The following is a 107037-nucleotide window of genomic DNA, read 5'->3' on the forward strand; positions in this document are numbered from 1 at the left end:
CGTTCTGCGATGGCTATTGGAGCCTGTTGCTGTTCTCCCGCTATCGTTACGAATTCGATATCGAGATGTTTTTCAAAGGCATCGCTGATGCCGATTACATGCTGATCGATGGCGGCGCGAATTTCGGCTACTGGTCGGTGCTCACATCGAGTCGTCCGTATGGCTCACATCATTCGATCGCGATCGAGCCGTCGTCGGCCAATTTCACATGGCTGTCACGTAACGCATCCCGCAATGGCGGGCGGTTCACGCCGGTGAAAGCGGCGATCGGGGCCACGGAAGGCGTCGCGCATCTGTCGGGCCGCAAGCACGAGGCATTGTCTATCGTCGGCGGTTCGGACGCGGGCGAGGAAGTTCCCGTGATTACGCTCGATTCCTTGATGGAGCGAATGAAGCTCGATCCGAAAGGACGCTACGTCGCCAAGCTCGATGTCGAGGGCGTCGAGATCGCGGCCATCGCGGGCGGTGAGAAAATGCTTTCCGGTGATTGCGTCATGATCTGCGAGGAGCATGGCAACGACCGCAACCACACCATTTCGCGGCATATTCTCGACCACACGCCGTTCAAGCTGTTCTGCTACGATCCGGCCACGGGCCGCTTCGAACAATTGACGGATGTCTCTCCGCTCGACCGGATCAAGCGGGCCGTCAATTACGGCTACAACGTGCTGGCGACCGCGAGCCCTTATTGGGAAGAGCGAATCCGCGCGCTCGGTCCGTTTTCGAGGGAGCGATGAGCGCGGCTCTTCCTCCGGCTGGTGTTGTTCTTCTCGGCGGCGTTCACGGCGCATTGGCGGCCGCGCGCACGCTCGGCCGCAAGGGCATTCCCGTTATTTATGTGAGCGACGATCACCCGCTGCCGCGCTTCTCGCGCTACGTGCGGGAGAGTTTCTCGTGGTCCGGCGCGCAGGCGCCCGGCGCCGCGCAATGGCTGCTCGATCTTGCAGCAAAGCGCGGCCTGAAGGACTGGCTGCTTATTCCCTGCGCGGACGGCGATGTGAAGCTGATCGCCGAGAACCGGGATGCGCTGCAAAAGGCGTTTCGTGTGGTGTCGCTGAAATGGGACGACCTGAAGCAGCTTGGCGACAAGAAGCTCCTGGCCGGGCTTGCCACGCAGGTCGGAATTCCGTTTCCCCGCAGCTACCGGGTCGACAGCGCGGCGGATCTCGCAGCGCTTGAGCCCGCGTTTCCGGTCCTGCTCAAGCCCGCGCAACGCGAGGCGCGCAACAGTTTCACGCAGGACAAGGTCTGGCGCGCGGACACGCGCGAGGAACTGGACACGCTTTATCGTGATGCGGCCACGCATTCCGGTGCGTCGGGCGTGGTGGTGCAGGATTACATTCCGGGCGAGGGCCACGAACAGTATTCCTATGCGGGCGTCTGGTCGGCCGGCGAGCCTGTCGCGGAAATGACGGTTCGCCGGACACGGCAGTATCCGTCGGACTTCGGGATCAGTTGTTTTATCGAGATCGTGGACGAGCCGCGGATTCGCGACGTCGCGGAGAAGCTGTTGCGCGCGGCCCGTTATGAAGGGCTGGTCGAGATCGACTTCAAGTTCGATGCCCGCGACGGCCAGTTCAAGCCGCTCGACGTCAACACGCGGGTCTGGGCCTGGATCGGGCTCGGGGAGGCGGCGGGCACCGATTTCGTCACCATGCTTTATCGCATGGCCCACGGAGAACAGCCTCCGGCTTCGACAGACGCCAAAGACTATCGCTGGATGCACGTCCTCCGTGACGCCCCGGCGGTCCTGTCGCTGATCCGCCAAGGGCAATGGCGCGGCGGCTTGCCGGCCTATCTGGCGAGTTTCCGTCGGCCGGTCGCATGGGCGACCATGGCCTGGGACGACCCCGTTCCGTTCCTGGTCGAAATCCCGATCACGGCGCTCCGTATCCTGCGCCGTCGGATGTCGCGGAACTGAGCGCCGGGACTTGCCGTCAGATTTATAGGCCGGGCTGGGGCAGGGATCATAATTTATTACTGTATTATTATACCTAACCATTTTAAATCAATAGGTTAAGTAAAGCGCCCAGCGCGCAAAGCGCGTGCTGAGGTGGTTCTTTGGCCTAGGGGAATCGCGGTGGGTGCGATTCTCGCGCAGCCAGACTCCATCATTCGCGCGCATCTTGTCCGGATGACAGAAGTGCCGGAATGGCGCGGGCTTTTTACATTACCTTTCGCCTTGACTTGGCCATGCATGGCTTATACAAACCGGCCACTTCACGACAGGCGGTGAGCTTCCCTGTGTCGGAACGGACCACCTTTCATCCTGCGGGCTTTGGCTCCGGCATGAAACGGCACCAACCTCGACCCATGACGCTCAAACGCTGTCGGTACTAACCAGGCAATGCCAAGACGAAAATCAGTCTCTCGGGCGATTGGCTTCTGAGATTGGCTTTGGATGCATGACCTAGGTGGACTTCGGGCGAGAGTCTGAAGCGAGCTGTGGTCCTCTGTGGCGTTTCAGCGCTTTCCGGTCAGTGATGATCGGTTGGCGCGATTTCGTTTTGCGCGAATGGTTGGCGTCGGGGTGGAGAGAGTGGGGCGGTTGCCCCGAACGAATTTGCGGGGCCGCAAGCTCCGCGCGAACAAGGGTGAAGGCGAATATGCCGACGATCAACCAGCTGATCGCAAATCCGCGCGAAGCGCAGAAGTCGCGTAAGAAGGTGCCAGCGCTGCAGCAGTCGCCGCAGAAGCGTGGTGTTTGCACGCGCGTCTACACGACCACGCCGAAGAAGCCGAACTCGGCGCTTCGTAAGGTTGCCAAGGTGCGCCTGACCAACGGCTTCGAGGTCATCGGCTACATTCCGGGTGAAGGTCACAACCTTCAGGAGCACTCGGTGGTCATGATCCGCGGCGGCCGCGTCAAGGACTTGCCCGGCGTTCGCTACCACATCCTCCGCGGCGTCCTCGATACGCAGGGCGTCAAGAACCGCAAGCAGCGCCGTTCGAAGTACGGCGCGAAGCGTCCGAAGTAAGCAGGAGCGGAAACCATGTCTCGTCGCCACTCCGCCGAAAAGCGCGAAGTCAATCCGGATCCGAAGTTCGGGAACGTCATCGTCTCGAAGTTCATGAATTCGATCATGTACGACGGCAAGAAGTCTGCCGCCGAAAGCATCGTCTATGGTGCGTTCGACATCATCGAGCAGAAGACCAAGCAGGCTCCGCTGACCGTGTTCGAGCAGGCGCTCGACAACGTGATGCCGACCATCGAAGTGCGCTCGCGCCGCGTCGGTGGTGCGACCTATCAGGTGCCGGTCGAAGTCCGCTCCACCCGCCGTCAGGCTCTCGGCCTGCGCTGGATCATTTCGGCCGCGCGCGGCCGCAACGAGAAGACCATGACCGAGCGTCTCTCGGCGGAATTGCTCGATGCAGCCAACAACCGCGGCAACGCCGTGAAGAAGCGTGAAGACGTGCACAAGATGGCGGAAGCCAACCGCGCCTTCTCGCACTATCGCTGGTAACGGCGACCCGAACGGAAATTTAAGGACAGGCCCATGCCCCGCCAACATGCCATCGAGGACTACCGTAATTTCGGTATCATGGCGCATATCGACGCTGGCAAGACCACGACGACCGAGCGCATCCTCTATTACACCGGCAAGAGCCACAAGATCGGCGAAGTGCACGAAGGTGCCGCGACGATGGACTGGATGGCGCAGGAGCAGGAGCGTGGCATCACGATCACCTCGGCCGCGACCACCGCGTTCTGGGATGGCAAGCGCCTGAACATCATCGACACCCCCGGCCACGTCGACTTCACCATTGAAGTCGAGCGTTCGCTGCGCGTGCTCGACGGCGCCGTTTGCGTTCTCGACTCCAACCAGGGCGTCGAGCCGCAGACCGAGACCGTCTGGCGTCAGGGTGACAAGTACAAGGTTCCGCGCATCGTTTTCTGCAACAAGATGGATAAGACCGGCGCCGACTTCTACAAGTGCCTGTCCGACATCGTTGACCGTCTCGGCGCCAAGCCGATCGCGATCCAGTTGCCGATCGGCTCCGAGAACAACTTCAAGGGCATGATCGACCTCGTTCGCATGCAGGCGCTGGTCTACAATCAGGACTCGCTCGGCTCGATGTACGACGTCGAGGCGATCCCGGCCGACCTCGCCGACAAGGCGAAGGAATATCGCGAGAAGCTGGTTGAAGCCGCCGTCGAGCTCGACGACGACGCCATGGCTGCCTATCTCGACGGCAATGAGCCGGACGAGGCGACGCTGAAGAAGCTGATCCGCAAGGCGGTGATCACCGGCGCGTTCTATCCGGTGCTCTGCGGCACCGCGTTCAAGAACAAGGGCGTGCAGCCGCTGCTCGACGCCGTGGTCGCCTATCTGCCGTCGCCGCTCGACGTGCCCGCGATCAAGGGCGTGGACGAGAGCGGCAACGAGGTTCTGCGCCATGCGGACGACAAGGAGCCGATGTCGCTCCTCGCGTTCAAGATCATGGACGACCCGTTCGTCGGCACCATCACCTTCTGCCGTATCTATTCGGGCATTCTGACCAGCGGCACCGGCGTCGTGAACTCGACCCGCGAGAAGAAAGAGCGTATCGGCCGCATGTTGCTGATGCATGCGAACAACCGCGAAGACATCAAGGAAGCCTATGCGGGCGACATCGTCGCTCTGGCTGGCCTCAAGGAAGCGCGCACCGGCGACACGCTGTGCGACCCGGACCATCAGGTCATCCTTGAAAAGATGGAATTCCCCGAGCCGGTGATCGAGATCGCGATCGAGCCGAAGTCGAAGGCCGATCAGGAAAAGCTCGGCGTCGCTCTGGCGAAGCTCGCTGCTGAGGACCCGTCCTTCCGCGTGTCGACCGATCAGGAATCCGGCCAGACCATTCTCAAGGGCATGGGCGAACTCCACCTCGACATCAAGGTCGATATTCTTCGCCGCACCTATAAGGTCGACGCCAACATCGGCGCGCCGCAGGTGGCGTTCCGCGAGAAGATCACCAAGAAGGCCGAGGTCAAGTACACCCACAAGAAGCAGACCGGCGGTACGGGTCAGTTCGCCGAAGTGTCGCTCGTCGTCGAGCCGAACGAGCCGGGCGCTGGCTATGAGTTCGAATCGAAGATCGTCGGCGGCGCGGTGCCGAAGGAATACATCCCCGGCGTCGAAAAGGGTCTCAACAGCGTGATGAATTCGGGCGTGGTCGCCGGCTTCCCGGTGGTGGACGTCAAGGTTCAGCTCGTGGACGGCAAGTACCACGACGTCGACTCCTCGGCGCTGGCGTTCGAAATCGCCTCGCGCGCGGCTTTCCGTGAGGCTCTGCAGAAGGGCAAGTCCGTCCTGCTCGAGCCGATCATGAAGGTCGAGGTGGTGACGCCGGAAGATTACACGGGTTCTGTGATCGGCGACCTCAACTCCCGCCGTGGCCAGATCCAGGGTCAGGATATGCGCGGCAACGCCAACGTCATCAACGCGATGGTGCCGCTCATGAACATGTTCGGTTACGTGAACAACCTGCGCTCGATGAGCCAGGGTCGCGCGACCTTCACGATGCAATTCGATCACTACGCTGAAGCGCCGGCCAACGTGTCGGCTGAAGTCCAGAAGAAGTTTGCCTGATTGTCTTTGGTGAAAGCCAAAGTCTGAACGGAGAGTGTCATGGCTAAAGAGAAATTTGAACGTAAGAAACCCCACTGCAACATCGGCACCATCGGTCACGTCGACCATGGCAAGACGTCGCTGACTGCGGCGATTACGAAGGTTCTGGCCGAAGCTGGTGGCGCTACGTTCACGGCTTACGATCAGATCGACAAGGCGCCGGAAGAAAAGGCCCGCGGCATCACGATCTCGACCGCTCACGTCGAATACGAGACGCCGAACCGCCACTACGCGCACGTCGACTGCCCCGGCCACGCCGACTACGTGAAGAACATGATCACCGGCGCTGCCCAGATGGACGGCGCGATCCTCGTCGTGTCGGCCGCTGACGGCCCGATGCCGCAGACCCGCGAGCACATCCTGCTTGCCCGTCAGGTCGGCGTTCCGGCGCTCGTCGTGTTCCTCAACAAGTGCGACATGGTCGACGATCCGGAGCTTCTCGAGCTCGTCGAACTCGAAGTTCGCGAACTGCTCTCGAAGTACAACTTCCCGGGCGACAAGATTCCGATCGTCAAGGGTTCGGCTCTGGCCGCGCTGGAAGACAGCGATGCCAAGCTCGGCAAGGAAGCCATCCTCGAGCTGATGAAGAATGTCGACGAGTACATTCCGCAGCCGGAGCGTCCGATCGACCAGCCGTTCCTGATGCCGGTTGAAGACGTGTTCTCGATCTCGGGCCGCGGCACCGTCGTCACCGGCCGCGTGGAGCGCGGCGTCGTCAAGGTCGGCGAGGAAATCGAGATCGTCGGTCTGAAGCCGACCCAGAAGACCACCGTCACCGGCGTTGAAATGTTCCGCAAGCTGCTCGATCAGGGCCAGGCTGGCGACAACATCGGCGCGCTGCTGCGCGGCACCAAGCGCGAGGAAGTCGAGCGCGGTCAGGTGCTCTGCAAGCCGGGTTCGGTCAAGCCGCACACCAAGTTCAAGGCCGAGGCCTACATCCTCACCAAGGAAGAGGGCGGCCGTCACACCCCGTTCTTCACCAACTACCGTCCGCAGTTCTACTTCCGCACGACCGACGTGACGGGCGTGGTTCACCTGCCGGAAGGCACCGAGATGGTGATGCCGGGCGACAACATCGCGATGGAAGTGCACCTGATCGTGCCGATCGCGATGGAAGAGAAGCTTCGCTTCGCGATCCGCGAAGGCGGCCGCACCGTTGGTGCAGGCGTCGTCGCAAGCATCATCGAGTAAGAAACGATCCGTCGTCATGCCCGGCCGGAAGGCCGGGCATTCACGACCCCTTTGAATACCGACGTGGATGACCGGACTGACCGGTCGTGACGGGCAAGAAAGAAACGGCAATGAACGGCCAGAATATTCGCATTCGTCTCAAGGCGTTCGACCATCGGATTCTCGATACGTCGACCCGCGAGATCGTGAACACGGCAAAACGCACCGGTGCTCAGGTTCGCGGACCGATTCCGCTACCGACCCGCATCGAGAAGTTCACCGTGAACCGTTCGCCTCACGTCGATAAGAAAAGCCGCGAGCAGTTCGAGATGCGCACTCACAAGCGTCTTCTCGATATCGTCGATCCGACGCCGCAGACGGTCGATGCTTTGATGAAGCTCGACCTCGCCGCTGGCGTCGATGTCGAGATCAAGCTCTGAAACTTGTACGTTAGTCCGCCTGTCGGACAGAAAGAATAGGAAGCACGCCGATGCGCTCCGGAGTGATCGCACAAAAGGTCGGGATGACGCGGGTCTTTACTGAGGCCGGCGAACATATTCCTGTGACCGTGCTGAAGCTGGGCAACTGTCAGGTTGTCGGCCACCGCACCAAGGACAAGAACGGCTATACCGCGCTGCAGCTCGGTTCGGGCGCTCGCAAGTCCGTTTACATGCCGAAGGCCGAACGCGGACAGTTCGCGGTCGCCAAGGTCGAGCCCAAGCGCAAGGTCGTGGAATTCCGCGTCAGCGACGATGCGGTGATCCCGGTTGGTGCTGAAATCACTGCCGATCACTTCGTTGCCGGCCAGTTCGTCGATGTCACCGGCACTTCGGTCGGTAAGGGCTTCGCGGGCGGCATGAAGCGCTGGAATTTCGGCGGTCTGCGCGCCACCCACGGCGTCTCGGTTTCGCACCGTTCGATCGGTTCGACCGGTGGCCGTCAGGACCCGGGCAAGACCTTCAAGAACAAGAAGATGCCCGGTCATATGGGTGTCGATCGCATCACCACGCTGAACCTGCGCGTGGTCCAGACCGATGTCGAGCGCGGCCTGCTGCTCGTCGAGGGCGCCGTTCCCGGTTCGAAGGGCGGCTGGATCACCGTGCGCGATGCCGTGAAGAAGCCGCTTCCGAAGGAAGCTGCGAAGCCGGGCAAGTTCAAGCTCGCCGAAGGCGGCGAGAAGGCTGCTCCTGCTGCAGAAGCGACTGCCGGGGAGGGCGCGTGATGGAACTGAACGTCACAACTCTTGAGGGCAAGGCTGCCGGTTCGGTGAACCTGTCGGACGAGATCTTCGGTCTCGAGCCGCGCAAGGACATCATCCAGCGCGTCGTCAACTGGCAGCTCGCCAAGCGTCAGGCCGGTACGCACAAGGCCAAGGGCCGTGCGGAAGTCTGGCGCACCGGCAAGAAGATGTACAAGCAGAAGGGCACCGGCGGTGCTCGTCACGGCTCGGCCCGCGTGCCGCAGTTCCGTGGCGGTGGCCGCGCATTCGGTCCCGTCGTGCGCAGCCATGCGCATGATCTGCCGAAGAAGGTTCGTGCACTCGGCCTGCGTCACGCTTTGTCGGCGAAGGCGAAGGACGGCGGTCTCGTCGTGATCGACAACGCCGAACTGAAGGACGCCAAGACCAAGGCGCTGATCGCTCACTTCTCGGGCCTCGGCCTGACCAGCGCGCTGATCGTCGACGGCGCCGAAGTGAACAACGGCTTTGCACAGGCTGCCCGCAACATTCCGCACATCGACGTGCTGCCGATCCAGGGCATCAACGTCTATGACATCCTGCGCCGTCAGAAGCTGGTGCTGACGAAGGCCGCGGTGGACGCGTTGGAGGCGCGCTTCAAATGAGCACTCAGGACTCGCGCCATTACGACATCATCGTCGCTCCGGTGATCACCGAGAAGGCGACGGCGGCGTCCGAGCACAACAAGGTTGTGTTCAAGGTTGCCGCGAAGGCGACCAAGCCGCAGATCAAGGAAGCGGTTGAGAAGCTGTTCGACGTCAAGGTGAAGGGCGTCAATACGCTGGTCCGCAAGGGCAAGACCAAGGTCTTCCGCGGCCAGTTCGGCTCTCAGTCGGATACCAAGCGCGCTGTCGTGACCCTCGAAGAGGGCCACCGCATCGACGTGACCACCGGACTGTAAGGTTTACGACGATGGCATTGAAAACATTCAACCCCACGACGCCCGGCCAGCGCCAATTGGTGATGGTCGACCGCTCGGCCCTCTATAAGGGCAAGCCGGTCAAGGTGCTCACCGAGGGCAAGCATTCGAACGGTGGCCGTGGCAACACCGGCCGCATCACCGTGCGTTTCCGTGGCGGCGGTCACAAGAAGACCTATCGTCTGGTCGACTTCAAGCGCACCAAGGTCGATGTCGCCGCGACCGTGGAACGGCTCGAATACGATCCGAACCGCACCGCGTTCATCGCGCTGATCAAGTACGCCGACGGCGAGCAGTCCTACATCCTGGCGCCGCAGCGCCTGGCCGTGGGCGACACCGTGATCGCCGGCAACTACGTCGACGTGAAGCCGGGCAACGTCATGCCGATGGGCAACATGCCGGTCGGAACGATTGTCCACAACGTCGAGATGAAGATCGGCAAGGGCGGCCAGATGGCGCGCTCGGCGGGTACCTACGCCCAGATCGTCGGTCGCGACCACGACTACGTCATCCTGCGCCTGAACTCGGGCGAGCAGCGCATGGTCCATGGCCGCTGCACCGCGACCATCGGTGCGGTGTCGAACCCGGACCACATGAATACCTCGATCGGCAAGGCGGGCCGCAAGCGTTGGATGGGCCGTCGCCCGCACAACCGCGGCGTCGTCATGAACCCGATCGACCATCCGCACGGCGGCGGCGAAGGCCGCACCTCGGGCGGCCGTCACCCGGTCACCCCGTGGGGCAAGCCGACCAAGGGCAAGAAGACCCGCACGAACAAGTCGACCAACAAGTTCATTCTCATCAGCCGCCACAAGCGGAAGAAGAAGTAAGGATCGCCGGACATGGTACGTTCAGTCTGGAAAGGCCCGTTCGTTGAAGGCTCTCTGCTCAAGAAGGCAGATGCAGCGCGCGCGAGCGGCCGTCACGACGTCATCAAGATCTGGAGCCGTCGCTCGACGATCCTGCCGCAGTTCGTGGGTCTGACCTTCGGCGTCTACAACGGCCAGAAGCACGTTCCGGTCGCCGTGAACGAGGAAATGGTCGGCCACAAGTTCGGCGAGTTCTCGCCGACCCGCACTTTCCATGGCCATTCGGGCGATAAGAAAGCCAAGAAGGCTTGAGGACTAAGTCATGAGCAAACCAAAGCGCGAACGCGCCCTTTCGGAGAATGAAGCAAAGGCGGTTGCCCGCATGCTTCGCGTGAGCCCGCAGAAGCTCAACCTTGTCGCGCAGTTGATCCGCGGCAAGAAGGCTGCTTCCGCGCTCGCCGACCTGCAGTTCTCGCGCAAGCGGATCGCCGGTGACGTCAAGAAGTGCCTGGAATCGGCAATCGCCAACGCCGAGAACAATCACGATCTCGATGTCGACGCGCTGGTCGTGGCTGAGGCGCATGTCGGCAACGGCATCGTCATGAAGCGTTTCGCACCGCGCGGCCGTGGCCGTTCGGGCCGTGTCTATAAACCGTTCTCGCAGTTGACGATCGTTGTTCGTCAGGTCGAAGCCGAGGCGAGCGCCTAAGGCGCAGGAGAAAACGATGGGTCAGAAGATCAATCCAATCGGGCTGCGTCTCGGCATCAACCGGACCTGGGATTCCCGTTGGTTCGCCGGCAAGGGCGAATACGCCAAGCTCCTCCACGAGGACGTGCGCATTCGCGAAGTGCTAATGAAGGAACTGAAGCAGGCGGCCGTGGCGCGCATCGTGATCGAGCGCCCGCACAAGAAGTGCCGCGTTTCGGTTTACTCGGCGCGCCCCGGCGTGGTGATCGGCAAGAAGGGCGCCGACATCGACAAGCTGAAGAAGAAGGTCGCGGAAATCACCCAGTCCGACGTCGTCATCAACATCGTCGAAATCCGCAAGCCGGAACTCGACGCGACGCTGGTGGCCGAATCGATTGCCCAGCAGCTCGAGCGTCGCGTGGCGTTCCGCCGTGCGATGAAGCGTGCGGTTCAGTCGGCGATGCGTCTTGGCGCCCAGGGCATTCGTATCAATTGCTCGGGCCGTCTCGGCGGCGCGGAAATCGCGCGCATGGAATGGTATCGTGAAGGCCGCGTGCCGCTGCACACGCTGCGCGCGGACATTGATTACGGCGTGGCGACCGCATTCACCACGTTCGGCACCTGCGGCGTGAAGGTCTGGCTCTTCAAGGGCGAGATCCTCGAGCACGATCCGATGGCACAGGACAAGCGCCTGAACGACACCAGCGGCGGTGACAGCCGTTCGCGTCGCGACGCTGCTTGATCGCATAAAGAAGAAGGTTTGAGGGCGTAAAGCCATGATGCAACCCAAGAAGACGAAGTTCCGCAAGGCGCATAAGGGCCGTATCCACGGCGTCGCCTCGTCGGGCGCGACGTTGTCCTTCGGCCAGTTCGGCCTGAAGGCGATGGCGCCGGAGCGCATCACTGCGCGCCAGATCGAAGCCGCGCGCCGCGCGCTGACCCGTCACATGAAGCGTGTCGGTCGCGTGTGGATCCGCGTGTTCCCCGATCTTCCGGTGTCGAAGAAGCCTGCCGAAGTCCGCATGGGCTCGGGCAAGGGTTCGCCGGAATTGTGGGTGGCGCGGGTGAAGCCGGGCCGTATCCTGTTCGAGATCGATGGTGTCAACGACCAGATCGCGCGTGAGGCGCTGTCGCTCGCTGCCGCCAAGCTTCCGATCAAGACGCGCTTCGTTGCGCGCATCGCGGAGTAACGAGATGGCACACAAAGCTGAAGACGTCCGTGCGATGAGCGCCGACCAGATGGAGGATGCGATCCTCAATCTGAAGAAGGAGCGGTTCAACCTGCGCTTCCAGCGGGCGACCGGCCAGCTCGAGAACACCTCGCGCCTGCGCGAAGCCCGCCGCGAGATCGCACGCATCAAGACCATCGCTGCGCAGAAACGCGCCGCGGACAGCAAGAAGAAGTAAGGGGCGAGCCAGATGCCGAAGCGTACTCTCCAGGGCGTCGTCGTCAGCGACAAGCAGGACAAGACAGTTGTCGTGCGTGTCGACCGCCGCTTCACCCATCCGATCTACAAGAAGACCATTCGCCGGTCCAAGAACTACCATGCGCACGACGAGAACAATCAGTTCAAGGCGGGCGACACGGTCTGGATCGAGGAGAGCAAGCCGCTCTCGAAGTTGAAGCGCTGGACGGTTGTCCGGGGCGAAGAGAAGAAAACCGCTTGAGAAACGTCCGGCATCCGCCGGATGGCTTTCGGGCAAACCGTTTGAAATAGGCACGAAAACCGATTTCGGGATCGTGCTGTTAAGCGCTCTAGCGCATAGAAAGAGGACGAGGTGCATCAATGATTCAGATGCAGACCAACCTCGACGTGGCCGATAATTCCGGCGCGCGCCGTGTCATGTGCATCAAGGTGCTTGGAGGCTCCAAGCGCCGTTACGCCACCGTTGGCGACATCATCGTCGTGTCCATCAAGGAAGCCATTCCGCGCGGAAAGGTGAAGAAGGGCGACGTGATGAAGGCCGTGGTCGTGCGTGTTGCGAAGGACATTCGCCGCGCCGACGGTTCGGTGATCCGTTTTGACCGCAACGCCGCCGTGCTGGTGAACAACCAGTCCGAGCCGGTCGGCACCCGTATCTTCGGGCCCGTGCCGCGCGAGCTGCGCGCCAAGAACCACATGAAGATCATCTCGCTCGCGCCGGAGGTGCTGTAATGGCCGCCAAGATCCGCAAAGGCGACAAGGTTGTCGTTCTGACCGGCCGCGACAAGGGTCGTACCGGCGAAGTGTTTGAAGTGCGTCCGTCGGAAGGCCGCGCGCTGGTTCGTGGCGTCAATCTGGTGAAGCGTCACCAGAAGCAGACGCAGCAGCAGGAGGGCGGCATCATCTCCAAGGAGAGCCCGATCCACCTGTCGAACATCGCGCTCGTCGGCAAGGACGGCAAGCCGACCCGCGTCGGTTTCAAGATTCAGAAGGATGGCACCAAGGTGCGCATCGCCAAGAGCTCGGGAGCTGAGATCGATGGCTGAGAATGCATATATTCCGCGCCTGCGCACGGTGTATGACCGCGACATCCGCGGCAAGCTGACCGAGCAATTCGGCCTCACCAACGCGATGCAGGTTCCGCGCCTTGAGAAGGTCGTGCTCAACATGGGCATCGGCGAGGCCGTCAACGACCGCAAGAAGGTCGAGCTGGCAGCGAATGATCTCGCCCTGATCGCCGGTCAGAAGCCGGTCGTCACCCATTCGCGCAAGGCGATCGCGACCTTCAAGCTGCGCGAAGGCCAGGCCATCGGCGCCAAGGTCACGCTGCGCAAGGCGAAGATGTACGAATTCATCGACCGCCTCATCAACGTGGCCCTGCCGCGCGTGCGCGACTTCCGTGGCCTCAACCCCAAGAGCTTCGACGGCCGCGGCAACTATTCGCTCGGCCTGAAAGAGCACATCGTGTTCCCGGAAATCGACTACGACAAGTCGGGCGAGACCTGGGGCATGGACATCACGGTTTGCACCACCGCCGCCAACGACGAGCAGGCGAGGGCGCTGTTGACCGCATTCAATTTCCCGTTCCGGCAGTGAGACGCTGAGCCAGGCGTTTCAGACGCGGAAAGGTATGGAGACTATCGAATGGCTAAGAAGAGTTCGATCGAGAAGAATAACCGGCGTCAGAAGATGACGAAGAATGCCGCCGCCAAGCGCGCGCGGCTGAAGGCGATCATCTCCGACAAGACGAAGCCGATGGAAGAGCGCTTTGCCGCAACCATCAAGCTTGCCGAGATGCCGCGCAATTCGTCTGCGACCCGCATCAAGAATCGCTGCGAGATCAGCGGCCGGCCTCATGCGGTCTATCGCAAGACCAAGATGAGCCGCATCGCGATCCGTGACTTCGGTTCCCGGGGCCTGATCCCGGGTCTCGTCAAGTCGAGCTGGTAAGGAGGGGCGCATGTCAACGCACGATCCGATCAGCGATCTCATCACCCGCATCCGCAACGCGCAGATGCGCTCCAAGTCCAAGGTTTCGACCCCGGGCTCGAAGATGCGCGCCAACGTTCTCGAAGTGCTGAAGTCCGAGGGTTACATCCGCGGCTACGCCAGCGTCGAGCACAAGAGCGGCCACAACGAGCTTGAGATCGAGCTGAAGTATTTCGACGGCGAGCCGGTCATCAAGGAGATCGAGCGCGTGTCGAAGCCGGGCCGCCGGGTTTACGCGTCGGTGAAGAACCTGCCGCGCGTCAAGAACGGCCTGGGCATTTCGGTGCTGTCGACGCCGAAGGGAATCATGGCCGACCACGCCGCGCGCGACGCGAACGTGGGTGGCGAAATTCTCTTCACGGTGTTCTGAGGAAGGATAGAAGATGTCACGCGTAGGCAAACGGCCCGTCGCGATCGCCTCGGGCGTCACCGCGAATATCGACGGTCAGACCGTCAAGGTGAAGGGCCCGAAAGGCGCTCTGCAGTTCACCGTGCACGACGACGTGTCGGTGGAACTGAAGGACAACGTGATCCGCGTCGCACCGCGCTTCGAGACCAAGCGCGCGCAGTCGCTGTACGGCACCGCGCGTGCCCAGATCGCGAACCTCGTCGAGGGCGTCACCAAGGGTTTCGAGAAGAAGCTGGAAATCACCGGCGTCGGCTACCGCGCGGCTTTGCAGGGCAAGAACCTGCAGCTCTCGCTCGGTTACAGCCATGACGTGATTTATCCGATCCCGGAAGGCATCACGATCACGGTGCCGAAGCCCACGGAAATCACCATCGTCGGCAACGACAGCCAGCGCGTCGGCCAGGTTGCGGCCGAGATTCGCGGCTATCGCCCGCCTGAGCCTTACAAGGGCAAGGGCGTGAAGTACGCCAACGAATTTATCTTCCGCAAGGAAGGCAAGAAGAAGTAACGGAGCCGGTCATGTCGAAACTCAAGGTCACGAATGCCCGGCGCAAGCAGCGCGTGCGCAATTCCCTGCGCCGCAATGCTGGCGGCCGTCCGCGCCTCTCGGTGTTTCGCTCGTCGAAGCACATCTACGCTCAGGTCATCGACGACCTGAAGGGCGAGACGCTCGCGTCCGCTTCTTCGCTGGAAAAGACGATGCGCGACACCGGCAAGACCGGCGCCGACATCGATGCGGCGAAGGCTGTCGGCAAGCTCCTCGCGGAGCGCGCCGTGAAGAACGGTGTGAAGGAAGTCATTTTCGATCGTGGTGGCTATCTCTACCACGGTCGCGTCAAGGCTCTGGCTGATGCGGCTCGCGAAAGCGGGCTGAGCTTCTAATTTTGGTTTCAAAGGACAGAGGCTTGAGCCTCTCAAGGATTGGACAGAACAATGGCAGCTGAACGCGAACGCGGTGGACGCGAACGGGGCGGTCGGGATCGGGAAGAGCGCGACAGCGAGTTCGTGGACAAGCTCGTCCACATCAATCGCGTCGCCAAGGTGGTGAAGGGCGGCAAGCGCTTCGGCTTTGCTGCACTCGTCGTCATCGGCGACCAGAAGGGCCGCGTCGGCTTCGGCCACGGCAAGGCTCGCGAAGTGCCGGAGGCGATCCGCAAGGCAACCGACTCGGCCAAGCGCAACCTGACCCGCGTCGCATTGCGCGAGGGCCGCACGCTGCATCACGACATCGCTGGCCGTCACGGCGCCGGCCGCGTCTACCTGCGTGCAGCACCTGCCGGTACCGGCATCATCGCCGGCGGCCCGATGCGCGCCGTATTCGAGACGCTCGGCATCCAGGACGTCGTCGCCAAGTCGGTCGGTTCGTCGAACCCCTACAACATGGTTCGCGCCACCTTCGACGCGCTGAAGCACCAGGATTCGCCGCGCTCGGTGGCCAACCGCCGCAACATCAAGGTTTCCGCGCTTCAGGCGCGCCGCGTCGGCGGCGATGCCGAGGCATCTGCGGACTAACCGGACGCTGATTGGAGTTTAGGACAATGGCCAAGGCCGCAAAAACCATCAAGGTCGAACAGACCGGCAGCGCGATCCGCCGTCAAAAAGCACAGCGCGAGACCCTGATCGGTCTGCGCCTCAACAAGATCGGCCGCGTCTCGGAGTTGCAGGATACGCCTTCCGTGCGTGGCATGATCGCGAAGGTTCAGCACCTCGTTCGCGTCGTCGACGAGAAGTAAGGAACAAGACAATGAAGCTCAATGAGATCGCCGACAACGAAGGCTCGCGCAAGAAGCGCATGCGCGTCGGCCGTGGCATTGGCTCCGGCAAGGGCAAGCAATCCGGCCGCGGCGGCAAGGGCCAGACCGCGCGTTCGGGCGTGCGCATCAAGGGCTTTGAAGGCGGCCAGATGCCGTTGCATCGCCGCCTGCCGAAGCGCGGGTTCAACAACATCTTCCGCATCGAACTGTCGGAAGTGAACCTGGACCGTCTGCAGGAAGCCATCGACGCCAAGAAGCTCGACGCCAAGGGCACCATCAACGCCGAGTCGCTGGTGAAGTCCGGCGTGCTGCGCCGCTCCAAGGGGGGCGTTCGGCTGCTGGGCCGTGGCGAACTGAAGTCCAAGATCACCGTCGAAGTCCACGGCGCCACCAAGTCGGCGATCGAGGCGGTCGAGAAGGCCGGCGGTTCGGTGAAGATCCTCGCTCCGGCGAAGGATGAGGCTGCCCAGAAGGCTGCCGCCAAGAAGGGTAAGAAGGCGAAGGCTTCCTAAAGAATCATGCCCGGCATTGCGCCGGGCATTTGCGTTGCTACCTCTTGACTGACCTCAAGACGGCGATGGCGGGCGAAAGCCGGTCATGAAGTGAAAGGACCGATACTCAATGGTCTCCGCAGCGGAACAGCTCGCAGCCAATCTCAATTTCTCCTCGTTTGCAAAAGCCGACGAACTCAAGAAGCGCATCTGGTTTACGCTGGGTGCGCTCGTTGTTTATCGGCTGGGCACTTACATCCCGCTGCCGGGCATCGATCCGAGCGTCTGGAGTCAGGTGTTCAAGTCGCAGGCGGGCGGCATTCTCGGCGTGTTCAACATGTTCTCTGGCGGCGGCATCGACCGCATGGCCGTGTTCGCGCTGAACATCATGCCCTACATCTCGGCCTCCATTATCATTCAGCTCCTGCAGACGGTTTCGCCGCAGCTCGAGGCGCTGAAGAAGGAAGGCGAGGCCGGCCGCAAGATCATCAACCAGTACACGCGCTACCTCACGGTGGTGCTCGCGGCCTTCCAGGCCTACGGTATCGCGATCGGTTTGCAGGGCGCGGGCAATGTCGTGTCCAATCCGGGCATGTTCTTCTTGCTCTCGACGGCGGTGACGCTGACCGGTGGCACCATGTTCCTGATGTGGCTCGGCGAGCAGGTGACCTCGCGCGGCATCGGCAACGGCATCTCGCTGATCATCATGGCGGGCATCGTCGCCGAATTGCCGACGGCGATCGCCAACACCCTCGAGCTCGGCCGTCAGGGCGCGCTGTCGACGGTGGTGATTCTCGCGATCCTGATCATGGCCGTGGTCGTCATCGCGGTGATCGTGTTCGTCGAACGCGCGCAGCGCCGCCTCCTGATCCAGTATCCGAAGCGTCAGGTCGGCAACCGGATGTTCGAGGGGCAGTCCTCGCATCTGCCGCTCAAGCTCAACACCTCGGGCGTGATTCCGCCGATCTTCGCGTCGTCGCTGCTCTTGCTGCCGACCACGATCGCGAGCTTCAACGCGGGCAAGGGACCGGAATGGTTTCAGTGGCTCACGACGCAGCTCGGCCACGGGCGTCCGCTGTTCCTGATCCTGTATCTGGCGCTGATCGTCTTCTTTACGTTCTTCTACACGGCCATCGTGTTCAACCCGACCGAGACGGCCGACAATCTGAAGAAGCACGGCGGCTTCATTCCCGGCATCCGTCCGGGTGAACGCACGGCGGAATATATCGATTACGTGCTGTCCCGCATCACGGTGATCGGCGCGATTTATCTTGCCGCCGTCTGTCTCGTGCCGGAAATTCTGATCTCGTATGCGTCGGTGCCGTTCTATCTTGGCGGCACCTCGCTCCTGATCGTCGTCAGCGTGACGATGGATACGGTCGCGCAGGTACAAGGCTACATGCTGGCTCACCAGTATGAAGGCTTGATCCGCAAATCGAAGCTGAGGGGCCGCCGTAAATGAGACTCATCCTTCTCGGGCCGCCGGGGGCGGGCAAGGGAACACAGGCACAACGACTGGTTCAAAGACACGGCATCGTTCAACTCTCCACCGGAGACATGCTGCGCGCAGCCGTCGCCGCGCAGACCCCGACGGGTCTGATCGCGAAAGACATCATGGCCAGCGGTGGATTGGTGCCGGACGAGGTGGTGGTCAGCATCATCGCCGACCGGATCGAGCAGGATGACGCCAAAAACGGATTCATTCTCGACGGCTTCCCGCGCACTGTGCCGCAGGCGGAAGCGCTCGATGCTCTCCTGAAAAAGAAGAAGCTCAAGCTCGACGCCGTGATCGAGTTGCGCGTCAACGAAAGCGCGCTGCTGGCTCGCGTCGAGAAGCGCGTCGCCGAGATGCTGGAGCGGGGCGAGAGCGTCCGCGCTGACGACACGCCGGAAGTGCTTTCGAAGCGGCTTGCGAACTATCGCGAGCAGACCGAGCCGCTGGTCCATCACTATTCCGACAAGCGCAAGCTCATCACCATCGACGGCATGATGCCGATCGAGGAGGTCACCGCCGAAATCGAGCGCGTGCTCGCGGCGGTCACCAAGGCTGACGAGACGACCCAGGCGGCCAAGCGGAAGGTTGCCGCCAAGCGGGCCGCAAGCCCGTCCAAGGCCCCGAAAGCGGCCAAGAAGACATCCTCCAAGGGGGCTAAGGCCAAGGTCAAGTCCAAGGCTAAATCCAAGGCCAGGCGGGTGGTTAAGAAGGCGACCAAGAAGGCCGCCAAGAAAGCCACCGGTAAGGCCGCCAAAAAGGTATCTAAATCCTCCTCCGCAACCCGTGGAGGCGGCAAGAAGAAGGCAGCCAAGGCCGCCGGGAACCGGACCGGCCGAGCCGCCAAGGCGGTAGCCGGACGGGGCCGGAAGGCGGCGAAAAAGGTCGCCAAACGCCGTTCCAAGCCCGCCAAACGGTTGACGAAACGGCGGTGAATCCTTTAATACCCAGCATCCAGTCGGATAGGTTTCAGACGATGCCGGGCCCCAAAGTTGAAAAGGGCAGGGCGTCGTGTTTGCTTTTGGGAATTCGGTCGTCCGAATCCAAACAGCCAGCAGGCGCCCCGACTAAATAAGAAAGCAGCCGCCCGAGGGTGGCGACAGGAGTGAAGACCGTGGCCCGTATCGCAGGCGTCAATATCCCGACCAACAAGCGCGTCATCATCGCGCTTCAGTACATCCATGGCATCGGTCAGAAGAATGCCGCCGACATCATGGAGAAGGTCAAGATTCCGCTCGACCGTCGTGTGTCGCAGTTGAGCGACGCCGAAGTCCTGCAGATTCGTGAAATGATCGACCGCGACTATCTCGTCGAGGGCGACCTTCGCCGCGAAGTCGGCATGAACATCAAGCGCCTGATGGACCTCGGCTGCTATCGCGGCCTGCGTCATCGCCGCGGCCTGCCGGTGCGCGGTCAGCGCACGCACACCAACGCCCGCACCCGCAAGGGTCCGGCGAAGGCGATCGCCGGCAAGAAGAAGTAAGCAAACGAATCTGCGGCGTGAGGCTGTCTCGTCTCGCGCCGTTCGGTGTAGCCGCTGGCATTACGGCGGCGTTGAGATCTTGAAAAGGAACTGAAATGGCTAAAGAAGCTGGGCGCGTCCGCCGTCGTGAGCGCAAGAACATTGCCTCTGGCATTGCGCATGTGAACTCCTCGTTCAACAACACCACGATCACCATCACCGACGCGCAGGGCAACACCATTGCCTGGTCGTCGGCAGGCACGATGGGTTTCAAGGGATCGCGCAAGTCGACCCCGTATGCGGCGCAGGTTGCCGCGGAGGACGTTTCCAAGAAGGCGCAGGAACACGGCATGCGCACGCTCGAAGTCGAGGTTGCTGGTCCGGGTTCGGGCCGTGAGTCGGCGCTGCGTGCCTTGCAGGCGGCGGGCTTCACCGTCACCTCGATCCGGGACGTGACGACGATCCCGCACAATGGTTGCCGGCCGCGCAAGCGCCGCCGCGTCTGATGTGACTTACCGGTCGCGGGCGAGTTGTCCGCGGCCGTCTTGAATTGATGCCGCGCGGAATAAGCCGCGCTCTCCAACGCCGGGGCCAGAGCTCCGGAATGTCAGGGGTGAAAACGTGACGATCCAGAAAAATTGGCAAGAACTTATCCGTCCGAACAAGCTCCAGGTTACGCCGGGCGCCGACGCGACTCGCTTCGCCACCGTGGTGGCTGAGCCGCTGGAGCGTGGCTTCGGCCAGACGCTCGGCAACGCGCTGCGCCGCGTGTTGCTGTCCTCGCTGCAGGGTGCGGCGGTGCAGTCGGTTCACATCGACGGCGTGTTGCACGAGTTCTCCTCGATCGCCGGTGTGCGCGAGGACGTCACCGACATCGTGCTCAACATCAAGGACATCTCGGTCAAGATGCAGGGCGAAGGCCCCAAGCGCATGGTGATCAAGAAGCAGGGTCCGGGCGTTGTCACCGCCGGTGACATCCAGACCGTGGGCGACGTCGTCGTCCTCAACCCCGAGCTTCAGCTCTGCACGCTGGACGATGGCGCTGAAATCCGCATGGAGTTCACCATCAATACCGGCAAGGGCTACGTCGCCGCCGACCGCAACCGTCCGGAAGACGCGCCGATCGGCCTGATCCCGGTCGACAGCCTGTTCTCACCGGTCCGCAAGGTGTCCTACAAGGTCGAGAACACCCGCGAGGGTCAGATCCTCGACTACGACAAGCTGACGCTGACCATCGAGACCAACGGCGCGATTTCGCCGGAGGACGCGCTCGCTTATTCCGCGCGCATCCTGCAGGATCAGCTCAACGTGTTCGTCAACTTCGAAGAGCCGCGCAAGGAAGTGGTGCAGGAGATCATTCCGGATCTCGCCTTCAACCCGGCCTTCCTCAAGAAGGTGGACGAGCTCGAACTGTCGGTTCGCTCGGCCAACTGCCAGAAGAACGACAATATCGTCTACATCGGCGACCTCGTGCAGAAGTCGGAAGCGGAGATGCTCCGCACCCCGAACTTCGGCCGCAAGTCGCTGAACGAGATCAAGGAAGTGCTGGCCCAGATGGGTCTGCACCTCGGCATGGAAGTGCCCGGCTGGCCGCCGGAGAACATCGACGAGCTGGCCAAGCGCTTCGAGGATCACTACTGAGACCATCGTCATGGCCGGACCATCCGGCCATGATTTCGCGGGCGAACGCAGGAAGCCCACCTGAGAAACGCCGACACGCCGTCGGATAGATTGAGGATCAAGATTATGCGTCACGGAAAAGTTCATCGTAAGCTCAACCGCACGGCGGAACACCGCAAGGCGATGTTTGCCAACATGGCAGCGGCGCTCATCAAGCACGAGCAGATCGTCACCACGCTGCCGAAGGCGAAGGAGCTTCGCCCGATCGTCGAGAAGCTCGTCACGCTGGGCAAGAAGGGTGGCCTCGCGCTGCGCCGTCAGGCCATCAGCGAGCTGCGCGACCACGATCAGGTCAAGAAGCTGTTCGACGTGCTGGCTGCCCGTTACAAGGACCGCCAAGGCGGCTACACCCGCATCATCAAGGCCGGCTTCCGCTACGGCGACAATGCCCCGATGGCGGTGATCGAGTTCGTCGACCGCGACGTCGATGCCAAGGGCCAGGATTCCGGCCCGGTGCAGGAGAAGGCCGAGTCCGAGGCGGCGTAAGCCGGGCCCGATTCACCTGACGACGAGAACAATCAGCGGCGCTTCGGCGCCGCTTTTTTGTGCGTGCCGCCACCGACACTTTTCTGCGAAGGATGATGGCGTCCGTCACGGGGTGTGACCATATCGGTGTCAGCCAAAGGAGATTCTCATGAAAATCGATTTGTCCGGCACCACAGCGCTTGTCACCGGTTCGACCGGCGGCATCGGTCACGCCATCGCTAAGGGCCTTGCGGGAGCAGGGGCCGATGTCATCGTCAATGGCCGCAGCCAGGCCAAGGTCGATCAGGCTATCGCGTCCATCGGCAAGATTGCACCGTCGGCGAAGGTGCGCGGCGTTGCGGCTGACGTGTCGACGGCGGAGGGCTGCGCGGCTCTCGTGAAGGCCGTGCCACAGGTCGATATTCTCATCAACAATGCCGGCATTTTCGAGCCGAAGCCGTTCTTCGATATTCCCGACGAGGACTGGCATCGGTTCTTTAACGTCAACGTGATGTCGGGCGTGCGGCTGTCGCGGGCCTATATGCCGGGCATGCTGGAGAAGAACTGGGGACGGATTGTTTTCATCGCCTCCGAATCCGCGATCATGATCCCGAAAGAGATGATCCATTACGGCATGACCAAGACCGCGCAATTGTCGGTCTCGCGCGGATTGGCCGAGATGACCAAGGGCACCGCTGTTACGGTGAATGCGGTGATGCCGGGGCCGACGATGTCGGAGGGCGTGGAGACATTCGTGGCGGATCTCGCCAAGCAGAACGGCCAATCGGTCGAGACGGCGGCGGCGAGCTTCATCAGGGAGCACCGCCCATCGTCGCTGATCCAGCGGTTCGCGACCGTGGACGAGGTCGCCAACATGGTTGTGTATGTCGCTTCGCGCGAAGCCTCGATCACCAACGGCGCTGCGCTGCGCGCCGAAGGCGGACTGGTGCCGACGATCGCCTGATCGATGTGCAGACCGTTTAAGGGGCCGCTTTCAGGAAGCGGTCGTCGAAGGTGTTCTCGAGCTTGACCGAGGATGCCTTGAAGCCCGGATCGGTCTTGGCGATCAGGTCGAGCGATGTTTCCATGTCCTTGCGCGACATGGAGCCGTCGATCGAATAGCTCTCGCGCGAGTTCTCCAGTGCCTTGAGATAAAGCGCCTTGTCGCCGAGCCAGTATTCGTGCGGCACGACCTCTGCGATCTGCTCCGGCGTCGCCTTGGAGAGCCACGTCAGCGTTTTCTTGAAGACGTTGACCAGCGCCTGCACCGTCTTCGGGTTTTTGTCGATGAAGTCCTTCTTCATGTAGAGCACGGCGGCCGGGTTGGTCGCGCCGAACACATCCATGGTGCCTTTGGTTGTCCGCGTATCGACAATGACCTTGATGTCGCCGGTCTGCTCCAGCTTGGTGATGACCGGGTCGAGATGCGAGATAGCGTCGACCTGCTTGTTCTGAACCGCCGCGACCGCCTGCGCGCCGCTGCCGACGCCGATGAAGGAGGCATCGTGCGGGCTCAGGCCGTTCTTGATCATGAGGTATTGCACGAGACTGTGCGTCGATGAGCCCGGCGCGGTAATGCCGATATTCGTGCCTTTCAGGTCGGCGATTGATTTGAAATTCGCGGTCTTGTCCTTGCGGACGGCCAGCACGATGCCCGGATAACGCCCGAGCACGATGACGGCGCGAATGTCCTGCCCCTTGGCCTGCATGCGGATGGTGTGTTCATAGGCGCCGGTGACCACATCGAGCGAGCCACCGATCAGCGCCTGCAACGATTTGGCGCCGCCGCCGAAATCGTTGATCTGAACGTCGAGCCCGGCTTCCTTGAAGTAACCCAGCCGCTCGGCCAGCGTCAGCGGCAGGTAATAGAGCAGGGGCTTGCCGCCGACGCCGAGTGCGATGCTTTTCTTTTCCAGTGCCTGCGCGAATGAAACAGACGTGGAAAGCGCGAGAATTGCCGCAGCTGCGATCAGCTTTACGATTTTCATGTAGCCCCCGTTTTGGCGTCTACCATCCCTCCAGCACGATCTTACCGATGGACTTGCCGCTTTCAATGGTGGCGTGGGCGGCCCGCAGGTTCGAAGCGGTGATCTTGCCGAACACCTTGTCGAGCGTGGTCTTGATTTCGCCGGCGTCGATCATGTCGGCAACCCGGTTGAGCAGGTGGTGCTGCGCGACCATGTCGGGCGTCTGGAACGTCGAGCGCGTGAACATCGATTCCCAGCGCAGCGAGCCTGCCTTGAACTTGATGAGGGTGATGTCGAGCGGCGGCGGATCGTCGATCAGGCCGATCACGCCCTGTGGCGCGAGGATATCGGCCATCGCCTTGAAATGCTGGTCGGTCGCGGTCAGCGATGCCATCCACGCGACCGGCGGCAGGTTCAGCTTCTCGATCTGCTCCTTCATCGGCTGGGAATGATCGACGACATGATGCGCGCCGAGATCGAGGCACCACTCGATCGTTTCCGGCCGGGAGGCGGTGGCGATCACGGTGAGGCCGGTCAGCTTGCGCGCGAGCTGGATCATGATCGAGCCGACGCCGCCGGCTCCGCCGATGATGAGCAGCGTGCGGTTGTCGGCCTTGCCCTGTGCAATGCCCATCCGGTCGAACATCAACTCCCATGCGGTGATCGAGGTCAGCGGCAGGGCGGCTGCCTCGGCGAACGACAACGTGCGCGGCTTGCGCCCGACGATGCGTTCATCGACGACATGGAATTCGGCATTGGTGCCCTGACGGACGAGTGAACCGGCATAGAACACCTCGTCGCCCGGCTGGAATAGCGTCACCTCGGAGCCGACGGTGTCGACGATGCCCGCGGCGTCGTAGCCCAGGATTTTGTATTCGCCCGCGGGTGGGGTGGCACGCTTGCGCACCTTCGTGTCGATCGGATTGACCGACACCGCCTTGATTGCGACGCGGATGTCACGCGGCCCGGGTTCGGGCTTCGGCACGTCGCAGTCGAGCAGGGAGCGCTCGTCCTCGATCGGCAAGGGTTGCTGGTGTCCGACGGCCTTCATTCCGCGTCTCCTTTGGTCCTGAATGTGCACCATAAGGAGCCGTCGGGACGTTATTTGCAAGTACTGTCGAGGATGTGAGATAGTACCATAATTGATACCATGGAATTCGCGTCCGGCTTTGCCGGAATGCGGAAAGGCTCATGATGAAGCGCAAGAACGGCCAAGGGAACGACCAAGGGAGCGGTCGCGGCGAAGCAGGCTGCGCGGTCGAGGTCACGCTGGGGCTGATCGATGGCAAGTGGAAGGGCGTGATCCTGTTTCACTTGCAGGAGGGTTTGCTCCGGTTCGGCGAACTGCGCCGGAAAATGCCGGGCATCACCCAGCGGATGCTCACCAAGCAGTTGCGGGCGCTGGAGGAGGACGGGCTGATTACCCGCACGGTCTATCCGGAAGTGCCGCCACGCGTGGAATATGCGCTGTCGCAGACCGGCCAGCGGCTTCGCCCGGTCATCGATGCCCTGCGGGCTTGGGGCATCGAGCACAAGGCCCGGCTGGCGGCAGCCAGCGCAGCCTCGCAAAAACCAAAAATCGCCCGCAAACGTGCGGCGTGACGGATTCTCCGGCTCGCCTCCCGTGCGTAGCCCCATTATATCGATGCTCTTTCACAGCGGAATTCATGCATGATTGTTTCTCGCATCTTCGGTTTGGCTGTCCTTTCATTCGCGACCCTCGCGGCCGCACCCGTTGTCGCGCAGGACCGGGTGGTGCCGTCCTCGATGAATCAGTTGCGGTTGTCCTATGCGCCGATCGTGCAGCATGTGCAGCCTGCGGTGGTGAATGTGTATGCCGCCAAGATCGTGCAGAACCGCAATCCGCTTCTGGACGATCCGATTTTCCGCCGCTTCTTCGGCGTGCCCGGCGGCCAGCAGGAGCAGATGCAGCGCTCGCTCGGCTCGGGCGTGCTGGTGGATTCCTCCGGCCTCGTCGTGACGAACAATCACGTCATCGAGGGCGCGGATCAGGTCAAGGTGTCGTTGTCCGACAAGCGCGAGTTCGAGGCCGAGATCGTATTGAAGGACAGCCGCACCGACCTTGCGGTGCTGCGCCTCAAGGGAACGCACGAGAAATTCCCGACGCTCGATCTCGCCAATTCCGATGAATTGCAGGTGGGTGACGTGGTGCTCGCGATCGGCAACCCGTTCGGCGTCGGCCAGACGGTGACACACGGCATTGTCTCGGCACTGGCGCGCACGCAGGTCGGCATCACCGATTATCAGTTCTTCATCCAGACCGATGCGGCGATCAACCCCGGCAATTCCGGCGGCGCGCTGGTGGACATGCAGGGCAAGCTCGTCGGCCTCAACACCGCGATCTTCTCGCGCTCGGGCGGCTCGCAAGGCATCGGCTTCGCGATCCCGGCGAACATGGTGCGCGTGGTGGTCGCGTCCGCCAAGAGCGGCGGCAAGGCCGTGCGGCGTCCGTGGCTCGGCGCGCGGTTGCAGGCCGTGACGCCCGAAATCGCCGAAACGCTCGGCCTGCCGCGCCCGAGTGGAGCGCTGGTGACGAACATTGCCCCGAACAGCCCGGCAGCGAAGGCGGGCATGAAGGTTTCCGATCTCATTGTGTCGATCGACGGCCAGAACGTCGATGACCCCAACGGGTTCGACTATCGCTTCGCCACCCGGCCGCTTGGCGGCACGGCGCAGGTGGACGTGCGGCGGCAGAACGTCGTCATCAAGCTCAAGGTGCCGCTGGAGGTCGCGCCCGACACCGGTCGCGATGAAATCGAACTGAAGTCGCGTTCGCCGTTCCAAGGCGCGCGGGTCGCCAATATCTCGCCGGCGCTTGCCGATGAGTTGCGGCTGGATTCCAATGTCGAAGGCGTGGTCGTCACCGCGGTGGCCGACAATGCGCTGGCCTCGAATGTAGGCTTCCAGAAGGGCGACATCATCACCGCCGTGAACGGCAAGACCATCGCCAAAACCAGCGATCTGGAGCAGGTGACCAGCGAACCGGCGCGGCTCTGGCGCATTACCATCATTCGCGGCGGCCAGCGCATCAACGTCACGTTGGGCGGATAACGGCGGGGCCGGGAGAGCAGGCAGGTTCTTCATGAACGCAAAGCGCGCCGCGCCATCTGCGAATCTCTTTGCCGCCGCAGGGCTGGAGCAGGACGCGCCGCGTCCGCTGCCGGAGAAATTGCGTCCGCATGCGCTCGCCGATGTCGTGGGGCAGGACCACATTCTCGGGCCGGATGGCGCGCTGACGCGCATGCTGGAAACGCGCACGCTCGGCTCGCTGGTGTTCTGGGGCCCGCCTGGCACCGGCAAGACCACCGTGGCGCGACTGTTGGCGGACGCCACCGAACTGCATTTCGAGCAGATCTCGGCGGTGTTTTCCGGCGTCGCGGATCTGAAGAAGGTGTTCGACGCCGCGCGCGCGCGTCGCGAAACCGGCAAGGGCACATTGTTGTTCGTCGATGAGGTGCATCGCTTCAATCGCGCGCAGCAGGATTCATTCCTGCCGGTGATGGAAGACGGCACGGTGGTGCTGGTCGGCGCGACCACGGAAAATCCGTCGTTCGAGCTCAACGCGGCGCTGCTGTCGCGGGCGCGCGTGCTGGTGTTTCATTCGCTCGACGATGCCGCGATCGAAAAGCTCTATGCACGGGCCGAAGAAATCGAGGGCCGGGCGTTGCCGCTCGATTCCGAGGCGCGCGCTGTGCTGGTGCGGATGGCGGACGGCGATGGGCGCGCGGCGCTGACGCTGGCGGAAGAAGTCTGGCGCGCCGCCCGTGCCGACGAGGTATTCAATGCGGCGCAGTTGCAGGAGATCCTGCAGCGGCGCGCGCCGATCTACGACAAGTCCGCCGACGGTCATTACAACCTGATCTCGGCCTTGCATAAATCGGTGCGCGGCTCCGACCCCGATGCCGCTCTCTATTATCTCGCACGGATGCTCGATGCGGGCGAAGACCCGCTGTTTCTCGCGCGGCGCGTGGTGCGAATGGCGGTAGAAGACATCGGCATGGCGGACCCGCAGGCGCTGGTCGTCGCCAACGCCGCCAAGGATGCCTATGACTTTCTCGGCTCGCCCGAAGGCGAACTCGCCATCGCCCAAGCAGTCGTGTATGTCGCGACCGCGCCGAAATCGAATGCCTCCTACAAGGCCTTCGGCGCGGCGATGCGCACGGCGAAACAGGCGGGTTCGCTGTTGCCCCCCAAGCACATCCTCAATGCGCCGACCAAGCTGATGAAGGCCGAAAACTACGGCGAAGGCTACGAATACGACCATGACACGCCGGAAGGTTTTTCCGGGCAGGACTATTTCCCGGAGGCGCTTGGCCGCCAGACCTTCTACAATCCGCCCGAGCGCGGCTTTGAGCGCGAGATTCGCAAGCGCCTCGATTACTGGGCGAAACTGAGAAAAGACAAATCGTCATGAGCCGGCGTTTCCGCAAACCCCTGGAAAAGAAATCGGTACGCGAGGCCAAGAAAGGCGAGAAGCGTGGCGACAAGCGCGCCAAGCCGTCTTTCGCCAAAAAGGGCTCGGACAAGCGCGGGCCGACCCAGCGCTCGTTCGACAAGCCGGGTGCGCGGTTTGGCGATCAGAAGCCACGCCGCCCGGCGAAGGCCGCGCACGAGGCGTTTCCCGAGGTGCGGGAGGAGAAGAAGCCCGCGCCACCTTTGCCGACCAAGGTGCAGACCGTTGTCGTCACCGCCGACGAGAACAACATGCGGGTTGATCGTTTTCTTGAGGCGCGGTTTCCGGGCCTGTCGTTCTCCCATATCCAGCGCATCGTCCGGAAGGGTGAATTGCGCGTCAACGGCAAGCGCGCCGACAGCAAGGATCGTCTTGAGGAAGGCCAGAGCGTTCGCATTCCGCCGCTGAAGCTCGACGCGCCGAAGACGGGCGGCAACCTCTCCGAGGCCGCGACCAAGACGCTCGAAGAATTGCGCAAGATGATCCTGTTCGAGGACGCCGACGTGATGGTACTGAACAAGCCCGCGGGCTTGGCCGTGCAGGGCGGCTCGGGCCTGTCGCGTCATGTCGATGGCATGCTGGAAGTGATGCGCGATGCCAAGGGCCAGCGTCCGCGCCTCGTGCACCGGCTCGACCGTGAAACCTCCGGCTGCCTCCTGATCGCAAAGACGCGCTTCGCGGCGTCGGTGCTGACCGGCTCGTTCCGCCATCGCTCGGCGCGCAAGATCTACTGGGCTCTGGTCGCGGGCGTGCCGAAGCCGAAGCAGGGACGGATTTCGACCTATCTCGCCAAGGAAGAGAATGAGGAAGATTCGATCATGCGCATCGCAGAGCATGGCGATGAGGGCGCCGCCCATGCCGTGACTTATTATGCGGTGGTCGAGGCCTCCGCCCAGAAGCTCGCCTGGGTGTCGCTCAAACCCGTCACCGGCCGCACGCATCAGTTGCGCGCCCATATGGCGCATATCGATCACGCCATCGTGGGCGATCCTAAATATTTCAACAAGGAGAACTGGCAGCTTCCGGGCGGGTTACAGAAGCGGCTGCATCTTTTGGCGCGCCGCATCGTTATCCCGCATCCGCGCGGCGGCGTGATCGACGTCACCGCGCCGCTGCCGCCGCATATGCTGCAATCGTGGAATCTGCTCGGGCTCGAGGCTGACAGGTTCGACCCGATCGAGGATGCGCCGGAAGAGTAGGGTGTTCCATGCGCAAGCTGGTTGTCGTCTGTCTGTTATGCATCGCGCCGCTTGGCGCAACTGCGTTCGCGCAGATCTACACCACCCCCAGCGGCAGAGCGGTGCTTCCGCCGCCACCGGCTCCACCGCCGCCACCGGCCATCACGGTGCCGCAGGTGCCGACCATGAATTCTCCGCCGCCGTTCGCGTTGCAGAACACGACGCCCGGCTACGTGCAGGAAGGCAAGCCGCCGAAACAGGTGCTCAAGCCGCAGAAGCGGGATTCCTTCGGCCAGCGGATGTCGCGCTGCCTCGATGAGGGCGCCGCGATGGGCCTTGGCCCCGGCCAGCGCTCGGCCTATGCCCGCAACTGTGCCCACCAGCGATAAGAGAAAGAGAAGTTCGCAATATGCGTGAGTTGTTCGACGAGGCACAGGGCCATTCGCCGCTCGATCCGCGGGAAGCCTCGCGCAAATCCTCAACGACGCCGCTGCGCAAGCGTTTCTACGAGAGCGCGGCTGTTGCCGAAACCCCGGAAGGCTTCGCCGTCACGCTCGACGGCAAGCCGGTGCGCACGCCCGGCAAGCGGTTCCTGAGTGCTCCTGTGCGCGAGTTGGCCGAGGCGATGGCGGCGGAGTGGGGCGCGCAGACGGATTCCATCGACCCGCTGTCGATGCCGGTGACGCGACTGGCGAACAGCACCATCGACGGCGTTGCGGACGACGTGGCGGCGGTGCGCGACGACATCGCGAAATATTTCGACACTGATCTCTTGTTCTATCGCGCGAGCTTTCCCGAGGAACTCATTGCCCGGCAAGCCGAACATTGGGACCCGGCACTGCGCTGGCTGGCCGATGAACTGGGGGCGCATTTCATCCTCGCCGAGGGCGTGATGCATGTGAAGCAGCCGGAGCCCGCAGTTAAAGCGGCACGTCAGGCTTTGCCCGAAACCCCTTGGGCGGTCACTGCGATGCATGTGGTGACGACGATCACCGGATCGGCGCTGCTGGCGCTCGCATTATATCGCAAGGCGCTGACGCCGGATGAGGTCTGGGCCGCGGCGCATGTCGATGAGGACTGGAACAGCCAGCAATGGGGCGCGGACGAGGACGTAACGCAGCGCCGTGCCCAGCGGCGGCGCGATTTCGATGCCGCCGTGAAGGTGCTGGAGGCGGTTCCGCGCTAGATGCCGGGGCGCTAGTTAACGAGAGATTAACGACGCGACGATACCGTGGGCTCCGAACTCGCGGAGCGTTCATGGCCATCAGCATCAATCCGATCACGCCGGTGATTGCCGCCGATGCAGTCTCGCCTTCGGTGACGCTGCAACCCGGCAGCGTGATCGACGCCAAGGTGCTGCAGGTGCTGGCAAACGATTTCGTGCGCATCGCCGTCGCCTCGCTGTCGATCGAGGTGGCGTCCGAAGTACCGTTGCAGGCCGGGCAGACCTTGCAACTCGCGGTGTCGCAGACCCCGCAAGGCGTGCGGTTGCAGATTGTGCCTCAGGCGACGCCTGACACATCCTCTTCCGCGCAGCCTGCAACGCTCGTCAGCCCCTCCATTGCGCCGAGCGCACCTTCGGTTCCGAGCGATGCGCAAGGTGTCTCCGTCACCCGGCCGCTGACGCCGCTTGAAGTCGTCGCGGTTGCCAAGGCATTGCAGGCCGCCGCAGGACAGCAGGGCAGCCTGTCGCCGCTGTTCGCCAATCTCACGGTGGCGGCAACCTCCAGCCAGGTGCCAGATGTGTTGCAGCAGGCGGCGCATTCGCTGCTCGCAGGCCGCCCGGCGCTGAGCGAGAATTTGAGCGGCGACGACATCGCGACCGCATTCCGGCAGTCCGGGCTGTTCTACGAACAATCGCAGAAACAGGCGGTGGCCGCGCCCGCGAGTGTTTCGACGAACGCAACGGCTGCACCGGACCTCAAGGCCGCGCTGATCGTGTTCAGGCAGATCCTCGGCTCGTGGCTTGGCGACGCCGCACAGCCGCCGCTGGATGAAGCCGCCGTACCCGGGCAATTCGCGCAGCAAGGGCAGGCGCGCGCGCAGGCCGAGATCGCGGCACCTTCGATCGCGCCCGCAGCCGTGCCCGTAGCAGAGACGGAAGAGATCATGCTGCCCGGCGCGGTGGTGCAGGTCACGAGCGAAGTTGAAGTCGAGGATCTGGGCGATCCGACGTTTCCTGTGCGCGATGCTTCAGCCTTGCTTTCGGGCAAAAGCACAGTGGCGGCGCCAGCTGATTCTCTACAAATGATTTTGCGTGCGTTCCCGAAAGGCGTGCAGGATGCGGTGGCGTCCTTGCTTGCGGAGGAGGGCGCGTCACTCGCGCAGTCCGCAGCGGCAGGCCATGCGGTCGCGGCGGATGCGGATGGCGTGCCGCCGCCGTTCCGTGGTGCGGCGACATCCGCGCAACCCGCCGTGCCGCCGACGATCGACCATCGTACACCGGCGGATGCCGTGGCGCATCGCCTGCTCGATGACACCGATGCCGCGCTCGCGCGCCAGACGCTGTTGCAGATCGCGTCATTGCCGGATCAGACCACGCACGCCAAATTCGATCCGACGGCGCGCTGGAATTTCGAGGTTCCGTTCGCGACCCCGCAGGGCACGACGGTGGCGCAATTTGAAATCTCGCGCGATGGCGGTGGCGAGAATGCGTCGGCCGAAGCGCCGAGCCGGGTCTGGCGCGCGCGTTTCTCCATCGATCTCGAACCGGCCGGCCCGGTGCATGCGCAAGTGTCGCTCGCGGGAGAGCGGACATCGGTACGGATGTGGGCGGAGCGCAGTGCGACGACCGCGCGTCTGCGCGCCGAAGCGCCGCAGCTTTCGGCGGCCCTGCGCGAGGCCGAGCTGACGCCGGGCGATATCGTGATCGGCAGCGGCGTGCCGCCCGCGCAGTCCGCGCCGAGCGGGCATTTTCTGGATCGCGCGCTATGACGACGACAACGACTCCGATCCAGAACACGCTTGCGGTTGCGCTGCATTACGATCGCAAGGGCGCGCCGCGCGTCGTCGCCAAGGGCAAGGGCGAGATCGCGAAAAAGATCATCGAAGTCGCCAGCGAACACGATGTTGCCATTCAGGAGAATGAAGTGCTGGCGGGCGCGCTCTCCAATGTCGAGATCGGCGACGAGATTCCGGCTGAACTCTACAGAGCGGTAGCGGAGGTTCTGGTCTTCGTCATGCGGTTGTCGGGTAAAATCCGCTGATTGGGGAACTTGTTCAATTCAGGTGACGTTCATCCCGCAGCGGCGAGGCTGGCTGCTGGAGGCAACGAGAAGGGATTGAACATGGAAAGACGTGACTTCCTGAAGATCGCTTTGGGCATGGCCGCAGGCGCGGTCGTGACAGCGCGTGCGGCGCAGGCCATGACGCCGACGCCATCGCCGCTCACGAAAGAGCCGCCAAGTCCCGAGACCGAGACCGAGGCCGAGCCCGCTGTTGCGACGTCGCAGGATGTCGAGGGCGCGAAGGTGGAGAAGGTGCGTTGGCATCATCGTCACTGGCACCGTCATCACTGGCATCGCCGCCGTCACTGGGGCTGGCACAGGAGGCATTGGCGCCGCCGGCACTGGCGTCATCGCCATTGGCGCCGCCGCTATTACTATTATTGAGATGAAGGGGCGGGAATTTCCCGCCCCGATTATTTCGATGCCAGGAAATCCAGCATCAGCTTGTTGAACTTTTCCGGCTCCTCCAGAAAAGCCAGATGCCCGGCATGGGGAATGATCTCCGCACGGCCATGCGGCATTTTCGCTGCCAGTGCGCGGGCGAGGTCGGCGTTGTGGCCCATCTTCGGCCGCAGCGCCTCGGGCGCGTTCGGCTTGCCCGGCGCGTTGTGATCGTCCTCGCCCATGATGAAGAGCGTCGGTTCGGTGATGAGCGGAATTTCATGCGCCACCGGCTCGCGGTAGATCATCTGCGCCGAATTCACAAAGGCGCGCAGCCAGCGCGGATATTCAGGACTCTGCTTGATGCCGAAGCGCGCATCGATGAAGGGCGTGATCTGCTCAGGCGGCAGTTTCAGCGAGTAATTGTTGACGAGCTGTTTGCGGTAGGCCTCGGCGGTGAGCTTGTCTTCATGCGCCAGGATTTTCTCGGTCGGAGTCGGCGGCACATAGAGCCGGTAATCCTCGAGTCCGATCGGGTTGGTGAGAATAAGGTGATCGACGCGATCAGGGTAGGCGCGTGAGATGCGCACCGCCAGCATGCCGCCGAGCGAGTGGGCGACAATATCGGCCCTTGGAATCTGTAAATGATCGAGCAGCGCGATGGTGTTGCGCGCCAGCGTGTCGAAATGCAGGTCGAAGGTCGGCTTGGAGGATTTGCCGAAACCGATCTGGTCCGGCACCACGACGCGGTAGCCGTTGTTGCTCAGCACCTTGATGACGGGCGCCCAGTAGCTCGACGGGAAATTGCGCCCGTGCAGCAGGACCACGGTGCGGCCATTCGGGCTGGTCGCCGCGACATCCATATAGGCCATCCGCACCTGTTCGCCTTCATTGACCAGCGGCAACAGATGAACGGGGTAGGGGTACGGATAGCCCTCCAGCCCGATGCCGTAAGGCTCCTTCTGCGGCGTGTCATTCGCGGCGGGCGTTTGCGCGTGAGCGACGCCCAACGAGGCAAGCAGCAGGATGGCGGCATAGAGATGCTTCATGATCGTCTCCCGGATGGAATGGCATCATAGGAGATCGCGCGAATGCCGCGAAGGCGGCAGCCGCTTGCCGCGCATCACATCCTGCTGATGGATTGGTGAAAGCTCAGAGCTTCGGGGAGCCGCCCGACGAGGCTTTCTGCGGTGCGTTTTTCTCGGCCGCGAGCGCCTCGTTGTCGATCTTCGCCGCGCTTGCGATGCGCTTGAAGTCGATCAGGGTGAAGACGGCCTTGCCGACGCGATCCTTCGCGCTGCCGGAAGACAATGCAATGTCGAGAAGCGCGTCGCAGTTGGCGTTCTTCGCGTCCTTGGCAAGCTGATCGAGCGATTTCTCCGGCTCCGCCTGAACATGCTTCAGCACCGCGACGCAACTGCCCCGGCCGTTTGAATCGTTGAGCGCGACGGCGGCTTTCGGGCTGATTGGGTCGTTGAGCGCGGTCACGGCGCCCTCGGGTGTATACTTCTGCTTCACGGAGACGGTTTTTCCGCCCTTGTAGAAATAATACAGCCTGCCGTCTCCGATCGCGGTGGGCTTGCCGTATTTATCGGTCACGCGCTGGATCATCTCCTGCTGCGTGGGCTGCTTGTCCTTGGCGAAGCCGAGATCGCGAGCGATGTAATAGGCAAAATTGCCGCTCGCGGGCGAGGTGAAATGCACCTCCATCGATTCCGCGCCATGGTCCTTGCTTGCCGGGGCGTCGAATCTCATGAAGGTGGCGTAGGTCACGCCGGTGCTGCCGAACTTCTGCTGGGTGGCCTGCGGTTTGGCGTTCGGGAAATCCTTCAGATAGGCCTCGAACGTGCCGCCGACCTTCGCGGCGTCGTCGCTGCTGGAAATGCCGATGATATCGGGGCGCAATTTTCCGGAAAACGCGGTGTCCGGCGTTTTCGGCTTGATGTCATAGGCCATCGCCATGGAGGCCGCCGAGACCAGCGCCGCGCCGGTCAGCATCAATGATCGCAACATGAACCGCCCCAGTCCTGAAAGCCTGTCAAAAGCGCAGCGATTACGCCGAATCTTGCTATCGGATGTCAACTGCGCATTCGCCATGATATAGCTCGGACAGACAGGAGAGAGCTTGAATGCCGATTTCGTTGGACCGCAAACGCACCATTTTCCGCCGTCTGCATGACAGCGGCTGTTTCGTTCTGCCCAATCCCTGGGATGTCGGCAGCGCACGGCTGTTCGCCGCGATGGGCTTCAAGGCTCTCGCCTCCACCAGTTCCGGTTATGCGTGGTCGCAGGGGCGGCCGGACAACAAGGTGACGTGCGAGGACGTCTTGTCGCATCTGTCGGTGCTGTGCGCGGCGACCGACCTGCCGGTGAACGCCGATTTCGAGAGCGGGTTTGCCGAAACGCCGCAAGGGGTGGCCACCAATGTCCGCCGCTGCATCGAGACCGGCGTGGCCGGCCTGTCGATCGAGGACGCGACCGGCGATGCGCGCCAGCCGCTCTACGATTTTCATGAAGCCGTCGAGCGCGTCGCGGCCGCTCGCAGCGCCATCGATGCCAGCAAGGCCGATGTCATGCTGATTGGCCGCTGTGAAGGCTTCCTCACGGGCGAGACCGATCTTGCCAAGGTGATCCGCCGTCTGGTGGCTTATTCCGAGGCTGGCGCGGAATGTCTTTATGCGCCGGGTGTCACGAAACGCGAGCAGGTCGCCGAAGTGGTGAAGGCGGTTGCGCCCAAGCCGGTCAACATCCTGATGGGCGCGCCGGGCCTCAGCGTCATGGAATTGGCGGAGCTAGGCGTGCGGCGGATCAGCGTCGGCGGTGCTATGGCGCGCGCCGCATGGGGCGCGGTGCAGCGCGCCGCGCGCGAAATTCTGGAGAAGGGCGAGTTCGGCGAATTCGCTCACGCCGCGAAATACGCCGACCTCAATCGTCTCTTCGACGAAAAATAGACCCTCGCTCCGGATGGAGCGAGGGTCCGGTCGTTATTCGCTGCCCGATGCACCGGCAGGCGCGTTGCTGCCGGACGCAGCGCCACTGGGCGACGGTGACTGGTTAGCCGCAGGCGGCGCGGCCTTGGGCGCCGGGGCAGGCGCCGAGCCCGTGGTCTGGCCCGGATTGCTGTTCGGAGACATCTTGCCCGGTGCCGTCGTGCCGCTGGCTGACGTCTGCGCCGGCGGATTGCTGGCGGTGTCGGTCGGCGAGGTGCTGTTCAACCCGTAAAGCACGACGCCGAGGATCGCGAGCACAGCAATCGCGAACAATGCGATTCGACCGCCGCCCGCAGAGCCTTCCGCCAACTCCGGATCGGCCTGCAATTCGTTGTCCAGTGTCTGACGGCGGCGCCATTCCTCTTGATCCCGCGCCAGATCGTTCGGATCACGGTCAACAATCATGATTGTATCCTCCTCGTTGGATGCCTTGAAAAGGCAACCGCCCGGAGGGACGCCAGTTCCTGATGTTCCGAGCTTTCCACCTCTCGGATATGCGCAAGTGCGGGGTTCCGGCTGCCTTCAAATATGCTAACGCTTGGGAACCATCTCACCCTTTTAAATCCTGCCGAGATCACCATGAAACTGACCCCTGCCGCGAACGGCACGTTCACCATTGCGCCCACGCCATTCCACGATGATGGCCGGATCGATGAAGGCTCGATCGATCGCCTCAGCGATTTCTATGGCGAGGTCGGCTGCGCCGGGGTCACCGTCCTTGGCATTCTCGGCGAAGCGCCGAAGCTCGATGGCGAAGAATCCCTCGCGGTCGCGTCGCGCTTCATCAAGCGCGCAGGCAACAGGCAGGTGATTGTCGGCGTGTCCGCGCCGGGATTCGCCGCGATGCGTTCGCTCGCACACGGCGCGATGGATGCCGGTGCGGCGGCGGTAATGATCGCGCCGGTGCCGTCGCTGCGCACCGACGATCAGATCGTTAATTATTTCCGCCAGGCGGTCGAGGCGATCGGCGGCGATGTGCCGTGGGTATTGCAGGATTATCCGCTGACGCTGTCGGTGGTAATGACGCCTGCCGTCATCAAACGCATCGTCTCCGAGAACCCGTCCTGCGTCATGCTCAAGCATGAAGATTGGCCGGGTCTCGAGAAGATCACGGCGCTGCGCAACTTCCAGAAGGACGGATCGCTGCGGCCGTTGTCGATCCTCACCGGCAATGGCGGACTGTTCCTTGATTTTGAAATGGAGCGCGGCGCGGACGGCGCGATGACGGGTTATGCGTTTCCCGACATGCTGGTCGATGTCGTGCGGCTGTCGAAGGAAGGCAAGCGCGATGCGGCGCACGATCTGTTCGACGCGCATCTGCCGCTGGTCCGCTACGAGCAGCAGCAGGGCGTGGGCCTTGCGGTGCGCAAGTATGTTCTGAAGAAGCGCGGCCTGCTGGCTTCCGACGCACAGCGCAAGCCGGCATCCGGCCTGACACCCGCGGCGCGGTCCGAAGTCGATTATCTGCTGTCGCGGGTGGCGAGGTTCGACAAGCGCGCGGCGCTGTAAGCGGCGCGGTAGCTTTCAGGTGTTGAGGTGCTGGCGGATAGCCGCGACCGAAGGGCCGACCTTCGCGATCGCGTCGGCAAGATCCTGCGGCGAGACGTTGAGCCGGTAAGCCCAATAGCTCGTGGCATCCTTGTCGCTGGTGTCGATGGTGGCGGGCGCACGCACGCCGATATTGGCGGCGAGCACATCGGCGACCTTGACGAGATGGATCATGGACAGCCTCCGCCGGCAGATTATGCCAGCGAGGCATGTTCCCGAACCTCGAATTGACGGTGGCGTTAAGGAACCGTTGCGCCTTTGCCCGAGGTTTATGGTTTGGTTCACGCCTGAGGTGCAATCAAGGCATGGCCGGACTGAGCACTTTGGCCTTTCGTCCGTAAATCAGCAGTGTGGCGGCAAGGCCGCAAACGGCGGCGGCCGTCATCCACATCGCTGGCGCGGCTTTGTCGCCGGTCAGTTCGATCAATGCGGTGGACACCGCGGGCGTGAAGCCGCCGAACAATGCGGTCGCAAGGCTGTAGCACAACGAGAAGCTGACTGTGCGCACGTTCGGCGGCACCACTTCCGTCAGAGCGACCACCATCGCGCCGTTGTAGCTGCCGTACAGGAACGACAGCCAGAGTTCCACTTCCAGCATGCGGGCGAAGGAGGGGCTTGCGACCAGCCATGACATCGTGGGGTAGGCGGTCAGGATGGTCAGAATGGTGATCCCGGCTAAAATCGGCTTTCGTCCGATGCGATCCGACAGCGCGCCCATGACAGGCAGCCAGAACAGGTTCGAGAGCGCGATCGCGAACGTCACGATCAGGGAATCCGTGATCGAGAGCTTGAGCACGCTCTTGCCGAAGGTCGGAGTGTAGACGGTGATGAGATAGAACGACACCGTCGTCATCACCGCGAGCATCATGCCGAGAATGACGATGCGCCAATTCGATGTCAGCGAGGCGAGAATTTCCCGTATGGTCGGGTGATGCTTGCGGGCGAGGAATTCTTCTGTCTCCTCCAGCTTGCGCCGGATGACGAAGATGAAAGGAACGATCAGGGAGCCGATCAGGAAGGGGATGCGCCAGCCCCAGTCGTGGATCACCTCCACCGCGAGCGTGCGGTTGAGCGTGTAGCCGATCAGCGCCGCGACGATGATGGCGACCTGCTGGCTGCCGGATTGCCAGGCGACATAGAAGCCCTTCTGGTTGGGTGGCGCGATCTCGGCGAGATAGACGGACACGCCACCGAGTTCGACACCGGCGGAGAAGCCTTGCAGCAGCCGGCCGATCAAAACGAGGAAGGGTGCGAGCAGGCCGATGCTGGCATAGCTTGGCGTGAAGGCGAGCAGCACGGTGCCGACCGCCATGATCGACAGCGTGACGATCAGACCGATTCGGCGGCCGACCTTGTCGATATAGGCGCCGAGCACGACGGCGCCGAGCGGCCGCATCAGGAAGCCCGCGCCAAAAGTCATGAAGGTCGCGAGCAGCGAAGTGAATTCGTTATGGGAGGGAAAGAAGGCCGCTGCGATGTAGGTGGCGTAAAATCCGAACAGGAAGAAATCGAACATCTCAAGGAAATTGCCGCTGGTGACGCGAAGCACGGCAATGGCCTTGGAGGAGGTGGATTGATCCGCGTGGGACATGAGCGCGATCCTGAACCTGAAGGCGGGCGCAAAGTCTGCGCCGGTTCGGGATGACCCACAAGCGGGACGACGTTCACGCTTGGCTGAACAGGGCGGTGGCGCGCCACGGCCGATGAAGGTGGGCACTACTCCTTCGCGATTCCCCTATGATGCTGCAGCCCGCGATACGCTCCAATTGGCAAGTCTGCGATGCTCTGCCATCCAGCACTACGCATCGTGGATTCCCCGATGTTGCCGGGTGGTCCGCTTACCCTCAAATAGCGGTAATCTCGATCAGCCTCCGAGATACACGCGAAGGGCTACAAACAGACATTCGCGTTCTCAGCGCGTGGTCTTCAGGCAGAGTGATCACGGGGCCGTACGAGCGGCCCGCAGAACTGTGGATCTCCTCACTAGTCTAGTCGCGAGCCAACGCTCTCTGTGCTTCCATTTCGAGGGCCTCGTATGAAGCCTTTTCGACCGTGATGCCGACACCCTGGATGGTCCCGCCGTGGAATGTGCCGGGCGTCTTGTATTCGGCGCTCACGGCGTCGCCGCTGTCGTAGCCGACGCAGAGGCCGTCGCCCGACAATGTGAACTTGGCCGGCTGCGTCTTCATCGGGCCCTCAGCAACGACCTTGTCGTTGACGTACAGCTTCATGGTGCCCAAAGACTCGTGGTGGGGACCGGCACCTGTCCGCGTGAACTCCATGCCGAGCGTGTATTTTCCGGGCTTCAGTTCAACCGACGAGACGAACTTCTGCTCGGGCTTGATGCCGAGGAAGTTGTAGACATAGTAGAGCTTGTGATCCTTGATGAACAACGCGTGCCCGCCGAAGCGCGAGCCGTGAGCGAAGATCACGCCGCCAGCGTTCACATCTGATATCTCGACATTGGCGAGGATCTTGTACGAGCGATTACGCACGTTGACGGCAACGCCTTCCGGCACGGGCGCCGTATCGGGGTAATAGACGTAGCGGTCGCGAATCGGCTCTGCCGACGGGCGCTCGACGGTAAGAAGTTCGGACGCGCTGCGGTCGTCAATCGGCAGAGCAAGATTGGCTCGGGCTTCCTCGTTCCATGCCTTCTTCAGCGCCTCCAGCTTCTCGGGATACTGGTTCGCCAGGTCAGTCGACTCCGAACGGTCCGTGTCGACATGGTAGAGCTGCCACTGGTCCTGATCGAAATGACCCTTGCCGGTGAACGGGGCATGCACCGCCGCAGCGACCCAGCCGTCTTCCCACATCCCGCGCGTGCCGAGCATGGAGTAGAACTGCCGCTTCTTCTGCGTCGGCGCATGAGGTGCCGCATCGAAGGTGTACTTCATTGATACACCGGAGAGCGGGAACTGCTCTACGCCCCGGTACACCTTAGGCATTTCCAGTCCGACGACGTCGAGAATGGTCGGCACGATGTCCACCGAGTGGTGGTACTGGTCGCGGATCTCGCCACGCGCCTTGATGCCCTTCGGCCACGAAATGACAAGCGGATCGGCCGTACCGCCGGAGTATTGCGAGTAGCGCTTGAACATCTGGAACGGTGTCGAGAATGCGACAGCCCAACCTGTGGGGAAATGGCCGTAGGTGTCAGGTCCCCCGAGCTTGTCGAACAGCTTCATGTTCTCGGCCAGATCATCGGGATAACCATTAAAGAACTTGTTCTCGTTGACAGAACCGTTCGGCGTGCCTTCGCCGGAGGTGCCGTTGTCGGCGGCGTAGAGCACCATCGTGTTCTCGAGCTGCCCGGTCTTCTCCAGGTAGTCGATGACGCGGCCAATCTGCGCGTCGGTGTATTCGGACAATCCCGCCCACACCTCGGCCATGTGTGAGAACAGTTTCTTCTCGTCCGCGTTGAGCGTGTTCCACGGGCGAACGGCGTCGGCCGGGTTCGCCTGGGACTCCGGCAGCGGATTGATCGGCGTGAGCTTTGTGTCCTTCGGCACGATGCCCTTCTCGATCATGCGCGCCAGCACCCAGGTGCGGTAAGCTTCGTAACCGTCGTCGAACTTACCCTTGTATTTGGCGATGTACTCCTTCGGAGCCTGGTGTGGCGCATGATTGGCGCCCGGATTGTAAAACATGAACCATGGTTTCGAGGGGGTGGCGGCCTGCTGGTTCCGGATCATCTTGATCGCCTGATCGGCAAGGTCCTTGGAAAGATGGTAGCCCTGCTCCGGTGAGGCCGGCGGCTCGATGAAGTGATTGTCCTCGACGAGGTCCGGATACCACTGATTGGTCTCGCCGCCGATGAATCCGTAGTAGCGCTCGAATCCCTGGCCGAGCGGCCAAGTCTTGCGATCGCCGCCCTCGGCAACATCCTGCTCCGGCACGTTATGGTTCTTGCCGAGCCAAAAGGTGCTGTAGCCATTGTCTTGAAGCACCTGCGCGATTGTAGCGGCTTGCGGCGGTATACGACCCGCCCAGCCCGGAAAGCCGTTGGAGCCCTCCGTGATGGCCGCCATACCGTTCAAGGTGTGGTTGCGTCCCGTCAGCAGCGTGGACCGGGTCGGCGAACACAGCGCCACCGTGTGCCACTGCGTGTAGGTGATCCCGTTCTGCGCCAGCTTGTCGATGGTGGGCATGCTGATCCGGCCGCCATAGGTCGACCAAGCGGCAAGCCCGGTGTCGTCGTAGAGCACGAACAGGATGTTCGGCGCGCCCTCGGGCGCCTTCTTCGGCGTGAACGGCCCCCAGTCGGCCTTTGAATCGCGGACATCAAGATTGATGGTGCCGTTGAAATCCTTGTACGGCCCCACGGGCTGTGGCTGCTGAGCCCCCGCCGGTGCGATTGTCGCTCCAGCGGCGACTGCGAGCGAAGCGAGCAAGACGGTCCTGACTGAGTTCATATCTATAGTCCTCTCAGCAATCAGAAATATTGTTCTGCGTCAGCTCCGCGACGCGAATACCGACATCACGGACGGGCGAACTTCTTCAACCGAAACGCCAGTGCGACCATGATCGCGCCCATGACAACGGCGTAAATTCCGATGACCCAGAGCAGCGCGAGCGCACCCGCACCGGGAGCCATCATGACGCCGATGCCGAATAGGACCGAAACGACGCCACTCAGAATCAGGTACCACTCGTCGTCGATTTCCTTGCGCAGCCTGATCGCGCCGATAATCTGAAACACACCGGTCGCAATCGCCCAGCCGGCGATGAAATACAGCAGCACAAGCGCGGTAAGACCTGGCATCATGAACACGAGGAGCCCTGTCGCAATGCCAAGCAGACCGACAATGGCCAGCCACCAGCGTGGTGCCGGCGCGCCACCGGTAATGGCGGCAACGACAGCGAGCACTCCATCGATCAGCGCGAACGCGCCGTAGAATATGATCAACGTCAGGATAGTCATGCCCGGCCAGGCAAAGGCGAGCACACCAAAGATGATCGCGGCGACGCCGCGCAACAATAGCATCCACCAGTTCTTCGCCAATGCATGCACCATAACAGACCCAAGGCCGATTCCGGGCGGCCGACCGACTTGCATCGTGCTCATGACAACCTCTCTCAAATTGGTTGGAAGATGCGGGATTGTCATCCCGCCCCGCTGCTTGCACTTACTTCGTCGGTTTGAACTCCATGACGCGGCCGCTCGAGCGCCGATCAGCCAATGTCTTGCCATAGCAGTCGACGCCAGCGGGCCGATTAGAAACTGTTTGGGCGGCGGTTTGCGTCGCGAGGGTAAGAAGCATTCCAGAAACGCCTGCCAGTGCTAATGGAAACTTGAACATCCCAAAATCCTCTCGTCTTGCGCTTAAGGATCCGTCCTGAGGGCGCCGGCTCTGAAAGGAGCGTAAGTCTTCAACCCGAACGACAGCGCAACCAACAACGCCAACGCGTACATGTGACAGATGGAAAGCTATCGGTGTTGACCTAGATCAACCGGATTACGTCCTCTTGATCTGAAGTTGACCGCGCGATGTCCAATCGCGTCGATTTTGCGACGTCAGCTTTAGCGTCTGCTATCCCGGATCGCCGAGCTGAAAGCCACGGGCGATCAAGCCCGCCTTGACGCGGAGCGGGCCGAGGATGCGATCGGACAGGCCGGACCGACGATCACACCGGACGCGCTCAAAACGTTTGCCAGGAGCGCCCGCAAGCGCATGCGGACCGAGAGCGGAAGTTACCGCCGCGATCACCTCCGCGCCTTCGCCCAACGCATCGAAGTCGATCAGAAAGAATTGCGCATCATGGGATCGAAAAGCGCGCTCCTGCGCACGCTAGTCGCCGCTGAAAGCGCAAAAACGGCGGGATTTGGCGTGCCCAGTTCTGTACCGAAGTGGCGCGCTCCGAGAGATTCGAACTCCCGACCCTCGGAATCGAAATCCGATGCTCTATCCAGCTGAGCTAGGAGCGCGTCTGTCCGTTAGTAAATTAGACCCCCGGCCGGCGCAAGGCGCGAGCGGTACCGTCGGCGCGGTACCGGGCGCCCCGATAGCGTAACCGCACCGACGACCAAGCCCTTCTGGACAGCGGCGATTTTTCCGGCTGATATAGCAAAGATATGTCGTGAGCGCGTGATCTTGAACCGGAGGCGGCGGCGCGCTCGCGACAGGGAGGAACACCCATGAAGTCTGGTCGAAACCCGACTCGTAGATATTTTCTTGGCGCGGCCGGTGTCGCCTGCCTGGGAATTCTCGCGGTCCCGGCCCATGCGCAGCAGCCGCTCGAACTGAAGATCATGGCGCCGGCCAATCCGGGCGGCGGCTGGGATCAGACCGCGCGCTCGATGCAGCAGGCGCTGGTCGCCGCAGGCATCGCCCGCAGCGTGCAGGTCACCAATGTCGGCGGCGCCGGTGGCTCGGTCGGCATCGCGCAGTTCGTCAATTCAGCGAAGGGCGACGGCAGCCAGTTGATGGTGAACGGCTTCGTCATGGTCGGCGCGCTGGCGATGAACAAGTCGCCGGTCACGCTCGATCAGGTGACGCCGATCGCACGGCTCACCGATGAGTATCAGGTGATGGTCGTTCCAGCCAATTCGCCGATCAAGAATTTGAAAGATCTCGGGGATGCGCTGAAAGCGAACATCGCAAAGGTGACGTTCGCGGGCGGTTCGGCCGGCGGCATCGACCACATCATGGCGGCGCTGTTCGCTGGCTCCGTCGGCGCCGATGCGGCCAAGGTGAATTATGTGCCGTTTTCCGGCGGCGGTGAATCGCTCGCCGCGATCCTCGGCGGCAAGGTAACGGCGGGCATCTCCGGCTATAGCGAGTACGAAGGCCAGATCAAGTCGGGCAAGTTGCGCGCCATCGGTATCACTTCGAGCGAGCGACGGCCCGGCATCGACATCCCGACCTTCAAGGAACAGGGGATCGATCTGGTTCTCGCCAACTGGCGTTCGGTCGTCGCTCCGCCAGGCATCACGCCCGAGCAGAAGAAGGTTCTGGCGGACGCCATCGACCGCCTTGTGAAGTCGCCGGCATGGAAGGAAGTGCTAGCCCAGAAGGGCTGGGAGGATGCTTATCTGCCCGGCGATGCGTTCGCCGATTTCCTGAAGAAGGAGGCGGTGCGCGTGAACGGGGTTCTGAAGTCCATTGGGCTCCTGAAGTCATGATCATGGACAGCGGCGCGCAGGAGACGAAACCCGCGCGGCGCGGGGTGGATCGGGCAGGCGTCGCCATTGCGGCAGCGTTGGTGTCGCTTGCATTGGTGATCGCTTTCGACGCGATGCATATTCAGGCAAATGTCACTTACGGCATGGGTCCGGAAGCGATACCGCTTGTGATCGCGGCGGGTCTTGGCGTGCTGGCGATCGGCAATCTAGTCAATGCGCTCCGTGGCGACTTTCCCGAGCGCGAGCACATGGATTTCCGTCCTGTCGGGCTGGTGCTCGCGGGCCTCGCGGCGATGATTGCGATCATCGGTCTGGGCGGCGGCTTCATTCCCGCGATGACCGTGCTGTTCGCGGCAACCGCCACCGCGTTTGGCCGGCGCGCCATCCTCGCCGATCTCGCCATCGGCTTCGTCATCGGCACCATCATTTATATCGCCTTCAGCCGTCTCCTCACTCTCAGCCTTCCCGCGGGCCCGATCGAGCGCCTGTTCTAGGTCATCAGCCAAGGATCGTTGGCATGGATACATTCGCCGCGCTGGCTCACGGCATGGTCGTTGCCCTGCAGCCGATGAACCTCCTGTTTGCGCTGATCGGCGTGTTCCTCGGAACGGCGGTCGGCGTGTTGCCGGGCATCGGCCCCGCGCTCACTGTCGCGCTGCTGCTGCCGGTGACCTACAAGCTCGATCCGGGCGGCTCGCTGATCATGTTCGCGGGCATCTATTATGGCGGCATGTATGGCGGCTCGACCACGGCGATCCTGATAAACACGCCGGGCGAAAGTGCCTCGATGGCGACGGCGCTCGAAGGCAACAAGATGGCCAAGGCCGGTCGCGGCGGCCCGGCGCTGGCGACCGCTGCGATCGGATCGTTCGTGGCGGGAACGCTGGCGACGATCGGCCTCGCATTCGTCGCGCCTTACCTCGTGGATATCGCGGTGAAGTTCGGCCCAGAGGATTACTTCGCCCTGATGGTGGTGGCGTTCGTCACCGTCTCGGCGACGTTCGGCGACTCGCCGGTGCGCGGATTGACCAGCCTGTTCATCGGTCTGACTCTCGGCCTTGTCGGCATCGACAAACTGACCGGGCAGCCGCGGCTGTCGTTCGGTGTTCCGGAACTGCTCGATGGCGTTGAAGTGACGACATTGGCGGTCGGCCTGTTCGCGGTCGGCGAGGCACTTTATGTCGTTTCGCGGCGGCATCAGGCGGAGGAGAAGATCGAGGCCGTGCGCGGCTCGCTCTGGATGACCAAGGAAGACTGGAAGCGTTCATGGAAACCATGGCTGCGCGGCTTCGGCTTTGGTTTCCCCATCGGCGCGTTGCCGGCGGGCGGGGCTGAAATTCCAACCTTCCTGTCGTATTCGGCCGAGCGCCGTCTGACCGCGCATCCGGAGGAATTCGGCAAGGGCGCGATCGAGGGCGTCGCCGGGCCGGAGGCCGCGAACAATGCGTCCGCTGCTGGCACGCTGGTGCCGCTGTTGACGCTTGGCCTGCCGACATCGGCGACGGCGGCGATGATGCTGGCGGGCTTCCAGCAATACGGATTGAATCCGGGACCACTGTTGTTCGCGGAACGGCCTGATCTGGTGTGGGGCCTGATCGCGAGCCTGTTTATCGCCAACACGATGCTGCTGGTGTTGAACCTGCCGCTGGTCGGCCTATGGGTCCGGCTGCTGGCTATCCCGCAGCCGTGGCTCTACGCCGGCATTCTCGTGTTCGCGACCATGGGTACGATTGCCGCGAAACCCTCCGTGGTCGAACTGACCATGCTGACGGGCTTCGGCGTGATGGGCTTTCTGATGCGGCGCTACGATTTTCCGATCGCGCCCGTGGTGGTGGGGTTGATTCTCGGTCCGCTTGCGGAAAGCCAGTTGCGGCGCGCGCTATCGATCAGCCTGGGCGATCCGATGACGCTGGTGCAAAGCCCGATCTCGGCGACGCTGCTTGGCATCGCGCTCATCGCGCTGATCGTCCCCTTTGTGCTGAAAAATATGAGCCGCTTCAGGGCGACCGAAGACTAGCATTCAGGCTGCGTGTCAGCCCGCCACCTGGACGAACTCCACGCCGATCTCGTTGCCGCGCTGCCAGACGAGGCGGCAGGGGGTGAGCTTGCGCACATCCATGGTCAGCGCGAGCGCGATCTTGCTGCCGAGCTTGCCGCCGTTCTGGACCGAGAGGCGGGCGCCGGTGGCGGACAAATCGACAATGGTGCATGGCCGCTTGGCAAAGCCGCCATCGAGAGTCAGCCAGGCGCCGAGTTGTGTTTGATGACGCGCCTTGCGCGATTCCCGTTTGAAAACAGCCATTGCTTCCTCCCTTGTTATTCAAGGTCACGGGGAGTCTTCTACCACCGGGAACTTTCTGAAAATTTGATCCAAAAGCCCGGTTAATTTGCGATGCGGATACCTTTCGTTAAGCAAACCTTGGCGCCTCCGGGCCGGGGAGCGGAAATTTCTCCAGCGTTTTCATTGCCCTGCGCCGTTGCGGCAAGCAGGCATGATTAACGGAATGCAAACACACTCCCGCCAGAGTCCTGTCGTCATTTGCCGTGGCGTTCGCACGGCGGGGTGGAATCGTTTCCTTGATGCGCGGTCTGTCGTTTCTGGTTTTGGCGGTCGTTGCCGCAGGCGCTGCGCCTGCGCACGCGACGTTGCGCATCACGCGCGACCACGGTGGTTATGTCGAGGAATACAAGGCCAAGTACGAGCGTATCCGCGCCAAGGGTGAGCGCGTCGTCATCGACGGCATTTGCAATTCCGCCTGCACGCTGGTGTTCGGCATTGTGCCGAACAGCAAGATCTGCGTGACGCCGCGTGCCAGCATCGGGCTGCACGAGGCCTATTACGACAAGTCCTTCACCTTCGGCATCAAGGTGACGAGCGTGGAGGGGACATCGGAATTGATGTCGTACTATCCGCAGCCGGTGAAGGACTGGATTCGCCGCAATGGCGGGCTCACCACCACCATGAAGAAGATCAAGAACGGACCGGACCTGTGGAAGATCGCCGATCCGTGCCCTGAGGATTTCTGATCCGGCCTATTTGCCGGCCGGCGTCATCGTGCAGCCCATGTCCTTGCCGCCCGGTAGTGCGATCTGCGCGGCATTGCCCTTGTTCCACAGCCGGGCCTGACCTTTCGGATATTGCGCTTCATAACGCGCACCGGACCCGGATAGCGCCTGCTTCAGGACGATGGTGTCCTTCCGGCCCGCGACATAGGCGTAGCTGGGCTTGCTGTTCACGAACACCACGGTCAGCGATGTGTTGCCGTTGTCGCAGACGGCGTTGAACGGCCCGAGACTGATGCCGGCTTTTGCCGCCCGGACAGCACGTGAATCCGCGCGCAGCGCGCTGATCCGGCCGACATAGGAGTCCGCGAGGCATCGCTCCTTGTCTGTGGAGGTCATGCATTCGTTGCGCTGCTTGAGCCAGTTGTCCTGATCCTTGAGAATGTTCGGCTGCGAGACGCTTGCATCCTCGCGCGTCAATGTGAGCACGCGGGTGGTTTCGCGGTCGAGCATGGCGAGCGTGGGATTGCCGCAGATGAGTTTCTCGATCGGGGCTTCGGCTCTGGCGCAGTCGAAGCCCGCCTGAACGGCGACGGCTTGGGCGGAGGCGGGCGCGATCGCGGCGCTCCAGAAAAAAGTCGCAACGGCTGCGGGGGCGATGACGGACTTCATTTAGGGTCCTCTCGTTCCTGCGTGGCTTTGTATCGGATTGGCGCTAATCGTAAGGCGTTCCGTCCTTGTGGGTAAATATCCATTTGCCGGATGCAGCCATCTTCGCCTGAAGATCGTCGACCGGATAGGAACCTTCATCGCCCGCTGTGCGATCCCCGATCTCGATATACACCACGTCGGCGGCCGTACGATTGACAAGCTGGTGCGCGCGGCCCGCAGCCGGAAAGCCCGCGCACATGCCGGGTTCGAGTTCAACCTCGCCTTCGTCGGTGACGAGGGTAGGCCGCCCCTCGAGGATGTAGATGAACTCGTCCTGTTTGGTGTGCCGGTGCAGGAGCGCGGATTCGCCGCCGGGAAACAGCCGCGTCAGGTTCACGCCGAAGTTCTTCAGGCCGAACTGATCGCCGAGCTGACGTTTCTCGCGCTTCAACATGCGCGAAAAGAACGGCTCGGGATAATTCGACGGTTTCGTGCGAGGCGGAACATCCGTCGCCACGAGCGCGAGAGGAGAGGATTTCGCGGAGTCGCTCATGCCGTTGCCTGCAATCAGAACGTCACCACGCCGCGGATCGATTCTCCGCGCTTCATCAGATCGAACGCCTTATTGATGTCGTTGAGCGGCATCACATGGGTGATCATCGGATCGATCTGGATTTTTCCCTGCATGTACCAGTCGACGATCTTCGGCACGTCGGTGCGGCCGCGCGCGCCGCCGAAGGCGGTGCCTTTCCAGGTGCGGCCTGTCACAAGCTGGAACGGGCGGGTCGAGATTTCAGCGCCTGCGGGGGCAACGCCGATTACGATCGACTGGCCCCAGCCGCGATGGCAGGCCTCCAGCGCCTGTCGCATCACCGTGACATTGCCGGTGCAATCGAAAGTGTAGTCCGCGCCGCCGATCTGGTCCGCGCCGGATTTGGTCATATCGACGAGATAGGGCACGAGGTCCTTGCCGATTTCCTTCGGGTTGACGAAATGCGTCATGCCGAAGCGTTCGCCCCACGCCTTGCGGTCGTTGTTGAGGTCGACGCCGATGATCATGTCGGCGCCCGCAAGCCGCAGTCCTTGCAGCACGTTCAGGCCGATGCCGCCGAGGCCGAACACGATGGCCTTCGCGCCTTGCTCGACCTTGGCGGTGTTGATGACCGCGCCGATGCCGGTGGTGACGCCGCAGCCGATATAACAGACCTTGTCGAAGGGCGCGTCCTCGCGGATTTTGGCAACCGCGATTTCCGGTAGTACGGTGTAATTCGCGAACGTCGATGTCCCCATGTAGTGGTGCACCGGCTTGCCTTGAAACGAGAAGCGCGAGGTGCCGTCTGGCATCAGGCCCTGACCCTGCGTCGCGCGGATCGCGGTGCAGAGGTTGGTCTTGCGCGACAGACAAGAGGGACACTGGCGGCATTCCGGCGTGTAGAGCGGAATGACATGATCGCCCTTCTTCACGCTGGTGACGCCCTTGCCGACATCGACCACGATGCCAGCGCCTTCATGGCCGAGGATGGCGGGAAAGAGCCCTTCTGGGTCCGCGCCGGACAGCGTGAATTCGTCAGTGTGGCAGATACCGGTCGCCTTGATCTCGACCATGACTTCGCCCTCGCGCGGGCCCTCAAGTTGCACGGTGGTCACTTCCAGCGGTTTTCCGGCGGCGATGGCGAGGGCGGCGCGAACGTCCATATCGAAGATCCTTGGAGTAGGTAGGGGGATGACGCTTTTGTTACGCGGGGGCAGGACGCCCCGCAAATTGGCTGATTGCCTCCCAGCATAGGTTCGGGCAATCAGAACGGCAAATGAATCAGAGATGGGACGATCTGGCCGCGCGCGCTGCGCCAGCGGTATTTGTCGTGCTGTGGAGCTCGGGCTTCATCGGCACGAAGTATGCCGTCTCGGGCGCGGAGCCCTTGACCTTTCTCACCATCCGCATGGCCTATGTCGTGGTGCTGCTCGCGATCATCATCGCGATCTGGCGGCCGAAATGGCCGAGCCCGAGGGAGGCCGCGCACAGCGCGGTCGCGGGCCTTCTGATCCATGGCTTCTATCTCGCGGGCGTGTCGATCGCGATCTATCACCATGTGCCGGCCGGATTGTCGGCACTGATTCCAGGGTTGCAGCCGATCCTGACCTCGACGCTCGCCAACCGCTGGCTCGGCGAGCGCGTGACGCCGTTGCAATGGGGCGGGCTGCTGCTCGGTCTTGTCGGCGTGCTGCTGGTGCTGAAATCCCGTCCGATGACGGGCGAGGTCGGGTGGGGCTGGTTCGCAACCTGCGTGGCATTGGTCAGCATCACCATCGGCACGCTCTATCAGAAGCGCTTTTGCGGCAATATCGACTGGCGCACCGGCAACACCATCCAGTTCGTCACCAGCGGCATTCTCTACGCCATCGGCGCGTGGCTGTTCGAGACGCGCGTGGTGAACTGGAGCATGGAATTCATCCTCGGCGTGAGCTGGCTTGTGGTCGCGCTGTCGATCGGTTCGATCAGCGTGCTGTACTGGCTGATCCGCCGCGCAGCGGCGACGCAGGTCGCAAGCCTGTTTTATCTCGTGCCCGCGACCACGGCGCTCATGGCCTATGTGCTGTTCAACGAGCGGCTGGATGTTCTCGGCATCGTCGGTATGGCAATCTGCGCGGCTGGCGTGTTTCTGGTGAACAAGCCAGACCGAAGGCCCGAGGTTTCGCCGGGAAGCTAACTCCGCGTTTTCCGGTAAGCCGCCAGTGCACGCTCGCGCGCGGCTTTGTGATCGACGATCGGCTCGGGATAGGTCTTGCCGAGCGTGACGCCTGCCGCCGCAAGCTCCATCGGTGTGGCTTCCCAAGGCTTGTGGATGAGTGCAGGCGGCAGCTTCGACAGCTCCGGCACCCAGCGCGCGACATAGGCTCCGTCCGGGTCGAATTTCTCGCCCTGCAAAATGGGATTGAAGATGCGGAAGTAGGGCGCGGCGTCCGCGCCGCAGCCCGCGACCCATTGCCAGTTGCCGGGATTGCTGCCGGGGTCGGCATCGACCAGCGTGTCCCAAAACCATGCCTCGCCCTCGCGCCAGTCGAGCAGCAGGTGCTTGACGAGAAAGGAGGCCGTCACCATGCGGATGCGGTTCTGCATCGCGCCGGTGTGCCAGAGCTCGCGCATTCCCGCATCGACGATAGGGTAGCCAGTGCGGCCCTGCTGCCAGGCGCGCAACGCCTTCGCATCGCGCCGCCAAGGAAAATCGTTGAACGAGGATTGCAGATTGCGCCGGTGCAGATCTGGATGATCGAACAGTAGATGGCGGCAGAATTCGCGCCAGCCGAGTTCGGACAGGAATTTCTCGATATCGCGGGACAGCGCGGGATGCCGTTCGGCGGCGAAGCGCGCGGCATGAAACACCTGGCGGGGCGAGATTTCGCCGAACCGTAGGTGCGGCGACAGATGCGAGGCGTGATCCTTGCCGGGAAAATCGCGGCCCTCCGCATAGCCCTTGATCGCGCCGTCGAGAAAATCGTGCAGCCGCCTGTGCGCACCGGCTTCGCCCGGCGTCCATGTTTCCCTGAAGCCGCCCGCCCAGTCTGGGCGCGTGGGCTCGAGCTTCCAGTCTTTCAGGTTTTCGTTTCTGAGCGATGCGACAGGCGGCGGCAGTTTCCTGACCGCGGCAAGCGGGCGGGGTGGCTCGCCTTGCGCCCGCACGCGCTTCCAGAACGGCGTGAACACACGCAAGCCGTGGCCTTCTTTGTTGCGGATGCTTTGCGGAGACGCGAGCAGATCGCTCGCGCTGACATGTGTCTCGACCCCGGCCTTTTGCAGAGCCTCGGCAACGTCGCGTGCGCGTGCGGTCTCCGCCGGGACCTCGCTGTCGATCCAGAACACGGCTTTTGCATTCGCTTCGCGCGCAAGTTTCGGCAAAACCTCGTGGGCATCGCCTCTGCGAAGCACGAGGTGCTGGCCGAGCTTTTTCAGGTCTGTGTCGAGCGCGCGAAGAGAATTCGCCAGCCACCATTGCGCGGCGGCACCGAGGGAGCGAGGGCCATGCTTTCCGGTTTCCGTATCGTCGAGGACGTAGAGACAGATCAGGGTGGCCCCGGCATCTCTTGCCGCGATCAGGGCGGCGTGGTCGGACAGGCGCAGATCGTCGCGAAACCAGACGATGGCGGTGGCGGCGGGTGCATTCATCGGTGGTCGGCTTTACCTTTAATGAGACAGGCTAGGACTGTACCGTTAAAGTCCAAAAATAAAAAAGGGACGCCGAAGCGTCCCTTTTTGTCTCGATTTCGCTGCCGTTATTTCGGCTGTTCGACGATGCGGAAGTAGGGCTTCGGTGACTTCCAGCCCTTCGGAAATTTCTTCTTGGCTTCTTCTTCCGGCACTGCGGCGGAGAAGAACACGTCGTCGCCCTGCTTCCAGTCGGAAGGGGTCGAGACACCGTGCTTGGCGGTGAGCTGCAGCGAGTCGATGATGCGCAGCACTTCCTGCCAGTTGCGGCCGGTGCTCATCGGGTAGATCAGGACCGTCTTGATGGTCTTGTCCGGGCCAATCACGAAGATGTTGCGCACGGTCTGGTTATCGGCCGGGGTGCGCTTGTTGACGTCGCCGGAGGTGCTTTCCGGCAGCATGCCGTAGAGCTTGGCGACCTTGAAATCGACGTCGGCGATCAGTGGGTAGTTCGGAGCGACGCCCTGCGTCTCTTCGATGTCCTTGGCCCAGAGGTGATGCTTGTCGGTGGGGTCGACGCTGATGCCGATCAGCTTGACGCCGCGCTTGTCGAACTCCGGCTTGAGGCGGGCGACAGCGCCGAGCTCTGTCGTGCAGACCGGCGTGAAATCCTTCGGGTGGGAGAAGAACAGGCCCCAGCTATCGCCGAGCCATTTGTGGAAGCTGATATGGCCTTCGGTGCTCTCAGCTTCGAAATCGGGGGCCTTGGCACCAATCGATAAAGTCATCGTGACGTCCTCATGTCGTGGGTTCTTGAAAAAGGCCCTTTGGATATAGGCCTCCCGCCACATAAACGAAATGGTGCGGCAAAAAGGACAATATCCTTCTTCTCTCCGCTCGATCGGAGCAAGGCCATTCTAGTCGTGCGTAACAATTTGAAACAACACGACTGCGTGTTTTTATTCAAATGCCCTGAATTAGCCCCGGCAGCGCCCCACGTGCGCCTATCCGGTTTGGGAAATGAACCTGACCGCCGGTGAGTGTGACCAAAAAGCAAGCCCGGCGACTCAACGAATGCCGCCCCGGCGTTCATTAACGCAACGTTAAGCCCCGTCAGCAAATGCTACGGAAGTACCCAGCGAGTTAGTACCATGTCTATCCAGGACAGCCCCGCCGATCTCTCCGAACTCATCCGTCAGGTTGAAACGCTGCAAAGCGATGCCGCCAGGGCCTCCGCCGTCAGCGCGCTGGGCATGGTACGGGACGGGGTGATCACCGGCGAGGGGCCGACCACGCTGGGCCGCATTCATTTCTCCCGTTCGCTCGACGCCGATGACGCCGCCTGGTGCGCGCGCATCCTGACCGCGGCTGGGGTGCGCGACATTCCGGTCAGCCGGGCCGAAGTCGAAACGCTTTTTCAGATCGGCGAAGCTGGTGCAGATCGCTCCGACGATGGCCGGTTCGACGATCTCCTCGCCAAGGCCGTGGTCCATCACGCCGCCGCTGCTTCCGGCTTGCCGGTGCCGCCGCGCTCGGTCGCGCTGCAGCCGGGCACCGCAATCGAGAGCTGGGCGCCGACCACTGCGGTGGGCGTCAATGTCGAAGTGCTGGAGTGGATCGCGGCGCAGATGCGCGGCAAGCGCCGCAGCAACCGCGTCCTGAAAACGCTGGTCGCTGCCTGCCTGATCGGGGCCGCGACGTTGCCGCTGGTGGCTGCGCTCCCGGCTGTGATCGACCTCGCGACGTAAGCGCCGCGCTATTTCGAATGACAAAAAACGCCGGATCGGTTCAGCCGATCCGGCGTTTTTATTGATGTGGATAGAGGCCGGGATCAGCGCGCCGCGTTGGCGTGCTTCTTATTTGACTTCTCGGCGGTATCGACCGGGTCGAGTCCGAGCGTGCGGCCGGGGAAACCCGCGACATCGAAGTAACGCTGACCAAGAACGCGCTGATACTGCACCACGGTCCGCAGCCCGTTATCGCTCGGCTTTGACATCAGCCGGCTGGTGACGGCGGCTTTCGGCGTGATGCCGTTCGGGATCGCTTCCGAGAGCACACGGCCTGTCAGTCCGCCATTGGCGGTCGAGCGCAGGCCGAGGATCTGCGCGATCGTCATACCGACATCGGCGTTGCTGGCGGGCAGGGCATCGACATAGCCGGTTTTGAAGTCGGGACCGATCGCCGCCATGAAATTCATGGTATCGGCGCGGCTGAAATTGCCGTGCATCCCTTGTCCCTGCTGAAGGCGCGTGTCGCAAACGGTGACGCCGCAGAGCAGCGGATCGCCGCAATCGGTGGCGTAGGACCGGAAGTTGATGACGATGGCCGGATGCGGCGTGACGCCTGCACCCTTCAGGTTGATGGCGGACAATGGCAGCGTACCCGGAATGCGGCCAAGCTCGTCATGCACGAACAGGCCACTGACGTAATCCTGCTTCAGAAGTACGGCGACGATCTTTCGTGCCAGCGCCTTGTTCGCCTTTTTGCCTTTCCTGCCGGTTCCCGGAATGTAAACGAGGTCCGAGCCGCCATTGGCCGCGACGATTGCGGCGGGATGGGCGGCATCCTTGCCGATCAGGCCGTTGCCGAGGCGGGGATAGGTGTTCGCCGCGACGGGTGCGTTGTTGCTATCGGGATCGAGCAGCGGAAGATCGAGCGCCCTGGCGAGATCGAGCGCGACGAAGCCCGGAGGCAACTGGCCTTTGGGAACGTCTTTATACTCGCCCTTGGCGGCGGCGCTGGTCGTGCTGTCCTTCGAGATGGTCGAGAACCCGTGATCGGCGGAGACGACGATGTTGGTGCTGGCCTCGAGGCCCAGATCCTTCAGCGCTTGCCGGACCTGCGCGAGGTTGTTGTCGGCATTTTTGATCGCGGCGAGCGAGGTCGGGCCGTTGATGCCGGGCGTCAACTGCCCGAGGCTGTCGCCCTGATTGTGTTGCGTGCCGTCGGGATCGCGCGACCACAGCACCAGCACGAACGGCTTGTTGCGCGCCTTGAACATCGGCAGCACCGCTTTCGTCACAACATCGGTGAAATATTGCTGCTGGTCGACGTTGGCGATGGTGGTGCCGGGTTTCTCGGAACTGCCGGCCTTGCCGTTGTCGCCGCGCGATGGCGTTTTCAGCGGCAGGTTCGCGGCTTCGATTGCCTTCCTGATTTCGTCGGAGAGCGGAATGCCGAGATCCTTGCCATCCTTCGATGCGCCGGTCTGGTCATCAATGACAATGGTCTTGGCGCCGCTGCGCTCGGTGTGATCGAACATCAGCGTGGGGCCGAGCTTGCCGATCGCGGCAGTGGAGAATCCGGCGCGGCGGGCGCTCGCGAGGATCGTTTCCTCGTTCAGATAGTTGCCGCCGAAATGGTCATCGACGTCGCCGAGGATCGGATCGTTTTCCAGAAACGGCGTCATCGAGCCGTGCGCGGCGCCGACCGGATATCCGGAATAGATCGTGTTGCTGTAGATGCCGGTATCGCCGAGGTAATGCCCGGTCGCCATCCCCGAGGAGTTCGGCATGGTGAAGGTCGGAAACAGCGAGTGGGGATTCTTGAAGTTGACCCCGGTGTCGCGCAGCGCTGCCATCGCGGGCGCGGTCTCCGGTGTGACTTTCAGCGCGCGCAGGCCATCCGGCACAAACAGGATCAGATTGTGCGGCGTGGCGTTGGCGGCATGGCTTGCGGACGAAAAGGCAGACAGCAGACCGGCAATGGCAAGGCTGAGCGGCAGCGAAACGCGGGCGCGCATGAAATTCTCCTGAGGGGATGAAAACAAGCGCGTCCGGTGTAGTTTCTCTCCATGACAGTCTTGTTACAGGCGCGGGGCCTCACACAGAACAAACGGGACCGCTGATGGCGCGGACGATCAGGCATCTTCTCATTCATGGCCGGGTGCAGGGGGTCGGCTTCCGGGCCTGGGCGCAGGACACCGCCGAGGGTCTCGGGGTGGAGGGATGGGTGCGCAACCGCCGGGGCGGAGAGGTCGAAATGGTGATCGCCGGATCGCCGCAGGCCGTCGCCGCGATGGCTGAAGCGTGCCGCCATGGCCCGTCTTTCGCCCACGTCCGCCGGGTCGAGGAGCGAGAGGCGCGGGAGGACGAATTGCGGCTTCGCGGAGCGGAAGAGGGTTTTGCTGGCCTGCCAACGATTTAAGGGAATGTGAGGGCTAAAATCGAAGGCAGCTTGTCAAGCCGCCGCGAAGCATCTAGCACTGGGACGATATTCCTTTATTTGTTGGCTGTCGTGGACACTCCTCCGCTTTTGGCTCCCGGCTTCCGTGGCGTCCGGGCAGGCATTGCCTGCTGGCTCGACGGCATCGAGACCGGCTGGTCCATTCCGGCGTTGCTCCTTGGCTTCGTCGCGCTCTCGACGCTGATTTTCTGCATCGCCTGCATCCACGGCAATCTGCACATGGACGTTCTGGAGACGTGGTCCGTGGGGCGGCACCTCGCCTGGGGATTCTGGAAGCATCCGCCGCTGATGGGGTGGGTGGCTCACGGCTGGATGGATATCTTTCCGCTGACGGACTGGTCGTTTCGTCTGCTGGCGCTGGCCAACGCCGGGCTGGCGCTGTTCGCGGTGGATCTGATCGCGCGCCGCTTCGTGCGCGGCGACAAGCGGGCCGTGATCCTGTTCCTGCTGCTGTTGACGCCGGTCTATCAATTCCATGCCGAGAAGTTCAACGCCAACAGTGTGCTGCTCGCGGTGTGGCCGCTGGCGACCTATTGCTTTCTGCGTTCGTTTGAGGAACGCACGGCTGGCTGGGCGGCAGCGGCGGGCTTTTTGTGCGCGTTGGCGATGCTCGGCAAATATTATTCGATCTTCCTCCTCGCAGGATTTGTGGTCGCCGGCATTCTTCACCCCGACCGCGCACGATATCTGCGCTCAAAAGCGCCGTGGATTTCGCTGGTGTGCGGACTGGCCGGGATCGCGCCGCATATCTACTGGTTGTGGCAGAATGATTTCGGGCCCTTTCACTACGCCGTAGAGATGCATATTGATCGGAAGGGTGTCCACTCGATCAAGGACGCTGCCGTTTTTGCTCTCACCAATGCGGCCTATCTGCTCCTGCCAGCCATCAGCCTTGCGGTGATGCTCCGCTCGCAATGGCGGGAGTGGGGACGCAACCTGAGGCATCTTTCACCCGGTTTGCTGCTGTTGCTGCTGATTTTCGCCACGAGCTTCATCCTGCCGATGCTGCTCATCGTGATGCTCGACAGCGATCTGCCGGCGACGTGGCATTTCCAGGGCCTGTTCTTCGTTCTGTTGATTGCGGTCTGTGCGCTGCGTTTCGAGATTCCCCGCGTCGAAACGGTCAACCTTGCGACCATGGTGGGCGGCCTGTTTCTGTGTGCGTTCCTTGCGTCGCCGTTGTATGCGCTTTATCGGAACGCCAACCCCAATCCGGGCGGCCGGGATTTTTATCGTGAGGCTTCCGACAGGCTGACGGCTGCGTGGCATGAGGCTTCCGAAACGCCGCTTGCGCGTGTCAGTGGCGATGACGGGTTGGCTTTCGCCACGGCGTTCTACAGCCCGGATCATCCCGTCTACAGCCCTCCTTTTGCCTATCAGCGTATCTGGGGCATGCCGCGCGACAGCACCTTCGCAAAAGGCTGGAGCGCCATCTGTTTTGTGACCGATGCCGCCTGCGATCAGTGGATGACGCAGATCGTGCAGAAAGTTCCGCGCGCCCATCGCTGGACCTTTCCCGTGCAGCTCTCCCTGTGGGGAATCAAAGGCGCGAACCGCGAAGTGGCTGCGATCATCATCACGCCTCTTGCGAAGCCAGAGGAGGACGAGACGCCCGCGGAGCGGCTCGACGATGTCGGAGCCCGCAGGCGCTGAAGAATTACGCAGCAAGCACGATCTTGCGGAAAGCGGCCGAGATGGTGCGCAGCGCCGCAAGTTGCGCGGCGTCGCTCACTCTTGAATAGAGCATCACTTTCGATCTCCCGAGCTTCGGCAGTTTGTAGGTCGCGCCGATATCGATCAGTCCGGGCGGGGCGATGCGGCGGGCAAGCGGTGCGGCGCCGAGGCCGGCTTCGGCAGCCGCGACGACCGCCGTGACGCCGCCGCCGATGAAGGTTTCCGTCCATGGCAGCTTCGCCTTGTCGAGCGCGCGCACGGCAATGGCGCGAACGCCGCAGGAAGGCGCGAGCGTGGCAATGGGAAGCCGTTCGCCCGCAGCCCAGTTGAACGATGGCGCGGCGAACCAGCCGAATTCATCTTCGGTCAGTTTCTCGCCGCCGCGATGGCTGCCTTCCGGCCGTACGATCACGGCATCGAGCGTGCCCGCATCGAACGCATCGAGCAGGTCGTGCGAGAAGCCGATCTGCACGGTGATCGTGAGCGAGGACGAAAGCGACCGCAGCCGTTCCATGATCGGCACAAGTTCAGGGCCTGCGGCATGATCGCTGAAACCAAGCGCGAGTTGTTTGCGCACGGCCTGCGAGCCGTTCAACGCGCGGTCGTGCGCATCGATCAGGGCTTTCGCGTCTTTTTGGAAGGTCATGCCTTCGGCGGTCAGCCGGACGGCGCGCGGCGAGCGTTCCACGAGGCGCTTGTTCAGCGTCGCCTCCAACCGCTGCAATTTCATGGAGACCGCGGCCTGCGTGGTGCCCAGCACCTCGGCAGCACGGGTGAAGTTCTGCAATTCCGCCACCAGCAGAAAGGCCTGAACGGTTTCGATGTCGAGCGTGCTCATGGCATCATCAATATATGTTATCATTGATATCAGATTAGATAAGATACCAAAATCATACGGGCGGGTCTAGCTTCCTGTTGTCAACGAGGCAGCAATTCAAGGAGACGACCATGCCCCTCATCACCGTTCAGTATTCATCGACCAAGGACGTTCCTCCCTCAAAGGCGGAGATCGCCGCGGCCGTCAGCGAATTGTCGTCCAAAATCCTGCAGAAGGACCCGAAGGTGACCGCGATCATCGTGCAGACGGTCGAGGCGTCCGACTGGTTCGCCGGTGGCCGCTCGCTCGCCGAGCAGAAGCTCGCCAGCGTCTGGCTCGACATCCACATCACCGACGGCACCAACACCAAGGACGAGAAGGCCGAGTTCATCGCCGCGACGTTCAAGCGGTTCGGCGAACTGCTGGGCCCGCTGCACACCGAGAGCTATGTTCACGTGCATGAAGTGCGCGCGGATGCCTATGGGTTCGGCGGGCTGACGCAGGAGCGGCGCTATATCGCGAAGAAGCTCTGGATTCCGCCGTATCAGTTGGCGGTATGAAGCCGCTTGGCGCAGGCCGGTTCGGGAAGGCGAGAGCTTTTCCGAACGCCTGCGTCAATTTGCATCCCGACTCATCGGGGCGCGAACATGGCTTCCGGCAAAGTCTCGTCTCACGACCCTTGCATCAATATGTGCGTTTCCGGTAGATCATTTCATCCATCATAATTGAGGGTTTTGTCATGTTCAGCCATGTCGTGGTCGGTTCGAATAACATCGAAGCGTCCAAGAAATTCTATGACGCCATCTTCACCGCAGCCGGCGGCACCGCCGGGATGGTCGATGCGAAGGGTCGGCTTGCCTACAGCGACGGCGGCGCGCGTTTTCTTGTCACCAAGCCGATCAACGGCCAGCCGGCTTGTTTCGCCAATGGCGGCACCATCGGCCTGAGCATCAAAAGCCCGGCGCTGGTCGATGCATGGCACGCGGCTGGCGTGGCGAATGGCGGCAAGACCGCTGAAGATCCTCCGGGCGTCCGCGAATCGGCTGGCAAGAAAGTGTATCTCGCTTATTTGCGCGATCCCGACGGCAACAAGCTCTGCGCCCGCTCGCCTTATCCCGGTTAAAGACCGGGACGATCAATCCGCAACTTCAGGCTGCGCCGGTTCGAGGGCGCCGAAGACGTCCTCGAACGCCTGCCGAAGTGCAATATCGACATCGTGCATCGTCACCGGCAGGCCAAGATCGGCGAGACTGGTGACGCCATAACGCGGATCTGCGATTCCACACGGGACGATGCCGGTGAAATGCGACAGCTCCGGTTCGACGTTGATGGCGATACCGTGCAGCGACACCCAGCGCTTCAGCCGCACGCCGATCGCCGCGATCTTGTCCTCATAGCCGTCACCCTTCTCGGGCCGCTTCACCCAGACGCCGACGCGATCTTCCCGCCGTTCGCCGCGCACGTTGAAGGCTGCGAGCGTCGTGATGATGAGCTGTTCGAGACTGGCGACATAGGCGCGCACGTCCGGCCGCCGCCGCTTCAGATCCAGCATCAGATAGACCACGCGCTGGCCGGGGCCATGATAGGTGAATTGCCCGCCGCGGCCGGTGGCGAACACCGGGAAGCGGGCATCGACGAGATCGCCGGGCCTGGCGCTGGTGCCGGAAGTATAAAGAGGGGGGTGTTCCAGCAGCCAGACGAGTTCCGGCGCGGTGCCGTCGGCGATCGCGGCCGCGCGCGCCTCCATGGCGGCGAGCGCCTCTTCGTAATCGACCAGCGAATCCGTCACCCGCCACTCGATGACGGCCCCCGGCGTGGCGGAAAATGGCGATGAGGCAAGGGTATCGCGGACGTTAACCATTGGTTCACCATAGCGTGGTGATCTGGAAAAAGTAGTCTTTCCGGGTCAGGTACAGTGGCGACAATCGATAACGTTTCCGTCGATCTCATGGTGGTTCTGGGCACCACCAGGATGCCGATTCACCAGGTCATGCGGCTGAGCCGCGGGGCCATCATCGAACTTGATGCCACCGAGCAGGATGAGGTCAAGGTGCTGGCCAACAACCTGCCGGTCGCCTCCGGGGCGGTTGTTGTGAATCGCAACCGCATCGCCGTCGAGGTGAAGCGGATGCTGCCGAAAACGGCGGACCAGCGCTAGGGCGGGACGGCGCGGTCATCGCTTTCCGGGCTAAAAACCTCGGTTTTGAAGGCTTTGTTGCAAGAATTCGAGATTGTGGGCCGAGCTGGTGCAAGCCCTTGTCCCGGCATGATCCATTTGTTACATCGGCGGCCGTGACGGGGCCGTTTCGGCCCGCCCGGGCCTTGTTCCGGGGGCAGTCGCAAAGCGCTCGTGGCGGAATTGGTAGACGCGCTGCCTTGAGGTGGCAGTGAGTAAAATCGTGGGGGTTCGAGTCCCTCCGAGCGCACCAAACTCAACAAAAACAATAGCTTAAGGCATTGAAGGGTAGCGCCCCTAATTCAGTGATCCACCATCATCATAAAATCGCTTTCGCGAATGATACGGATCGGCGTTCCCTCCTCAATGAGGAGATCAGCCTTGCGGTGCTTGGTGCTCTTCTCTTGTCCCTTAGTTAGCCGCAAATCCTGATCACCGACCACGAGAATGGTGGTCTTTTTGCTCACAGAATCTACGACCTTGCACCCGACTTCGGCAGCCATCTGAGCTGCTTGAGCGCGCTCGATGGAAAGAGATCCTGTAAAGGCAATAGTTTCGCCAGATAGTGGGCCGTGCGGATTGCCGTCTTGAGAATGACGCCTCCAATCGGACCTTCTCTTAAACGGCCGTGGTGCGGCACCCGCAACGCTCTCGTATCCGATTTCATCAATCCATGATTGAAGGTTGATCCGCGTATCAGTAATGGCGCGCAGCATGATTAGACCGGCGGCACGCGCATCTTCTGCGGCATCGTGATGCCTAAATTCGATACCGAATGCTGCAGCCAGATTTTTTAATCCGTAGCCGCCATCTAATTTGAAGTGATCCCAAGTGCGGCGCGCTACTTGGAGACTATCAAGCCAAGTACAAGGCAGGCCATCAGCGCCATATCTTGCAGCAGCACGAGCAAATGCGGTGCGATCAAACGGGCTATGATGAATTATCGCAGCATTGGCAAGAGCATTGCTGATGACAGGGAATACTTTTTCCATAGTTGGCATGCCCACGATATCTTCGGGACGAATGCCGTGAATGGCAATATTGGCTGGGGCGAAATCATCTTCTGGATCAACCAAAATGGTCAAGGACTTGAATACTTCACCAGATTTAAAGTGAACCAAACCGATAGCGCATATGCTTGCAAAATCGGAGTTCGCTGTTTCTACGTCTAACGCAATGAAGTCGTTCGCCAATGGAGTCTCCCCAAGACTCGCCGCCGCAGCTATGCCCGCGGCTGCTACCCCTACTTCCCCGAGAGCATCAATCTGAGAATAGTATCCTCAATCTATATTTTCTAAGCTATTTCACTATGGAGAGTGCGTGTAGTCCAGATGGCCAGTTTTGACATTCTCGAACTGCGCATCGGCCGTGCTGCGCCGCTTGGTGCGGCCGGGGCGCTGAGCGCCATCGATAAACACAAGGTCGCTGGCGCGCTTGCGGCCGGTCCTCTCGGTCTCGATGGAGATGAGCAGGCAGACCGGAAGCATCACGGCGGACCGGACAAGGCGATCCACGCCTACGCGGTGACGCATTTATCCGGTTGGGCGGATGAACTGCCCGCGCAGGCGGAACGCTTTCGCCCGGGCGCGTTTGGGGAAAATCTCGTCATCGGTGGCGCGAGCGAAGCCGACGTCTGTCTGGGCGATCGCTGGCGCATCGGCTCGGCGCTGGTCGAGGTCAGTCAGGGCCGCCAGCCATGCTGGAAACTGAATCTGCGTTTCGACGTGGCCGACATGGCGCGGCGCGTGCAGGAGAGCGGGCGCACCGGCTGGTACTTTCGCGTGATCGAGCCGGGGCTGATCGCGGCAGGCGATCGGGGCGCGCTGGTGACTCGGCCGCATCCGGCATGGACGCTCAACCGCACCTCGCATCTGCTTTATCACGACAGGATGAATCGCTTAGCGCTCGCCGAGCTTGCGCAGTTGCCCGGCCTGCCGGACAACTGGCGACGCCTGGCGGAAGCGCGGTTGTCATCAGGCCGGACCGAAGACTGGTCGCGTCGCCTCGGAGGATCGTAATCGAGAGCGGCTGATGCGCGCTGCTCAGTTGCCGCGCCGCCAGCGCTGTACGGTGTTACGCATGTTGCGTGCAACGAACAGCATCGTCACCACGCTGCGCGCCACCATGTCTGGGCAATAGTGGAATTCCTGAATCGGAAGCAGCATGCCGCGCTTGCCCGCGAAGCCTTTCTTGAACTGCTTGATGCCGGGATCGCCCGGGCCGCCCAGCTCGTACCACTTGACGGGTGAATTCTCGCGCAACCAGTTCAGCACGCTCCACTGCAAGGCATATCCTGCCTTCAGTTCGGTGGCGATGTCGTTGCTCGCGCCGAACACGTAATAGCCGACATCGCCGTTCACCGCGAAGGCGAGGCCTGCGACAGGTTTGCCTTCGTGATAGGCAAGCGCCACGCGCATCCGCATTGCGTCGGGCAGGTTTGTCAGTTGGGGCATCAGATCGACAAGATTGATGCCGGGATAGACGAGGTGCTTGCGATCGACCATCTCCGCATAGACGGACTGGAATCTGGCGACGTCGTTTTCGCTTCGGCCGATCTGGATATCGAGGTTGTTGGCGAGCGCGGCTTTCAGATTGCGACGCCACTGCTGGCCGAGGCTCTTGCGCTGTTCGTCTTCGCCGAGCGAGGAATCGACGACATAGCGGGCAAGCTCGGTGGTTTCTCCGGGGTATAGTCCCATCTCGGTGAGGGTTTCCGACTCGATGGGGTAAATGTCGGGGTGCGCGCGCGGGCGTACGATCAGATAGAGCTTCCGGCGCGTGCAGTATTCATCGATCAGCGCCTGGATTGCGACCTTGTAGCGTTCGCGATCGAGCGGCTCGTCGGCGCGACGCCAGAACGGCCCGAAGCGCACCAGCGCCAGTCCACGGTTGAGCACCGGCACCGAGTAAATCCCGACGCGCGCGCCGAATACCGGCTCTCCGTTTTCCGTCGCGAGCAGATGACTCGATGTCTCACCGCGCTGTCCGGCCCCGAACAGGGCGGTCTGCTCGTAATGGATGTCGGAAAATTTGGCGAGAGCCGCATGCCAGTCGGCGTCGGACAGGGAATCGATCTGCATATGCAGATTATCCGTCGCGTGGTGACTTGAAGAAGGGTGTTCGATCGCAGCCGCGCGCATGAATGTCTTCATCGATGTTTGAGCAAGATTGCTCGGGACACTAGCAATCTTCGCATTATCGTTCGGTGAAGCCTGCCATTATCCTTAAGGGTTGCGTGGGAGCGCATGGTGGGAAACCCCTGACGGGGGAACGGATTCCTCGAATGCGGCGGATCGCGTTAGTGTTTTGTTAACCAGCGCCGCGCAGCATTGCTCTCAGATTGCGGTGGAATCGGAACTTGAGCCGACAGCCGCATGAGAGAGCCGCACGGCGTAACGCCCGGGCGGCTCTGTCATCTCCTGCAAGACAGACCTGGCGCGCGTGTGTACGGCGAGAACCGCCGCTCGCCTCCCTGCGGCATCGTTACCTCAGCCCGATCCAAGGGGAACCTTTCCAGTCCCCAGCCTGTTAGCCCGTTTTTGACGGTGAAACAGGAGCTGCGGATGTCGGTCGCCAAGGTCATCGAAATCACGTCGTTGTCGAAGAAAAGTTTTGAGGACGCAATTACCGAGGGCATCAAACGCGCGGGAAAGACAGTCAGCAACATTGAGGGTGCCTGGATCAAGGAACAGAATGTTCAAGTTAAGGACGGCAACATTATCGGTTTCCGCGTGAACATGAATCTGACGTTCATCCTCGACGACTAGGTGCCTGTTCCTCCGCGCATGCGATCCTGCCTTGTGAAAGCTGCGGCGGAAGCGCGAGGCTGCCGCCGCGTATCACTGTCGAGCGAATATCGTATCGCTCAATTGGACGGTTCTTGCAGCGCGATCTCGGCGCGTTGCGCGAAAAGGATGCTTCAGGGGACGAGGACCGGCTTTTGACGCGTCCGCTTCAAGACATGAGTCGGGTTGCTGGCGCCGTGATTTTGGCTCGCGATACGATGCATGATGCTGAGAGCGTCATTGATGACGTGCTCGTCGTGTTCGACTGCAAAGGCGACATAAGCCGGCATGAAAAACTCCGGCGCATTCTCGACAATGTGGAGTTTGCCTTCCTTTACATAAGGCCAGACCATCCGGGCTGGAAAATAGCCTGCGCCGCCGCCTTTCAAAATGTTCTGCAGCCCGAGCCAGCCAATATTCGCGACGAGGGGCGCGCCGGTGAAATCCGGGAAGCATGTATTGTGGCGGGTGTAGAACTCCGGCCCCCAATCGACATACACGTAATCGGATTGCGGAACGGGCGGTCTGCCTGGTGTGCTGCCAACCATCACCAGCCGTTCTTCGAATAATTGCTGGATTTTGAGTCCGGGACGGCTTTGCGGCGTGTACATCACGCCGATGTCGAGACGGCCCTCGATCAACCCCTGCATGATGTCAGCCTCGACTCCGCTCTCCGCCCGAATCGAAATCGTCGGTCTGCAACGCTGCATCTCAGGCAGCCATTCCAGCAAAAATTCTTCCCACAAACCGATACGGCCACCGATCGCCAGCGTTCCGCTGAATCCCGGCGGCAGCCCGACATCATGCCGTGCAAGCTCGACGGTCCGGACAAGCGTTGTCGCGTGACGCTGGAATTGCCGGCCGGCAGCCGTCAGGGTAGTGCCCGCTTTATTGCGGACAAAAAGAGCGCACCCGAGATGTTCTTCGAGTGCATGAATGCGCGTGCTGACGGTGGATTGGCTCACATGGAGCTGTTCCGCCGCATTAACGAAGCTTCCTGACGTCACGACGGTGAGAAAGGTTCGTGCCAGTTCGGTATCCATTGTCCGCTCGTTTGTTTCCCGTCTGGCTATTCACCGACAACCGGATCGCTTTGTCAAAGCGATTTCTGATCGACTGACATGCCAGAGTTCTTTCGCCGCACCCCCACAATCGAGGCGAGGGGAATTCGCCTTATTGATAAGAAAGGCCGGAAGACCTTCGAGTCTGTCCCGGCTCCTCAATAAAGCCCCTGTTTTACAGGGCGTTTCAGCTTGCCCGAATTTCATATCGGAAATGCTGATGATTGCCGTCGAGAATATTCGTTTGTCAAAGGCGGTATCGGGAACGGAAATATTCCGTGATTTGCAATCGAATAATTGAATGCGATCGGGCAACGTCCCATGGGAGGGGAAAATATAATGGCTGAAGTTATGCATACGCCGGAGACTTATTCGAAGGCGTGGATTCCATTTCTGGATCGATCAAGAACAGTCGCAAAGCCGGGTTACAGCCGGTGGATGATTCCGCCGGCGGCGCTTTGCGTGCATCTGTGTATCGGTCAGGCTTACGCTTTCAGCGTATTCAACCTGCCGATGACCAAGCTTCTCGGCGTCACCCAGTCCGCGCCGGGTGACTGGAAACTCACCGAACTCGGCTGGATCTTCTCCATCGCCATGCTGTTTCTCGGCATTTCTTCGGCGGTGTTCGGACGGTGGGTCGAAGAAGGCGGCCCGCGCAAGGCCATGTTCACGGCAGCACTTTGCTGGGCGAGCGGCTTTCTGATTTCCGCGCTCGGCGTCCATCTGCACACGCTCTGGCTGATCTATCTCGGCTACGGCGTGATCGGCGGCTGCGCACTCGGCATCGGCTATATCTCGCCGGTCTCGACGCTGATGAAGTGGTTTCCGGATCGTCCCGGCATGGCGACGGGCATGGCGATCATGGGTTTCGGCGGCGGCGCGATGATTGCTTCGCCTTTGTCGGTCTGGCTGATGAGCAAGTTTCATACAACGACCGATGTCGGTGTGTTCAACACCTTCGTCGTGCTCGGTTGCGTCTACCTGTTCTTCATGATGATGGGTGCGCTGATCGTCCGCGTGCCGGCTGAAGGCTGGAAGCCAGAGGGATACGTGCCCTCGGCGGTTGCCAGCAAGAAGCTGGTCACGACGAACCATGTGTTCGTGTACGACGCGATCAAGACGCCGCAGTTCTGGTTCGTCTGGGTTGTGTTGTTCCTCAACACCACGGCAGGCATCGGTGTGCTCGGTCAGGCATCGGCCATGAGCCAGGAAATGTTCCCGGGTCATATCACTCCGATCGCTGCAGCCGGCCTTGTCGGCCTGATGAGCCTGTTCAACATGGGCGGCCGTTTCTCATGGGCGTCGCTGTCGGACTACATCGGCCGCCGGAACACTTACTTCGTGTTCATGTGCCTCGGCTTCGTGCTGTACATCACCGTGCCTTTCGCGGGTGGTAGCGGCAACGTCGTCCTGTTCGTCTGCTGCTTCCTCGTCATCGTGTCGATGTATGGCGGCGGCTTCTCAACCGTTCCGGCCTATCTGCGTGACCTGTTCGGCACGCGGTACGTCGGCGCCATCCACGGCATTCTGCTTACCGCCTGGTCGGCGGCAGGTGTCGCGGGTCCGGTGATCGTCAACTATCTCCGTGAGTACAACATCACGCACGGTGTTCCGAAGGCGCAGGCCTACAACAACACCATGTACATCATGGCCGGGTTGCTGGTGATCGGCTTCATCGCCAACGCTTGCGTCAAGGCCGTGGACAAGAAGTACCACATGAAGAACACGGCGAGTGCCGGCGAGGCCACGCCCGACGGCGTGCCAGCCAGGGGCTAAACGTCCATCAAGGGAAGCGAGCGGTTCAAACCGGATCGCTCGCTTCCTGTCAGCGCACTCAACATGATGAATTCAAAGGACCTTGATAATGGAACAAGCTGAAACCAAAACCAGCCCGCTCCTGCTGATACTGGCGTGGGGCTTCGTGGGCATCCCTCTGCTTGCAGGCGTCAGCCAGACGCTGATCAACGCAATGAAGCTCTTTAACTGAGGCGTATCGGAGCCGCGGGCTTGCCCGCGGCTCCATCTATCTGACCGAGTATTTCTACCCCACCTGACCAACCCCAAGGGGTTGGTCATTTTTATGTGGAGCGGAAGTCGGCGACACCTCCGCCGCAGCCGTTCCGGCAGGCCGCTCCGCCGGTCTGGAAAATGCGGTTAGTGGGGTTGTCCCTGCAAGGCGATCTCGGTGCCTTGTGCGCGGGCCATCGTGGCGAGCATGCAGCCTTCGCAATAGCGGCGATCCTTATAGTCCACCCAATTGTGCGCGAAGATGCGGTCGCCCGGAATGCCGTAGCGCGCCTGCAAGACGCGGACGAGAATTCGCCATGCCTCGATCTGCGCTTCTGTCACCGGCTTGCGGACATTGGGATAGTTGCCCGCGAATTCGACCCCGATCGAATTGTTGTTAGGGATCAGGCGAAAGGTCTCGCGGTTGTCGATGTATTTATTATCGTTGCGGTTGCCGCCGAGCCGCACATGCTTGGGCGTCGCCCATTCGCCGACGGCCCAATAGACCGTGCCGTCCGTCTCCACCCAGATCGTTGCGCCGCGGCCTTCGGGATCCCGCGCCTGACGCAGCGCATTGCGATAGGCCGATCCGGGAGGCCCCTCGGTCCGGTGCACGACGATGTTGTGCCAGATGTTGGCATCGGCGCGATCGCCCCACGGCACCAGCCAGACCATGTTGAGGCCGGGAATATCCGGCGTGCCGCTCTGACGGGCCAGGGTTTCGAGAGAAGGCGCTGGTTCAGTGGGCGAAACAGTTTGCGCCGCGAGCGGCAGGCTCCCGGCAACGAGACAGACAAGCATCAGCACGAGGCGAGTCACCAGGCTCCATCCCGAAAGTGCAACCTGATGAGAAACTTAATGATAGCCGGGGTTTGACGATAGATGCGCGCAGGCCACAGCCCGGGGAAAAATCCGTCGGCGTCCGCTCAGCCGGGCTCTATTCCCGCGGCAATGCCGAGGCTGCCTTCAGATACGGCGATTTGGGCGTGTCCTCACCGAACTGAAACGCAGCGGAGGACGACGACAAAAGTGCTGCGGTCGCATCCTGTGCGCCGGCGTCAGCGTGTACGTTCCACCACAACGCGCTGATATCGCCCTTGCGCGAGGACTGCACCATCGCCGGCACCGCAGCCATCGCGGCGGTCTTGCCGGCGGCGCGGAGCGGCTGGGGCGCGAAGCGGAAACGCATGCCGTCGGCTGCCGACAGCACCGGCTCGACCGGATGCAGGTGCCATTGCCATGGCGCGGTCGGTGTCTTCGGCAGGTCCTTCGTGGCAGGCACGACATGGACGATGCGATAGCCGCGCGCCTTCAGTTCGCGCAGGATGTTCGGCAGCGCCTTTTCGGTGCGCGCCTGAATGTCGTGCAGCAGCAGAATGCCACGCCCCTTGGCCTCGAGGCGGCTGATCGCAAGCTGCGTGACGCGCGCGGGCGAGATGCGGTGCCAGTCGTCGGCAGGGAAATCCGCGCTCCAGGTCTGGATACCTTTGGAGGTCAGGTAATCCTCGACCTCGCTGGAGCGAAGCAGGCCGGGAATGCGCAGGAACGGCGCGACCTGCGTGGGGTCGCCGAGGGCCGCAGCAGCCGAGGCGATACCTTGATCGATCTCGGCCTTGTTCTCCTCGATCGACATCCGGTTCATCCGCAGCGGATGGTTCTGGGTGTGCGTACCGATGGTGTGGCCGGCGTCGCGGATCGCGCGCAATTCCTGCGGGTAGGCATTCGCCATCTGCCCGACGACAAAGAATGTCGCCTTGATGCACTGGGCGGCGAGGATGTCGAGGATCGGCTTGGTGTGCTTGGGCAAGGGGCCATCGTCGAACGTCAGCACCACCTCATGATCGGCAAGCGGTAGCGTCTCCGGGTATTGCATCGTGCCGATGCGCGGGTGCTCGGTGGGGTCGACCACCAGCGTCCGAGAGGTGCCGAGCGCATTGGGATGGCCGGGACATTCCGCGGCATGCGCGAACGGCGCGGCGGACAGCACGAGCAGGATGGCGGCGGAGCGGAGGACGAGAGAGCGCATGAAACTGCCGTAGCGGATTTGGGAGAGTAGGGACAGGGTGGATGGCCTCTATGAAAGGCAGGTTAATCGGCGGCGCGTCCGGTGGACGGCGTGAAAGAGGTGTCGCCCGCAGGCACCACATGCACCACCTTGTAGCCGTTCTGTTTGAGATATTGCAGGAAGGCCGGCAGCATCGCGGCGGTCTGCTGCTTGGTGTCGTGCAGCAGGATGATGCCCTTGCGGGCATGGGCGAGGCGCGCCGTCAGCAGGTCCAGTTCCTGCTGTGGCGTCATCTTCAGCCAGTCGCTCGCCCACAAATCCGCGCCGAACACCACCGCGCCGCGATTTTCCATGTCATCCAGCAGCGCAGGTGTCGAGGCGAAATACGGAAACCGGAATAGCCGGACCGTGCCGGGCTTGGCCGGGCCAAGCACAGCATCGTCCGCGGCAAAACCCTTGTCGATGTCGGCGAGCGCCTTCGCGGCGCTGAGTTGATTCAGCATCGGATGCGACCAGCTATGGTTGCCGACGGTGTGGCCCTGCTGGATCATGGCCCTGAGCATCTGGGGCGAGGCCTGGGCGTTGCGGCCGATCACGAAGAAGGTCGCCTGCACGCACTCGGCTGATAGCGCGGCAAGCACCTTGCCGGTGGTGGCGGGCAAGGGGCCATCGTCGAACGTCAGCACCACTTCCTTGTCGTTGAGCGGCAGGGTCTGCGGAAAACTCTTCAGTCCCACGCGCGGCGTGGTTTTGGCATCGACCACCAGCGTGCGCCCGGTGCCGAGCGCATCCGGCCGCGGGCAGGGCGCGGCCCGGACGCTTCCTGAGACAGCCAACAATTCGACGATCAAACAGATACTCAGCGCCGTCTTCATCTGCCTGCACCGGAAATCGCGGGTCTGCTGCCTGCGCGGGATTGCGCCCTTGGACCGTGCCGATGGCGTATTGCGGCGGAACCCCGGGTGCAATGCGGATTTTCGTCGTGCATGGCGGGAATGCTCCGGGCAGCGGCGCGGCCTTGGTTCGGTAATAATTTAACCCGGCCTTAACCATAAAGGGCCGACCATAGGCGATCCTGAACCCCTCATGGGATGGAAGATGAAGCGGTTGCGGCTGAAAGCGGATGGACGGATCGTCGAAGTGGTCGACGGCCGGGAAGCTCCGTTTGTCGCGGGAGCCGTTTCCGCAATCGATTCCGAGGCGGGCGCGACGCCACATGTGCGCGAACTGCGGATGCGGGCCAAGCTGACGCAGGCCGAATTCGCCACCAAATTATGCGTGCCGATCGAGACCATTCGCAACTGGGAGCAGGGCAAACGCTCGCCGCGCGGGCCGGCGCGGGCGCTTCTGGCTGTGATCGCCCATGCGCCGGACATGGTGTTCGCCGCACTTGCGGCTAACGGTCCGCGCACCTGATCGCGAATTGCGTTCCACCGGGAACGCCCCCACATTTTTATCGTATGCTGCGAAGTTGCAGGAGCCGTCATGCAATTCGTCGAAGCAGGTGGAGCGCGGATACCGATCCTGGGGCTGGGCACCTGGGAAATGGAGGGGCGCGATTGCTCGCGGGCGGTAGAGCAGGCGCTGCGGCTCGGCTATCGCCTTGTCGACACCGCGCAGGTTTATGAAAACGAGCGCGAGGTCGGCGACGGCATCCGCCTCTCCGGTGTGCCGCGCAATGAAGTGTTCCTGATCACGAAAGTCTGGACCACGCATTTCGCCCCGAACGAACTGGTGCGCTCGGTCAAGGACAGCGTGTCGCGGCTGCGCTCGGAGATCGACCTGTTGCTGCTGCACTGGCCCAATCCGCAAGTGCCCTTGGTGGAGACGCTCGGTGCGCTGGCGCGGGTCAAGGAGCTTGGCCTCACGCGCCATATCGGCCTGTCCAATTTCACCGTCGCATTGATGGAGCAGGCGCTGGCGCTCAGCGCCGAGCCGCTGGTGTGCGATCAGGTCGAGTACCATCCCTATCTCGACCAGACCAAGGTGATCGAGGCGTGCCGCGCGCATGACCTTGCGGTGATCGCCTACAGCCCGATTGCGAAGGGCCGCGTCAAGAGCGATGAGACACTGATTGAGATCGGTCGTCGTTATGGCAAGTCGCCCGCGCAAATCTGCCTGCGGTGGCTGGTTCAGCAGAATGTCGTCGCCATTCCGCGGACCTCGAAGATCGAGCGATTGTCGGAAAATATCGATGTGTTCGATTTTACCCTGAGTGATGACGACATGGCCGCGCTGTTCGCGATGGGGTCGCGTGAGGGGCGCATCACCGATTTCGGCTTCGCGCCCCAGTGGGACTAACAAGCCTGTCACGATAAAAAGACTTTAGGCGGTCGCATCCGAATGGCTATAAGCGGGCGATGGTCTATCTCGCCTCGAAAATCTTCGGATTCCTCATCACGCCTTCCAACCTTGTCGCGACGGTCTGCCTGATCGGCGTGATGCTGTCGCTGACGCGGTGGCGGAAGGCGGGTGTTCGTATCGGCGCGGCGGGAATCCTGCTGCTTCTGGTGTGCGGGTATTCGCCGCTCGGAAATGTGCTGCTGCTGACATTGTCGGAGCGATTTCCCGCCTGGCAGGAGAGCGGGCGGGCGCCCGATGGCATCATCGTGCTCGGCGGTGCGATCAACCCGGATTTGACGGCGGTGCGCGGCGCGCCGGAAATGAATTCGTCGGCGGAGCGGATGACGGCGGCCGCCGTGCTCGCGCGTCGCTTTCCGAATGCGAAGATCGTCCTGAGCGGCGGCAATGCCAATCCGTTTCATCCGCTCTCGACCGAGGCGGAAGTGGGCCGCAAGTTTCTCGAAGATCTTGGTGTCGCGGACGACCGGATCGTGATGGAAGGGCGCTCCCGCACCACTTACGAGAACGCGGAGTTCACGCGGCCGCTCATTCATCCCGTCGCGGGGGAACGATGGCTGCTGGTGACATCGGCCTATCACATGCCGCGCGCGATGGGTGTTTTCCGCGCGGCCGGATTCAATGTGGAAGCCTATCCGGTGGATTGGCGCACGCGCGGCTGGGTCGATGCGGAGCGGCCGTTTCTCACATTGAGCGGCGGCCTAGGCCGGCTCGACACCGCGGTTCACGAATGGGTCGGGCTTATCGGTTACAGGCTCGCCGGGCGCACCCGTGAGTGGTTTCCCGCGCCGTAATTCTTGTATCTTCAAACGCAGATACCCGCCTGCGATAACAGACGGGTATCTTGACGATTGATTGGTTCGTTTAGCCGCCGCCAGCCTTGGCTGCGCCCGGTGCGGTCGATTTCGGATTCGACTGCGATGCGTCGCCGCCCGCGGTGTTGTTGCCGGGGACGCCACGCTTGGAATCCATCGACGAGCCGGTGGTCGCGGCGTTCGGGCCCGGCTTCATGGTATTCTTCTTCATCATCGTATTGCTGTTCTTATGCATGGTCGACGACCCATCCGTCGTCGATGATTGCGCCATCGCGGTTGCGGACATAGCAAGCACGCATGCACCGGCAAGCAGAATCTTCTTCATGAGGAGTCTCCTGGTTTCAACAGGCCCCCAACCTCATCCGGAGAAGCATGTTCCGAAGGAACAGGAGAAAGCAGAAGCAATGTTCCGCAGGATACATCATATCCACACGCCTGCCGCATCGCGGCCACGATGCTCAGTCCTGCCGCGGCAATCCAAGGCGATAGACGCCGCGAAAATCGTTCGGATCGACAGGCTTGCCGTGACGATAGATCACAAGCCGCCCGGATTGAGCGAGTGCGACCGCCGCGCGGCGGATCGGCGCAAGCAGCGCGTGCCAGTCGCGCCCCTCGGCGATGGCGTGGGCGATCTCCGGTGCGCCGAGCGTTTTACGCTCCGCGCGCGCGAGCGTGGCGAGGATGGCGTCTTCGAGCGGAAGGGCGGATGCGGAAGAAGCGGGGGCAGGCGAATCGGACATGAACATGACCTTGCCTTGCCGCATCGGGCAGCTGCGGGCAAGGGGCGGCGGGGTGTTGACGGATTGGATGTTGGAGTGAAAGAGGCGGCGTGGCACAGTCGGCGGCGCAGGAGCAGCACATGGATCTGACGCTTTACATCGGCAACAAGAATTATTCGTCGTGGTCGTTCCGGCCATGGCTCGCGATGAAGGCCGCGAACATTCCCTTCGAGGAAGTGTTGATCCCGATTTACGCCGGTGCGGACGACAAGCGGCGCATTCTCGATGTGTCGCCCGCCGGAAAGGTGCCGGTGCTGACCGATGGCGACGTGACCGTGTGGGATTCGATCGCGATCATCGAATATCTGGCCGAGAAATTTCCGCAGGCGCAGCTCTGGCCGCAGGATTCGGCTGCGCGCGCTCATGCCCGTGCCATCAGCGCGGAGATGCATGGCGGCTTCGGTGCGCTGCGCCGGGAATGCGGCATGAACATCCATCGCCCGATCCGCGCCAAGGCATTATCGGACGAGGCGCGGGAGAACATCGCCCGCGTCCAGGAGATCTGGACCGGTTGCCGGCGGCGTTACGGGAAGGCGGGACCGTTCCTGTTCGGAACCTTCACTGCGGCGGATGCGATGTATGCCCCCGTGGTTCACCGATTCCGGACTTACGCCATCGAGGTGTCACAACCGGTGCGCGAATACATGGAAGCCATGCTCGCACACCCGGCCTTCGCGGAATGGACCGCTCAGGCGCTGGCGGAAAGCCTCGTGATCGAGTGTTTCGAGGCCGATTAGTGGCAGGAACCGGAGGCGGGGATACGGTAAATCATGCAAGGCATTGAAAGAACAACTGAATAACAGGTGGCATTTTAATACCTTGATTCTCCGCAACCTGCTTCCGTTTACTTATCTTACTGAAAAGATTGCAATATTGGCGTACTTGCCATGCGTCCTTTGTCTGGCAAAAGATGCACCCGCATGCTATACAGTCTCCAATCATCAGAACCTGCCGCCGGTCTTTTGTAGGGGCGGCAGTTTGCGTTTCGAGTGATGGAGCAGAGCGTTGAAGCACAAGTTCGGCATTGGAGAGACGGTCTATTTCACGGCCAGCAACGTGTCGCGTCCCGCAGCGAGCGGCACCTATGAAGTGATCCGTTTGCTGCCGACCGATGGCGACGACTGCCAGTATCGCATCAAAAGCTCGACCGAGGCGTTCGAGCGCGTGGCGCGTGAGAGCCAGCTCGCAGGCGCTTGATATCTGCTTCCGGAGCCGCCCTTTGCGGCCCCGTTTTTGTGCCCGGCGCGTTTCCCGCAAAGCGGAACAAGTGAGGTAACCGCGGATGAACCGGGCTTTCGCCGCCAGCCTTTCCGATCTTTCGTCAAATCTTCCGGTGGTGCTCATCGCCGCCGCGGTGGCGCTGTTTGCCGTTGCGCTTGTCGTGATGCTGGTCCGCTCCAGCCGGACGTTCGCCATCGGCGCGTTCGTGGTGCTGGCGCTGCTGGCAGCAGGCTTTGCCGCAACGATGCTGGCGCATGATTCCACCCAGCAACAGTCGGTCTCCGTCGCGGCTCCGGCGGATTTCGCGTCCTTGCCTGCACTGGCATGTCTGGATGAACTGGCAGGTGAAGTCGTCGAGACGGGTTGCGAGCGCGCCGTGTTTGCCTCGGCGGAGGCGACCGCAGCCGCCGTTTCCTACACGGCCGCGCAGATTTCCCGTCTTGAATCCTATGGCGATGTGGCTTCCGCGAACAAGGTGATGACACCATCCTTGCGCGCGCTGCGCCGCGCCGTGGAGCGCGACCGCTTCGGCATCGTGGCCCATGTGCTTGCGACGCGGGACGAGTGCACGCTGTCGAAATGCGCGTTCTTCGCCTCCCTCACCAACACCGCGCAGATCGCCAACAACATGAACGAGCGCGTCTATGACGGTCTGGTGGCCAAGCACGCACCGGTCTGGGGGCAGTCCTTGGCGCCGGTAGCCGGCGTGGTGCCGCCGATTGAGCCGGAACGGCCGACCGGCAAGCCGGTGTCCGGTGATTTCCCGAGTTCAGCCTCGATTCCGCCGATCAGCATCATGGCACCGGAGCCCGCAACGTCCTCGGTTCCGACGAAGCCTGCCGAGCCCGCGCACGCAGCGCCCAAGGCGGCGGCCAAGAAACCGGCTCCTTCGCATCCGCGCTCGTTGACGCCGCCTGCGGCGGCCGCGCCCTCGGCTCCGGCAGCCGCACCCGCGTCTGAGAATAATCGGTAAAACTCGCAGGCAGGCGTTGCGAGAGTGGGGCCATCGGGCCTATCTCCGAAAGGGGCCTATTTTCGAAGATCATGCCGTTACATCTGGTCAAACTCTCCGTCGGCTCGACATCGTTTCGCGATTTGAAGGATTGGATCGACGAGCGCGCGAAGGCTAATCGCGCCAAGGGCAAGCAGGCCCGCCATATCCATGTGACGCGAATGACACCCAAGCGCGATGCCGAACTGCTCGACGGCGGTTCGATCTACTGGGTCATCAAGGGTGAGATCGCCGCGCGGCAGAAACTGATCGCGATCGAGCCGTTCCGCGACAAGGACGGCATCGGGCGTTGCCGGTTGGTGATGGAAACCAAGCTTGTGCCGGTGTCGCCGCGCCCGATGCGCGCGTTTCAAGGCTGGCGCTATCTCGACGCGAAAAGCGTGCCGCCCGATCTGCGCGGCTCGCCACAGGGTCTTGCCGACATGCCGGAGCCGATGCGCAAGGAATTGCGCGAACTTGGGCTGCTCTGAGCGGCCGCGCGCTTCAGATTTTCATATTGTCGATCAGCCGCGTGGTGCCGATGGTCGCCGCCGCCAGAAGGCGCGCGGGTGCGCCTCCGATCTGCGTGAGCGGCGCGAGCGTTTCGGCGTGCCGCGCCTCGAGATAGTCGAGCTTGAATCCGGCATCCCCGATCAGCTTCGCGCCGGCAGCAAGGGTCGCGGCGAAATCCTCGCCCTGACGCAGCCGCCGCACCACGTCCTTCATCGAACGGTGCAATGCAGGCGCGGCCTTGCGCTGGTCGGGCGTGAGGTAAAGGTTGCGCGACGACATCGCGAGACCGTCGCGCTCGCGCATGATCGGCGCGCCGACGATGCGTGAGCCGAGATTGAGATCGCGCGCCATCTGCGTCACGACCTTCAACTGCTGATAGTCCTTCTCCCCGAAGATCGCGACATCGGGCCTGACCTGTGCGAGCAGCTTGGCGACCACGGTGGCGACGCCGCCAAAGAAGTGCGGACGGAAGCGATCCTCAAGCCCGGCGGTGGCCGGACCTTCGACCTGAATGCGGGTGACGAAACCTTCCGGGTACATCAGCCTGGCGTCGGGGTTCCAGATCAGGTCGACGCCCTCGGCGGCGAGCTTCACCGCGTCGGCCTTCCAGGTGCGTGGGTAGGAGCCGTAATCCTCATGCGGCGCGAACTGCGTCGGGTTGACGAAGATCGACACCACGACCTTGTCGGCGCGCCGCTTCGCCAGCCGGACCAATGAAATATGACCGTCATGAAGCGCGCCCATGGTGGGCACGAGCGCGACGGTGCTTTTGCGCTTGCGCAGACCTTCAAGGGTTCGCTGCAAGGTGGACAGGGCACGGGCAACGGCGGGGGTCTGCGGCATCTTCATCTACACAGGAGCGGGAAACGCGGATGGTATCCGGTGGTGCTTGGCCTGCGGTTTACGCATGTTGGCCGACCGCAGCCCATCGCGATTTGAAGATATCCACAAAGGGAACGCAATGCTTTTGCTGGAGAATCCATTTCCCGGGAGCCATGCTCCGGGTGCTGGGGAACGCTTTCAGGGCGTCAGATGCGGCTTTGCTGCTCGCCTGAACGTGATTACCTTATTTGCATGACATCCGAGGTCATCACACCCGAGACAAGGGAGGGCTTTCGGTTCCACCCGAAGCACCATCCCATCGCGCGGGGCATTCTCATCGCGACGGCCATTGTCGCCGTGCTGGTGACGGCTGCTTATTTCGCGGCGGTGACGTGGGGGATCAGCCATCAGACGCTGTCGCTCTACGACAGCACCCGGCAACGTCCCGTCGAGGTGGAAATCGCGATGCGGCGTGATGTCGAGATGCGGGCCCATGCCGGGATGATCACGATGCCGGTCGTCATCATCAATCACGGCAACACCGTCCGCTTCACGGAATATTCCTTCCTGACGAATTTCTTTGCCGGGCGCGGCTATCTCGCGATCTCGATCCAGCACGATCTTGCGAGTGACGCGCCGCTCGTCACCAAGAAGGGCGAACCGTATGTCGGCCGCGAGCCGATCTATGAGCGCGGCATGGCCAACATCCTGTTTGCGATTCACGAGGTCGCCAAGCGCGAGCCGCATGCCAACTACAAGCATCTGACCCTGGTGGGCCATTCCAATGGTGGTGACATCGCGATGTACTTCGCCGAAAAGCATCCCGGCATGGTCGCGGACGTCATCACGCTCGACAATCTGCGCGTGCCGCTGCAGGGCGCGTTCAGGATATTGACGTTCCGCTCGAAAGATCCGGAGTTCGTTCCCGATGCCGGCGTCGTGCCGCCAGGCGGCAAAGACGTCACGGTCGTCAACACCAAGTACCGTCACACCGATATGTCGGATCGCGGTCCCGATGGCATGAAGCTCAGCATCGAGGACACGCTGTCGAAATTCCTGAACAAGGACAAGAACAGCGAGCTTGCGCCGGTCAACACCGACAAGATCGACGTGCCGCCGCCTCCCGGCGCGCAGGCGAAGAAATCGGCGCAGTAATGATATAAGATGCTCCGCGTCCCTTTGCGCCGCTCGCGCGCCTGAAATTCAGCCGGATATTTGATGGTCAGCCTTATTGCCGGAATCGTTGTGCTTGCCCTGGTCTATATGGGGCTCAACGTCATCCGTTCCGTCGATCCGAAACTGCTGGCGCGGCTGGTGCGGCGCATCGGCGGTGTGCTGGCGTTGGCGTTCGCCGCCTGGATCGGCGCGCGCGGCGAGTTGGTAGTCGCGATTCCGCTCGGGCTGTTCGGGCTGGGGTTGCTGGGCTACGCGCCGCTCGGCGCGGAGCTCGCCTCGAAGTTCGGCTGGGGCGGCTCCGCGGTACGCTCAGACGGGCAGCAAGCCCAGATACGATCCCAGTTTATAGAGCTGACGCTCGACCGCCGTACCGGTGCGCTTGACGGGCGCGTGATTGCCGGCGCCGAAGCGGGGCGGATGCTCGGCGAGTTCGCTCTCGCGGATTTGCTGCGGCTGGCGCGCGGGTTCGACGAACAGAGCCGGGCCCTTCTGGAAAGTTATCTTGACCGCCGGTTTCCCGGATGGCGTGAAGACGCGCATGACGCAGCGGCAGGAGGGGGTGCTCGCCAGCATCGCCGCATGGCGGCGAGCGGCAAAATGACGGCGGAGGAGGCTTATCAGATCCTTGGCCTGCAGCGAGGCGCGGGGCGCGATGAAATCAGCCGCGCTCATCGAGGGCTGATGAAGAAACTGCATCCCGACCAGGGGGGGTCGACGTACCTCGCGGCCCGAGTCAACGAGGCCAAGGACACTCTTCTTCGCACGCATCAACGCTAACTCCACGCAACAAGACTCAAATCCTGTCGAGCGGCGCTGGTCGCGTCTCTGAATGATGCCCCGAAATGCCCGCCGTTGTCCGGCGCGGTCGTTTGTACGGTTAAGGTTTTAGAGACCAAACCTTGAAAAAGGGTTTTCAGCCGGAGAATTACGCGCGGCGTTTGCGCACATGAAAACGCCCGCGAAAGCCGCGGGCGTTTTTCCGAAAATCGGTTTGAGGGCGGTCAGTTACGGATGGTCATGCAACTGATGTCGGAACGCTTGAGCACCTTGCAGGCGGCTTCGGCGGAATCCTGACTGAGACCGGCGAAGCGGGCGCGGTAATAGGTCTTGCGTCCCTTCGAGAACACTTCGGTGAAGGGATCGGCGCGGCCGAGATAGCGGCTTGCGTTTTCGCGCGCGGCATTGAGGCGCTGGCGGGCTTCCGACTCCGACTCAAGCGCGCCGACCTGGATAATCCATCCGCTGTGGGCAACAGGCTTGGTGCCGGTCGAAGGCGCAATTTCCTGCGAAGGGGCTGCGGATGCGACAACCTGAGGCTGAGGTGCACCCGTTCCCATTGCGCGCGCCTGCGCACCAAGCGTCGTCGGGGGCGGGCCGCGATTGGGGTCGGCATAGGCCATGGTGGAGGAGGGCGAAGGCATCGGCGTGCCAACGGTCGCCTCGCCGAGGCCGGGGGTGTTGCGGGTAATCACGATCGGCAGCGGCGCAGGGAAGGAAGGATGAGCTGCGGACGCCGCAACGGATGCGGTGGGTGCGGCTTCAGGTGCTGCTTCGGCAACCGGCGCTGCATTCGCGGTTCTCGGCAGCGCGGCCTTGAGCGCATTCTTGGCGATCGTCTTGGCCTGCGCCATGCGGACCTGAACCGTCTTGACGCGCACCGGCTTCATCGGCTCCGACGAACCGGGAATGGCCGCGAGGGGCGAGGAGATCACGCCGCTGGTGAGAGGCGCGGGTTCAGGCTTCGCAGCCGGCTCCGGCGCACGCGGTGCGGGGGTGGGAATGGACTCGGGCGCGGCGGAGGCAACCTCGATGGGCGCGGGCACCGGGCGGGACGCAGCCTTCGCGGCGGGTTCCTCATCGCTGGCCATGCGCGAAGGATTGCGTTCGGTGATCGCGGCGACGGTGCGGCGCGTTGCGCCTTCGTCGAGATGCTCCGCAAGCAGCCTGCGCATGGTCGCATCGCGCGAACCGCCGCTGCGGCCGCCGAGCACCACGCCGACGAGATGACGGTTGCCGCGGCGAATGTTGGTGACGAGGTTGAAACCCGACGCGCGGACATAGCCGGTCTTGATGCCGTCGACGCCATCCATCTGGCCGAGCAGATGGTTGTGGTTACGGATCGGGCTGCCGCGCCAGGTGAAGACCGAGGTAGAGAAGTAGCGATAATAGGTCGGGAAGCGATCCTGGATCGCGCGGCCGAGCGTGGCCTGATCGCGCGCGGTCGTGATCTGATCGTCGTCGGGCAGGCCCGATGCGTTGACGTAGGTGGTCTTGCTCATGCCGAGCGCGCGGGCCTTGCGCGTCATCATCTTGCAGAAGTTCTCTTCGCTGCCGCCGATCGCCTCGGCGACCACCACGGCGGCGTCATTGGCCGAGCGGGTGACAATGCCCTTGATGGCGTCCTCGACGCGAATGGTCTGGCCGGGGCGAAGGCCGAGCTTGGTCGGGGCCTGTACGGAAGCATGGCGCGAGACTTCGAGCTGGGAATCCAGCCGCAGCTTTCCGCTGTCGAGCTGCTCGAACAGCATGTAGAGCGTCATGATCTTGGTCAGCGACGCGGGATGGCGCAGAGCGTCGGCATTGGTGGACTGCAGCGTCGCGCCGGAATTGGCATCGACGACGATGGACGCGAAAGGCGGGTTGTAGCCGGAGCGTTCGACGTGGGCGCGGTGGTGCCGGTGATGACGGCGACGCGCGTCGGCATGGTCCGTGAGCAGCAGCGTGATGGAGACGGCAGCAAGAGCAAGCGTGAGGTAGCGTGCCGTCCTGCCGGACGCGAAACTGACACCGAGCATGAACTTCCCCGTCCCGATTCCAGAACTCTCATGACCCCGTTCTGAGGCCAAATTGCGCCGGCCCGAACTTTGTCTGCTCTGGGCCGGAAGTGGAAACATCCTTCGTCCTTATGGATGGGCCGTCGGGCGGCTGGTTCCATAAGTAATTGAATGGACGTTTATTTTTGGCTTCCCGGTTTTCCGCGAAACACAGGTAGATCAAAATACGGGTCGGCAGTTGCCAAAGGCTTAACGAAGCGTTTCCTCAATGATCGGGATTTGAGGCGATTTTTGTTGTGCGGCGCACAAAATTATTGACCTGCTTTGTGCAATGCGATATGCCGGCTTCGTGATCGGGACACCCGGCACCCATTCTCTTATCCGTTCCGTCTTCTGAAAGGACGAGCCATGTTCAAAGTGGAAGATTTCCAGCAGCAAAGCAAAGAGCAGCTCGACGCCGCGGTGGCCTCTGCTCGCAACGTTGCCAACGGCTTTCAGGCGATCGCCGCCGCGTTCGGCGACTACTCGAAGAAGTCGTATGAAGACACCAAGGGTTATGTCGAGAAGCTCTCGGGCGTGAAGTCGCTCGACAAGGCGCTCGAAGTTCAGAGCGAATACGCCAAGACCGCCTACGATACGTTCGTGGCTGAGGCGCAGAAGATCGGCCAGCTTTATTCCGATCTCGCCAAGGAATCCTACAAACCGTTCGAAGGCCTGGTTTCGAAGTACACGCAGCACTAAGCGTGACGATCGATTGAATTAGAAAAGCCCGGCTGAAAAGCCGGGCTTTTTGTTTGCTAAGTGCGATAAGCGTCCGCGGGTTGGCTTACGCGGGCTTATTGCGAGATGCGCAATTTGGCGATCGTTGCCAGCACGTTGTTGAAGGCATCTGCCGTCTGGCTCGACTGGGTGATCATCTGGAAGTATCCGGCGCCCGGGGTGGCGCAATCCTGCAGCACTTTCGAGGTTGGGTCCTTGCTGCTGATATTGACCTGGATGGAGAAGACGGTGATCTGGTTGCCGCCGTTCTGCGCCGGATCCTTGATGTTCTTGCACAGCAGTTCTTGGCGGGCATCGATGTCGGACACCGTCTGAGTCCAACGATTCTGGGTGTTCAGGCCGTCGGAGAGCAACACGATATAATCTTTGTAGACCCAGTTGGGGTCCTTGGCCGGTGCCTTGAATGGATCATTCGTGGTGTTCAGTGTCTGCCAGCCCCAGAACAGACCCACGGCCTGGTTGGTGTTGCCGCTCGGAGTCATCGCGTTGATCTGAGACTTCAGTGTGCTCCACTGATTGCTCATCGGCGTGATGGTGGCGGGCAGGCAGTCAGCCCACTGTTCGGCATAGGGCAATTTCGAAGGGGTGCCCGAACCTGTCATCGCGTCATTGGTGGTGTCGAAATTCTGGTCGCGGTCGTTGACGCATCCCGTCCAGCCGCCGTTCGACACGGAAGCGGAGGGGTTTGTCGCCGCGTATTGTGTCAGGGTCGAGTCCGGGGCCGGGGTTACGCGCGGATCAGGCGCGGTTGCGCTCGGATCGGCGAGCACGTTGCGCCAGTCATGCCGGTATGCCGGCAGGGTGCAAACCTTGCTCGAGCCCGAGCCCGAGCAACTGCAACCGCTTGGCTTTCCGCTGCAAGTCGCAGATGACCCCGTCCATTTGAGCGTGACCGATACGCTCGTATAGCATCCGTTGTAATAGATGCTGGCCTTTCCGGATAGCTTGCGGCCACTGTCTTCGCCGGGACAGATCATGCCCTTGTAGTTGCCGCTCGAAGGAATTTTGCTCGCGCTATTGGCGTTGGAAAGCGTGGCCGGCCTGTCGGTGCACAAAAAGCCGTAGGAACTGTTGGTGAACGGACAATTCGAACCGGGGCCGGTCATGTCGATCCAGACACCGGGCGTCGTAATGCCTACCAGGCTGGCGAGGTTGTTGGGATAACCGTTCTGGCTGAGATAGGGCGGCTCAGCCATCCATTCTGTCCAGTTCAGCCAGGATGCGCTCACGTTCGAGGTGCTGACGTTCACGTCCTTGGCGAAGGGAACGATGGAAATATAGACGTCGCCCGTGGTGGTGTTGAAGGCCGACAATTTCGTGATCATGTCGGTGGCCGCGCTTTGCAGCGCAGCCATCTTGCCGTTCTGCGCCATCGACCCCGTATTATCGAGCACCAGCGCCACGCGCATCCGTGTGCTGCCCCATTTCGTGGTCGAGGACGTGGCGACCGGCAGCGTGTTGAAGTTGCTGCCGAGGACTCTCATGAAATAGGTCGGCATGGTGCCGTTGGCCGATAGCAGAATGGAGGCGCCGCTGCCGCTGTTCGGTGTGTAGGTCGCTGTGAAATTTTGGATCGGGGCATCGGTGGCAGTGTAAAGCGAGTCGACATATTGCCGCGCGCGGGTGGTGATCTGGCTCGCCGACATCGTGGCGGCGTCCTTGGAGATCATCAGCGCGGCGCTGTCGAGCGCGCTCTGGAGTGCGGTGCGGTCGGAGACCGCGCGTGTGTAGTCCACCGCGGCGCCGACGAGTGCCACCAGCGGGATCGACACGATAGCAAAAATGATCGCGACGTTGCCGCGGGCGTCCGTCTGGAATCGCCGCGCGAGGCGGGTGAGACGCGTAATCGACGGGAAGCTCATTGCTGCCACCAGACTGGTTGTATCTGGAACTTTGCTTAGAGCCGCCGGGTGAAGAGGTAGTAAAATGATGTGAGTAAACCCGAGGACATTCCTAAAATGCCGCCTTTTTGGCCTTCCGTGCGCCTCTATCCTCAACACAAGGTTGCCGCCGGGGGCCTGTTTTCGCGCAAGGCGTTAACGGAGTGGCAGGAGACGGAGCGGGAAGTCCGCCCGACATCACCTGGACCGCACCTGGACCGCGCGAATTTCTCCAGCGTTCCGAGAGGGGTAGGGTTTTCCGGTTGGCTTGCGGCGCAGCCGGACCGGGGCCATATTGGAGAAATGCCAGCGCGGACGGGCCCGTGTCGCCGCAGGCCGGGGATGATCGAACGCAAAGCCATGCTGCAGAAGTTTTTCAACGCTATGACCCAAAAGACCGGGCAAACCGGCGAGCGCCGCTCGACCGCCCCCATTATGTCCAAGGATGACGGCCGCCCCGAGGGGACCGGGCCAGGCACCTCCGTCATTACCAAGACCAAACCGCGCACGAAGCGTCCGAGCCTTTATCGCGTCCTGATCCTTAACGACGACTACACGCCCATGGAATTCGTCGTTCATGTTCTAGAGAGGTTCTTCCAGAAGGATGTTGAAGCTGCGACCAAGATCATGTTGCATGTTCATCATCACGGGATCGGCGAATGCGGAATTTTCACTTACGAAATCGCCGAAACCAAAGTGACGCAGGTGATGGATTTCGCGCGCAAGCACCAACATCCTTTGCAATGCGTGATGGAAAAGAAGTAGCCTGTTGGCAGGAAGCGATTTGCAAGATCTGATCGGCGGAATGTTTTGTTGGGGAACCTGACTTCAAAGAGTGGCGTTCACTTGCGGATGCACTAGATTCACGAACGACTAGGACGACCGAACAAGAAAATGCCGAACGGCAGTCAAAGAAGCGACGGCGGAAACGGCTGAAGGGGATTACTCGAACGGCCAGAATGGCGGGGGCCACAAAGGAAGCGAATGCCGACTTTTTCTCAGAGCCTTGAACAATCCCTGCATCGCGCACTCGCGATTGCAAACGAACGCCACCATCAATACGCGACGCTCGAACATCTTTTGCTATCGCTGATTGACGATACCGATGCGGCCGCCGTGATGCGCGCCTGCAGCGTTGATCTCGACAAGCTGCGGGGCAGCCTCGTCGGCTACCTCGAAACCGAATTCGAGAACCTGATCGGCGATGGTGCCGAGGACGCCAAGCCGACCGCCGGTTTCCAGCGCGTCGTGCAGCGCGCGGTGATCCATGTCCAGTCGTCCGGCCGCGAGGAAGTGACCGGCGCCAACGTGCTGATCGCGATCTTCGCGGAGCGCGAAAGCCACGCCGCGTATTTCCTGCAGGAGCAGGACATGACGCGCTACGACGCCGTGAATTACATCAGCCATGGCATCGCCAAACGCCCCGGCGTCTCGGAAGCGCGGCCTGTGCGCGGCGTCGATGACGACACCGACACCAAGGGCGGCGAGGACACCAAGAAGAAGGGCGAGGCGCTCGAGACTTATTGCGTCAACCTCAACAAGAAGGCCCGCGACGGCAAGATCGATCCGGTGATCGGCCGCAATGCCGAGATCAATCGCGCCATCCAGGTGCTGTGCCGCCGCCAGAAGAACAACCCGCTGTTCGTCGGCGAAGCCGGCGTCGGCAAGACCGCAATTGCGGAAGGCCTTGCCAAGCGCATCGTCGACAGCGACGTGCCGGAAGTGCTGTCGGCCGCCACCGTGTTCTCGCTCGACATGGGTACGCTGCTTGCGGGCACGCGCTATCGCGGCGACTTCGAGGAGCGGCTGAAGCAGGTCATCAAGGAACTGGAAGCGCATCCGAATGCGATCCTATTCATCGACGAGATCCACACCGTGATCGGTGCCGGCGCGACATCGGGCGGGGCGATGGATGCCTCGAACCTGCTGAAGCCTGCATTGGCCTCGGGCGGCATCCGCTGCATGGGCTCGACCACATATAAAGAGTATCGCCAGCACTTCGAGAAGGACCGCGCGCTGGTGCGGCGCTTCCAGAAGATCGACGTCAACGAGCCGTCGGTGGACGATGCGATCAGCATCCTGAAGGGGCTGAAGCCGTACTTCGAGGACTACCACAAGCTGAAATACACCAACGACGCCATCGAGGCGGCGGTGAACCTCTCCGCGCGTTACATCCACGACCGCAAGCTGCCGGACAAGGCGATTGACGTGATCGATGAATCCGGTGCGGCGCAGATGCTGGTGCCGGAAGGCAAGCGCAAGAAAACCATCGGTATCAAGGAAATCGAGACGACCATCGCGACGATGGCGCGGATTCCGCCCAAGAGCGTGTCGAAGGACGACGCCGAGGTGCTGCGTCATCTGGAGACGACGCTCAAGCGCACGGTGTTCGGACAGGACAAGGCGATCGAAGCTCTGGCCGCGTCGATCAAGCTCGCGCGGGCGGGCCTGCGCGAACCGGAGAAGCCGATCGGCTGCTACCTGTTCTCCGGCCCGACCGGCGTCGGCAAGACCGAGGTGGCCAAGCAGTTGGCATCCTCGCTTGGCGTCGAACTGTTGCGCTTCGACATGTCGGAATATATGGAGCGGCATACCGTGTCGCGCCTGATTGGCGCGCCTCCGGGCTATGTCGGCTTCGATCAGGGGGGCTTGCTCACCGATGGCGTCGACCAGCATCCGCATTGCGTGGTGCTGCTGGACGAGATCGAGAAGGCGCATCCCGACCTCTACAACGTCCTGTTGCAGATCATGGATCACGGCAAGCTCACCGACCACAACGGCAAGTCGGTCAACTTCCGCAACATCATCCTGATCATGACGACCAACGCGGGCGCGGCCGACATGGCCAAGGCGGCGTTTGGCTTCACGCGCAGCAAGCGTGAGGGCGAGGACCACGAGGCGATCAACCGGCAGTTCGCGCCGGAATTCCGCAACCGTCTCGATGCCATCGTCTCCTTCGCGCACCTCGATGCCGATGTGATCGGTATGGTGGTCGAGAAGTTCGTGATGCAGCTCGAGGCGCAGCTCGGCGACCGCAACGTGACTATCGAGCTGTCCGATCCGGCCAAGGCGTGGCTGGTGAAGGAGGGCTACGACGAGCAGATGGGTGCGCGGCCGATGGCCCGCGTGATCCAGGAGCACATCAAGAAGCCGCTGGCGGACGAGGTGCTGTTCGGCAAGCTCAAGGGCGGCGGACATGTCCGCGTCGTGCTGGTGCCGGGCGAGGCCGGAGCCGAGAAAATCGGTTTCGAATTCGTCCAAGGGCCGGTCACGCCGAAACCCGAAAAGCTGCCGGGCGCGCGCAAGCGCAAGCCCAAGGCCACCAAGGAACCGGCCAAGGCGTAAAGCGGCTCTCACAAAAATTGAAAAAGCCCGGCGATCTCGCCGGGCTTTTTTTGTTGCTCAGAGATGGCGGATCGCCCGTGTGATGGCGTCGAATTTTTCGACCAGCAGGCTGGAGACGGTTCTCGATAGGAGGACGGCTCCGGTCGCGACCATCACCGTGATGATGACATATTGCGAGAAGGCGAAAGCGATCAGCATGCGTGCGGCGCCGCGCACCATGCTGGCGCGACGGGAAGGGGCGGGCGGGCTGGCCGGAAAGGCAAGATCGTCGGCGGGAAGGGCAGGCGTGGTTTCCGCCTCGCCGGGTTGCTCGATGGCCGGAACAGTCTCATCTTCCAGCAGAAGCTCGTCGTGCGGCTGGCCTTGTTCCATGGGGCAGCTTTAGGCGCGGGAGAGGCGCGAGGCCATGCAGGATCGGGGTTAAGGTAAATGCGCCGGATCGTGAGACGAGGACTGGCCTGCTGGCTTGCCGGTGCCGCGCTCGTATCGCTGGCGAGTGTTGCGCTCGCCCAGCAGGAACCGGCGGCTTCCGCGCCCACGAAAATCGCCGATACCGGTGAATCCATGTGCCTGATGATCGAATCCGCGGCGAAGGCGAACGGCCTGCCGCTGGAATTCTTCGCCCGCGTGATCTGGCAGGAGAGCCGCTTTCAGCCGGACGCGGTGGGACCCGTGACGCGGAATGGCCAACGTGCGCAGGGCGTCGCGCAGTTCATGCCAGGCACCGCGAACGAGCGGCGGCTGCTCGATCCGTTCGATCCGGTGCAGGCGCTGCCGAAGGCCGCGGAATTCTTAAGCGAGTTGCGCGGCGAGTTCGGCAATCTCGGGCTCGCAGCCGCCGCCTACAATGCCGGGCCGCGGCGCGTGCATGAATGGCAGGCAGGCAAGGGACCGATGCCGGAGGAGACCCGCAACTATGTCTATGCCATCACGGGCGCGAGCGTGGAGGACTGGAACAAGGCGGAAGCGGCTAAGGATCTCGTGGACCGCAAGAAGCCCGAAGGGTGCCGCGAACTGATGGCGCTGCTGCGCCATGCACCGAATCCGTTCGTCGCTCATCTGGAGGAGCGCGTCCGCATCGGCGCGGCAAGTCCGTGGGGCGTGCAACTGGCTGCCGGATTTTCGCGCGACAAGGCGCTGGCGATGTACGCGCGCGCCATGGCGCGGGTGAGCGGGGTGATCGGCGATCATGATCCGAACCTGCTCAGCACGACGCTGCGCAGCCGTGGCACCCGCGCGTTCTATCAGGTGCGGATCGGCGCCGACACGCGGCAGGCCGCGAACGAATTGTGTGCGAAGATTCACAAAGCGGGGCAGGCCTGCATGGTGCTGCACAATCCCGACAGCAAGGGATGATTTAAGTCGCCTTGCGGAACGGGCCGGCTTCCGTCAGTTCGCGGCCGGCCTGCTCGACAAAATCGCGTTCATGCACGAGATAGTCGCGTACCGCGCGGCGCAGGCTCGGGTCCGCGATGTAATGCGCGGAGCGGGTCATCTGCGGCAGGTAGCCGCGCGCGATCTTGTGTTCGCCCTGTGCGCCGGCCTCGACGGATGCCAGCCCGTGGCGGATCGCGTAGTCGATGGCCTGATAATAGCAGACCTCGAAATGCAGGAACGGGTGGTGTTCGATTGCGCCCCAATGCCGTCCATAAAGCGTATCGGAGCCCTTGAAATTGATCGCGCCCGCGATCCAGCGGCCCTCGCGTTTCGCCATGATGAGCACGATGTCGTCGGCCATCGTTTCCGCGATCTGCGTATAGAAAGCGCGATTGAGATAGGGCCGTCCCCATTTGCGTGATCCTGTCTCCATGTAGAAATCGTAGAATGCATCCCACGCATCCTCGGTGATCTCCGAGCCGTTGAGGATGTGGATGCTGATGCCGTTTGCCAGCGCGTCGCGGCGCTCGCGCTTGATCGCCTTGCGGTGGCGCGAGGCCAGTGTGGCGAGGAAATCGTCGAAAGTCGCGTAGTTTTCGTTCTTCCAGTGATATTGCTGGTCGGTACGTTGCAGGAAGCCGTGCTCGGCGAGCATGTCCCACTCGCCTTGCGTTGCGAAGGTGACATGCACGGATGACACCTTGAGCTGATTACACAGTCCGATCATCCCGGCGATCAGCGCCTCGCGCGTGCGGTCCTGATCGGCGTCGTCGCGGATCAGCAGGCGCGGGCCGGTGACGGGCGTGAACGGCACCGAGACTTGCAGCTTCGGGTAATAGGCGCCGCCCGCGCGCATGAAGGCATCCGCCCAGTTATGGTCGAACACATATTCGCCCTGCGAATGGTTCTTCAGATAGCACGGCACGATGCCGAGGATGCGCTCGCCGCTGCGTGCGATCAGGTGGCGGGCGAGCCAACCGGTGCGCGCGGTCGCGGAACCGGAATCTTCCAGTGCAGCGAAGAACGCGTAGGAGAGAAACGGGTTGTAGGCGCTGCCTTCGGGGTGCGCGCAGGCATCCCAGTCCGCCGCCGCGATCTGGCGCACGGACGATATGGCTTCGAGTGTGATGTCGGTGGGTGTCGTCAAATGCAGGTAATCCCGCCAGCCTGCGGTTATCTCACGTCATAGATCGTGATTTTCTAGGCGCCTTCAAGGGTGTTTTGGCTCGGGCACGAAACCCTCGAAAATCATCTGGTCGGCGTAACGCGCGGCGCGGGCGCGCTGCTTCGGCGTGCGCACCGTCCATGTCAGCAGCGCACAGCCGAAGATGTGTTGCGCGATCCACGGCGCGGGCGCGGGCAGTTCGTTGATCCAGTAGGCGATGAAGTGCGGGCGGGTGCGGAAGGCGTGGCGCAGATGGAGCATGCCGCGCACCTTCTCCGGCGGCAGCGCCTGCCATTCGTCCTCGCGGTAATACCGCTCCGCGACGACGCCGCGCGGCACGGCGGGGACGTGATCGCGGATCGCCAGCACCTGATCGGGGTCGAACGACATCAACGCCAGCGGGCCTTGATAGGCGCGCACGATTTCCGCGATGCGCCGGATCAGGCGGCGGTCGCCGTCGAACCGGCTCTTGATCTCGACCACCAGCGGCACGCGGCCGTTCGTCATGTCGCACAAGTCGCCGAGCGTGATCATACGGTCGGTAGTGTCCTTGTAGCGCACAGTTTTGAGCTCGGCGGCGCTCAATGTGCGGATGTCGTCGCTGCGCTCGGTGAGGCGCGTCAGCGTGTCATCGTGAAATACCATCGCCTCGCCATCGGACGACAATTGCAGGTCGGTCTCGATGGCGAAGCCGCCCGCAATTGCCGCAGAAAATGCCGAGGGCGTGCTTTCGACGATGCCACGGGCAGCGTCGTGCAGCCCGCGATGCGCGACCGGCGCAGCCGTCAGCCAGTCCGGCGCGCGGGACGGCATCACATCACCTCGAACTGGCCTTCGACCTCGACGGCGGCATCCGCAGGCAATGCGGCGACGCCCACGGTCGAGCGCGCGTGGCGGCCCTTGTCGCCGAACACCTCCACCATCAGGTCGGAGGCGCCGTTCATCACCTTCGGGCCATCGAGGAAATCCGGCGCGGAATTGATGAAACCGCCGAGCCGGATCACGCGCACCACGCGATCGAGATCGCCGATGGCGGCTTTCACCTGAATGAGCAGATTGATTGCGCAACCGCGCGCGGCTGCCTGTCCCTGCTCGATGCTGACGCCCGCACCTAACTTGCCCCGCGCGATCAACTGCCGGTCGGCATTGTTGCAGACCTGGCCGGAGACGGTGAGAATATTGCCGGTCCGCACGAAAGGCACGTAATTGGCGATGGGGGCCAGCGGCGCATGCAGCGTGATCCCGAGGCCTGCGAGTTTCCGTTCGATGTCACCTGCCATCCTAACCTCCGTAACTTGACCCTGTTTGACGCGTGTTATGCCCAAGTTGCGGCATAATCCCAGCGCCAATATGCTCCGATTCCTAGGTTGGCAAGGAGAGAACATGGTCCTGTCGCGAGCGTTTTTGCGGATTTTCGGCGTGCTCGGCACCGTCGCGGCGTCAGGCGCGTTTGCGCAGGCGCAGCCTTCCGCCGGGGTGCCGTTCATGGCGCATGAGGCGGTCTATGACCTGAGCCTCGCGCAGGCGCGGGGCAATGCCTCGGTCAATTCCGCGAACGGGCGCATCGTCTACAAGTTCGGCGGCAATGCCTGCGAAGGTTATTCGACCGATTTCCGGCAGGTGTCGCGGATCGAATCCGGCGAGGACAAGACCACGACGAGCGATCTGCGTTCGACCAACTGGGAGGACGCCAAGGGTGCGAGTTATCGCTTCAAGGTCGCGAGCCAGACCAACGACGCCGATCCCTCCTATGTGGACGGCACGGCGGAGCGCGGGCCGGATGGCACCATCACGGTGAAGCTGAAGCAGCCAAAGGTCAAAACCTTCACGCTCGACAAGGAGATCGTGTTTCCGACCGAACAGACCCGCCGTATCATCGAAGCGGCGAAGGAGGGCAAGCGCATTCTGGAGCTTGGCGTCTATGACGGCTCGGACAACGGCGAGAAGGTCTACAACACCTTCGTGGTGATCGGGCAGCCCATCGCGAAAGGTCACGTTCCCGCGTCGCCCGATGTCGCGAGCAAGAGCGATCAGTTGAAGACGCAGACCCGCTGGCCGGTGACGGTGAGCTATTACGACCGCGCCGCGCAGCCGGACAAGGGCGAGCAGACTCCGCTCTATACGATGTCGTTCGAATTATACGAGGATGGCGTCTCGCGCGCGCTGGTGCTCGATTACAACGATTTCGTCATCAACGGCACGATGGACAAGTTCGAGGTCGGCGACAACAAGCCGTGCAAATAGTGCGAGATCACGAGTCCTTCCGCCGCAGCGATGTAGGGCTCGCGGGCTTCGCCGTATAGGCGATGCCGCGCACCACGGCGTTGTCGCCGAAACGCTTGCGGACCTCGTCCATGGCGCGTTCGGCGTGCGCCGAGCGGCGGTTGAGCATGTCCTCGTCGTCGCTGCCGTTCGAAGGTTGCAGCGCGCTGACGCCGACCCCAATCAGCCGGAATGCGGTGCCGTCGGTTTCGCGCGCCAGCATGTCGCGGGCGATCGCGAAGATTCGGTTGGCGAGCTGGGTTGGGGCGACGATCGATTGTGAGCGCGTGCGCTGACGGAAATCGGCGGTTTTCAGCTTCAGTGTGACGGTCGATCCGGCGAGCCCGCCGGTCTTGAGGCGGCGCGAAACGGTTTCGCTCAGGTCCCACAGGATGCGCTCCAGCGAGGTATAGTCGCGCAGATCGTTCTCGAAGGTGGTTTCGCTGGAGATCACTTTCGCGCCGCGGTCGGGCACCACCTTGCGCTCGTCAATGCCGCGCGCGAGCCGCCACAATCTCCGGCCTTCCGCGCCGAAGGTACGCATCAGGTCGGTTTCGTCCGCGCGCTGCAATTCTCCGATCAGGCGAAACCCGTGGTCGCGCAGTCTTTCCTGCATGGCGGGGCCGACGCCGTAGATGAAGCCGACCGGCTTCTCCGCCATCAGCGTCCGCGCATCCTCCTGGTCGAGCACCGCGAAGCCGCGCGGCTTGTCCAGATCGGAAGCGATCTTGGCGAGAAACTTGTTGGCGGACAGGCCCACGGAGACCGTGATGCCGATGTCGCGCTCGACCTGTGTGGCGAAGCGCGCCAGCACCTTCGCCGGAATCATGCCGTGTAGGCGCTCGGTGCCCGACAAGTCGAGGAAAGCCTCGTCGATCGACAGCGGCTCGACAAGCGGGGTCAGTGCGTGCATCGCCTGCCGGACTTGACGACCGACCTGAACGTAGCGCGCCATGTCCGGGCGGATGACGACGGCCTCAGGACACAGGTCGAGCGCCTTGTACATCGGCATCGCGGAGCGGACGCCATAGGTGCGGGCGATGTAGCAGGCTGCCGCGACGACGCCGCGCTTGCCGCCGCCAATGATGACCGGCCTGTCGGCGATCTCGGGCCGGTCGCGTTTGGTGACCGTCGCGTAGAAGGCATCGCAATCGATATGGGCGAGGCTGAGTTCGGTGAGCGCACGGTGCCGCAGCAGGCGCGGCGAGCCGCAGGCGGCGCAGCGCCGCGCCTGCGGAGCCGCGTCGGTCAGGCAGTCCCGGCAGAAGCCGGGAGGAGGAGAGGCCTCGTCCATCGTGCGTCGCCACTGCGATCAGTTAAGTCAGCCATGCGTGCTCTCGCCCAGCGCCTCGCGCGCGGCGGCGATGGTCGGCGGGGGGAATTGCGAGAAATCCGAGAACGCCTTCACCGTGGCGTCGTCCCGCACGATGAAATCCAGCACGCCGGCCAGAAAACGGGGATCGGAGGCCGAGGCGCGCAACGTCTGTGGCCCGATACCGCTCTCGGACAGGAACTGCCCCAACCGCTCCGGGTCACCGGCCAGAAATGCGAGCGCGCGAATCGCCACGATTTCAGCAACTTCTGCGGGACTCCGGCTGGGCTTTCCGGCCATTCTCATTTGCCTTTCCGTAACTTATCAGCACTATTTTGGGCCATCATGCCCGAGTCATTCCGGCGTGGCGACGCCTAATCGTATTACTGGCGGCGGAACTGACGTCGAGCGGCATTGGAGGAATGGGGGTGGCCAAAACCGTCCTGATCGTGGAGGACAACGAGCTTAACATGAAGCTCTTCCGCGATCTGTTGGAGGCCCATGGGTATCAGACGGTCGGCACCAGCAATGGCCGCGAGGCCCTGAGACTGGCGCGCGAACATCGCCCCGACCTCATCCTGATGGATATTCAACTTCCCGAAGTCTCGGGTCTCGAAGTCACGCGATGGATCAAGGACGACGCCGAATTGCGGGCGACGCCTGTGGTCGCGGTGACTGCTTTTGCCATGAAGGGCGACGAGGAACGCATCCGCGAGGGCGGCTGCGAAGCGTATTTGTCCAAGCCGATCTCGGTCGGAAAATTTATTGAAACGGTCCGGCGTTTCGTCGGCTAAGGGGTTTTGGAATGTCCGCGCGGGTTCTGGTCGTTGATGACGTCCCGGCAAACGTCAAGCTGCTGGAGGCACGGCTCTCGGCGGAATATTTCGATGTGGTCACCGCCAATTGCGGCACGCAGGCGCTTGAAATCTGCCAGCGCGCCGAATGCGACATCGTCCTGCTCGACGTGATGATGCCCGACATCGACGGTTTCGAGGTGTGTCGCCGGCTGAAATCCAATCCGCGTACGCACTTCATTCCGGTGGTGATGGTGACGGCGCTCGACAGCCCGTCGGATCGCGTGCGCGGCCTCGATGCCGGCGCCGACGATTTTCTCACCAAGCCGGTCTCAGACGTGGTGCTGATCGCCCGCGTGCGTTCGCTGACGCGGCTGAAGATGATGACCGACGAGATGCGCATGCGCGCCATTACCTCTCATGAGATCGGCATCCAGGCGCCCGAACGGGAGGCGATTGCCGATACCGGCAAGGGCGGCAAGATTCTTCTGGTGGATGATCGTCCGTCATCCTACGAGCGGCTCGCGCCGGTGCTGGCGGAAGAGCATGCGGTCGATGTCGAGCCCAATCCCTCCGAAGCGCTGTTTCATGCGGCCGAGAACAATTACGATCTGCTGATCGTCTCGCTCAACCTCGAAAACTACGATGGCCTACGGCTTTGCAGCCAGGTTCGCTCGCTGGAGCGCACCCGCAGCGTGCCGTTGCTGGCACTCTCCGAAGCCGACAACAACACGCAGTTGCTGCGCGGGCTTGAGATCGGCGTGAACGATTATCTACTGCGCCCAGTGGACAAGAACGAATTGCTGGCGCGGGCCCGCACCCAGATCCGCCGCCGCCGCTATACGCATTACCTGCGCGACAGCGTGCAGAACTCGCTCGAAATGGCGATCACCGATCCGCTCACGGGTTTGCACAATCGCCGCTATCTCGAGGGTCATGTCGGCACGCTCGCGGAGCAGGCCGCTGCGCGCGGCAAACCGCTGGCGCTGATGATTCTCGACATCGACTTCTTCAAGTCGATCAACGACACCTACGGCCACGATGCCGGCGACGATGTGCTGCGCGAATTCGCGACCCGCATCCGCAAGTCGATCCGGGGTATCGATCTGGCCGCGCGTTATGGCGGCGAGGAATTCGTCATCGTGATGCCGGAAACCGACCTGCATGTCGCGGGCATCATCGCCGAGCGGCTGCGCCGCTCGATCGCGAACGAGCCGTTTTCCATCGAAAAGGGTACCAAGCGCATCGAGGTCACGATCTCGGTCGGCATTTCGATGCTGGAAAAGAAGAGTGAGCCGGTCGCCGATGTGCTCAAGCGCGCCGACCAGGCGCTGTATCGCGCCAAGCACGACGGTCGCAACCGCGTCGTCGTCGCGGATGCTGCCTAGAGCAGCCAGCAAGCGTAGCCCGCGCGGTGCGAAGCGCTATCCGGGCTGCGCTGGCGATGCGCCGCCTCGGCGGCTATGATCGCGCCATGACCGTGACGGACATCGCAACGCGAACCTACAACCATGGCTGGCGGCTCGATCCGATCGTGCGCAGTCTGCTCGATACCGACTTCTACAAATTCCTGATGCTGCAAATGATCAGGAAACTGTATCCGGACGAGCAGGTCACCTTTTCGGTCATCAACCGGACCCGGCGTGTGCGGCTCGGCGAGATCATCGACGAGAAGGAACTGCGCGCCCAGCTCGACCATGCCCGCAGCGTGCGCTTTTCCAAGAAGGAGCTCATCTGGCTTGCCGGCAACACCTTCTATGGCAAGACCCAGATGTTCGCGCCGGATTTCATCAACTGGCTTTCTACCTTCCAGCTTCCGGACTACGAGCTGCGCGCGGTAGACGGTCAGTACGAGTTGCATTTTCACGGGCCATGGACTCACACCACGATGTGGGAAATTCCAGCGCTCGCCATCATCAACGAACTGCGCTCGCGTCAGGCGGTGAAAGGGCAGGGCCGCTTCGCGCTCGACGTGCTCTATGCGCGCGCCAAGGCCAAGCTGTGGACCAAGGTTGAGCGGTTGAAGGCCCTCGATGGGCTGCGTTTGTCCGATTTCGGCACCCGGCGCCGCCACGGTTTCCTGTGGCAACGCTGGTGCGTGGAGGCGCTCAAGGAAGGGCTCGGTCCCGCCTTCAATGGCACCTCCAACGTGCTACTGGCGATGGACAATGATCTCGAAGCGATTGGCACCAACGCCCACGAACTGCCGATGGTCGCGGCTGCTCTTGCTTCCAGCGATGACGAACTGCGTCGTGCGCCGTATCTCATTCTTGACCAATGGCGGCACACCTATGACGGCAATCTTTTGATCTCGCTGCCCGATACGTTCGGCACCGAGGCGTTCCTGCGCGATGCCCCGGACTGGGTGGCGGACTGGACCGGCTTTCGGCCTGACAGCGCGCCGCCGATTCCGGCGGGCGAGGGCATCATTCGGTGGTGGAAGGACAGGGGCCGTGATCCGCGGGAAAAGCTTCTGATCTTCTCCGACGGCATGGACGTTGATTCGATCGAACAGACTTATCGGCATTTCGCCGGGCGGGTACGCACCAGCTTTGGATGGGGTACCAACCTCACCAATGATTTTGTCGGCTGCTCGCCCGATGGCACCGCCGACCTCGATCCGATCTCGCTGGTTTGCAAGGTGACGTCAGTCAACGGCCGGCCAGCGGTGAAGCTTTCGGATAACCCGGAAAAGGCGACCGGCAGTCCGGATGAAATCGTACGCTACCTGCGCGTGTTCGGCGATGCCGGGCGTGTGCGCACGGCGGTGCGTGTGTAGAGGCCAACAAAAAACGGAGCCCGAAAGGCTCCGTCATTTCGTTCGACGCTTTGCGAAAGATCAGGCTTACTTGAGCTTTACTTGATCTTGGCTTCGCGGAATTCGACGTGCTTCTTCGCGACCGGGTCGTATTTCTTCTTGACCAGCTTGTCGGTCATGGTGCGCGAATTCTTCTTGGCGACGTAATAGAAGCCGGTATCCGCGCTGGAGACGAGCTTGACCTTGATCGTGACCGCTTTGGCCATGTTCGAAAACCTCGATGCCTTGAATCTGATGTCTGGAATCTGTAGCGGGCCGGACGAGGCCGACCCGCGTTTGGCCGCAACCTAGCCTCGAATGCCCCAAAGTCAAGGATTTCGGCCCCACAAGACCGCTATTTTCGCCGATCTGGCCGGAAATAATGAGTTTTCCCGGCCATTTAGCAGGAATCCAGTGTCATCCCGGCTCGAATCCCGCCGGGGTAAATTCGAGGTCGAGTTCCCGCCATTCCTTATACTTCTCGGCGGGCAGCATGGAGTAGGGCTGGCAGGCTTCGAGCGCGTGAATCGCGGCCTTCATAATCAACGGCCCCTTCGGCGTGGCTTTCGCCGCCATCAGTGCCGGCGTTCTGGCGAGCTTACCGTCGCGCCTGAGCGCCACCCGCAGCACGATGCGGGCGTCATCTGTCGGCGCAACGCCCGCAGGCAGTTTCAGGCATGATTTCAGATGTGCGCGAAAGGCGGCGACAACATCGGTTTTCAGGTCGGCGGCGACCTGATCGGGAGTGAAGCCGCCGAGACCGGACATGAACGGATCGCCGTACTGGCTCATCACGTCGGGCTGCACGGTAGGTGCGCCGGTGATGGCGGCCTGCGGGAGGGCAGGCGGTTCCGGTGGAGGCGTCTGCGGCTCGGCGACGGGCTTGGTTTCCTCGGGCACAGGCATTAGCGCCTTGTCGTCGATTTTCGGTTCTTCAGCCTTTGGTTCTTCAGCCTTGGGCTCTTCAGGCTTGGACTCGTCCGCTTTCGGCTCGTCCTGCTTCGCATTATCGCCCTTGGCCGTATCGAGACTCGGCAGTGACAAGTCGCCGGATTTCTCCGCAGGCGCGTCTTTTGCCGGGACGAGTTCGACATTGATGGCGGGCGGCGGCGGATCGTAGAGTTTGACGCCCGAGCCGAAGACGACCCACGCCAGCAGCGCGACATGCGCCATCACGGACACGGCGCCGCCCACGCGCCGGAGCCAGTCCTTCTCCACGATGTCGCGCCAAGTCCATGCCATGCGGGCGACAACCTACCGTTCGCCCGTGCGGCCCGCCATTGCTTTCGCGGGCGGCACCCTGGTGTCTAGAGCGTGTCACGCAGCCGCGCGCCGTTGCGGAAATGAAAGAACGGCACTTCGGCCTGATGGGTCAGTGGACCCATTGTGAGGCGGGCATTGAGCTCATCCAGCACACTCTGTGTCATCGAGTGAATGTCGGCGAGCGGGGCGGCGCCGAGTTCGATCCATTTGAGTTCGACCAGCTCCGCATCGGCATGGACGACGCCGTTGACAGTGTGGGCGATGGCGGAGATGTCGGCGGTAAAGAAGCGCGTGTCGAACCGGCGAACCAGTCCCGGTGGGGTGATGGCACGCGCGATCAAATAGAGTTGCGAGGGGTCGGGCAGCAGGCCTGTCTCCGCGAAGGGTCTCCACTCACCCTTCAGGGTTGCTATTTGCGCAGGCTTGAGGGGAATGGGTGGCTTACTGCCAAGGCATAGGCCGGTCTCCTCGCAGGCCTCGCGAATCGCGGCAACCACAAGGGCGCGGGCGCGGGCTGATGTCGTTTTCGGACTGCCGGCGACGAGCTTTGTTTCAAGCGCATTGGGAAGTTCGGTCGCGAGCGGAATACGATGATCCGTCGCATCGACGCTGCCGCCGGGAAACACCAGCTTGTTCGGCATAAAGACGAGGTCAGCGCGCCGACGCCCGAGCAGGACTTTCGGAACGGACCCGTTGCGATCGACCAGGATGAGTGTCGCGGAATCGCGTGGCCTTCGATAGGGATGCCGGGCCTCGTCCGCAGTCTGTGTCGGGAGCGAGTTCATCCGAAACGCGCGAGCGCTCAGGCCGGACGCTCGGCTGCGCTCTCAGCCTCGCTCTCGTCGAAGCCGTGCATGCGCAGCGCCCATTGCAGGCCGACGACCGCGCCCTTCACTGGCTGGAGCAGCAGGAGCGATGACACCAGTGTGATTGGCAAATAGATCGCCAATTGCAGGGCGACGGCCGGCGAATAGTTGGTCTCAACCCACAGCATGATCGGCACCACGATGTGCCCGACGATGACGATCACGAGATAGGCGGGGAGATCGTCGGCGCGGTGATGGGTGAAGTCCTGCCCGCACTGGGAACAGCAGTCGGCGGTTTTCAGGAAGGCGCGGAACAGCTTGCCTTCGCCGCAGCTCGGGCAGCGGCCACGGCAGCCGCGCAGCATCGCATTCCAGAGATTGCGCTTTGCGGGCGCGGCCATCGACGGGGTCCAAACCTTGGTCGGGGTCTCGGGAGTCCGCACCACGCTGTCCATCATTTGCCTCGTTTACCTTTGCCGGGTTTGGTCTTGCCGGGCTTGCGAGCCTTGCTCTTGTCTTTGCCCTTCGGGCCTCGTCCTGTCTTCGCCTTCGCGCCGCGCTTCGAGCCGATATGTTTTCGACTTCCGAACTCACGCTTGCCGCGCGGTGCCTTGGTTCCCTCGGACAGGAGTTCGAACCGCAGCGCACCGGCGACCGGCGCTGCTTCTATCAGACGAACCTCCACGACGTCACCCAGTCTGTGCATGGCACCACTGCGCGTTCCGATCAGCGCATGGCGGGTTTCATCGAAATGGTAGAATTCGCCGCCGAGCGTTCTCACCGGGATCAGGCCGTCGGCGCCCGTTTCATTCAGTTTGACGAACAGACCTGCTTTGGTGACGCCGGAGATCCGGCCTTCGAAGACCGCGCCGACGCGATCGGCGAGAAAATGCGCGATCAGGCGGTCGGTGGTTTCGCGTTCGGCCTTCATGGCGCGCCGTTCGGTGAGCGAGATCGCGGCGGCGACTTCGCCCAGCGTTTCCAGCGTCTCGTGCTCGGGCAGCGCGCCGTCGCCGAGGCCGAGCGCGCGGATCAACGCGCGGTGCACGATCAGGTCGGCGTATCGCCTGATTGGGGATGTGAAATGCGCATAGCGCCGCAAATTGAGGCCGAAATGTCCGTAATTCTCCGACGCGTACTCGGCCTGCGCCTGTGAGCGCAGCACGACTTCATTCACGAGAGATTCGGTATCGCGGCCCTTCACCTGAGCGAGGATGCGGTTGAACACCGCAGGCCGCAGCGCGCCGGATTTGGTGAACGGCATGTCGAGTGTTTTGAGGAATTCGTGAAGGTTGTGGACCTTCTCCTGCGTCGGCTGGTCGTGCACGCGATAGATCAGCGGCAGCGTCTTCTTCTCCAGCGTCTCGGCGGCGGCGACGTTGGCGAGGATCATGAATTCCTCGATCAGCCGATGCGCGTCGAGCCGTTCCGGCGTCGTCACGCGATCCACCGTGCCATCCGGTTTCAAGAGGATCTTGCGTTCCGGTAATTCCAGCTCGAGCGGGTCGCGCGCGTCGCGCGCGCGCTTCACAAGCCGGTAGGCGGTGTAGAGGGGCGCGATGATGGATTGAAGCAGGGGACCTGTCGTGTCGTCCGGCCGCCCGTCGCGCGCGGCCTGTGCCTGCGCATAGGAGAGTTTTGCCGCCGAGCGCATCAGGATGCGGTGGAAGCTGTGCGAGCGCTTGACCCCATCCGCGCCGATTATCATGCGAACCACGATGGCCCCGCGCGGCTCGTTCGGTTTCAGCGAACACAGATCGTTGGAGATACGCTCGGGCAGCATCGGCACCACGCGGTCAGGGAAATAGACCGAGTTGCCGCGTTTGAGTGCTTCGCGATCGAGCGCCGAATCTGGCCGCACGTAGTAGGCGACGTCCGCGATTGCCACGTTGACGATAAAGCCGCCCTTGTTGGCGGGATCGGTATCGGGCGTGGCATGCACCGCGTCGTCGTGGTCTTTAGCGTCCGGCGGGTCGATGGTGATGAGCGGCACATCGCGCCAGTCTTCGCGCCCCTTCAGGGTCGCGACCTTCGCGGCTTCCGCCTCGTCGATGGCGGCGCGCGAGAATTCCTGCGGAATTTCGTGGGCGTGAATGGCGATCAGGCTGATGGCCTTCTCGGTCTTCATCGAGCCGAGCCGCTCGCGCACGCGCCCGGAGGGCAGGCCGTAGCCGCGCCCACGGGTCAGTTCGACGCTGACGAGGTCGCCATCCTGCGCGTCGGCGCTGTCGGCGGCGGAGACGGCGAGTTCACGTCCGGCCTGTTTCTTGTCGACCGGAATCATCCGGCCGCCGCCTTGGGGGCTCGCGCGAAAGATGCCGAGCACGCGGTTCCTAGTTTTTTCCAGCACCTTGATGACGCGGCCGATATAGAGGGCTGCGCGTTCGCCGCGCTCGCGCTTCTCCAGCCGCAGCAGCACGCGCTCGCCGACGCCTGCGACGGTGCCGGGCTTCGGGCGGCGTGGTGTATGGATGTGGATGACCGGCGCGGGGCCGTCGATGTCTTCGGCCCATTCGGCGGGCACGGCGATCAGGTCGCCGTCGCTGTCGGTCTTGGTCACGTCGGCGACAAGGGTCGGGGGAAGATCGCGCGCGTCATGCACGCGCTTGCCCTGTTTGGCGATCACGCCTTCGTCGGTGAGTTCACGCAGAATCCGGCGCAATGCCGCGCGGGATTCGTTCTTGAGACCGAAATGCCGCGCCAGTTCGCGCGTGCCGGCCTCGCGGGGGTTGGTCTTGATGAACGCGACGATGCTCTCCTTGTCGGGAAAGCCATCGGTCGCGCCATGCTTCTTTTTCATTATCCGCGTGCTTTTCCGGCGCTCTTCTTCGCAGCGGCCTTGGCGGGTTTTGCCACGGCCTTTGCGGCGGGTTTCGCAACCGCGCGAGGCTTGGCTTTGGCCGCAGTCTTTGCGCGAGGTGCCGCCGCCTTTTTGGGCGCGGCTTTAGGCTCGGCGTCCTCGGCTTCGCTCTTGGTCGCGGTTTTGGTTGCAGTTTTCTTGGCAGCCTTCTTCGGCGCGGCTTTCTTCGCGCCGCCACGCTTGGGCTTGCCGCCGGTCTTGGTGGCGCGCGCCTCGATCAGCGCGATGGCTTCCTCAAGGGTGATCTGGTCCGGCTCCTTGTCGTCGGGGATCGTGGCGTTGATGCCGTCGATGGTGACGTAGGCGCCGTAGCGGCCCTTCTTGAGCATGATCTTGCCACCCCGCGCCGGATAGTCGCCGACCTCCTTGCCGGGATCTGCGCCGAAACGGCGGCTCGGCCCCTTGGCGATCTTTTCGGCGATCAGCGTCACCGCGCGGTTGAGGCCGATATTATAAACATCGTCGCCAGCCTCGAGGCTCGCATAGGTCTTGCCGTGGCGCACGAACGGCCCGAACCGGCCGATGCCCGCGGTGATGATCTCGCCATCCTCCGGGTGCGGGCCGACATCGCGCGGCAGCGACAACAGCTTGAGCGCGAGATCGAGTTCGACATCGGCGGGCGACATGTTCTTCGGAATGCCCGCGCGCTTCGGCTTCTCGTCCTCGGCATAATCCTTCGGCTCGCCGAGCTGGATGTATGGGCCGAAACGCCCGGCCTTCACCGCGACATCGAGATCGGTTTTCGGGTCCTTGCCGAGCACGCGGTCGCTCGATGCGCTCGAGGAGGCGAGGGGACGCGTGTAGCGGCATTCAGGATAGTTCGAGCAGCCGACAAAGGCACCGAACTTGCCGGCCTTGAGATTGAGCTTGCCGGTGCCGCAGCTTGGGCATTGGCGCGGATCGCCGCCGTCAGCGCGCGGCTCGTAGATGTGTTCGCCGAGCATCGCGTCGAGCACGTCGAGCACCTCGGAGACGCGGACGTCCTTGATGTCATCGACGGCGCCCATGAAGTCGCGCCAGAAATCCTTGAGCACCTGCTTCCAGGCGATCTCGTTGTTGGAAATCTTGTCGAGCTTTTCCTCGAGGTCGGCGGTGAAGTCGAACTCGACATAGCGCGAGAAGAATTTTTCGAGGAAGGCGACGACGACGCGGCCCTTGTCCTCGGCGGAGAGGCGCTTCTTCTCGAGTTTCACATAGCCGCGGTCTTTTAAGACCTGCAGGATCGAGGCGTAAGTTGAAGGCCGGCCGATGCCGAGTTCTTCCATGCGCTTGACCAGCGATGCTTCCGAGAAGCGCGGCGGCGGCTCGGTGAAATGCTGGGTGACGGCGAGGCTTTCGCGCTTGAGTACTTCGCCTTCGCTCATCGCAGGCAGGCGGCGGCTTTCCTCGTCATCGGGATCGTCATCGCGGCCTTCCTGATAGACCGCGAGGAAGCCATCGAATTTCACGACCTGGCCGGACGCGCGCAATTCCAGCGTGCGTGAACCCGCCTTCGCCGTGATGTCGACGGTGGTGCGTTCCAGTTCAGCGGATTCCATCTGGCTTGCGACGGTGCGCATCCAGATCAACTCATAAAGACGGTACTGGTCGTTATCGAGCCGCGCCTTCAGCTTGGCGGGGCGGCGCGAAACGTCGGTCGGGCGGATCGCTTCGTGGGCTTCCTGCGCGTTCTTGGCTTTCGAGGTGTACTGGCGCGGCGTGGACGGCACGTAATTGTTGCCGTAGTCCTCGCCGATCACCTTGCGGACAGCGGGCACGGCTTCGGGCGCGATCGAGACGCCGTCGGTACGCATGTAAGTGATGAGGCCGGTGGTTTCGCCACCGATGTCGATACCTTCATACAGGCGCTGCGCGATACGCATGGTGTGCGCGGGCGCGAAGCCGAGCTTGCGGCTGGCCTCCTGCTGCAGCGTCGAGGTGGTGAAGGGCGCCTGCGGATTGCGGCGCGCGGGCTTGGCTTCGACCAAAGCGACGGAGTAGGTGCCGTTTTCCAGAGCCTTCTTGAAATCCTCGGCTTCCGCACCGCTGCCGATGTCGAGCCGCTGGATTTTCTTGCCGTCGGCGCCGACGAGGCGCGCCTCGAAGCTGTCGCCGCGTGGCGTGAGAAGTGTCGCGACCAGCGACCAGTATTCGCGTGGCACGAATTTCTCGATCTCAAGCTCGCGATCGCAGACGAGGCGCAGCGCCACCGACTGCACGCGCCCGGCCGAGCGCGCGCCCGGCAATTTGCGCCACAGCACCGGCGACAGCGTGAAGCCGACGAGATAATCCAGCGCGCGGCGCGCCATGTAGGCATCCACCAGCGCGCCGTCGATCTCGCGCGGGTGCTGCATCGCCTCCGTGATGGACTGTTTGGTGATGGCGTTGAAGACAACGCGCTCGATCTTCTGGTCCTTCAGTGCGCGCTTCTGCTTCATGACCTCCAGTACGTGCCAGGAGATCGCCTCGCCCTCGCGATCAGGGTCGGTGGCGAGGATCAGCTTGTCGGCGCCCTTGAGCGCCTTGGCGATGTCGTTGAGCCGGCTCGCCGCCTTGGGGTCGGTTTCCCAGATCATCTGGAAATTGGCGTCCGGATCGACCGAGCCGTTCTTGGCGGGAAGGTCCCGGACATGGCCGTAGGAGGCCAGAACCTCGTAGGAGGAGCCCAGATATTTATTGATCGTCTTGGCCTTCGCAGGCGACTCCACAATGACGAGATTCATTTGAATCCAATGAGTTAGGCTGAAAATAAGCCCCGGAATCACCGCGAGGGGACGAGGCTTTCGCAGCGATACATGGGTAAAGTGGGGGGTGCTGTCAAATGCCGGTCGCTTGAAGGGGCAATGGAACAGGTACTTAAGGTTGTAAATTTTAATTAAATTAAGCCGGAAGTTGCATAATCAAAACTTGGAGTATAAGAATATTATCCTGATTCCAGGATAGGCTGGAGTTCATGCCGCCTCGCCGAGACAGATCGACGGAGCCTAAATCAGAGCAGCGCGGCGAAGATGGCGGCGCGGAGGAGGCGGCAGCCTTTATTGCGGAGACGCTGCTCAATCTGACGTCCATCTGTCATCGGAATCGTTTCGATACGCTCGGCTATCTTCTGGACATGGCGCGCATGGAGGCCGATGGCCTGATGCGGACGCACCGGAAATCCCGCTGATATTGGAACAGTCAGTTCAGCGAAACCATGCCGCCACCATGGCGTTCCAGCCGCCCGGCCATCTCGAGTTCGAGCAGCACCGTGCGCACGATGGCAGGCGAGGTTTCGGCCATCCGCACCAGATCGTCGATCCCGATGGGCGAGGGACCAAGCAGGCCGACGATCCGGGCACGATCGGTGTCCTGTGGCTCGCGGCTCTCGTGCGGAGCCTCGTCTTCCTCCATCGGCAGTTCGATCGGGCGGCCCATGATCGACGCAACGGTATTTATAATGTCTGCGGCCGAAGTCGTGAGCGTCGCGCCCTGCTTGATGAGGTCGTTGGTCCCGGCGGCGCGCGGGTCGAGCGGCGAACCGGGGACCGCGAATACCTCGCGGCCCTGTTCGTTGGCGAAGCGCGCGGTGATGAGCGAGCCGGAACGGTGGGCGGCCTCGACGATCAGAATGCCGAGTGCAGTTCCGGAGATCAGGCGGTTGCGGCGTGGAAAGTCGCGGGCACGTGGGCCGTGGCCAAGCGGCATTTCCGAGATTGCGCCGCCGCCTGCGTCGATGATCGCGGCGAGCAGGCCTTCATGTTCAGGCGGATAGATACGGTCGTGTCCGCCCGCGAGCACGGCTACGGTGCCGCCGTTCAGTGAAGCGCGATGTGCCGCCTGATCGATGCCGCGCGCCAGACCCGAGGCGATGACGAAGCCCGCGTCCGCCAGATCGCGCGCGATGGCCTGCGCGAATTTCAGACCGACGCCGGAGGCGTTACGCGAGCCAACAACGCCGATCATCGGGCGCATCTCGGTCTCGTGTGCACCGCGCACGCCGAGCAGGGGTGGGGGGTCGTCGATCAGCGCGAGCCGTGGCGGATAGCCGTGCTCGCCAGGGGCAAGCAACGTGACGCCAAGCCTGTTACTACCTTCGATTTCGCGCTCAGCTTCCTCAAGGGAGCATATCCGTCCGGGGCGGCTCGCGCCGCCGCGACGTGCGAGGTCGGGCAGGCGTTCGAGTGCAGCTCTGGCGCTACCGCAATGATTGACGAGAGAGCGAAAGGTGCGGGGCCCGACATGCTCACTGCGGATCAGCCGCAGCCAGTCGATGCGCTGGCCGTCGCTCAACCTGATGGGTGCCGATGCGAGCCTGTCCACGACCGCCTCCCGTGGCGGCCAGTGTTGCGCAACTCGGGGCAGGGAACAATGCGGGTTGTTGCGAAATGAGAGGTGTTTTTAAGTCTTCGCGCCGATCTTGCCCTCGCTGCCGTCCATCAGACGGCGGATGTTGGCCCGGTGTTTGAACCACAGGATGGCGGAGAGCACGGCGAACAGGGTCGCCAGCGGCAGGTACTGTAGCCACAGCAGCAGCGGCGGGATCACGGCGCTGGCGATCAGTGCGGCCAGCGAGGAGTATCGGGTGATGGCGGCAATCGCGAGCCACACCGCGCAGAAGATCAGCGCCGCCGGCCACCACAGGCCGAGCAGCACGCCGATATAGGTCGCGACACCCTTGCCGCCTTTGAACTTCAGCCAGACGGGGAGGATGTGCCCGAGAAAGGCACCGAGGCCTGCGGCGATGGCAGCGTCGTCACCGAACAGATAGCGGGCAAGCAGAACGGCAGCGGTGCCCTTGAGCATGTCACCGACAAGCGTCGCGGCAGCGAGGCCTTTGCGTCCGGTGCGCAGCACGTTGGTCGCGCCGATATTGCCCGAGCCGATAGAGCGCAGATCGGCAGTGCCCGCGCGGCGGGTGATCAGCAGGCCGAACGGGATCGAGCCGAACAGGTAGCCGATCGCTAGAGAGAGAGCCGTCGCGACTGCAGGCGA

General features: G+C 62.3%; 122 protein-coding genes and 2 tRNA genes (2 of these 124 only partly in view). 79 read left to right on the forward strand and 45 right to left on the reverse strand.

Annotated features, from left to right (window positions below; all coding sequences use genetic code 11):
* From AC1RNA_RS10565 to AC1RNA_RS10730, 34 genes are all read left to right on the forward strand, one after another.
* Positions 1–737 carry the 3' portion of an FkbM family methyltransferase gene (locus AC1RNA_RS10565; protein WP_492951055.1) on the forward strand. 241 nt of this gene lie to the left of the window's left edge, so only the last 737 of its 978 coding nucleotides appear in the window; its start codon lies off the left edge, out of view; the stop codon is at positions 735–737.
* Positions 734–1921 carry a carboxylate--amine ligase gene (locus tag AC1RNA_RS10570; RefSeq protein ID WP_492951056.1) on the forward strand — a complete coding sequence of 396 codons (1188 nt, stop codon included), beginning with the start codon at positions 734–736 and terminating at the stop codon, positions 1919–1921. The genes AC1RNA_RS10565 and AC1RNA_RS10570 overlap by 4 nt, the downstream gene beginning before the upstream one ends.
* A 685-nt stretch (positions 1922–2606) precedes the next feature.
* Complete coding sequence (rpsL, locus tag AC1RNA_RS10575; protein WP_002712306.1) at positions 2607–2978, forward strand: 30S ribosomal protein S12; 372 nt, start codon at positions 2607–2609, stop codon at positions 2976–2978.
* Positions 2979–2993: 15 nt separating this feature from the next.
* A complete protein-coding gene (gene rpsG / locus AC1RNA_RS10580) occupies positions 2994–3464 on the forward strand; it encodes a 30S ribosomal protein S7 (protein WP_009341063.1) in 471 nt (156 codons plus the stop codon).
* A gap of 33 nt (positions 3465–3497) precedes the next feature.
* Positions 3498–5570, forward strand: coding sequence for an elongation factor G (gene fusA, locus AC1RNA_RS10585; protein WP_048755830.1), 2073 nt, complete (start codon positions 3498–3500; stop codon positions 5568–5570).
* A gap of 39 nt (positions 5571–5609) precedes the next feature.
* Positions 5610–6800, forward strand: coding sequence for an elongation factor Tu (gene tuf / locus AC1RNA_RS10590; protein ID WP_009341061.1), 1191 nt, complete (start codon positions 5610–5612; stop codon positions 6798–6800).
* Between the two features lie 110 nt (positions 6801–6910).
* On the forward strand, positions 6911–7219 hold the full coding sequence (gene rpsJ, locus AC1RNA_RS10595; RefSeq protein ID WP_002712302.1) for a 30S ribosomal protein S10: 309 nt from the start codon (positions 6911–6913) through the stop codon (positions 7217–7219).
* 50 nt (positions 7220–7269) lie between these two features.
* The gene (gene rplC, locus AC1RNA_RS10600; RefSeq protein ID WP_009341059.1) at positions 7270–8001 is read left to right on the forward strand and encodes a 50S ribosomal protein L3; all 732 of its coding nucleotides are present in this window, start codon (positions 7270–7272) and stop codon (positions 7999–8001) included.
* Positions 8001–8621 carry a 50S ribosomal protein L4 gene (rplD, locus tag AC1RNA_RS10605; RefSeq protein ID WP_009341058.1) on the forward strand — a complete coding sequence of 207 codons (621 nt, stop codon included), beginning with the start codon at positions 8001–8003 and terminating at the stop codon, positions 8619–8621. The genes rplC and rplD overlap by 1 nt, the downstream gene beginning before the upstream one ends.
* Complete coding sequence (locus tag AC1RNA_RS10610; protein ID WP_009341057.1) at positions 8618–8917, forward strand: 50S ribosomal protein L23; 300 nt, start codon at positions 8618–8620, stop codon at positions 8915–8917. The genes rplD and AC1RNA_RS10610 overlap by 4 nt, the downstream gene beginning before the upstream one ends.
* Positions 8918–8928: 11 nt before the next feature.
* Positions 8929–9765: a 50S ribosomal protein L2 gene (gene rplB / locus AC1RNA_RS10615; protein WP_009341056.1), complete on the forward strand. Its 837-nt coding sequence runs from the start codon at positions 8929–8931 to the stop codon at positions 9763–9765.
* A 12-nt stretch (positions 9766–9777) separates the two neighbouring features.
* Positions 9778–10056 carry a 30S ribosomal protein S19 gene (gene rpsS / locus AC1RNA_RS10620; RefSeq protein ID WP_008136357.1) on the forward strand — a complete coding sequence of 93 codons (279 nt, stop codon included), beginning with the start codon at positions 9778–9780 and terminating at the stop codon, positions 10054–10056.
* A gap of 10 nt (positions 10057–10066) precedes the next feature.
* A complete protein-coding gene (gene rplV, locus AC1RNA_RS10625; protein ID WP_009341055.1) occupies positions 10067–10453 on the forward strand; it encodes a 50S ribosomal protein L22 in 387 nt (128 codons plus the stop codon).
* A gap of 16 nt (positions 10454–10469) precedes the next feature.
* The gene (gene rpsC, locus AC1RNA_RS10630) at positions 10470–11174 is read left to right on the forward strand and encodes a 30S ribosomal protein S3 (RefSeq protein ID WP_009341054.1); all 705 of its coding nucleotides are present in this window, start codon (positions 10470–10472) and stop codon (positions 11172–11174) included.
* A 34-nt stretch (positions 11175–11208) separates the two neighbouring features.
* Positions 11209–11622, forward strand: coding sequence for a 50S ribosomal protein L16 (gene rplP, locus AC1RNA_RS10635; RefSeq protein ID WP_009341053.1), 414 nt, complete (start codon positions 11209–11211; stop codon positions 11620–11622).
* A 4-nt stretch (positions 11623–11626) separates the two neighbouring features.
* On the forward strand, positions 11627–11839 hold the full coding sequence (gene rpmC, locus AC1RNA_RS10640; protein WP_002715377.1) for a 50S ribosomal protein L29: 213 nt from the start codon (positions 11627–11629) through the stop codon (positions 11837–11839).
* Between the two features lie 12 nt (positions 11840–11851).
* Positions 11852–12100: a 30S ribosomal protein S17 gene (gene rpsQ / locus AC1RNA_RS10645; protein ID WP_009341052.1), complete on the forward strand. Its 249-nt coding sequence runs from the start codon at positions 11852–11854 to the stop codon at positions 12098–12100.
* Between the two features lie 119 nt (positions 12101–12219).
* Positions 12220–12588 carry a 50S ribosomal protein L14 gene (gene rplN / locus AC1RNA_RS10650; RefSeq protein WP_002715379.1) on the forward strand — a complete coding sequence of 123 codons (369 nt, stop codon included), beginning with the start codon at positions 12220–12222 and terminating at the stop codon, positions 12586–12588.
* Complete coding sequence (rplX, locus tag AC1RNA_RS10655; protein ID WP_048755835.1) at positions 12588–12902, forward strand: 50S ribosomal protein L24; 315 nt, start codon at positions 12588–12590, stop codon at positions 12900–12902. The genes rplN and rplX overlap by 1 nt, the downstream gene beginning before the upstream one ends.
* Positions 12895–13452 carry a 50S ribosomal protein L5 gene (gene rplE, locus AC1RNA_RS10660; RefSeq protein ID WP_009341050.1) on the forward strand — a complete coding sequence of 186 codons (558 nt, stop codon included), beginning with the start codon at positions 12895–12897 and terminating at the stop codon, positions 13450–13452. Before rplX ends, rplE begins: the two co-directional genes overlap by 8 nt.
* Positions 13453–13500: 48 nt before the next feature.
* Positions 13501–13806, forward strand: a complete 306-nt coding sequence (rpsN, locus tag AC1RNA_RS10665) for a 30S ribosomal protein S14 (RefSeq protein ID WP_009341049.1) — start codon at positions 13501–13503, stop codon at positions 13804–13806.
* A gap of 10 nt (positions 13807–13816) precedes the next feature.
* The gene (gene rpsH, locus AC1RNA_RS10670; RefSeq protein ID WP_009341048.1) at positions 13817–14215 is read left to right on the forward strand and encodes a 30S ribosomal protein S8; all 399 of its coding nucleotides are present in this window, start codon (positions 13817–13819) and stop codon (positions 14213–14215) included.
* A 13-nt stretch (positions 14216–14228) separates the two neighbouring features.
* A complete protein-coding gene (gene rplF, locus AC1RNA_RS10675) occupies positions 14229–14762 on the forward strand; it encodes a 50S ribosomal protein L6 (protein ID WP_009341047.1) in 534 nt (177 codons plus the stop codon).
* A gap of 11 nt (positions 14763–14773) precedes the next feature.
* Positions 14774–15136, forward strand: a complete 363-nt coding sequence (rplR, locus tag AC1RNA_RS10680; RefSeq protein ID WP_009341046.1) for a 50S ribosomal protein L18 — start codon at positions 14774–14776, stop codon at positions 15134–15136.
* Positions 15137–15187: 51 nt separating this feature from the next.
* Complete coding sequence (gene rpsE / locus AC1RNA_RS10685) at positions 15188–15766, forward strand: 30S ribosomal protein S5 (RefSeq protein ID WP_009341045.1); 579 nt, start codon at positions 15188–15190, stop codon at positions 15764–15766.
* Between the two features lie 26 nt (positions 15767–15792).
* Positions 15793–15987: a 50S ribosomal protein L30 gene (gene rpmD / locus AC1RNA_RS10690; protein ID WP_009341044.1), complete on the forward strand. Its 195-nt coding sequence runs from the start codon at positions 15793–15795 to the stop codon at positions 15985–15987.
* An 11-nt stretch (positions 15988–15998) separates the two neighbouring features.
* Positions 15999–16520 carry a 50S ribosomal protein L15 gene (gene rplO, locus AC1RNA_RS10695; RefSeq protein ID WP_009341042.1) on the forward strand — a complete coding sequence of 174 codons (522 nt, stop codon included), beginning with the start codon at positions 15999–16001 and terminating at the stop codon, positions 16518–16520.
* Between the two features lie 109 nt (positions 16521–16629).
* Positions 16630–17961: a preprotein translocase subunit SecY gene (gene secY, locus AC1RNA_RS10700; RefSeq protein ID WP_009341040.1), complete on the forward strand. Its 1332-nt coding sequence runs from the start codon at positions 16630–16632 to the stop codon at positions 17959–17961.
* Positions 17958–18926: an adenylate kinase gene (locus AC1RNA_RS10705; protein WP_492951057.1), complete on the forward strand. Its 969-nt coding sequence runs from the start codon at positions 17958–17960 to the stop codon at positions 18924–18926. The genes secY and AC1RNA_RS10705 overlap by 4 nt, the downstream gene beginning before the upstream one ends.
* A 179-nt stretch (positions 18927–19105) precedes the next feature.
* The gene (rpsM, locus tag AC1RNA_RS10710; protein ID WP_009341036.1) at positions 19106–19474 is read left to right on the forward strand and encodes a 30S ribosomal protein S13; all 369 of its coding nucleotides are present in this window, start codon (positions 19106–19108) and stop codon (positions 19472–19474) included.
* Between the two features lie 95 nt (positions 19475–19569).
* Positions 19570–19959: a 30S ribosomal protein S11 gene (gene rpsK / locus AC1RNA_RS10715; protein ID WP_009341034.1), complete on the forward strand. Its 390-nt coding sequence runs from the start codon at positions 19570–19572 to the stop codon at positions 19957–19959.
* A 115-nt stretch (positions 19960–20074) separates the two neighbouring features.
* Positions 20075–21094 carry a DNA-directed RNA polymerase subunit alpha gene (locus AC1RNA_RS10720; RefSeq protein WP_492951058.1) on the forward strand — a complete coding sequence of 340 codons (1020 nt, stop codon included), beginning with the start codon at positions 20075–20077 and terminating at the stop codon, positions 21092–21094.
* Between the two features lie 105 nt (positions 21095–21199).
* Positions 21200–21619, forward strand: coding sequence for a 50S ribosomal protein L17 (gene rplQ / locus AC1RNA_RS10725; RefSeq protein WP_009341031.1), 420 nt, complete (start codon positions 21200–21202; stop codon positions 21617–21619).
* A 148-nt stretch (positions 21620–21767) separates the two neighbouring features.
* Positions 21768–22562: an SDR family NAD(P)-dependent oxidoreductase gene (locus tag AC1RNA_RS10730; RefSeq protein WP_492951059.1), complete on the forward strand. Its 795-nt coding sequence runs from the start codon at positions 21768–21770 to the stop codon at positions 22560–22562.
* 16 nt (positions 22563–22578) lie between these two features.
* Here the strand turns inward: AC1RNA_RS10730 and AC1RNA_RS10735 are convergent, their stop codons facing one another.
* Together AC1RNA_RS10735 and AC1RNA_RS10740 are read right to left on the reverse strand one after the other, a co-directional pair.
* Positions 22579–23586: an ABC transporter substrate-binding protein gene (locus AC1RNA_RS10735; protein WP_492951060.1), complete on the reverse strand. Its 1008-nt coding sequence runs from the start codon at positions 23584–23586 to the stop codon at positions 22579–22581.
* 19 nt (positions 23587–23605) lie between these two features.
* Positions 23606–24616, reverse strand: a complete 1011-nt coding sequence (locus AC1RNA_RS10740) for a zinc-binding alcohol dehydrogenase family protein (RefSeq protein WP_009341025.1) — start codon at positions 24614–24616, stop codon at positions 23606–23608.
* A gap of 140 nt (positions 24617–24756) precedes the next feature.
* On the opposite strand from AC1RNA_RS10740, the gene AC1RNA_RS10745 reads away from it, so the two are divergent.
* The 9 genes from AC1RNA_RS10745 to AC1RNA_RS10785 all read left to right on the forward strand — a co-directional run bounded on the left by AC1RNA_RS10745 (position 24757) and on the right by AC1RNA_RS10785 (position 32828).
* Positions 24757–25167 carry a winged helix-turn-helix transcriptional regulator gene (locus AC1RNA_RS10745; protein WP_009341023.1) on the forward strand — a complete coding sequence of 137 codons (411 nt, stop codon included), beginning with the start codon at positions 24757–24759 and terminating at the stop codon, positions 25165–25167.
* Positions 25168–25236: 69 nt separating this feature from the next.
* A complete protein-coding gene (locus AC1RNA_RS10750) occupies positions 25237–26637 on the forward strand; it encodes a DegQ family serine endoprotease (protein ID WP_009341022.1) in 1401 nt (466 codons plus the stop codon).
* A 31-nt stretch (positions 26638–26668) separates the two neighbouring features.
* The gene (locus AC1RNA_RS10755; RefSeq protein WP_492951061.1) at positions 26669–28000 is read left to right on the forward strand and encodes a replication-associated recombination protein A; all 1332 of its coding nucleotides are present in this window, start codon (positions 26669–26671) and stop codon (positions 27998–28000) included.
* Positions 27997–29238, forward strand: coding sequence for an RluA family pseudouridine synthase (locus AC1RNA_RS10760; RefSeq protein WP_492951062.1), 1242 nt, complete (start codon positions 27997–27999; stop codon positions 29236–29238). Before AC1RNA_RS10755 ends, AC1RNA_RS10760 begins: the two co-directional genes overlap by 4 nt.
* Positions 29239–29246: 8 nt before the next feature.
* Complete coding sequence (locus AC1RNA_RS10765) at positions 29247–29606, forward strand: hypothetical protein (protein WP_048755846.1); 360 nt, start codon at positions 29247–29249, stop codon at positions 29604–29606.
* 20 nt (positions 29607–29626) lie between these two features.
* Positions 29627–30403 carry an ATP12 family chaperone protein gene (locus AC1RNA_RS10770; RefSeq protein WP_492951063.1) on the forward strand — a complete coding sequence of 259 codons (777 nt, stop codon included), beginning with the start codon at positions 29627–29629 and terminating at the stop codon, positions 30401–30403.
* A gap of 71 nt (positions 30404–30474) precedes the next feature.
* Complete coding sequence (fliK, locus tag AC1RNA_RS10775; protein WP_492951064.1) at positions 30475–32151, forward strand: flagellar hook-length control protein FliK; 1677 nt, start codon at positions 30475–30477, stop codon at positions 32149–32151.
* Positions 32148–32423: an EscU/YscU/HrcU family type III secretion system export apparatus switch protein gene (locus tag AC1RNA_RS10780; RefSeq protein WP_009341010.1), complete on the forward strand. Its 276-nt coding sequence runs from the start codon at positions 32148–32150 to the stop codon at positions 32421–32423. The genes fliK and AC1RNA_RS10780 overlap by 4 nt, the downstream gene beginning before the upstream one ends.
* An 81-nt stretch (positions 32424–32504) precedes the next feature.
* Positions 32505–32828, forward strand: coding sequence for a twin-arginine translocation signal domain-containing protein (locus AC1RNA_RS10785; protein ID WP_492951065.1), 324 nt, complete (start codon positions 32505–32507; stop codon positions 32826–32828).
* 29 nt (positions 32829–32857) lie between these two features.
* Here the strand turns inward: AC1RNA_RS10785 and AC1RNA_RS10790 are convergent, their stop codons facing one another.
* On the reverse strand, positions 32858–33874 hold the full coding sequence (locus AC1RNA_RS10790; RefSeq protein ID WP_009341006.1) for an alpha/beta fold hydrolase: 1017 nt from the start codon (positions 33872–33874) through the stop codon (positions 32858–32860).
* Positions 33875–33977: 103 nt separating this feature from the next.
* Positions 33978–34838, reverse strand: coding sequence for a hypothetical protein (locus tag AC1RNA_RS10795; protein ID WP_048755849.1), 861 nt, complete (start codon positions 34836–34838; stop codon positions 33978–33980).
* Between the two features lie 116 nt (positions 34839–34954).
* On the opposite strand from AC1RNA_RS10795, the gene AC1RNA_RS10800 reads away from it, so the two are divergent.
* Positions 34955–35776 (forward strand): isocitrate lyase/PEP mutase family protein, encoded by an 822-nt coding sequence (locus AC1RNA_RS10800; RefSeq protein WP_492951066.1) that lies wholly within the window; start codon positions 34955–34957, stop codon positions 35774–35776.
* 33 nt (positions 35777–35809) lie between these two features.
* Here the strand turns inward: AC1RNA_RS10800 and AC1RNA_RS10805 are convergent, their stop codons facing one another.
* Positions 35810–36220 carry a hypothetical protein gene (locus tag AC1RNA_RS10805; protein ID WP_009341002.1) on the reverse strand — a complete coding sequence of 137 codons (411 nt, stop codon included), beginning with the start codon at positions 36218–36220 and terminating at the stop codon, positions 35810–35812.
* 174 nt (positions 36221–36394) lie between these two features.
* On the opposite strand from AC1RNA_RS10805, the gene AC1RNA_RS10810 reads away from it, so the two are divergent.
* Positions 36395–37324, forward strand: coding sequence for a dihydrodipicolinate synthase family protein (locus AC1RNA_RS10810; RefSeq protein WP_009341001.1), 930 nt, complete (start codon positions 36395–36397; stop codon positions 37322–37324).
* Between the two features lie 15 nt (positions 37325–37339).
* On the opposite strand, the gene AC1RNA_RS10815 is transcribed toward AC1RNA_RS10810, so the two are convergent.
* The 6 genes from AC1RNA_RS10815 to AC1RNA_RS10840 form a co-directional block, all read right to left on the reverse strand.
* Positions 37340–37537, reverse strand: a complete 198-nt coding sequence (locus AC1RNA_RS10815) for a DUF3606 domain-containing protein (protein WP_009341000.1) — start codon at positions 37535–37537, stop codon at positions 37340–37342.
* 124 nt (positions 37538–37661) lie between these two features.
* Positions 37662–38954: an MFS transporter gene (locus AC1RNA_RS10820; RefSeq protein WP_492951067.1), complete on the reverse strand. Its 1293-nt coding sequence runs from the start codon at positions 38952–38954 to the stop codon at positions 37662–37664.
* A 397-nt stretch (positions 38955–39351) separates the two neighbouring features.
* Positions 39352–41778, reverse strand: a complete 2427-nt coding sequence (locus tag AC1RNA_RS10825; RefSeq protein WP_492951068.1) for an arylsulfatase — start codon at positions 41776–41778, stop codon at positions 39352–39354.
* A 65-nt stretch (positions 41779–41843) separates the two neighbouring features.
* Complete coding sequence (locus tag AC1RNA_RS10830; RefSeq protein ID WP_492951069.1) at positions 41844–42431, reverse strand: HdeD family acid-resistance protein; 588 nt, start codon at positions 42429–42431, stop codon at positions 41844–41846.
* Between the two features lie 61 nt (positions 42432–42492).
* Positions 42493–42666, reverse strand: a complete 174-nt coding sequence (locus AC1RNA_RS10835; RefSeq protein ID WP_492951070.1) for a hypothetical protein — start codon at positions 42664–42666, stop codon at positions 42493–42495.
* Between the two features lie 549 nt (positions 42667–43215).
* Positions 43216–43292 (reverse strand) — tRNA-Arg (locus AC1RNA_RS10840).
* Positions 43293–43502: 210 nt separating this feature from the next.
* Between AC1RNA_RS10840 and AC1RNA_RS10845 the strand changes: the two genes are divergently transcribed.
* The 3 genes from AC1RNA_RS10845 to AC1RNA_RS10855 are packed head-to-tail and all read left to right on the forward strand — an operon-like array spanning position 43503 to position 46506.
* Entirely contained in the window at positions 43503–44489 is a 987-nt protein-coding gene (locus AC1RNA_RS10845; RefSeq protein WP_009340994.1) for a Bug family tripartite tricarboxylate transporter substrate binding protein, read from the forward strand.
* On the forward strand, positions 44486–44983 hold the full coding sequence (locus AC1RNA_RS10850) for a tripartite tricarboxylate transporter TctB family protein (protein WP_492951071.1): 498 nt from the start codon (positions 44486–44488) through the stop codon (positions 44981–44983). The genes AC1RNA_RS10845 and AC1RNA_RS10850 overlap by 4 nt, the downstream gene beginning before the upstream one ends.
* Before the next feature lie 23 nt (positions 44984–45006).
* Positions 45007–46506 carry a tripartite tricarboxylate transporter permease gene (locus tag AC1RNA_RS10855; protein ID WP_492951072.1) on the forward strand — a complete coding sequence of 500 codons (1500 nt, stop codon included), beginning with the start codon at positions 45007–45009 and terminating at the stop codon, positions 46504–46506.
* 15 nt (positions 46507–46521) lie between these two features.
* Here AC1RNA_RS10855 and AC1RNA_RS10860 read toward each other — a convergent pair whose 3' ends face one another.
* Positions 46522–46791, reverse strand: a complete 270-nt coding sequence (locus AC1RNA_RS10860; RefSeq protein WP_048755855.1) for a PilZ domain-containing protein — start codon at positions 46789–46791, stop codon at positions 46522–46524.
* Between the two features lie 278 nt (positions 46792–47069).
* Between AC1RNA_RS10860 and AC1RNA_RS10865 the strand changes: the two genes are divergently transcribed.
* Positions 47070–47516, forward strand: a complete 447-nt coding sequence (locus AC1RNA_RS10865) for a hypothetical protein (protein WP_492951073.1) — start codon at positions 47070–47072, stop codon at positions 47514–47516.
* A 6-nt stretch (positions 47517–47522) separates the two neighbouring features.
* Here the strand turns inward: AC1RNA_RS10865 and AC1RNA_RS10870 are convergent, their stop codons facing one another.
* Genes AC1RNA_RS10870 through AC1RNA_RS10880 form a run of 3 tightly spaced genes read right to left on the reverse strand, consistent with a single transcriptional unit; the run spans position 47523 to position 49838 of the window.
* Positions 47523–48164 carry an MliC family protein gene (locus AC1RNA_RS10870; RefSeq protein ID WP_048755857.1) on the reverse strand — a complete coding sequence of 214 codons (642 nt, stop codon included), beginning with the start codon at positions 48162–48164 and terminating at the stop codon, positions 47523–47525.
* 43 nt (positions 48165–48207) lie between these two features.
* On the reverse strand, positions 48208–48696 hold the full coding sequence (locus AC1RNA_RS10875) for a cupin domain-containing protein (protein ID WP_048755858.1): 489 nt from the start codon (positions 48694–48696) through the stop codon (positions 48208–48210).
* A 14-nt stretch (positions 48697–48710) separates the two neighbouring features.
* Positions 48711–49838 (reverse strand): S-(hydroxymethyl)glutathione dehydrogenase/class III alcohol dehydrogenase, encoded by a 1128-nt coding sequence (locus tag AC1RNA_RS10880; RefSeq protein WP_009340987.1) that lies wholly within the window; start codon positions 49836–49838, stop codon positions 48711–48713.
* Between the two features lie 113 nt (positions 49839–49951).
* Between AC1RNA_RS10880 and AC1RNA_RS10885 the strand changes: the two genes are divergently transcribed.
* Complete coding sequence (locus tag AC1RNA_RS10885; RefSeq protein WP_009340986.1) at positions 49952–50851, forward strand: DMT family transporter; 900 nt, start codon at positions 49952–49954, stop codon at positions 50849–50851.
* Here AC1RNA_RS10885 and AC1RNA_RS10890 read toward each other — a convergent pair.
* Positions 50848–52305: a cryptochrome/photolyase family protein gene (locus AC1RNA_RS10890; RefSeq protein ID WP_492951074.1), complete on the reverse strand. Its 1458-nt coding sequence runs from the start codon at positions 52303–52305 to the stop codon at positions 50848–50850. The genes AC1RNA_RS10885 and AC1RNA_RS10890 overlap by 4 nt on opposite strands.
* 107 nt (positions 52306–52412) lie before the next feature.
* Positions 52413–53072 carry a peroxiredoxin gene (locus tag AC1RNA_RS10895; protein WP_009340984.1) on the reverse strand — a complete coding sequence of 220 codons (660 nt, stop codon included), beginning with the start codon at positions 53070–53072 and terminating at the stop codon, positions 52413–52415.
* Positions 53073–53435: 363 nt separating this feature from the next.
* On the opposite strand from AC1RNA_RS10895, the gene AC1RNA_RS10900 reads away from it, so the two are divergent.
* Positions 53436–54032 carry a hypothetical protein gene (locus AC1RNA_RS10900; RefSeq protein WP_009340983.1) on the forward strand — a complete coding sequence of 199 codons (597 nt, stop codon included), beginning with the start codon at positions 53436–53438 and terminating at the stop codon, positions 54030–54032.
* An 83-nt stretch (positions 54033–54115) separates the two neighbouring features.
* Here the strand turns inward: AC1RNA_RS10900 and AC1RNA_RS10905 are convergent, their stop codons facing one another.
* Entirely contained in the window at positions 54116–56026 is a 1911-nt protein-coding gene (locus AC1RNA_RS10905) for an alkaline phosphatase family protein (protein ID WP_492951075.1), read from the reverse strand.
* A 104-nt stretch (positions 56027–56130) separates the two neighbouring features.
* Here AC1RNA_RS10905 and AC1RNA_RS10910 point away from each other — a divergent pair, with 104 nt between their 5' ends.
* Positions 56131–56430, forward strand: coding sequence for an acylphosphatase (locus AC1RNA_RS10910; RefSeq protein ID WP_492951076.1), 300 nt, complete (start codon positions 56131–56133; stop codon positions 56428–56430).
* Positions 56431–56520: 90 nt separating this feature from the next.
* Positions 56521–58122, forward strand: a complete 1602-nt coding sequence (locus AC1RNA_RS10915; RefSeq protein WP_492951077.1) for a glycosyltransferase family 39 protein — start codon at positions 56521–56523, stop codon at positions 58120–58122.
* 4 nt (positions 58123–58126) lie between these two features.
* On the opposite strand, the gene AC1RNA_RS10920 is transcribed toward AC1RNA_RS10915, so the two are convergent.
* Complete coding sequence (locus tag AC1RNA_RS10920; protein WP_492951078.1) at positions 58127–58981, reverse strand: LysR family transcriptional regulator; 855 nt, start codon at positions 58979–58981, stop codon at positions 58127–58129.
* Between the two features lie 110 nt (positions 58982–59091).
* Here AC1RNA_RS10920 and AC1RNA_RS10925 point away from each other — a divergent pair, with 110 nt between their 5' ends.
* Together AC1RNA_RS10925 and AC1RNA_RS10930 are read left to right on the forward strand one after the other, a co-directional pair.
* A complete protein-coding gene (locus AC1RNA_RS10925) occupies positions 59092–59520 on the forward strand; it encodes a tautomerase family protein (protein WP_492951079.1) in 429 nt (142 codons plus the stop codon).
* 179 nt (positions 59521–59699) lie between these two features.
* Positions 59700–60083, forward strand: a complete 384-nt coding sequence (locus tag AC1RNA_RS10930) for a VOC family protein (RefSeq protein WP_492951080.1) — start codon at positions 59700–59702, stop codon at positions 60081–60083.
* Between the two features lie 12 nt (positions 60084–60095).
* Here AC1RNA_RS10930 and lipB read toward each other — a convergent pair whose 3' ends face one another.
* Positions 60096–60821: a lipoyl(octanoyl) transferase LipB gene (gene lipB, locus AC1RNA_RS10935; RefSeq protein WP_048755864.1), complete on the reverse strand. Its 726-nt coding sequence runs from the start codon at positions 60819–60821 to the stop codon at positions 60096–60098.
* Positions 60822–60875: 54 nt separating this feature from the next.
* On the opposite strand from lipB, the gene AC1RNA_RS10940 reads away from it, so the two are divergent.
* Both AC1RNA_RS10940 and AC1RNA_RS10945 read left to right on the forward strand, forming a co-directional pair.
* Positions 60876–61118, forward strand: coding sequence for a FliM/FliN family flagellar motor switch protein (locus AC1RNA_RS10940; protein ID WP_009340975.1), 243 nt, complete (start codon positions 60876–60878; stop codon positions 61116–61118).
* A gap of 186 nt (positions 61119–61304) precedes the next feature.
* Positions 61305–61389 (forward strand) — tRNA-Leu (locus tag AC1RNA_RS10945).
* A 49-nt stretch (positions 61390–61438) separates the two neighbouring features.
* Here the strand turns inward: AC1RNA_RS10945 and AC1RNA_RS10950 are convergent.
* On the reverse strand, positions 61439–62329 hold the full coding sequence (locus tag AC1RNA_RS10950; protein WP_082156972.1) for an exonuclease domain-containing protein: 891 nt from the start codon (positions 62327–62329) through the stop codon (positions 61439–61441).
* A 138-nt stretch (positions 62330–62467) separates the two neighbouring features.
* Between AC1RNA_RS10950 and AC1RNA_RS10955 the strand changes: the two genes are divergently transcribed.
* Entirely contained in the window at positions 62468–63154 is a 687-nt protein-coding gene (locus AC1RNA_RS10955) for an MOSC domain-containing protein (protein ID WP_492951081.1), read from the forward strand.
* A gap of 24 nt (positions 63155–63178) precedes the next feature.
* On the opposite strand, the gene AC1RNA_RS10960 is transcribed toward AC1RNA_RS10955, so the two are convergent.
* Positions 63179–64216: a lipid II:glycine glycyltransferase FemX gene (locus AC1RNA_RS10960; protein WP_082157023.1), complete on the reverse strand. Its 1038-nt coding sequence runs from the start codon at positions 64214–64216 to the stop codon at positions 63179–63181.
* A 483-nt stretch (positions 64217–64699) separates the two neighbouring features.
* Between AC1RNA_RS10960 and AC1RNA_RS10965 the strand changes: the two genes are divergently transcribed.
* Positions 64700–64903, forward strand: a complete 204-nt coding sequence (locus tag AC1RNA_RS10965; RefSeq protein ID WP_009340972.1) for a dodecin family protein — start codon at positions 64700–64702, stop codon at positions 64901–64903.
* A 152-nt stretch (positions 64904–65055) separates the two neighbouring features.
* On the opposite strand, the gene AC1RNA_RS10970 is transcribed toward AC1RNA_RS10965, so the two are convergent.
* Positions 65056–65964 carry a LysR family transcriptional regulator gene (locus AC1RNA_RS10970; RefSeq protein WP_009340971.1) on the reverse strand — a complete coding sequence of 303 codons (909 nt, stop codon included), beginning with the start codon at positions 65962–65964 and terminating at the stop codon, positions 65056–65058.
* 357 nt (positions 65965–66321) lie between these two features.
* Between AC1RNA_RS10970 and AC1RNA_RS10975 the strand changes: the two genes are divergently transcribed.
* Both AC1RNA_RS10975 and AC1RNA_RS10980 read left to right on the forward strand, forming a co-directional pair.
* Positions 66322–67758 carry an L-lactate MFS transporter gene (locus tag AC1RNA_RS10975; RefSeq protein ID WP_009340970.1) on the forward strand — a complete coding sequence of 479 codons (1437 nt, stop codon included), beginning with the start codon at positions 66322–66324 and terminating at the stop codon, positions 67756–67758.
* A gap of 88 nt (positions 67759–67846) precedes the next feature.
* Positions 67847–67969: an MFS transporter small subunit gene (locus AC1RNA_RS10980; RefSeq protein WP_009340969.1), complete on the forward strand. Its 123-nt coding sequence runs from the start codon at positions 67847–67849 to the stop codon at positions 67967–67969.
* 167 nt (positions 67970–68136) lie between these two features.
* Here the strand turns inward: AC1RNA_RS10980 and AC1RNA_RS10985 are convergent, their stop codons facing one another.
* From AC1RNA_RS10985 to AC1RNA_RS10995, 3 genes are all read right to left on the reverse strand, one after another.
* Complete coding sequence (locus AC1RNA_RS10985; RefSeq protein WP_433994109.1) at positions 68137–68790, reverse strand: peptidoglycan recognition protein family protein; 654 nt, start codon at positions 68788–68790, stop codon at positions 68137–68139.
* A 136-nt stretch (positions 68791–68926) separates the two neighbouring features.
* Entirely contained in the window at positions 68927–70015 is a 1089-nt protein-coding gene (locus AC1RNA_RS10990) for a polysaccharide deacetylase family protein (RefSeq protein WP_492951082.1), read from the reverse strand.
* A gap of 62 nt (positions 70016–70077) precedes the next feature.
* The gene (locus tag AC1RNA_RS10995) at positions 70078–70869 is read right to left on the reverse strand and encodes a polysaccharide deacetylase family protein (RefSeq protein ID WP_492951083.1); all 792 of its coding nucleotides are present in this window, start codon (positions 70867–70869) and stop codon (positions 70078–70080) included.
* Between the two features lie 223 nt (positions 70870–71092).
* Between AC1RNA_RS10995 and AC1RNA_RS11000 the strand changes: the two genes are divergently transcribed.
* The 3 genes from AC1RNA_RS11000 (at position 71093) to AC1RNA_RS11010 (ending at position 73149) form a co-directional block, all read left to right on the forward strand.
* A complete protein-coding gene (locus AC1RNA_RS11000; protein ID WP_009340965.1) occupies positions 71093–71410 on the forward strand; it encodes a helix-turn-helix domain-containing protein in 318 nt (105 codons plus the stop codon).
* 69 nt (positions 71411–71479) lie between these two features.
* Positions 71480–72295 (forward strand): aldo/keto reductase, encoded by an 816-nt coding sequence (locus AC1RNA_RS11005; RefSeq protein ID WP_009340964.1) that lies wholly within the window; start codon positions 71480–71482, stop codon positions 72293–72295.
* A gap of 59 nt (positions 72296–72354) precedes the next feature.
* Entirely contained in the window at positions 72355–73149 is a 795-nt protein-coding gene (locus AC1RNA_RS11010) for a YdcF family protein (RefSeq protein ID WP_492951084.1), read from the forward strand.
* A 70-nt stretch (positions 73150–73219) separates the two neighbouring features.
* Here the strand turns inward: AC1RNA_RS11010 and AC1RNA_RS11015 are convergent, their stop codons facing one another.
* Positions 73220–73495 (reverse strand): hypothetical protein, encoded by a 276-nt coding sequence (locus AC1RNA_RS11015; RefSeq protein WP_009340962.1) that lies wholly within the window; start codon positions 73493–73495, stop codon positions 73220–73222.
* Between the two features lie 133 nt (positions 73496–73628).
* Positions 73629–73916 (reverse strand): DUF3253 domain-containing protein, encoded by a 288-nt coding sequence (locus AC1RNA_RS11020; protein ID WP_009340961.1) that lies wholly within the window; start codon positions 73914–73916, stop codon positions 73629–73631.
* A gap of 113 nt (positions 73917–74029) precedes the next feature.
* On the opposite strand from AC1RNA_RS11020, the gene AC1RNA_RS11025 reads away from it, so the two are divergent.
* The 4 genes from AC1RNA_RS11025 (at position 74030) to AC1RNA_RS11040 (ending at position 76652) form a co-directional block, all read left to right on the forward strand.
* On the forward strand, positions 74030–74686 hold the full coding sequence (locus tag AC1RNA_RS11025; RefSeq protein WP_492951085.1) for a glutathione S-transferase family protein: 657 nt from the start codon (positions 74030–74032) through the stop codon (positions 74684–74686).
* Positions 74687–74954: 268 nt separating this feature from the next.
* Positions 74955–75146, forward strand: a complete 192-nt coding sequence (locus AC1RNA_RS11030) for a hypothetical protein (RefSeq protein WP_009340959.1) — start codon at positions 74955–74957, stop codon at positions 75144–75146.
* A gap of 85 nt (positions 75147–75231) precedes the next feature.
* The gene (locus tag AC1RNA_RS11035; protein ID WP_492951086.1) at positions 75232–76143 is read left to right on the forward strand and encodes a hypothetical protein; all 912 of its coding nucleotides are present in this window, start codon (positions 75232–75234) and stop codon (positions 76141–76143) included.
* Between the two features lie 71 nt (positions 76144–76214).
* Positions 76215–76652, forward strand: coding sequence for a DUF1489 family protein (locus tag AC1RNA_RS11040; protein WP_009340957.1), 438 nt, complete (start codon positions 76215–76217; stop codon positions 76650–76652).
* Between the two features lie 13 nt (positions 76653–76665).
* Here the strand turns inward: AC1RNA_RS11040 and panC are convergent, their stop codons facing one another.
* A complete protein-coding gene (gene panC / locus AC1RNA_RS11045; protein ID WP_492951087.1) occupies positions 76666–77517 on the reverse strand; it encodes a pantoate--beta-alanine ligase in 852 nt (283 codons plus the stop codon).
* A gap of 231 nt (positions 77518–77748) precedes the next feature.
* Between panC and AC1RNA_RS11050 the strand changes: the two genes are divergently transcribed.
* A complete protein-coding gene (locus tag AC1RNA_RS11050) occupies positions 77749–78651 on the forward strand; it encodes an alpha/beta hydrolase (RefSeq protein ID WP_492951088.1) in 903 nt (300 codons plus the stop codon).
* Positions 78652–78714: 63 nt separating this feature from the next.
* Positions 78715–79449, forward strand: coding sequence for a DnaJ domain-containing protein (locus tag AC1RNA_RS11055; RefSeq protein ID WP_492951089.1), 735 nt, complete (start codon positions 78715–78717; stop codon positions 79447–79449).
* 224 nt (positions 79450–79673) lie between these two features.
* On the opposite strand, the gene AC1RNA_RS11060 is transcribed toward AC1RNA_RS11055, so the two are convergent.
* Positions 79674–81467 (reverse strand): serine hydrolase, encoded by a 1794-nt coding sequence (locus tag AC1RNA_RS11060; RefSeq protein ID WP_492951090.1) that lies wholly within the window; start codon positions 81465–81467, stop codon positions 79674–79676.
* 387 nt (positions 81468–81854) lie between these two features.
* Between AC1RNA_RS11060 and AC1RNA_RS11065 the strand changes: the two genes are divergently transcribed.
* Positions 81855–82187, forward strand: a complete 333-nt coding sequence (locus AC1RNA_RS11065; protein ID WP_048755877.1) for a phasin family protein — start codon at positions 81855–81857, stop codon at positions 82185–82187.
* 95 nt (positions 82188–82282) lie between these two features.
* Here the strand turns inward: AC1RNA_RS11065 and AC1RNA_RS11070 are convergent, their stop codons facing one another.
* On the reverse strand, positions 82283–84088 hold the full coding sequence (locus AC1RNA_RS11070; RefSeq protein ID WP_492951091.1) for a TadE/TadG family type IV pilus assembly protein: 1806 nt from the start codon (positions 84086–84088) through the stop codon (positions 82283–82285).
* 402 nt (positions 84089–84490) lie between these two features.
* Here AC1RNA_RS11070 and clpS point away from each other — a divergent pair, with 402 nt between their 5' ends.
* Both clpS and clpA read left to right on the forward strand, forming a co-directional pair.
* Complete coding sequence (clpS, locus tag AC1RNA_RS11075; protein ID WP_492951210.1) at positions 84491–84871, forward strand: ATP-dependent Clp protease adapter ClpS; 381 nt, start codon at positions 84491–84493, stop codon at positions 84869–84871.
* Between the two features lie 219 nt (positions 84872–85090).
* A complete protein-coding gene (gene clpA, locus AC1RNA_RS11080; protein WP_009340949.1) occupies positions 85091–87451 on the forward strand; it encodes an ATP-dependent Clp protease ATP-binding subunit ClpA in 2361 nt (786 codons plus the stop codon).
* Between the two features lie 57 nt (positions 87452–87508).
* On the opposite strand, the gene AC1RNA_RS11085 is transcribed toward clpA, so the two are convergent.
* Positions 87509–87823 carry a hypothetical protein gene (locus tag AC1RNA_RS11085; protein WP_492951092.1) on the reverse strand — a complete coding sequence of 105 codons (315 nt, stop codon included), beginning with the start codon at positions 87821–87823 and terminating at the stop codon, positions 87509–87511.
* A 57-nt stretch (positions 87824–87880) separates the two neighbouring features.
* Here AC1RNA_RS11085 and AC1RNA_RS11090 point away from each other — a divergent pair, with 57 nt between their 5' ends.
* Positions 87881–88807: a transglycosylase SLT domain-containing protein gene (locus tag AC1RNA_RS11090; RefSeq protein WP_492951093.1), complete on the forward strand. Its 927-nt coding sequence runs from the start codon at positions 87881–87883 to the stop codon at positions 88805–88807.
* A 1-nt stretch (position 88808) separates the two neighbouring features.
* Here AC1RNA_RS11090 and AC1RNA_RS11095 read toward each other — a convergent pair whose 3' ends face one another.
* From AC1RNA_RS11095 to AC1RNA_RS11105, 3 genes are all read right to left on the reverse strand, one after another.
* Positions 88809–89975 carry a GNAT family N-acetyltransferase gene (locus AC1RNA_RS11095; RefSeq protein WP_492951094.1) on the reverse strand — a complete coding sequence of 389 codons (1167 nt, stop codon included), beginning with the start codon at positions 89973–89975 and terminating at the stop codon, positions 88809–88811.
* A 63-nt stretch (positions 89976–90038) separates the two neighbouring features.
* Positions 90039–90806: a glycerophosphodiester phosphodiesterase family protein gene (locus AC1RNA_RS11100; protein ID WP_492951095.1), complete on the reverse strand. Its 768-nt coding sequence runs from the start codon at positions 90804–90806 to the stop codon at positions 90039–90041.
* Positions 90806–91273, reverse strand: a complete 468-nt coding sequence (locus AC1RNA_RS11105) for a RidA family protein (protein ID WP_009340944.1) — start codon at positions 91271–91273, stop codon at positions 90806–90808. The genes AC1RNA_RS11100 and AC1RNA_RS11105 overlap by 1 nt, the downstream gene beginning before the upstream one ends.
* A 103-nt stretch (positions 91274–91376) precedes the next feature.
* On the opposite strand from AC1RNA_RS11105, the gene AC1RNA_RS11110 reads away from it, so the two are divergent.
* The gene (locus AC1RNA_RS11110) at positions 91377–92237 is read left to right on the forward strand and encodes a cell envelope integrity EipB family protein (RefSeq protein WP_492951096.1); all 861 of its coding nucleotides are present in this window, start codon (positions 91377–91379) and stop codon (positions 92235–92237) included.
* A 7-nt stretch (positions 92238–92244) separates the two neighbouring features.
* Here AC1RNA_RS11110 and AC1RNA_RS11115 read toward each other — a convergent pair whose 3' ends face one another.
* Both AC1RNA_RS11115 and AC1RNA_RS11120 read right to left on the reverse strand, forming a co-directional pair.
* A complete protein-coding gene (locus tag AC1RNA_RS11115) occupies positions 92245–93549 on the reverse strand; it encodes a DNA polymerase IV (RefSeq protein ID WP_009340942.1) in 1305 nt (434 codons plus the stop codon).
* Between the two features lie 27 nt (positions 93550–93576).
* On the reverse strand, positions 93577–93867 hold the full coding sequence (locus AC1RNA_RS11120) for a DUF3572 domain-containing protein (RefSeq protein ID WP_009340941.1): 291 nt from the start codon (positions 93865–93867) through the stop codon (positions 93577–93579).
* A 128-nt stretch (positions 93868–93995) separates the two neighbouring features.
* Here AC1RNA_RS11120 and AC1RNA_RS11125 point away from each other — a divergent pair, with 128 nt between their 5' ends.
* The 3 genes from AC1RNA_RS11125 (at position 93996) to pncB (ending at position 97140) form a co-directional block, all read left to right on the forward strand.
* Positions 93996–94361 carry a response regulator gene (locus AC1RNA_RS11125; protein WP_002715480.1) on the forward strand — a complete coding sequence of 122 codons (366 nt, stop codon included), beginning with the start codon at positions 93996–93998 and terminating at the stop codon, positions 94359–94361.
* Positions 94362–94372: 11 nt separating this feature from the next.
* Positions 94373–95749, forward strand: a complete 1377-nt coding sequence (locus AC1RNA_RS11130; RefSeq protein WP_009340940.1) for a PleD family two-component system response regulator — start codon at positions 94373–94375, stop codon at positions 95747–95749.
* An 86-nt stretch (positions 95750–95835) separates the two neighbouring features.
* Positions 95836–97140: a nicotinate phosphoribosyltransferase gene (pncB, locus tag AC1RNA_RS11135; RefSeq protein ID WP_492951211.1), complete on the forward strand. Its 1305-nt coding sequence runs from the start codon at positions 95836–95838 to the stop codon at positions 97138–97140.
* 77 nt (positions 97141–97217) lie between these two features.
* Here the strand turns inward: pncB and rpmG are convergent, their stop codons facing one another.
* From rpmG to topA, 6 genes are all read right to left on the reverse strand, one after another.
* Positions 97218–97385: a 50S ribosomal protein L33 gene (gene rpmG / locus AC1RNA_RS11140; RefSeq protein WP_002712167.1), complete on the reverse strand. Its 168-nt coding sequence runs from the start codon at positions 97383–97385 to the stop codon at positions 97218–97220.
* Positions 97386–97575: 190 nt separating this feature from the next.
* Positions 97576–98400, reverse strand: a complete 825-nt coding sequence (locus AC1RNA_RS11145; protein WP_492951097.1) for a UCP034077 family protein — start codon at positions 98398–98400, stop codon at positions 97576–97578.
* A gap of 65 nt (positions 98401–98465) precedes the next feature.
* On the reverse strand, positions 98466–99206 hold the full coding sequence (locus tag AC1RNA_RS11150) for an NUDIX hydrolase (RefSeq protein ID WP_492951098.1): 741 nt from the start codon (positions 99204–99206) through the stop codon (positions 98466–98468).
* 17 nt (positions 99207–99223) lie between these two features.
* Positions 99224–99682 carry a DUF983 domain-containing protein gene (locus AC1RNA_RS11155; protein WP_492951212.1) on the reverse strand — a complete coding sequence of 153 codons (459 nt, stop codon included), beginning with the start codon at positions 99680–99682 and terminating at the stop codon, positions 99224–99226.
* Positions 99682–102027, reverse strand: coding sequence for a ribonuclease R (rnr, locus tag AC1RNA_RS11160; RefSeq protein ID WP_492951099.1), 2346 nt, complete (start codon positions 102025–102027; stop codon positions 99682–99684). Before rnr ends, AC1RNA_RS11155 begins: the two co-directional genes overlap by 1 nt.
* Positions 102027–104789, reverse strand: a complete 2763-nt coding sequence (gene topA / locus AC1RNA_RS11165; protein ID WP_492951100.1) for a type I DNA topoisomerase — start codon at positions 104787–104789, stop codon at positions 102027–102029. Before topA ends, rnr begins: the two co-directional genes overlap by 1 nt.
* Before the next feature lie 230 nt (positions 104790–105019).
* Here topA and AC1RNA_RS11170 point away from each other — a divergent pair, with 230 nt between their 5' ends.
* Entirely contained in the window at positions 105020–105232 is a 213-nt protein-coding gene (locus AC1RNA_RS11170; RefSeq protein WP_009340933.1) for a hypothetical protein, read from the forward strand.
* Between the two features lie 11 nt (positions 105233–105243).
* Here the strand turns inward: AC1RNA_RS11170 and dprA are convergent, their stop codons facing one another.
* Both dprA and plsY read right to left on the reverse strand, forming a co-directional pair.
* A complete protein-coding gene (dprA, locus tag AC1RNA_RS11175) occupies positions 105244–106365 on the reverse strand; it encodes a DNA-processing protein DprA (RefSeq protein WP_492951101.1) in 1122 nt (373 codons plus the stop codon).
* A 78-nt stretch (positions 106366–106443) separates the two neighbouring features.
* On the reverse strand, positions 106444–107037 hold the 3' portion of the coding sequence (gene plsY, locus AC1RNA_RS11180) for a glycerol-3-phosphate 1-O-acyltransferase PlsY (protein WP_048755890.1). 9 nt of this gene lie beyond the right edge of the window; the window shows 594 of its 603 coding nt (coding positions 10–603); its start codon lies off the right edge, out of view; its stop codon occupies positions 106444–106446.

Source organism: Afipia sp. GW821-FHT14H12, assembly GCF_058803465.1.

Bases quoted from the DNA above. Each gene is read 5' to 3' on its own strand.
- AC1RNA_RS10570 (WP_492951056.1), top strand. From the start codon at position 734: ATGAGCGCGGCTCTTCCTCCGGCTGGTGTTGTTCTTCTCGGCGGCGTT.
- rpsL (WP_002712306.1), top strand. From the start codon at position 2,607: ATGCCGACGATCAACCAGCTGATCGCAAATCCGCGCGAAGCGCAGAAG.
- rpsG (WP_009341063.1), top strand. From the start codon at position 2,994: ATGTCTCGTCGCCACTCCGCCGAAAAGCGCGAAGTCAATCCGGATCCG.
- fusA (WP_048755830.1), top strand. From the start codon at position 3,498: ATGCCCCGCCAACATGCCATCGAGGACTACCGTAATTTCGGTATCATG.
- tuf (WP_009341061.1), top strand. From the start codon at position 5,610: ATGGCTAAAGAGAAATTTGAACGTAAGAAACCCCACTGCAACATCGGC.
- rpsJ (WP_002712302.1), top strand. From the start codon at position 6,911: ATGAACGGCCAGAATATTCGCATTCGTCTCAAGGCGTTCGACCATCGG.
- rplC (WP_009341059.1), top strand. From the start codon at position 7,270: ATGCGCTCCGGAGTGATCGCACAAAAGGTCGGGATGACGCGGGTCTTT.
- rplD (WP_009341058.1), top strand. From the start codon at position 8,001: ATGGAACTGAACGTCACAACTCTTGAGGGCAAGGCTGCCGGTTCGGTG.
- AC1RNA_RS10610 (WP_009341057.1), top strand. From the start codon at position 8,618: ATGAGCACTCAGGACTCGCGCCATTACGACATCATCGTCGCTCCGGTG.
- rplB (WP_009341056.1), top strand. From the start codon at position 8,929: ATGGCATTGAAAACATTCAACCCCACGACGCCCGGCCAGCGCCAATTG.
- rpsS (WP_008136357.1), top strand. From the start codon at position 9,778: ATGGTACGTTCAGTCTGGAAAGGCCCGTTCGTTGAAGGCTCTCTGCTC.
- rplV (WP_009341055.1), top strand. From the start codon at position 10,067: ATGAGCAAACCAAAGCGCGAACGCGCCCTTTCGGAGAATGAAGCAAAG.
- rpsC (WP_009341054.1), top strand. From the start codon at position 10,470: ATGGGTCAGAAGATCAATCCAATCGGGCTGCGTCTCGGCATCAACCGG.
- rplP (WP_009341053.1), top strand. From the start codon at position 11,209: ATGATGCAACCCAAGAAGACGAAGTTCCGCAAGGCGCATAAGGGCCGT.
- rpmC (WP_002715377.1), top strand. From the start codon at position 11,627: ATGGCACACAAAGCTGAAGACGTCCGTGCGATGAGCGCCGACCAGATG.
- rpsQ (WP_009341052.1), top strand. From the start codon at position 11,852: ATGCCGAAGCGTACTCTCCAGGGCGTCGTCGTCAGCGACAAGCAGGAC.
- rplN (WP_002715379.1), top strand. From the start codon at position 12,220: ATGATTCAGATGCAGACCAACCTCGACGTGGCCGATAATTCCGGCGCG.
- rplX (WP_048755835.1), top strand. From the start codon at position 12,588: ATGGCCGCCAAGATCCGCAAAGGCGACAAGGTTGTCGTTCTGACCGGC.
- rplE (WP_009341050.1), top strand. From the start codon at position 12,895: ATGGCTGAGAATGCATATATTCCGCGCCTGCGCACGGTGTATGACCGC.
- rpsN (WP_009341049.1), top strand. From the start codon at position 13,501: ATGGCTAAGAAGAGTTCGATCGAGAAGAATAACCGGCGTCAGAAGATG.
- rpsH (WP_009341048.1), top strand. From the start codon at position 13,817: ATGTCAACGCACGATCCGATCAGCGATCTCATCACCCGCATCCGCAAC.
- rplF (WP_009341047.1), top strand. From the start codon at position 14,229: ATGTCACGCGTAGGCAAACGGCCCGTCGCGATCGCCTCGGGCGTCACC.
- rplR (WP_009341046.1), top strand. From the start codon at position 14,774: ATGTCGAAACTCAAGGTCACGAATGCCCGGCGCAAGCAGCGCGTGCGC.
- rpsE (WP_009341045.1), top strand. From the start codon at position 15,188: ATGGCAGCTGAACGCGAACGCGGTGGACGCGAACGGGGCGGTCGGGAT.
- rpmD (WP_009341044.1), top strand. From the start codon at position 15,793: ATGGCCAAGGCCGCAAAAACCATCAAGGTCGAACAGACCGGCAGCGCG.
- rplO (WP_009341042.1), top strand. From the start codon at position 15,999: ATGAAGCTCAATGAGATCGCCGACAACGAAGGCTCGCGCAAGAAGCGC.
- secY (WP_009341040.1), top strand. From the start codon at position 16,630: ATGGTCTCCGCAGCGGAACAGCTCGCAGCCAATCTCAATTTCTCCTCG.
- AC1RNA_RS10705 (WP_492951057.1), top strand. From the start codon at position 17,958: ATGAGACTCATCCTTCTCGGGCCGCCGGGGGCGGGCAAGGGAACACAG.
- rpsK (WP_009341034.1), top strand. From the start codon at position 19,570: ATGGCTAAAGAAGCTGGGCGCGTCCGCCGTCGTGAGCGCAAGAACATT.
- rplQ (WP_009341031.1), top strand. From the start codon at position 21,200: ATGCGTCACGGAAAAGTTCATCGTAAGCTCAACCGCACGGCGGAACAC.
- AC1RNA_RS10730 (WP_492951059.1), top strand. From the start codon at position 21,768: ATGAAAATCGATTTGTCCGGCACCACAGCGCTTGTCACCGGTTCGACC.
- AC1RNA_RS10735 (WP_492951060.1), bottom strand. From the start codon at position 23,586: ATGAAAATCGTAAAGCTGATCGCAGCTGCGGCAATTCTCGCGCTTTCC.
- AC1RNA_RS10740 (WP_009341025.1), bottom strand. From the start codon at position 24,616: ATGAAGGCCGTCGGACACCAGCAACCCTTGCCGATCGAGGACGAGCGC.
- AC1RNA_RS10745 (WP_009341023.1), top strand. From the start codon at position 24,757: ATGATGAAGCGCAAGAACGGCCAAGGGAACGACCAAGGGAGCGGTCGC.
- AC1RNA_RS10750 (WP_009341022.1), top strand. From the start codon at position 25,237: ATGATTGTTTCTCGCATCTTCGGTTTGGCTGTCCTTTCATTCGCGACC.
- AC1RNA_RS10755 (WP_492951061.1), top strand. From the start codon at position 26,669: ATGAACGCAAAGCGCGCCGCGCCATCTGCGAATCTCTTTGCCGCCGCA.
- AC1RNA_RS10760 (WP_492951062.1), top strand. From the start codon at position 27,997: ATGAGCCGGCGTTTCCGCAAACCCCTGGAAAAGAAATCGGTACGCGAG.
- AC1RNA_RS10765 (WP_048755846.1), top strand. From the start codon at position 29,247: ATGCGCAAGCTGGTTGTCGTCTGTCTGTTATGCATCGCGCCGCTTGGC.
- AC1RNA_RS10770 (WP_492951063.1), top strand. From the start codon at position 29,627: ATGCGTGAGTTGTTCGACGAGGCACAGGGCCATTCGCCGCTCGATCCG.
- fliK (WP_492951064.1), top strand. From the start codon at position 30,475: ATGGCCATCAGCATCAATCCGATCACGCCGGTGATTGCCGCCGATGCA.
- AC1RNA_RS10780 (WP_009341010.1), top strand. From the start codon at position 32,148: ATGACGACGACAACGACTCCGATCCAGAACACGCTTGCGGTTGCGCTG.
- AC1RNA_RS10785 (WP_492951065.1), top strand. From the start codon at position 32,505: ATGGAAAGACGTGACTTCCTGAAGATCGCTTTGGGCATGGCCGCAGGC.
- AC1RNA_RS10790 (WP_009341006.1), bottom strand. From the start codon at position 33,874: ATGAAGCATCTCTATGCCGCCATCCTGCTGCTTGCCTCGTTGGGCGTC.
- AC1RNA_RS10795 (WP_048755849.1), bottom strand. From the start codon at position 34,838: ATGTTGCGATCATTGATGCTGACCGGCGCGGCGCTGGTCTCGGCGGCC.
- AC1RNA_RS10800 (WP_492951066.1), top strand. From the start codon at position 34,955: ATGCCGATTTCGTTGGACCGCAAACGCACCATTTTCCGCCGTCTGCAT.
- AC1RNA_RS10805 (WP_009341002.1), bottom strand. From the start codon at position 36,220: ATGATTGTTGACCGTGATCCGAACGATCTGGCGCGGGATCAAGAGGAA.
- AC1RNA_RS10810 (WP_009341001.1), top strand. From the start codon at position 36,395: ATGAAACTGACCCCTGCCGCGAACGGCACGTTCACCATTGCGCCCACG.
- AC1RNA_RS10815 (WP_009341000.1), bottom strand. From the start codon at position 37,537: ATGATCCATCTCGTCAAGGTCGCCGATGTGCTCGCCGCCAATATCGGC.
- AC1RNA_RS10820 (WP_492951067.1), bottom strand. From the start codon at position 38,954: ATGTCCCACGCGGATCAATCCACCTCCTCCAAGGCCATTGCCGTGCTT.
- AC1RNA_RS10825 (WP_492951068.1), bottom strand. From the start codon at position 41,778: ATGAACTCAGTCAGGACCGTCTTGCTCGCTTCGCTCGCAGTCGCCGCT.
- AC1RNA_RS10830 (WP_492951069.1), bottom strand. From the start codon at position 42,431: ATGAGCACGATGCAAGTCGGTCGGCCGCCCGGAATCGGCCTTGGGTCT.
- AC1RNA_RS10835 (WP_492951070.1), bottom strand. From the start codon at position 42,666: ATGTTCAAGTTTCCATTAGCACTGGCAGGCGTTTCTGGAATGCTTCTT.
- AC1RNA_RS10845 (WP_009340994.1), top strand. From the start codon at position 43,503: ATGAAGTCTGGTCGAAACCCGACTCGTAGATATTTTCTTGGCGCGGCC.
- AC1RNA_RS10850 (WP_492951071.1), top strand. From the start codon at position 44,486: ATGATCATGGACAGCGGCGCGCAGGAGACGAAACCCGCGCGGCGCGGG.
- AC1RNA_RS10855 (WP_492951072.1), top strand. From the start codon at position 45,007: ATGGATACATTCGCCGCGCTGGCTCACGGCATGGTCGTTGCCCTGCAG.
- AC1RNA_RS10860 (WP_048755855.1), bottom strand. From the start codon at position 46,791: ATGGCTGTTTTCAAACGGGAATCGCGCAAGGCGCGTCATCAAACACAA.
- AC1RNA_RS10865 (WP_492951073.1), top strand. From the start codon at position 47,070: ATGCGCGGTCTGTCGTTTCTGGTTTTGGCGGTCGTTGCCGCAGGCGCT.
- AC1RNA_RS10870 (WP_048755857.1), bottom strand. From the start codon at position 48,164: ATGAAGTCCGTCATCGCCCCCGCAGCCGTTGCGACTTTTTTCTGGAGC.
- AC1RNA_RS10875 (WP_048755858.1), bottom strand. From the start codon at position 48,696: ATGAGCGACTCCGCGAAATCCTCTCCTCTCGCGCTCGTGGCGACGGAT.
- AC1RNA_RS10880 (WP_009340987.1), bottom strand. From the start codon at position 49,838: ATGGACGTTCGCGCCGCCCTCGCCATCGCCGCCGGAAAACCGCTGGAA.
- AC1RNA_RS10885 (WP_009340986.1), top strand. From the start codon at position 49,952: ATGAATCAGAGATGGGACGATCTGGCCGCGCGCGCTGCGCCAGCGGTA.
- AC1RNA_RS10890 (WP_492951074.1), bottom strand. From the start codon at position 52,305: ATGAATGCACCCGCCGCCACCGCCATCGTCTGGTTTCGCGACGATCTG.
- AC1RNA_RS10895 (WP_009340984.1), bottom strand. From the start codon at position 53,072: ATGACTTTATCGATTGGTGCCAAGGCCCCCGATTTCGAAGCTGAGAGC.
- AC1RNA_RS10900 (WP_009340983.1), top strand. From the start codon at position 53,436: ATGTCTATCCAGGACAGCCCCGCCGATCTCTCCGAACTCATCCGTCAG.
- AC1RNA_RS10905 (WP_492951075.1), bottom strand. From the start codon at position 56,026: ATGCGCGCCCGCGTTTCGCTGCCGCTCAGCCTTGCCATTGCCGGTCTG.
- AC1RNA_RS10910 (WP_492951076.1), top strand. From the start codon at position 56,131: ATGGCGCGGACGATCAGGCATCTTCTCATTCATGGCCGGGTGCAGGGG.
- AC1RNA_RS10920 (WP_492951078.1), bottom strand. From the start codon at position 58,981: ATGAGCACGCTCGACATCGAAACCGTTCAGGCCTTTCTGCTGGTGGCG.
- AC1RNA_RS10925 (WP_492951079.1), top strand. From the start codon at position 59,092: ATGCCCCTCATCACCGTTCAGTATTCATCGACCAAGGACGTTCCTCCC.
- AC1RNA_RS10930 (WP_492951080.1), top strand. From the start codon at position 59,700: ATGTTCAGCCATGTCGTGGTCGGTTCGAATAACATCGAAGCGTCCAAG.
- lipB (WP_048755864.1), bottom strand. From the start codon at position 60,821: ATGGTTAACGTCCGCGATACCCTTGCCTCATCGCCATTTTCCGCCACG.
- AC1RNA_RS10955 (WP_492951081.1), top strand. From the start codon at position 62,468: ATGGCCAGTTTTGACATTCTCGAACTGCGCATCGGCCGTGCTGCGCCG.
- AC1RNA_RS10960 (WP_082157023.1), bottom strand. From the start codon at position 64,216: ATGCAGATCGATTCCCTGTCCGACGCCGACTGGCATGCGGCTCTCGCC.
- AC1RNA_RS10965 (WP_009340972.1), top strand. From the start codon at position 64,700: ATGTCGGTCGCCAAGGTCATCGAAATCACGTCGTTGTCGAAGAAAAGT.
- AC1RNA_RS10970 (WP_009340971.1), bottom strand. From the start codon at position 65,964: ATGGATACCGAACTGGCACGAACCTTTCTCACCGTCGTGACGTCAGGA.
- AC1RNA_RS10975 (WP_009340970.1), top strand. From the start codon at position 66,322: ATGGCTGAAGTTATGCATACGCCGGAGACTTATTCGAAGGCGTGGATT.
- AC1RNA_RS10980 (WP_009340969.1), top strand. From the start codon at position 67,847: ATGGAACAAGCTGAAACCAAAACCAGCCCGCTCCTGCTGATACTGGCG.
- AC1RNA_RS10985 (WP_433994109.1), bottom strand. From the start codon at position 68,790: ATGCTTGTCTGTCTCGTTGCCGGGAGCCTGCCGCTCGCGGCGCAAACT.
- AC1RNA_RS10990 (WP_492951082.1), bottom strand. From the start codon at position 70,015: ATGCGCTCTCTCGTCCTCCGCTCCGCCGCCATCCTGCTCGTGCTGTCC.
- AC1RNA_RS10995 (WP_492951083.1), bottom strand. From the start codon at position 70,869: ATGAAGACGGCGCTGAGTATCTGTTTGATCGTCGAATTGTTGGCTGTC.
- AC1RNA_RS11000 (WP_009340965.1), top strand. From the start codon at position 71,093: ATGAAGCGGTTGCGGCTGAAAGCGGATGGACGGATCGTCGAAGTGGTC.
- AC1RNA_RS11005 (WP_009340964.1), top strand. From the start codon at position 71,480: ATGCAATTCGTCGAAGCAGGTGGAGCGCGGATACCGATCCTGGGGCTG.
- AC1RNA_RS11010 (WP_492951084.1), top strand. From the start codon at position 72,355: ATGGTCTATCTCGCCTCGAAAATCTTCGGATTCCTCATCACGCCTTCC.
- AC1RNA_RS11015 (WP_009340962.1), bottom strand. From the start codon at position 73,495: ATGAAGAAGATTCTGCTTGCCGGTGCATGCGTGCTTGCTATGTCCGCA.
- AC1RNA_RS11020 (WP_009340961.1), bottom strand. From the start codon at position 73,916: ATGTTCATGTCCGATTCGCCTGCCCCCGCTTCTTCCGCATCCGCCCTT.
- AC1RNA_RS11025 (WP_492951085.1), top strand. From the start codon at position 74,030: ATGGATCTGACGCTTTACATCGGCAACAAGAATTATTCGTCGTGGTCG.
- AC1RNA_RS11035 (WP_492951086.1), top strand. From the start codon at position 75,232: ATGAACCGGGCTTTCGCCGCCAGCCTTTCCGATCTTTCGTCAAATCTT.
- AC1RNA_RS11040 (WP_009340957.1), top strand. From the start codon at position 76,215: ATGCCGTTACATCTGGTCAAACTCTCCGTCGGCTCGACATCGTTTCGC.
- panC (WP_492951087.1), bottom strand. From the start codon at position 77,517: ATGCCGCAGACCCCCGCCGTTGCCCGTGCCCTGTCCACCTTGCAGCGA.
- AC1RNA_RS11050 (WP_492951088.1), top strand. From the start codon at position 77,749: ATGACATCCGAGGTCATCACACCCGAGACAAGGGAGGGCTTTCGGTTC.
- AC1RNA_RS11055 (WP_492951089.1), top strand. From the start codon at position 78,715: ATGGTCAGCCTTATTGCCGGAATCGTTGTGCTTGCCCTGGTCTATATG.
- AC1RNA_RS11060 (WP_492951090.1), bottom strand. From the start codon at position 81,467: ATGCTCGGTGTCAGTTTCGCGTCCGGCAGGACGGCACGCTACCTCACG.
- AC1RNA_RS11065 (WP_048755877.1), top strand. From the start codon at position 81,855: ATGTTCAAAGTGGAAGATTTCCAGCAGCAAAGCAAAGAGCAGCTCGAC.
- AC1RNA_RS11070 (WP_492951091.1), bottom strand. From the start codon at position 84,088: ATGAGCTTCCCGTCGATTACGCGTCTCACCCGCCTCGCGCGGCGATTC.
- clpS (WP_492951210.1), top strand. From the start codon at position 84,491: ATGACCCAAAAGACCGGGCAAACCGGCGAGCGCCGCTCGACCGCCCCC.
- clpA (WP_009340949.1), top strand. From the start codon at position 85,091: ATGCCGACTTTTTCTCAGAGCCTTGAACAATCCCTGCATCGCGCACTC.
- AC1RNA_RS11085 (WP_492951092.1), bottom strand. From the start codon at position 87,823: ATGGAACAAGGCCAGCCGCACGACGAGCTTCTGCTGGAAGATGAGACT.
- AC1RNA_RS11090 (WP_492951093.1), top strand. From the start codon at position 87,881: ATGCGCCGGATCGTGAGACGAGGACTGGCCTGCTGGCTTGCCGGTGCC.
- AC1RNA_RS11100 (WP_492951095.1), bottom strand. From the start codon at position 90,806: ATGCCGTCCCGCGCGCCGGACTGGCTGACGGCTGCGCCGGTCGCGCAT.
- AC1RNA_RS11105 (WP_009340944.1), bottom strand. From the start codon at position 91,273: ATGGCAGGTGACATCGAACGGAAACTCGCAGGCCTCGGGATCACGCTG.
- AC1RNA_RS11110 (WP_492951096.1), top strand. From the start codon at position 91,377: ATGGTCCTGTCGCGAGCGTTTTTGCGGATTTTCGGCGTGCTCGGCACC.
- AC1RNA_RS11115 (WP_009340942.1), bottom strand. From the start codon at position 93,549: ATGGACGAGGCCTCTCCTCCTCCCGGCTTCTGCCGGGACTGCCTGACC.
- AC1RNA_RS11120 (WP_009340941.1), bottom strand. From the start codon at position 93,867: ATGGCCGGAAAGCCCAGCCGGAGTCCCGCAGAAGTTGCTGAAATCGTG.
- AC1RNA_RS11130 (WP_009340940.1), top strand. From the start codon at position 94,373: ATGTCCGCGCGGGTTCTGGTCGTTGATGACGTCCCGGCAAACGTCAAG.
- pncB (WP_492951211.1), top strand. From the start codon at position 95,836: ATGACCGTGACGGACATCGCAACGCGAACCTACAACCATGGCTGGCGG.
- rpmG (WP_002712167.1), bottom strand. From the start codon at position 97,385: ATGGCCAAAGCGGTCACGATCAAGGTCAAGCTCGTCTCCAGCGCGGAT.
- AC1RNA_RS11145 (WP_492951097.1), bottom strand. From the start codon at position 98,400: ATGGCATGGACTTGGCGCGACATCGTGGAGAAGGACTGGCTCCGGCGC.
- AC1RNA_RS11150 (WP_492951098.1), bottom strand. From the start codon at position 99,206: ATGAACTCGCTCCCGACACAGACTGCGGACGAGGCCCGGCATCCCTAT.
- AC1RNA_RS11155 (WP_492951212.1), bottom strand. From the start codon at position 99,682: ATGGACAGCGTGGTGCGGACTCCCGAGACCCCGACCAAGGTTTGGACC.
- rnr (WP_492951099.1), bottom strand. From the start codon at position 102,027: ATGAAAAAGAAGCATGGCGCGACCGATGGCTTTCCCGACAAGGAGAGC.
- topA (WP_492951100.1), bottom strand. From the start codon at position 104,789: ATGAATCTCGTCATTGTGGAGTCGCCTGCGAAGGCCAAGACGATCAAT.
- AC1RNA_RS11170 (WP_009340933.1), top strand. From the start codon at position 105,020: ATGCCGCCTCGCCGAGACAGATCGACGGAGCCTAAATCAGAGCAGCGC.